This window comes from Sphingobium chungbukense (genome assembly GCF_001005725.1).
GTDB lineage: Bacteria > Pseudomonadota > Alphaproteobacteria > Sphingomonadales > Sphingomonadaceae > Sphingobium > Sphingobium chungbukense.
Genome location: NZ_LBIC01000007.1, coordinates 1 through 113,434, shown reverse-complemented (window position 1 = coordinate 113,434; position 113,434 = coordinate 1). Strand labels below are relative to the sequence as shown.

Below are 113,434 nucleotides of genomic sequence, written 5' to 3'. Positions count from 1 at the left end.
GGTGCAGGCGGCAGTGCTGGACCACTGGCGCGCCTTCGCCCCGACCGAGGCAGTGACACAGCATCTCTGGGTCGCGCTCAAGCATGAGATCACCTATCGCAAGCCGACCTTCCTCCATGACGATGTGATCGCCACCGTCCTGCTCGAAAAGGTGCAGGGCGCGCGTGCCTTCTACGAAACCGTGATCCGTCGTGGCGAAGAGGTGCTGGCGGAGGTCAAGTCGAGCTGGTGCTGCCTCGACGCCGTGACGCTCCGCCCTGCGCGCCTGGCACGGGAGGTGATCCAGCAATTCTTCGCGGCGGACGGCGACTGAAGTGTCCGGCGCGGCCTGATCCTTCCTGAAGTCCCGCTCCCGGCGGATCAGAGGGTCGCCTCGATCTCCCGTGCTGCCAGATCGGGCTTTTCCGCCAGGCTGATCGGCCGCCCGACGACCAGGATCGACGCGCCCCGGTCCAGCGCCTCCCGCGGCGTGACCGCCCGTTTCTGGTCGCCCATGGCGCCGCCCGCAGGCCGCACGCCCGGAACCACGAAGAAGCCGTCCGGCCAGGCCCGCTTCGCCAGCCCGACCTCCTCGCCGGAACAGACGATCCCGTCCAGCCCCGCGCTGCGGGCAAGGTCGGCCAGCCGCGCGACCTGATCCTCGGCCTTGCCGCCGACGCCGATGTCCAGCAGGTCGCCATTGTCCAGGCTGGTCAGCACCGTCACCGCGACGACCTTGGTGTTGACGCCCGCCGCCGCCTTCGCATCCTCCAGCATGGCGCGCCCGCCCGCCGCATGGACGGTCAGGATCGCGGGTTCCAGCATGTGCAGCGCCTGCACCGCCTTGGCGACGGTATTGGGAATGTCGTGGAGCTTGAGGTCGAGGAAGACCGGCAGGCCGAATTTCATCATCTCATGCACGCCATGATGGCCATGGGCACAGAAGAATTCCAGGCCCAGCTTCAGCCCGCCCACATGATGGCGCACCTGCTGCGCAAGGTCCTGGGCCTTGCGCAGGTCGGGCGTATCGATGGCAACGTAGATCGGGCTGGTCATGCTTGTCCTGTGGTGGAGAGGGAAGGGGTGGCTGCAACCGGGCCGTCGATGGGCCCGGAAGGAGCAGGGGTCGCGGGCACGGCAGTGACCGCGACCAAGGCGCGCTCCGCATTTTCCAGCTTGCGCTTCATTCGCCAGCGGGTGGCGCGCGCCATGATCCAGAAGGGTAAGGCCCCCAGCAGGAAGGCGCCGACCAGCAAGACGGGCAGCTTGGTTTCCATGACGAGATCGCCCCACAGGCGAACGGTCACCGGGACGTAATTCGCCATGCAGAAAAAGGCGAGGGCGACGGCGATGACGACCCAGAAGGCAGTCCGCAGAAATTGCATCAACGCTCCTATAGCTGTTGAACGATACAGCTTAGGCGATTTTGTCGCCGTTCGGAAGCGCTTCATCGGATTTGCCGATGGCGATGCGCAGGAAAAGCGTCTTTTCCTGCCCTGGAGCAAGCCGATCCATGCCCTCCGCCCGGTTGATCGCGTCGGGCATATGGCTGACGGGTTCCAGGCAGAAGTCGCGTGAACGGGGCGGGCGATAGACATGCAACCATGGTGCGCCATCGGTCGTCAGCCCGATGCGGGTCCCGTCCCCCCGAACCACCTCCGCCCGTCCGTTCCAGCCGCCATAGGCATTGTCGATCAGGCTTTCACCGATCACCGGCCCACCTGCCGACCAGTCGCCCAGCGCATCGGCCGCGACTTCCCGATCCGGCAGCATATCGGGCGTCGAGAGCCACAGGCTTTGCGCATCGAACCGCAGCATCGTGGCTTCGTCCGCGCAGAAATAGGGGTGGAAACCCAGCCCAGCCGGCATGGCATCGTCGGCCAGATTACGGATGGCAAGGGACATCTCGACCGTGTCGGACGTCACCTGTACAAGCTGACGCGCCTCATAAGGCCATGGCCAGCCGTCGCTGCCCTCATGGCGATGCGCCAGAAGCGCCCGATCCTCCTCCAGCGCGGCGACCGTCCATGACGCGGTCCAGCCAAGGCCATGGATGCTGTGCGGATGATCCCCGAAATTGAGCGGCAACCGGGCATCGCGCCCGTCGAAACGGAAATGGCCATGGGCAATGCGATTGGCGTAGGGAACGAGCGGGAAGCTCGCCATCTGCAACGGGCCGGCTGCGCCCGGAGGGGCGGGACGCAATATGTCCACCCCCTCGAAGCGCAGCGCCGCCAGCGATCCCCCGATCGCCGGGGCGAGCACGGCTTCCACCGCGCCCGCCTGCAAGGTGATGCGATGGCTCAGCCGACCATATCCTCCAGTTCGCGCCCCTTCGTCTCATGCACCAGCGCGCGGACGAAGAAGAAGGAAATGGCCGCGAAGATCGCATAGCCGGTATAGGTGATCGTCAGCCCCGGCGACACGGCGAGCGCCGGGAAGCTCACCGAAATCGCCGCATTGGCGATCCACTGGGCAAAGCCCGACACGGCGAGGCCCGATCCCCGGATCTGGTTCGGGAACATCTCGCCCAACATCACCCACATGATCGGACCCCAGCTCATGTTGAAGAAGATCACGTAGAGATTGGCGGCGATCAGCGCGATCAGGCCGTTATTGCCGGGCAGCACCACGCCGTTCGCGCCCTCGATGGCGGTGGAGAAGGCATAGGCCACCGTCGCCAGCGTCACCGCCATGCCCGCCGACCCCATCAGCAGCAGCGGCTTGCGCCCGATCCGGTCGACCAGTGCGATGGTGCCAAGGCAGGCGCCGATCGACAGCGCGCCGGACAGGATGTTGATCTGGAGCGCGTTATCCTCCGAAAAGCCGACCGCTTCCCACAAGGTCGCGCCATAATAGAAGACGACGTTGATGCCGACGAGCTGCTGGAACACGGCAAGGCCGATGCCGGTCCAGACGATCGGGCGGATCTTGCCGCTGCCCTTGTCGATCAGGTCGCTGAGCTTGGGGCGATGATGGTCGGCGGCAAGGCTCGCGCGGATTTCCGCGACCTTGCGCGTCGCTTCCCCGGCGCCGAACAGCCGGGTCAGCACGGCGTGAGCGCGTTCGTCCTGCCCGCGCGTCACCAGATAGCGGGGGCTTTCCGGGATCACCAGCAGCGCGACGAAGTAGATGGCGGCGGGGATCGCCTGCAACCAGAACATCCAGCGCCAGGCCGGGAAACCCAGCCACAATTCCGCCGTCGACCCGCCAGCATAGCGCGCCAGCACGAAATTCGCGACGAAGGCGCCGGTCAGGCCGGAAATGATCATCACCTGCTGCACGCTGGACAGGCGCCCGCGCACCGCGGCCGGGGTCACTTCGGAAATATAGACGGGCGAAATGACGCTCGCCGCGCCGACGCCCAGACCGCCGATGATGCGCGCGAAGATGAAGATCGCCGAAGACCCGGCGGCCCCGGCGAGCAGGGCGCTCACCAGGAACAGCACCGCCGCCAGCATCATGACGCCGCGCCGTCCGATCAGGTCCGCCATCCGCCCGGCCAGGAAGGCGCCGATGGAAGATCCCACCAGGATCGCGCCGACATTGACGCCGATGCCCAGCTTGCCCAGGGCGAAGGCGCTTTCCAGCCCCTTTTGCGTGCCGTTGATGACGCCGCTGTCATAGCCGAACATGAACCCGCCGATGGTCGCCACGGCGACGATCGCGGCGATGAAGGCCATATTGACCCTCTCGGCACTCCCTTCGGTCATTTCCTATCCTTCCTGCTTATCGTTATGAAATGGCCGCGAGTGGACCGGGCAGTCCGCGCACGCCGGGATCGAAGGCAAAGAGGTCGCCCGCCAATGGCTGCTCGACAAGTTGGCGGTCCGTCAAGCCCTTGCGTGCGGTGGTGGCATAGCCGACCGACAGATCGGCCCCGCCAAAGGCGATCTTGGTGACGTTCGCGACCGGGAAACGGACCTCCGTCATCAATTTTCCGGCCGGATCGTAACGCCGCGCCGCCCAGCCGGCGAACAGTCCGGTCCAAAGGCATCCCTCTGCATCCACCGTGGGTCCGTCGGGGTAGCCCGCGCCCTCCTCTATCTCCACGAACAGGCTGGTGTCGTGGAGCGCGCCGTCATCGGCGATGCGCGTGCGCCAGATGCGCTTGCCCAGCGTGTCGGTGTGATAGAGCGATCGGCCGTGGGGCGAGAGGGCGGGGCCGTTGGTGATCGACACGCGAGCCAGCCCGCTTTCGACCAGCACGCCCTTGTGCAGCCGGTAGAAGCGTCCGCTGTCCGCTTCCTCGGCATCGTCCATCGACCCGAACCACAGGCCGCCCAACGGATCCACGGCGGCGTCGTTCAGCCGGTTGCCGGGCAGATGCGCCTCGGGCGCATGGAGCAGGGTGAAGTCACCCGAAGCCGGATCGAAGCGATGGACCCCGCTTTGCAGTCCCGTCGCGAACAGTCCGTCGTCGGTCGGCACGATCCAGCCGACCTGCGCGGGTGCATCCCAGCTACGCCCCACGCCCAATTCGGGATCGAAGCGATGGATGCGCCTGTCCTTGATGTCGACGAACCACAGCGCCGCATCCCGCGCGACCCAGACCGGTCCCTCGCCCAATATCGCGCCGACGCCCCAGATGCTTTGCGGCTGCGATGCCACGGCGTCAGCGCCAGCCGGCGTCGATGAAATAATCATGGCCGGTGCACATGCGGGCATCGTCGGAGGCCAGGAACATCGCCAGCGCCGCCACGTCGGCGGGCAGGATGCGCCCGTCCAGGCACTGGGCCGCGACGATCTCGGCCTCGCCCTCGGGCGTGTACCATTTCTCCTGGCGCGGCGTCTTCACATTGCCGGGGATGATGGTGTTGACGCGGATATTGTCGCGGCCAAGGTCGCGGGCCAGGCTGCGCGTCAGCCCTTCGATCGCGGCCTTGGCGGTCTGGTACAGCACCAGATCGGGCAGGGCGAGATGCCAGCTTATCGATCCGAAATTCAGGATCACGCCGCCTCCCGCGCGCCGCATCGCCGGCACCGCCGCCTGCGCCGCGAAGAAAAGGTGGCGCAGGTTCACGGCGATGCGCTCGTCCCAATAGGCCGGGGTCACGTCGTCCACGCCATGCCGGTCGTCATTGGCGGCGTTGTTGATCAGGATATCCATCCCGCCAAGCTGTTGCTCCACCTGTGCCATCATCCCCTGCACCGCATCGATGTCACGCAGGTCGCAATGGTGGAAGATCGGAGGGAAGGCGGCATCGCTCAGCCGTTCGACCAGTGCTTCGCTTTCCGCTTTGGCGATGTCGCAAAAGGCGACGCGCGCGCCCTGCGCGGCGAAGGCCTCGACCAGCCCTTCGCCGATGCCGCTGCCGCCGCCGCTGATGAAGACGCGCTTGTCCTTGAGACTGGGATAGAGGGCGCGATTCATGCGAGCAGGCCCCGCTTGGCGAGATTGGTCATCAGCGCGGCCAGGCCGAAACCCCAGGGTGCGGCCTCCTTCGATGTCACCACCGGGTTCACCAGCTTGCCGAGGCGAGGGGTGGAGATGGCGACGACATCGCCGACCTTATGGGTAAAGCCGCGGCCCGGTTCGTCCCGGTCCTGTACAGGCGCGAACAGGGTCCCCAGGAACAGCGCGAAGCCGTCGGGATAATGATGTTCCGACAGCGTCTGGCGTACCAGTTCCAGCGGATCGCGGCTGATCTGGTTCATGCTGCTGCTGCCTTCGAGGCGATAGCCCTCCGGTCCGTCGATCGTCAGCTCCACCTCCGCATTGCGGACATCGTCGATGGTGAAATCCGCGTCGAACAGGCGGATCAGAGGCCCGAGCGAGCAGGAGGCATTATTGTCCTTGGCCTTGCCGAGCAGAAGCGCCGAGCGGCCCTCGAAATCGCGCAGATTGACGTCGTTGCCCAGCGTCGCGCCGACGGCCCTGCCGCTCGCGTCGACGATCAGCACGATTTCCGGTTCCGGATTGTTCCAGGTGGAGTCCGACCGGATGCCGATCTCGGCCCCCGCGCCCACGGTGGACAGCACCGGCGACTTGGTGAAGACCTCCGCGTCGGGGCCGATCGCCACCTCCAGATATTGGGACCAGACACCATCCTCGATCAGCGCCTGCTTGAGCGCGGCGGCCTGGCCGGAACCCGGCACGACCGCGCGGATCGATCCGCCGACCCGTTCCTCCAGCCGTGCGCGGATGTCCGCTGCGGCGTCGGCATTGCCGCGCGCCCGTTCCTCGATCACGCGCTCGATGGCGGAAAGGGCGAAGGTCACGCCGCAGGCCTTGACGCATTGCAGGTCGATCGGACTGAGCAACGGCAGGTCCAGCGTATCCAGCGCGCCCAGCCGTTCACCCTGGTCGGCTGACAGGGGCAGCCGCTCGACCAGTTGCGCGACCGTCGGCGCCACGCGGCTCATGTCGAAAGCGATGCCGCCTTCGACCAATATCGGGCTGGGCCCGTCCGCCGTTTCGACGCGGCCAAGGAACAGACCCGACCGCCAGTCGGCGGGCAGGCCATCGAGCAGCAAGGGGGCGCCCGGCATCATCGACTCCTAAACATTACCGTAATTGATAGCGCTACCAACATGACTGGCGACCGAAGTCAAGACCCCAGCAGTCGTAGACGGGGAACTGTGCTTCCATTCGCGCATTCATTCATGGAAAAACGGAGGCTGCCCACTCATGGCCGCGCGCGCATATTGGCAGGGTCAGATTCGCCTGGCGCTGGTTTCGATCCCGGTGGAAATCTATGCCGCCACCAGGTCCGGCGCCCAAATCGCCTTTCATCAGATCCATCAGCCGACCGGCAAGCGCGTCCGCTACGAAAAGACCGTCCCCGGCCTTGGCCCGGTCAAGCCGGAGGATATCGTCAAGGGTTTCGAGGTCTCCAAGGGCGATTACGTCCTTCTCCAGCCCGACGAGATCGAGGCGGTGAAGCTGGAGAGCAAGAAGACGCTCGAATTGACCCAGTTCGTCGAGGCGAGCGAGATCGACGTGCTCTATTATGAACGGCCTTATTATGTGGTTCCCGCGGACGATCTGGCCGAGGAGGCCTTCATCGTCCTGCGGGAGGCGCTGCGGCGGACCAGGAAGGTCGGGCTTGGCCAACTCGCGATGCGGGGGCGGGAATATATCGTGTCGCTGAAGTCCTGCGGCCGCGGCATGGTGCTGGAGACGCTGCGCTATGCCGATGAGGTGAACCGCGCCCAAGGCTATTTCCGCGATATCGAGGATGCCGAGCCCGACGCGGAACTGCTCGATCTGGCCGAAACGCTGATCGAGAAGAAGACGGCGCCCTTCAAGCCCGACAGCTTCCACGACCGCTATGTCGATGCGCTGGAACGGCTGATCGAGAAGAAGAAAAAGGCCAAGGGCCGCCATATCATCGAGGACAAGGAGGAGGCTCCCGCCCGGCGCGGCAGCAATGTGATCGACCTGATGGCGGCCCTCAAGAAATCGGTCGACACCGGCAGTGCGAAGGCGCCCACCCGAAAGGCTGCTGCCCCCAAAACCCCGGCGCGCAAGCCTGCCGCGCGCAAGCGGGCCTGAGTCATGGCGGCGGCCGATCCCCTCAGCCTTTACAACCGCAAGCGCGATTTCACCCGTACCAGGGAACCGGCCGGCAAGCGCGGTCGCGGTCGCGGCAACAATTTCATCGTCCAGAAGCATGACGCCACCCGGCTGCATTATGATTTCCGCCTTGAGATGGATGGCGTGCTCAAGAGCTGGGCGGTCACCCGGGGCCCAAGCCTTGATCCCGGCGACAAGCGTCTGGCCGTTCGGACGGAGGATCATCCGCTGTCCTATGCCGGGTTCGAAGGCACCATTCCAAAGGGCGAATATGGCGGCGGTACGGTGATGCTCTGGGATGAGGGGAGGTGGGAGCCCGTCCCGGGAAAAAGCGCGAAGGACCTGGACAAGGGCCATCTTCATTTCATCCTCCATGGAACACGCATGCAGGGAGAATGGCTGCTTATCCGGTTGAAGCCGAAAGGCCGGGAAAAGCATGAAAACTGGCTGCTTCGCAAAATCGACGATGCCTATGCGGCAAGCGCCGACACGCTGACCGCCCGCGAGCTGACCAGCGTCAAGAGCGGCCGTACCATGGGCGAGATCGCAGCCGGTGCGCCGAGCGTTTCCCTGAAGGGCAAGAAAGGCAAGGCATTCGACGCCGCGATGGCGAAGGCGGCGGCTGCCACGCCCGCCAAGGCTTCGGCCAGGGCGCGCCCGCCCAAGCCACCCGGCTTTCAGCCACCGCAGCTCGCCACGCTGGTCGATGCCGTGCCCACCGGCAGCGGCTGGATGCATGAGATCAAATATGACGGCTATCGGTGCCTGCTGTCGGTTGCGGGCGGCAAGGCGACGATCTTCACCCGCACAGGGCTGGACTGGACGGGGCGGTTCGCGGACATCGCATCGGAAATTGGCGGCATGGACCTGCCCCCGGCACTGATCGATGGGGAGATCGTGGCGCTCGATGATGAGGGAAATCCTGACTTTTCCACGCTACAGCGCACCCTGAAGGGCGAGGGGCAGGCGGCTCTCCACCTCTTTGCCTTCGACCTGCTCCGGCTGGACGGCCAGGATTTGACCGATCAGCCCAATATCACCCGCAAGGAGAAACTCGCTGCCCTGTTGGGGGACGGTACGGCCCATATCCATTTTGCCGATCATGTCGTTGGCGCCGGCGAAAAGCTGTTCCACGCGCTATGCGAGGCAGGGCAGGAAGGGATCATCTCCAAGCGCGCCGACGCGGCCTATCGCGGCGCCCGCACGAAGAACTGGCTCAAGGTCAAATGCACCCGGCGGCAGGAATTCGTCGTCGTCGGCTGGACGCCGAGCAGTGCGTCGGGGCGCGCCATTCGCAACCTGCTGCTTGCGCAGAATGAGAGCCAGGGGCTGGTTTATGCCGGGAAGGTCGGCACCGGCTTCAACCTTGCCAATAGTGAGGAACTGGTCGCGGCGCTGGCCCGGCGATCGCGCAAGACCGCCGCGCTCCCTGTCCCGCGCAGCGAAACGCGCGGAGTGAAATGGGTCCGCCCCGATCTGGTCGCGGAAATCGCCTTCGCCGAATTCACCGCCGATCATGTCGTCCGTCACGCCAGCTTCCTTGGCCTGCGCGAGGACAAGGCGGCAAGGGACGTTACCGCCGAGAAAGCCATGCCCACCCCGCAACCCCGAAGCGACGTCACGATCAGCCATCCCGATCGCCTGATCTTTCCCGAGGCGAAGATCAGCAAGGGCCAGCTTGCCGATTATTATGCGGCGATGGGCGGGGCGATGCTGCCCTGGATCGCCGGCCGTCCGATCAGTCTCGTCCGTTGTCCCCAGGGCAGGGCGAAGAAATGCTTCTTCCAGAAACATGACAGCGGCAGCTTCGGCGATCATGTGAAGCATGTGCCGATCCGCGAGAAGGACGGGAGCAAGGAAGACTATCTCTATGTCGAGGATACGGACGGCCTGATCGCCTGCGTCCAGATGGGGGCGATCGAATTTCACGGCTGGGGTTCGCTGGTGCGGGATGTGGAACGTCCCGACCGCATGGTGTTCGATCTCGATCCCGATGAGGGACTGGATTTCGGGGATGTGAAGAAGGCGGCCCGCGACATCCGGCGCGCCCTCGACGATCTGGGACTGACCAGCTTTGCGATGCTTTCGGGCGGTAAGGGGGTGCATGTCGTCGTGCCGCTGACCCCGGAAGCCGAATGGCCGCAGGTCAAGGATTTCGCGGACCGCTTCGCCCGGGCGCTGGCCGCGTCGGAACCGGACCGCTTTACCGCGACGATGAGCAAGGCCAAGCGCAAGGGACGGATCTTCATCGATTGGCTGCGCAACCAGCGAGGAGCCACCGCCGTGCTGCCCTATGTCGTGCGTGCCCGAGAACTGGCTCCCGTCGCCGCGCCGGTCAGTTGGGATGAACTTGCGGATATGGATGGCGCCGCGCATTTCACGGTCAAGGATGTCGCGGCACTGCTTGATCGGGCATCGTCGCGCGCCCTTCGCGGCTGGGGTGTGGCCCGTCAGCTCCTGCCCGCCGTCTGACGGGCTGCAATATTTTCGCTGCATCCGCCTTTCCTGCGCTTGGGCTTTGTTGCATATCGGGAATCACCATGACGAAGCCGACCGAAGAAGCGCCCGAAAGCGGCGCCGCAACCTCCGTTTCCACCCCCGACAAGTCCGACATGGCCACCGCTGCGCGCAAATCGGCGGGCAAGGCAGTGTGGATGGGCACTGCCGTCGGCATCGGTTCCGCCGCGATCGTCGCGGCGCTGCTCTACGCGAACAAGAAGCGCGGCTGACTTTCCGCGCTGTGCAAAAAAGAGGCGGCATGGCCTTCGCTCCATGCCGCCTCATGATGCGACCCGTTTTGGGCTCATACCCGCCTCGGGGCGGGGTGGTTTATCTTATCCCGCGCCGCCGCTCAGATAGGCGATCAACTCCGGCTTGCTGACGGTAGCGCTCTTGTCGGCGTCTGCGGTGATGAAGGCGCCGTCGGCCCAGGCCGTCACCTCGGCCGGCGCCAGCGACGTGCCCGTCGCCTTGATCTCCTGGTCCTTCAGCGCCACCATCCAGCGGGAAAATTCCGCCTTGTCGAGCTGGCCGTCATGATTCTGGTCATAGGCCGGAAATTCGGTCTCGACGATCGATGCTACCGCATCGCCGGACTTGGCGGGCTGGGCCGCGTTGCCCTGGCCTTCATTGCCCTGCGGTGCGGCGCCGGCCTGTGCCAGCGCGGGCGCCGCAACGAAGATAGCCATCGTCAAAAGACAGGCGCGGATCATGACCTTCTCCAGAACAAGCTGTTCGATTTTCCAAAGGGATAATAACCAGATGAAATAGGGAAGTTCCTGGGTTTTTATGGATCCCGCCCCATTCGTCCCGCCATTTGGGTCGATTCGCCGCTCGATGCTGCGATTAATGGGATGAGGCACCCAAAAGCCGGTTCTCCCCGGGGTTCAAAAGCGTGCGATTTGCCCCCGGACGGTCGTGCTGCTAGGCGGCGCAGCGACTTTTCAACTCATGCACGCAGGATTCGCCCGATGGTCCCCCGTTACGCCCGCCCGCAAATGACCGCCCTCTGGGAGCCGGAGGCCCGTTTCAAGATCTGGTTCGAGATAGAGGCGCATGCGACCGAAAAGCTGGGCGAGCTGGGCGTGGTGCCCGAATCGGCGGCCAAGGCGCTGTGGGACTGGTGGGCGACCAATCCCGCCATCGACGTGCCTGCGATCGACGCGATCGAGGCCGTCACCAAGCATGACGTGATCGCCTTCCTGACCTGGGTGGCGGAGCAGGTGGGCGACGAAGCGCGCTTCATGCACCAGGGCATGACGTCGAGCGACGTGCTCGACACCTGCCTTGCCGTGCAGCTCAGCCGCGCCGCCGATATCCTGATCGAGGATCTCGACAAGCTGCTGGAGGTCATCAAGCGTCGTGCCTATGAGCATAAGCTGACCCCGACCATCGGCCGCAGCCATGGCATTCACGCGGAACCCGTGACCTTCGGCCTCAAGATGGCGGAGGCCTATGCCGAATTTTCGCGCTGCCGTGCTCGCCTGGTCGCTGCCCGCGAGGAGGTCGCGACTTGCGCCATTTCGGGCGCGGTCGGCACGTTCGCGAATATCGACCCGCGCGTGGAGGAGCATGTCGCCGAAAAGCTGGGCCTTGCGATAGAGCCGGTGTCGACGCAGGTCATTCCGCGCGACCGTCATGCCATGTTCTTCGCCACGCTGGGCGTGATCGCTTCGTCGATCGAGCGTCTGGCCGTCGAGGTCCGTCATTTGCAGCGCACCGAGGTTCTGGAAGCGGAGGAATATTTCTCGCCCGGCCAGAAGGGCAGTTCCGCCATGCCGCACAAGCGCAATCCGGTGCTGACCGAAAACCTCACGGGCCTCGCCCGCATGGTACGCAGCTATGCCCTGCCCGCGATGGAGAATGTCGCCCTGTGGCATGAGCGCGACATCAGCCACTCTTCGGTCGAGCGCTATATCGGGCCGGATGCCACCATCACGCTCGACTTCGCGCTGGGCCGCCTGACCGGGGTGATCGACAAGCTGCTCGTCTATCCCGAGCGGATGATGAAGAATCTCGACAAGATGGGGGGGCTCGTCCACTCGCAGCGCGTGCTGCTGGCGCTGACCCAGGCGGGCGTGAGCCGTGAGGACAGCTACCGCTATGTCCAGCGCAATGCGATGAAGGTCTGGGAATCGGACGGCCGGCTTTCGCTGATGGAATTGCTGAAGGCCGATCCGGACGTCGCCGCCGCGCTGACCGCCGATCAGATCGAGGAGAAGTTCAACCTCGATTACCATTTCCGTCAGGTCGACACGATCTTTGCACGCGTCTTTGGCGAATAAGAATCCGGTGACATAAGGAACATGATGAGGGCGCGGCAACGCGCCCTTTCTCGTCGGTTTCCACCAGCCGTGGAGACCACCCCCGCCTTGATCGCAAGACGATGGGCGGGACGGCGCAATCTCAATGCGGGACGGCGTCGGACTGTCGCCGGATCAGCTCATAGTCGAGCAGCAGATGGGAAGGCTTCTCCTCCGCTTTGCCCTTGCGTGCCTTGATCTGCTTGACCAGCAACTCGACGGCGGCGCGCGACATGGCGCTGATCGGCTGGCGGATCGTCGTCAGTTCGGGCCAGATGGTGGTGGCGAGCGAGGTGTCGTCGAAGCCGCAGACGGTGAGATCGCCCGGCACATCCAGTCCACTGCGATGGGCGATGGCGACGGTCGCCGCCGCCATGTCGTCATTGCTGGCGAAGATGGCGGTCGGCGGCTTGGGCAGCGCCAATATCCGCTCCGCCGCGTCCAGTCCGGACCGATAGGTGAAATAGCCCTGTTGGACCAGCGCATCATCCAACATTATGCCGGCTTCGGCCAGGGCGTCGCCATAGCCCTCGAAACGGCGCTGGCTGGCGCTCTGGTTGGGATGGCCCTTGATGAAGCCGATGCGCCGGTGACCGAGTGCGATCAGATGGCGGGTCATCGCCAGCGCGGCGGCATGATCGTCGATGCTGATGGCCGACATGTCGGCCGGGGCCTCGCCGGTCGCGACCGCCACGGCGACGATATTCGCGGCGATGAGCGCGTCCTTCATCGCCTGATGATCGCAGAGCGGCGGCGGCAGGATGACGCCGTTGATCCGGCCCCGCAACAGGTGATCGACCACCGTGGTGACGGCGGTTTCCTCATCCCATTTCTCGACCACCAGGTCGACGCCGCTGCGGCTTGCCTGATCCAGGCTGCCGACCAGGAACTCGCTCAGATAGGAGGCGGACGGGTTGCTGTAGAGCAGGCTGATCCGCGTTTCTTCGCCACCCGCCAGGCTGCGCGCCGCCGCGCTGGGTGAATAGTTGAGCGCGGCGATCGCGGCTTCCACCTTTTCCCGCGTCGCGGCGCGCACGATCTGCTCGCCGTTGATGACGCGCGACACGGTCATGGGGGAGACGCCCGCATGTTTCGCGACATCGTTGATGGTGGGGGCGTTGCGCTGGCGGCGCGAACTTTTGGCTTCTGGCGGGGGCGGAGGCATATCGGCATTCATGGATGCGATGGTAGCGGGAAGCTCGCCCGAGGCTAAGCGAAATATTGCTGTGCCGGGCGGTGCGTCGGCATGACGATCTTCCGCCGACAGAAGGTGGCATCGGACGAGAGGATAATCGGCCGGTGCCGGAAACCGTTTCCGGATTCCGGCGTTCTTATCCCCGGCAGGTTGACGCCTGTTGTGCGACCCAAACTTGCCCCGCCTTCCTTCGCTGTCGGTCGGGGCATTTTTGCGGGGACCGCAGCGCCACTTCCTTGGGCCTGCGATGCAAGAATAATTGGTCGGGGAGAGAGGATTCGAACCTCCGGCCCCTGCCTCCCGAAGACAGTGCTCTACCAGGCTGAGCTACTCCCCGACCGTGCGCAGGTCCGTTTTCAGGCGGTCCCGCTGGGCAGGCCGCAGCCTATAGAGGCGGCTTTTCCGGCTGGCAAGCGGGGGACGAAGAAATTTTTGGACCATTCACAGCAGCCCGGCTTCGCGGAAGCTGAAGTGATTGTTTCCGGCATGAATGACATGGTCGGCGAGCGCGATCTCGATGGGGCGAAGGCGTTTCGAAAGACTTCGGGTCAGGTGGATGTCCGCCCAGCCGGGCAGGGAGATGCCCGTGCGTTGCTGATCGAGGGCGACCCAGCGGCTGTCCCAGCGGAGCAGCCTGTCGACGATGCCGCGCCAGTCGTGATCCGCCCGCAACCGGTCGAGCGGTCGCCATTCGTCGTCGAGAACGAGGAGATGCAGGGAGGAGGAAAGCACACACATGCATGGCAGGATGCCCTGACGCCGCGATCGTGACAGGGGGATGCTGCTCCCATTCGGAGCGAACGGCGCGCTATCTGATCCGTTTCGCAGCATTTGGCGCGGACGGGCGGCTCGGCTACATGCGGGAAGGCCATCGCCAGAATCAGGCGAGAATCAGGCCAGCAGAAACAGAAAGATGTCCGCCTTGACCAGCCCGTCGGCCCATTATGAGCAGCAATATCTGGACCTGATGCGGCAGATCTGGCGGCATGGCGACGAACGGATCGACCGGACGGGTGTGGGGACGCGGTCGATATTGGGCGCGACCATGCGTTTCTCGCTGGCTGACGATGCCGTGCCGCTGCTGACCACCAAGCGCGTCTATTGGAAGGTCGCCGCGCGGGAGATGCTGTGGTTCCTGACCGGCGACACCAATATCCGCGAGTTGGTGCGGCAGGGCGTGCATATCTGGACCGATTGGCCGCTGGATGCCTATCGGCGCGCGACCGGAGAAGAGATGGATCGCGACATTTTCGAGGCGCGGATCGTCGAGGATGAGGCCTTTGCGGCGCGCTGGGGCGATCTGGGGCCGGTCTATGGCGCGCAATGGGTGAACTGGCCGCGCTATGAGGAGGTCGGGGACGGTCTCTACCGCCGGGCGGCGAAGGGGCATAACCAGATCGCCGATCTGGTCGAGGGCATCAGGAACAATCCGGGGTCGCGGCGTTTGCTGTTCACCGGATGGAATGTGGCGGAGGTATCGCGCATGGCGCTGCCGCCCTGCCACATGACCTATCAGTTTCAGGTCGCGGACGGGCGGCTGAACGGGCTGCTGTTCCAGCGCAGCTGCGATCTGGGGCTGGGTTTCGCCTTCAACATCTTCGGCCTGTCGATGATCACGCGGATGCTGGCACAGCAATGCGACCTGGAGCCGGGCGAGGTCGTCTGGCAGGGCGGGGACGTCCATCTCTATCTCAACCATGCCGGGCTGGTGGAGGAGCAGATCGGCCGAAATCCGTCTGGCGCGCCCAAATTGCGGATCAATCGGCGGCCTTCATCGATTTTCGACTATCGAATCGAAGATTTCGAGGTGATTGATTACGCGCCACAAAGGCACATTCCGGCACCCGTGGCGGTCTGACGACGCGGGAAGCGCTTGCGGCGAATGGGTCAGTAAGACTTGCCTTTGTGAGTGTTGTAATATAATAATTGCTGTACGCAATATTATTGCAACGCACAAAAGGAGGCAGGATGAGCGACCGGATCTATTCGGACGCCGGAAGGGATGGGGCGGGGCGCAATCTGCCTCCGCTGCGGCTGCATGTGCCGGAGCCGAAATTCCGCCCGGGCGACACCGCCGATTTCAGCGACTTCGATATCCCGCCCGCGGGCGCCCAGGCCCGGCCGGACGAGACGGCGCAACCGGCGGGGATACGCGATCTGGCCTATGGGCTGGTTCGCGTGCTGGATGAAGAGGGCGCCGCGGTCGGTCCCTGGGACCCGAAGCTGCCGCCCGAGACATTGCTCAAGATGCTGCGCGCCATGGCGCTGACGCGGGCTTTCGACGAGCGCATGTTCCGGGCGCAGCGGCAGGGCAAGACCAGCTTCTACATGAAGTCGAAGGGCGAGGAGGCGGTGTCGGTCGCGGCCGCGCTGGCGCTGGCGAGCGACGACATGTGCTTCCCCAGCTATCGCCAGCAGGGCATATTGATCACGCGCGGCTGGTCGATCGTCGACATGATGAACCAGATCTATTCGAACAAGGGCGACCGGCTGAAGGGGCGTCAGCTTCCCATCATGTATTCCGCGCGGGAGGCGGGGTTCTTCTCCATCTCCGGCAATCTCACGACTCAATATCCGCAGGCGGTCGGCTGGGCGATGGCCAGCGCGGCGCGGGGGGATACGCGGATCGCGGCGACCTGGTGCGGTGAGGGGTCGACGGCGGAGGGCGACTTCCATTCGGCCTGCACCTTCGCCAGCGTCTATCGGGCGCCGGTGATCATGAATGTCGTGAACAATCAGTGGGCGATCAGCAGCTTTTCGGGCTTTGCGGGAGCGGAGGCGACGACCTTTGCGGCGCGGGCCATCGGCTATGGCATTGCGGGGCTGCGGGTCGACGGCAATGATGCGCTGGCGGTCTATGCCGCGACGCGCTGGGCCGCCGACCGGGCGCGGGCCAATGCCGGGCCGACGCTGATCGAGCATTTCACCTATCGGGTGGAGGGGCACAGCACGTCGGACGATCCCAGCGCCTATCGCTCCGCCGACGAGGCCAGCCACTGGCCGCTGGGCGATCCGATCGCGCGGTTGAAGAAGCATTGCATCGGTCTGGGCATATGGGACGAGGATCGCCACGCGGCGATGGACAAGGAATTGGCCGAAATGGTCCGCGACGCCGCGAAGGAGGCGGAGAAGAACGGCATTCTCGGCCATGGCCTGCACCATCATCCGCTCAAGACCATGTTCGAGGGCGTGTTCGAGGAGATGCCCTGGCACCTGCGCGAACAGCAGCAGGCAATGCTGGATGAATGGAAGGCGGCTGGCCTGTGAGCGAAGCGAACGAACCCAACGCTATGAGCGAAGCGAACGAACCCAACGCTATGAGCGAAGCGAACGAACCCAACGCTGCGAGCGGGATCATGACCGAAACGCACGGCGAGGTCGTGCAGATGAACATGATCCAGGCGATCAACAGCGCGCTGGACGTGATGATGGCCCGTGACCCGGACGTGGTCGTGATGGGGGAGGATGTCGGCTATTTCGGCGGCGTCTTCCGCGCAACGGCGGGGTTGCAGCAGAAATATGGCAAGAACCGCGTGTTCGACACGCCGATCACGGAATGCGGCATCATCGGCGTCGCGGTGGGCATGGGTGCCTATGGCCTGCGGCCTGTGCCGGAAATCCAGTTTGCGGACTATATCTATCCGGCGCTGGACCAGCTGGTGTCGGAAGCGGCGCGGCTGCGTTACCGGTCGGCGGGCGAGTTCATCTCCCCCATGACGGTCCGCTCCCCCTTTGGCGGCGGGATTTTCGGGGGGCAGACGCACAGCCAGTCGCCCGAGGGCATCTTCACCCATGTGTCGGGGGTGAAGACGGTGATCCCCTCGACGCCCTATGATGCCAAGGGGCTGCTGATCGCGGCGATCGAGGATAATGATCCGGTGATCTTCTTCGAACCCAAACGCATCTATAACGGGCCGTTCGATGGGCATTATGACACGCCGGCGAAGAGCTGGGCCGGGCATGAGGCGGCGCAGGTGCCGACGGGCTATTACCGGGTGCCGCTGGGCGAGGCGCGGGTGGCGCGGCCGGGCGCGGCGCTGACGGTGCTCTGCTATGGCACGATGGTCCATGTGGTCGAGAACACGGTGCGCGAAATGGGCGTCGATGCCGAGATACTCGACCTGCGGACGCTGGTGCCGCTGGATATCGAGGCGATCGAACGGTCGGTGAAGAAGACCGGGCGCTGCCTGATCGTGCATGAGGCGACGCGGACCAGCGGTTTCGGCGCGGAACTGATGGCGCTGGTGCAGGAGCGTTGCTTCTATCATCTCGAAGCGCCGATCGAGCGCGTGACCGGCTTCGACACGCCTTATCCGCATAGTCTGGAATGGGCTTATTTCCCCGGCCCGGTGCGGATTCGCGAAGCCATCAACAAGATTTTGAAGGACTGACAGGCCATGGCGCTTTTTACGTTCAGGCTGCCGGATATCGGCGAAGGCATTGCGGAAGCGGAGATCGTCGGCTGGCATGTGAAGGTCGGGGATCGGGTCGAGGAAGACCAGCCGATCGCCGACATGATGACCGACAAGGCGACGGTGGAGATGGAAACGCCGGTCGCGGGCGTCGTGGTCCGGCTGGCGGGCGAGCCGGGGAGCAGATCGCCATCGGATCGATGCTGGTGGAAATCGAGACGGAGGGGGAGGCCGAGGCGCCTTCCGAGGTTGCGGAAGCGGCTGAAGTTCCAGCTCCTGTTGCTGCCGAGCCCGCGCCGGTCGTCGTGGAAGAACAGCCGCCCGCTCCCGCAGCCACCCCAGCGGTCAAGGAAGAGGAAGTCGTCAAGGTGGAGGTTCTTGCTTCGCCCGCGGTTCGCGCGCGGGCGAAGGAACTGGGCATCGACCTTAGCCAGGTGAAGCCGAACGGCGATCATATCCGGCATTCCGACCTTGACGCTTTCCTGCTTTACGGGTCGGGGCAGGGCTATCGGCCTGCCGGGCGCACCGCCAGGCGCGCCGACGAGGCGGTCAAGGTCATCGGCATGCGCCGCCGCATCGCGGAGAATATGGCCGCATCCAAGCGGAACATTCCGCATTTCTCCTATGTCGAGGAAATCGACGTCACCGCGTTGGAGGAGATGCGTGAGCAGTTGAACGCCCATCGCGGCGACAAGCCCAAGCTCACCATGATGCCGCTGCTGATCGTGGCGATCTGCCGCGCATTGCCCGAATTCCCGATGCTGAACGCGCGCTATGACGATGAGGCTGGTGTGGTGACGCGTTATGGCGCGGTGCATATGGGCATGGCGACCCAGACCGACGCGGGGCTGATGGTGCCGGTGATCCGGGATGCGCAGGATCGCAATGTCTGGCAGTTGGCGGCGGAGATCAGGCGGTTGGCCGATGCGGCGCGGACGGGCAAGGCGAAGTCGGAGGAACTGTCGGGTTCGACGCTGACACTGACTTCGCTGGGGCCGCTGGGCGGGATCGCGACCACGCCGGTCATCAACCGGCCGGAAGTCGCGATCATCGGGCCCAATCGGATCATCGAGCGGCCGGTGTTCCGGGGCAGGGAAGTGGTGCCCGCCAAGCTCATGAACCTGTCGATCAGTTGCGACCATCGCGTGGTGGATGGCTGGGATGCGGCAAGCTTCGTCCAGGCGGTACGGAAGTTGCTGGAGACGCCGGTTCTGCTGTTCGCGGATTAGGGATGTCGGAGTGGTTGGGTGCGCGCCCGGTGGATTTCCGGGCTTCCCTGCCAATCCTCCGATATTTCAGCGCACTGTCGCGCGGTAGCTGAGGCGGCCGCTTTCGCCGGGGGAGATTTCTTGCGGGACGGTCCAGCGGACATGGGTGATGTCCGCCGGGATCGCCCGGCGGGTGCCACCGAGCGCCGTCGGCAGCCAGAGGTCGGTCAGGCGGCCCCAATGGGCGCCGCCGTCGACCGAGACCTGCATCGCCGGATCGGAGAGGTCGAGTTGCGCCCCGCGCGGAACGGCGTTGGTGACGGCAAGGTTGCGGACAGGGCGTGAGCCTTGGTTGCGCCAGTTCACCACGAGAATCACCTGGTCGCCCGATCCGGCGCGGTCGGCACTTTGCAGGATGCGGCGTTCCCGGCCGTTGATGTCGGTGCTCGTCCGTTCGACGAACATCTGCGTTTCCAGCCTGATGTCCTGCCGCGCCTGCGCGATGTGCGGCACGCCCAGACAGGCCAGGGCAACGAACCAAACCCCCGATTTCATGCCAGTCCCCCGACTTCCTTTCTCGCCGAATGTGGCAGCCAAGTGCCGAAGATTTGGTTAAGGCCTTGTTTCCCTTGCTATCCATCTGTTTCGCTGATGTAAATTGACGCACGCAAATTGACGGAGAGGGGCCGCCCGTGCAGAAAAAGGGCGACGGGCAGGGAATTCGGGCGTGACACCTCAGGAACAGCAGGAGATTAACAGGCGCCGGGACCGGCTGCTGGCGTCGATCGCGTTGACGACCGGGATCGGGCTGATGTTGGCCTTGCCCTTCGCCTTGCAGGAGGGGGCGGAGTTTTTCCTGCCGCTGACGGCCGCTTTGGTGGTCGCGATCGCGTTGGTGCCCTTTCTGGAATGGATGGAGCGGCGGGGCGTGCCTTCGCCGCTGGCGGCGCTGACGGCGGTGATCGCCTTCCTGCTGGTGGCCAATACGGCCTTGGTGCTGATCGTCGTCCCCGCAGCCGACTGGTTTCGGCTGTTGCCGGAGCGACTGCCCAAGATTCAGAATAATCTGGCGCCGCTGATCGACTTTTATTCGCAACTCCAGCGCTTCGTGGACGAGACGGTGCAGATGCTGGCGACGGGGCCGGTGGCGGCGGCGCAGACGGCAGCGGTGGATGCGCCACGATCATTGCTGCAATTTGCCGCTACCTCCGCGCCTTCGGCCATCATCCAGATGGTGTTCGCGCTGCTCATCATCTATTTCTTCCTCGCCGGCTGGACGAAGTTGCGGCGGCGGACGATCAACAGCCGCGAAAGTTTCGACGGCGCTATGGCCGTGGCGCGGGTGATCCAGAATGTCGTGGACGCGACCTCCGCCTATGTGCTGACGATCGCCACCATCAACCTGTGCCTGGGGCTGGCGGTCGCCTTTGCCCTGTGGCTGATCGGCATGCCGTCGCCGCTGATGTGGGGCGGCATCGTCGCGCTGCTGAATTTCGTGCCCTATTTCGGGCCGATGCTGGTCGCTGTGCTGCTGGCACTGGGCGGCCTTATGGTGTTCGACGATGTGTGGAAGGCGTTGCTGCCCGCCGCGCTCCAGATCGGCTTTCATCTGGTCGAGGCCAATTTCGTGACGCCGACGATTCTTGGGCGGCGGCTGACCATGAACCCGCTGCTGATTCTGGTGTCGCTGACCTTCTGGGGATGGGTGTGGGGGACGCCGGGCGCCTTGCTGGGTGTGCCGTTGCTGATCATCATCCAGACCGTGGTTTCCGCCGCCGGAACGCCGGATATCGCCGGTTTCCTGTTCGAGCGCGGCACGTTGACAGTGTCCCCGCGCAAAGAAAATGACGAAAGCCAAGAAACTCATGTTGCAGACAGTTGACAGGGGGAACGGGGCCGCATAGATGCCCGCCCACACCGAACGCGGGTGTAGCTCAGTTGGTTAGAGCGCCGGCCTGTCACGCCGGAGGTCGCGGGTTCGAGCCCCGTCACTCGCGCCATTTCTCATAGGGAAGTGGATGGTTTTTTCAGATCAGCATCGTCTGGCGATCTTTTCAGGATCGCGCCAAGATGCCGCCCTTGCGCGGGTGTAGCTCAGTTGGTTAGAGCGCCGGCCTGTCACGCCGGAGGTCGCGGGTTCGAGCCCCGTCACTCGCGCCACTCCTCATTCTTTGGGATCGACTTGCCCGGGAGCTGCCTGCATCGGTATGGCGGGTTTTGGCCAATAGGGGACGTTAAGCGATACGTGTTCCTGCGAAGGCAGGAACCCAGTTCAGACGGTGCGATTATACACGGAAGGCGGGACTGGGCTCCTGCCTTCGCAGGAGCACGGTGTAAAGGAAGGCGGGCGGTCCACGCTCCACCCCTCACCGCCTTCAGAACCTCCGCCAGCGCCCCGTTTCCATCCAGGAGAGCAGGCGTTTCAGCGGCAATATCCAAATCCAGATCAGGCCGAGAAACACATAGACCGGCACTTGGACGATCATCGGCAATCGCCCGATCAAGCCGGAAAGGCTGCCTACCAGCACGGCCCAGAGCGCGATCAGCCCCAATATCATGAACATGCCGGCGGGCTTGCGCCAACTTGGTTTATAGTGGTGGCGGGGGTCGATGCTCATTCTCGGATGCTCACTTTCAGGCGCCTTCGATCAGTTCGATTTCGGTCAGGATCAAATGCAGCGGCAAATCCCACGGATCGGCGGGCAGTTCCTCCTGCTCCTGCACCGACCATGCAAGACCCACGCGCAGGGCATCGGGATAGCGGGCAAAGGCGCGGTCATAATAGCCGCCGCCCTGACCCAGCCGGTTCATCGCCCGGTCGAAACCGACCAGCGGCGCAATGATGACGTCGGGCACGACCGGCCCGTCGCCCGGTTCGGGATGGCTGGTGCGGAAGGGCCCGGGCTGGAGCGGCGCGTCCGTGTGCCATTGCAGGAAATCCATGGAGCCAAGCCGATCCAGCACGCGGGGCAAGGCCAGCGTCTTGCCCATGGCCTGCAACGGAGCCGCGAGCCGCTGGGCGGGGGCTTCGTCGTCCAGACCCATGTAAAGCGCCACCACCTGCGTATCGGCCAGCCGCCGGGCGAGCGGCGAGGGGATCACCTTGAACGCCAGCCGGTGCGCCAGCGGATCGAGCGAGGCCACGAAAGCGCGCCGCCTTTGCCGGGCGATCGCGCGCAGGGTCGCCTTTTCGGTGTCGTCGCTCATCTTGGGGCCCTGGGATTGGGGAGGAGGGTGACGGGACCGCCTCGGCCGTGTGCTGGAAAATCCTCTGACGCCTCAACGTCAGGTGGGAACCATGTAGATCGGGCCGGAGCCCGCCCAGGGACAGTCCCCGTGGATGTGATTATCGCCTCAGGGATGTTCGCTAAAGCTCGTACCGCGCAGTGCCCGTCACCTGTCTATCTAGGCTTCGGGCGCGGCGTCGACAAGCCTTTCGCGCAGCTTTTCTATGCGGGTGGTGAGGGATTCGAGGGCGCGGATGGCAGGTTCGTCCTCCGGCTCCAGCGCCAGGCTCTGCTGCCGGCCGATCGCCTCGCGCTTCAGGTCGTTGAGTTCGTCGGCCAGGAAGAGCGCGGCGAAGAGGAGCGTGCGCACTTCGGTCAGCCCTGGCGTGTTCTGCTGCGCCAACCGCGCCTTGCGCTCGATCAGGTTGGCGAGATGCGCCAGATGCGCTTCCTCGCCATCGCGGCAGCGTATGTCGTAGACGCGCCCGGCGATGTGCAATGTGGTTTCAGCCACCGTTCTGGCCCTTCAATTCCGTGATGAGACTGTCCAGCGAGCGCAGCGCCGATCGGGCAGCCGCAGCGTCGACGCCGGAGGATGGGTCGTAGGAGGCGGCCGACGAAAGGCCGTCCACATCTTGTTCGAACCGGTCGATCGCACGCTCCAGCGCGCGGATCGCCTGCATCATGCGGTCGCTTGCCATGGTCCCACGCATAGACAAAGTTTTCGCCGCGCAAAAGCAGTCATTCGGCGGCTTGGCGCGCCCCCGGGGCCGCCCGTAGTTGACGCCTTGTCCCTGAGTCGACAAAGGGAGCGCAAACTCGACTCGACGGCCTGAACAGGGGGCCGCTTGAAAAGCCAGGAAAGACGCCGCGCCGATGACCGTTTCCGAAAAGTCCCTCGCCAACGCCATCCGGGCGCTTTCCATGGACGCGGTGCAGGCCGCCAACAGCGGCCATCCGGGCATGCCGATGGGCATGGCCGACGTCGCCACAGTGCTGTTCAAGGATTATCTGAAGTTCGATCCCAAGGCGCCGAAATGGGCCGATCGCGACCGCTTCGTGCTGTCGGCGGGTCATGGGTCGATGCTGATCTATTCGCTGCTGCATCTGACCGGCTATGCCAAGCCGACGATGGAGGACATCGCCAATTTCCGCCAGCTCAGCAGCCCCTGCGCCGGGCATCCCGAGAATTTCGAACTGGCGGGCGTGGAAGCGACCACCGGGCCGCTGGGGTCGGGCCTTGCCACGGCTGTCGGCATGGCGATTGCCGAGCGGCATCTGAACACGCAGTTCGGGGATGAGATCGTCGATCACCGGACCTGGGTGCTGGCCGGGGACGGCTGCCTGATGGAAGGCATCAACCATGAAGCGATCGGTCTGGCGGGACATCTGAACCTTGGCCGCCTGATCGTGCTGTGGGACGATAACAAGATCACCATCGACGGCGCGGTCGACCTGTCGAGCAGCGAGGATGTGCGGGCGCGCTATGCCGCGACCGGCTGGCATGTCGTGTCCTGCGACGGTCATGACGTGGCCGATGTGCGCCGCGCCATCGATGAGGCGCTGGCCGATCCGCGTCCGTCGCTGGTCGCCTGCGCCACCAAGATCGGCTATGGCGCGCCGAACAAGGCGGGCACTTCGGGCGTCCATGGATCGGCGCTGGGCGAGGCGGAAGTCGCAGCTGCCCGCGAATTCCTTGGCTGGACGGCTGAGCCTTTCGTGATCCCCGAGGATATTGCCGCCGCCTGGCAGGCGATCGGAGCCAAGGGCGGCGACGCCCATGCTGCCTGGGCCGATCGGCTTGGCGCCAACGGGCAGAAGGCGGAGTTCGAGCGGCGCATGGCTGGCGAGCTGCCCGGCGGTTTCTCGCTCGACGCCTATATCGACACGCTGATCGCCAATCCGCAGAAGGTCGCCACCCGCAAGGCGAGCGAGCTGACACTGGGCGCGATCAACGACCTGTTGCCCGAAACGCTGGGCGGTTCGGCGGACCTCACCGGCTCCAACAACACCAAGACCAAGTCGACCGGGCCGCTGACAAAGGATGATTATTCGGGCCGTTACGTCTATTACGGCATTCGCGAGTTCGGCATGGCCTGCGCGATGAACGGCATGGCGCTGCATGGCGGCGTCATTCCCTATGGCGGCACCTTCCTAGTCTTTTCCGACTATATGCGCGGCGGCATCCGCCTGGCCGCGCTCCAGCAGATCCGCGCCATCCATGTGCTGACCCATGACTCCATCGGTCTGGGCGAAGACGGCCCGACCCACCAGCCGATCGAGCATGTCATGTCGCTGCGCATGATCCCGAACCTCGATGTCTATCGTCCGGCGGACATCGTCGAGACGGCAGAGTGCTGGGAATTGGCGCTTAAGGACGCGACCGGCCCCTCGGTGCTGGCGCTGACCCGCCAGAACCTGCCGCAGCTTCGCACCGAGAAGAGCGAAAATCTCTCCGCCAAGGGCGCCTATCGCCTGAAGGCCGCAACCGCCGAGCGCAAGGTGGTGCTGGTCGCGACCGGCTCCGAAGTCGAGATCGCCGTCGCCACCGCCGCTCTGCTGGAAGAGCAGGGCATCGGCGCCGACGTCGTCTCCATGCCGAGCTGGGCGCATTTCGACGCGCAGCCGCAGGCGTATAAGGATGATCTCCTTCCGCACCATGTCCTGCGCGCCTCGATTGAGGCAGGGACGACTTTCGGCTGGGAGCGTTATGTCGGCATCGCCGGTCTGCGCTTCGGCATCGATACGTTCGGCGCCTCGGCTCCGGCGGAAGTGCTCTACGATCATTTCGGCCTGACCGCCGCCAAGATCGCGCCGCAGATCGCTGCCGCGCTCGACTGAAATTCAAACCAACCGGGAGACAAGTGCAGTGGCAACGAAGGTAGCAATCAACGGTTTCGGCCGCATCGGCCGTCTGGTCGCCCGCGCGATCCTGTCGCGGACCGACCATGATCTGGAACTGGTGAGCATCAACGACCTGGGCGATGCCAAGTCCAATGCCCTGCTGTTCAAGCGCGATTCCGTGCACGGCAACTGGGCCGGCGAAGTCAGCGTCGACGGCAATTTCCTGGTCGTCGACGGCAAGCGCATCGCCGTGACCGCTGAGCGCGACCCCGCCAAGCTGCCGCACGCCGCGCAGGGCGTGGACATCGCGCTGGAATGCACCGGCATCTTCGCGGACAAGGAAAAGGCCAGCGCGCACCTGACCGCGGGCGCCAAGCGCGTCGTGATCTCCGCTCCGGCGACAGGCGTCGACAAGACCGTGGTGTTCGGCGTCAATCATGAGACGCTGACCGCCGACGACATCGTGATTTCGAACGCGAGCTGCACCACCAACTGCCTCGCCCCGCTGGCGAAGGTCCTGCACGATGCGATCGGCATCGAGCGCGGCTTCATGACCACGATCCACAGCTACACCAACGACCAGAACACGCTGGACCAGCTCCACAAGGACATGCGCCGCGCCCGCGCCGCTGCCCTGTCGATGATCCCGACCACCACCGGCGCCGCCCGCGCCGTGGGCGAGGTTCTGCCGGAGCTGAAGGGCAAGCTGGACGGCTCGTCGGTGCGCGTGCCGACCCCGAACGTCTCGGTCGTCGACCTGAAGTTCGACGCCAAGCGCGCGACCACCGTTCAGGAAGTCAACGACCTGCTGAAGGCCGCTTCGGAATCCGGCCCGCTCAAGGGCGTGCTCGGCTATTCGGACGAGCCGCTGGTGTCGATCGACTATAATGGCGATGCCCGCAGCTCGACCGTCGACAGCCTGGAAACGGCGGTCATCGACGGCACGCTGGTCCGCGTGCTGTCCTGGTACGACAATGAATGGGGCTTCTCGAACCGCATGATCGACACGACGGGTGTCGTGGCGAAGTTCCTCTAAACGACACGAACCCCGCCGGACCGCTCCGGCGGGGTTTTTCATCCAATTTCACGCGCTACAGGGAGCGATCATGGCAAAGCCGTTCAAGACACTCGACGACATGGGAGACATCACGGGCAAGGTGGTGCTGGTGCGCGAGGATCTGAACGTGCCGATGCAGGATGGTTCCGTGTCGGACGACACCCGTCTGCGCGCCGCCATGCCGACCGTGCTGGAACTGGCGGATCGTGGCGCAAAAGTGCTGATTCTCGCCCATTTCGGCCGTCCCAAGGGGCAGAAGAACCCGGAATTCTCTCTGTCGAAGATCACCCGGCCGCTGACGGCGGTGCTGGGCCGCGACGTGCAGTTCATTCCCGATTGCCAGGGCGAAGCGGCGACCGACGGCATTGCGGTGATGCGCAACGGCGACATCGCCATCCTTGAAAACACCCGCTTCCATGCCGGCGAGGAAAAGAACGATCCCGCGCTGGTCGACGCGATGGCGGCGATCGGCGATCTCTATGTCAACGACGCCTTCTCCGCCGCGCACCGCGCCCATGCCTCGACCGAGGGGCTGGCGCACAAGCTGCCCGCCTTTGCCGGGCGTTCGATGGAGAGGGAATTGGACGCGCTCCAGGCCGCGCTGGGCGAGCCGGTGAAGCCGGTCGCGGCGGTCGTCGGCGGCGCCAAGGTGTCGACCAAGCTCGACGTGCTGAACAATCTCGTCGCCAAGGTCGATCATCTGATCATCGGCGGCGGCATGGCCAACACCTTCCTTTATGCGCGCGGCGTCGATATCGGCAAGTCGCTGTGCGAGAAGGATCTCGCCGCAACCGCCGATGCGATCTTCGACAAGGCGGAAGCCGCGGGCTGCACTATCCATCTGCCCTATGACGTCGTGGTGTCGAAGGAATTCGCCGCCAATCCGCCGAGCCTGCGTACCTGCAATGTCCATGAAGTGGCCGAGGATGAGATGATCCTCGACGTCGGCCCTGCCGCTGTCGAGGCGTTGGGCGATGCGCTCAAGAACTGCCGGACTTTGGTGTGGAACGGCCCGCTCGGCGCGTTCGAGATCGCGCCCTTTGACAAGGCGACCGTGGCGCTGGCGAAAACCGCCGCTGCGCTCACCAAGGAAGGCGGGCTGACCTCCGTCGCGGGCGGCGGCGATACCGTCGCGGCGCTCAATCATGCGGGCGTGGCGGGCGATTTCAGCTTCGTTTCGACCGCTGGCGGCGCTTTCCTGGAGTGGATGGAAGGCAAGGAACTGCCCGGCGTCAAGGCGTTGATGGCCTGAACCAGATTGCGGGGCCGGCTCTGGAGAGTGGCTGGCCCGGCTCGAACGTGGACGCTGTGCAAGGGCGTCCTTCCCCTAGACGCGCTGCCGGGAGGGCGGCGCATCCAACCAAGAGGTATGTGCAGATGCAGTTCGAGGACATGAAGGCGAAGATCGAAGGCGGCAACGGCTTCATCGCGGCGCTCGACCAGAGCGGCGGTTCGACGCCCAAGGCGCTGAAGGGCTATGGCATCGAGGAAGACGCCTGGACCAATGAAGAGGAAATGTTCGGCCTGATCCACGCGATGCGCAGCCGCATCATCACCTCGCCGGTCTTTTCGGGCGAAAAGGTGCTGGGCGCGATCCTGTTCGAGCGGACCATGGACGGCGAAGCGGGCGGTCAGTCCGTGCCGCAGGCGCTGATCGAGCGCGGCGTGGTGCCCTTCATCAAGATCGACAAGGGTCTGGAGGACGAGGCGAACGGCGTTCAGTTGATGAAGCCCAATCCGACCCTCGACACGCTGCTGCACCGCGCCAAGGCGCTGGGCGTGTTCGGCACCAAGGAGCGTTCGGTCATCAACCTCGCCAACCGCGAGGGCATCGCCGCCGTCGTCAAGCAGCAGTTCGAGGTGGGACAGCAGGTCCTGGCCGCGGGACTCGTTCCGATCATCGAGCCGGAAGTCAACATCAAGAGCCCCGAGCGCGCCGAGGCCGACCAGATCCTGCTGGAGGAAATCCTCAAGAATCTCGACGCTCTACCGGGCGACGACAAGGTGATGTTGAAGCTGTCGCTGCCGGTGAAGGCCGGGTTGTTCGATCCGCTGGTCGACCATCCCCGCGTGCTGCGCGTGGTGGCGCTGTCGGGCGGCTTCTCGCGCTCGGAAGCCTGCGTCGAACTGGCCAAGAATCGCGGCATCATCGCCAGCTTCAGCCGCGCGCTGCTGAACGATCTGCGTCACCAGATGAATGACGATGAGTTCAACGCGTCGCTGGGCGAAGCGATCGACGAAATTCACGGCGCTTCGACCCAGAAGGCGGCCTGATAGGGCGAGGCCGCCGGGTTCAAACCCCGGCGGCTTCCTTCAAGATGCGCGCGTCGGCGATCGCCTGCGCCTCATAGTCATTGTTGAAATAGGCCCAGACGGCCCGGCCGTCCCCGCTCTGCGCCTTCATCCATTCGGCCCAATCGACCAGCCGCTCTCGCGCATAGCCGCCGCGATATTTGCCTTTGGTGCCGTGGAAGCGGACATAGGCGGTGGAACCGATGCCCAGCCGGGGGCTGACCGAACCGGGCATGTCATGCACGCAAAGGGCGGCGCCATGGCGCTCCAGCAGGGCATAGACCTCATCCACATACCAGCTTGAATGGCGGAATTCGAAGGCCGGGACCGGCTGGTGCGGCGCGATGCGCAGAAAATCCTCCAGCCTTTTCAGGTCGAGCGTGAAATGCGGCGGCAACTGATAGAGGATCGGGCCGAGGCTGGTGCCGAAATGTCCGAACGATGCCATCATCCTTTCGAGCGGTTCTTCGCAATCCTTGAGTTTCTTCATCTGCGTCAGATAGCGGTTCGCCTTGGCCGCGTAACAGAAGCCCTTGGGCGCCTGTTCGCGCCATTTATCGACCGTTTCCGGCGCGGGCAGGCGATAGAAGCTGTTGTTGATCTCCACCGTGTCGAACTGTTCGGCATAGAAGGCGAACCAGTTCTTCGCCGCCGTCTCCTCCGGATAGAAGCGCCCGCGCCAATCCCGGTAATTCCATCCTGAGCAACCGATCCTGATCATGGGGGAGGAACGCTGGCGCCGTGGAATAGGCTCCGCTCTTTCCCAAGATGGATGAATCCGGCTAAGGCGAGGCATGACCGATTTCACCGACGAGGAACTCGCCCTCGATCCGAATTTTGCCGACCGTTTCGAGCAGGGTTTCCGCCCGGCCTGTCAGCTTTACCTGATCTCGCCGCCGGTGATCGAGGTCGGCTTTGCCGGCAGTCTGGCCACCGCCTTCGACGGGGGCGGCGTCGCGGCCTTCCAGTTGCGGCTGAAGGGTTTGGATGAGGACGCCATCGCCCGCGCCGCCGAGCCGCTCCAGAAACTCTGTTCCGATCGGGACGTCGCCTTCATCGTCAACGACAGCGTGGCGCTGGCCAAGCGGCTGGGCGCGGATGGCGTGCATCTGGGGCAGGGCGATGGCGATCCCAGGGAGGCACGCAAGCTGCTCGGCCCCTCGGTGCAGATCGGCGTCACCTGTCATGACAGCCGCCATCTGGCGATGGAGGCGGGCGAGGCGGGGGCGGATTATGTCGCCTTCGGGGCCTTTTATCCGACCACGACCAAGGAAACCCATCATCGGCCCGATCCGTCGATACTGGGCTGGTGGACGGCGCTGTTCGAACTGCCCTGCGTCGCCATTGGCGGGATCACGGCGGACAATGCCGCGCCGCTGATCAAGGCTGGGGCCGATTTCCTGGCAGTGAGCGGGGCGGTATGGAAGCATCCGGACGGCCCGCAGGCCGGCGTCGCGGCCTTTGGCCCCGTGCTTTCCGGCTGATCGGCAAGGCGCAGCTTTCTGAGGTTCCGGGCGTTTCCTCCTGACAAAAAGGAGAGAAAGGCCTGTGAACAAATCCCCCCTGATCCTCACGCTGCTGTGCGCGGCCTGCAATATGACGGTCACGCAGGCCAATGAAAGCACTTCGTCCCAGGAACCGCAGGGCAAGGCTGCACGGCCCGCCGCGCCCGCCGCCGATCCCTATGCCTTCGTCATCGTGCCCGAGCCGGCGGGCGCGCCAGCACGGGCGGACTCGGTGCTTCAGGCACAGGTGGCGCTGGATCGCGCGGGTTTTTCGCCGGGTGTGCTCGATGGAAAGGAAGGCATGTCCTTCACCAGCGCGCTCAAGGGTTTTCAGGAGGCCAGGGGACTGCCGTTGACCGGCCAATATGACGAAGCGACGGCGAGGGCGCTGCTGGGCGATCGTCCGCAGCCTGCGACATGGCTGGTGAAGATACCGTCCGGTTTCGCGCAAGGGCCGTTCTTCGCGGTCCCCAAGGATTTGAACGATCAGGCCAGGTTGCCCGCGCTGGGTTATCGCAATCTGCTGGAGAAGCTGGCGGAACGATTCCACACCAAGCCGGAAGTGCTGGTGACACTCAACCGGCCCGATACGCGGGTCGGCGCGGGGACGACCGTTCGCGTTCCCGCCATCGCCAACCAGCCGGTCGCGCGGATCGAGGGGGATGAGCGGGGATGGGGGGAGACTCTCGCCAGCCTGGGTGTCGCCAAGGATCAGCCGCAGGCCGATCATATCGTGGTGGACAAATCGGACGGTGTCTTGCGCGCCTATGATGCGCAAAACCGCCTGATCGCCCAATTTCCCGCCACCATGGGGTCGCAGCATGATCCATTGCCGATCGGGGCATGGGAAATCAAGGGATTGAGCCGCAATCCCGACTTTCATTATAATCCCGACCTGTTCTGGGATGCCTCGTCCTCCGATCAGAAGGCAGTGTTGAAGCCCGGTCCCAACGGGCCGGTCGGCGTGGTGTGGATCGACCTTTCCAAGCCGCATTACGGCATTCACGGCACACCGGAGCCGCAGACGATCGGACGGACCGAAAGCCATGGCTGCATTCGCCTGACCAACTGGGATGCGGCGCGACTGGCGCAGATGGTGCGATCGGGCGTCAAGGCGGTGTTCCAGGAATGAGGGCGCGTGGTTGGGCCGGGCTGGCGTTGACGGTCCTGCTCAGCGCTGCGTTCCTGAAGTTCTGCGTGCGGATCGTGCCCGCGGATGCGCCGGTCTCGGTGGCGCCTTCGCGGCCTGCGGCGGCGGAGGCGGGGGCCTTGCTTATCCCGGTCGAGGGCGTGCCGCCTTCGGCTCTCAGCGACACCTTTGCGCAGGCACGGGCCAGCGGGGCACGGGCGCACGATGCGATCGACATCATGGCGGCGCGGGGCCGGGCCGTGCTGGCGGTGGCGGACGGGCGGATCGAGAAGCTGTTCTGGAGCGGGGAGGGCGGGCGAACCGTCTATCAGCGCTCCCGGGACGGGCGCAGCATCTATTATTATGCGCATCTGGACGGCTATGCGCCGGGCCTGGCGGAGGGGCAGGCGGTGCGGCGGGGGCAGCGGATCGCCAGCGTCGGCAGCACGGGCAATGCCGATCCGGGCGCCCCCCACCTCCATTTCGCGGTGCATGAGATGGGGCCGGGAGAGCCGTGGTATGGCGGGCAGGCGATCAATCCCTATCCCCTGCTTGCCAGGCCGCGATAGGTGCTGCCCCTTGCCCTTTGGGCCGCAGCCATGTAAGGGCGCGCGCAGCCTCTTGAGGCCGGCTCTTTTCACCTTCAGACATATAGGCAGGCTCTTCCCATGAAGATCAGCGGCGTCGAGATTCGTCCCGGCAACAATATCGAATATGACGGCAGCCTGTGGCGCGCCGTGAAGATTCAGCACACGCAGCCCGGCAAGGGCGGCGCCTATATGCAGGTGGAACTCAAGAACCTGATCGACGGACGCAAGAACAACGTCCGCTTCCGCTCGGCTGAGACCGTCGAGCGCATCCGCCTCGACACCAAGGATTTCCAGTATCTCTATGCCGAGGGCGACATGCTCGTCTTCATGGATACCGAAACCTATGAGCAGATCAACCTGCCGCAGGATCTGGTGGGCGAGGCTTCGGCCTTTCTCCAGGACGGCATGATGGTCATGCTGGAAATGTATGAGGAACGCCCGATTTCCGTGCAGCTCCCCGAAACGGTCGAGGCGACCGTGGTCGAGGCCGATGCCGTGGTGAAGGGCCAGACCGCCTCGGCCAGCTATAAGCCCGCCATCCTCGACAATGGTGTGCGCGTCATGGTGCCGCCGCACATCGTCACCGGCACGCGCATCGTCGTCGATGTGTATGAGCGCGAATATGTGAAGCGCGCCGACTGATATTTGATCCCCCTCCCGCAGCCGGGAGGGGCCAAGGGGGTGGGTGGTGAGCGAAAGCGAGCCTTCTGCCCCTTCCTTTTTAAAGTGCCGCTCATGCGGTGACCCTCCCGCGAAACGGGACGAGGGAGTAGAAAAAATGGTATCGCACTCGGGCCTTTTGACCGTCATGGAACGCGCCGCGCGCAAGGCAGGCTCCAAGCTGCGCCGCGACTTCGGCGAAGTCGAGCATCTCCAGGTGTCCCGCAAGGGGCCGGCGGATTTCGTGTCCAAGGCCGACCAGCAGGCCGAAAGGACCCTGGTCGAGGAATTGCAGAAGGCGCGGCCGGACTGGGGCTTCCTGCTGGAGGAGGGCGGCGAGATCGCCGGCGATCCCGGCAAGCCGCGCTGGATCATCGATCCGCTCGACGGCACGACCAATTTCCTCCACGGCATCCCGCATTTCGCCATTTCGATCGCGGTCGAGGAGCCGCTCTATGGCGGCAAGCGGGAGGTGACGACGGGGCTGATCTACCAGCCCGTCACGGACGAAAGCTATTGGGCGGAAAAGAGCCGGGGCGCCTGGCGGCATGACCAGCGATTGCGCGTTTCGGCGCGGCGCGATCTGGGCGACTGCCTGATCGCGACCGGCATCCCGTTCATGGGCCATGGCGATTTCGCGCAGTGGACGCGGATATTCGGCGCGGTCGGGCCTTCGGTGGCGGGTATTCGCCGGTTCGGCGCGGCTTCGCTCGACCTCGCGCATGTCGCATCCGGCCGCTATGACGGTTTCTGGGAAAGCGGATTGCAGCCCTGGGACGTGGCGGCGGGTCTGCTGATGGTTCGTGAAGCGGGCGGTTTCGTCTCGGACTTCCGCGGCGGTGACCAGCCGATCGAGCGCAAGGAAGTGATCGCGGGCAACGACGCCATTCACAGCAAATTGCATAAGTTGGTGGCTGGCGCGTTGCGGTGAAGCCCTGATTTTGGTCGCATGATCTCGTAGCCGCGATTGTTGCGAATCATTCTCATGCCTCCGGGCCTTGCTTCGCATATGCGGCAGGCCTAAAGCGCGCCCGTAAGTCAAATTCGCCCAGGGGATTCCGTTGGTCGATCTAGCCCAATATCTGCCGATCCTGATCTTTCTCGGGATCGCCTTGCTGCTTTCGAGCGCATTTGTGTTCCTGCCGATGCTGGTGGGCCGCCTGACCGGCGCGCACCAGCCTGACCCAGCCAAGCTCAGCGAATATGAATGCGGTTTCCCCGCCTTTGAAGAACCGCGCAGCCAGTTCGACGTGCGTTTCTACCTCGTCGCCATCCTGTTCATCATCTTCGATCTGGAAGCGGCGTTCCTCTATCCCTGGGCGGTCAGCCTCGACCAGATCGGCTGGGCCGGCTGGGCGACGATGATGATCTTCATAGCGGAGCTGGTGCTCGGCCTCGTCTATGCGTGGAAGAAGGGAGCACTCGATTGGGAGTAGAACTTGACCGTCCGGTCCCAGGCACGCTTTTGCCGGCCGGTGCGCAGCCCGACCAGGATTTCTTCAACGCGCTGAACAGCGAAGTCAGTGACAAGGGCTTCCTCGTCACCTCGACCGAGGAGCTGTTCCAGTGGGCCCGCACCGGCTCGTTGTGGTGGATGACCTTTGGTCTGGCGTGCTGCGCGGTGGAGATGATCCACGTCAACATGCCGCGCTATGACATGGAACGCTTCGGCGCCGCGCCGCGCGCCTCTCCGCGCCAGTCGGACGTGATGATCGTCGCGGGAACGCTGTGCAACAAGATGGCTCCGGCGTTGCGTAAGGTTTACGACCAGATGTCCAATCCGAAATATGTGATTTCGATGGGCAGCTGCGCGAACGGCGGCGGCTATTATCATTACAGCTATTCGGTAGTGCGCGGCTGCGACCGCATCGTGCCGGTCGACATCTACGTGCCGGGTTGCCCGCCGACCGCCGAAGCCTTGCTCTACGGCATCATGCAGTTGCAGCGGAAGATCCGCCGGATCGGGACGGTTGAGCGTTAATATGGGTCATTCTGCTCCTAGGATCGCGACCATCGAAGGGATCGCGGAGGAAATCGCCGGACTGCTGGGATCGATGCTGGTCGAGACCGTCCACCATGCCGATGAACTGAGCTTCACCGTCGTTCGGGAAAAGCTGGCCGATGCCATGCTGCTGTTGCGCGACAAGGCGCAATATCAGCAGCTCATGGAAGTGGCGGGCGTCGATTACCCCGAACGTCCGGACCGTTTCGAGGTCTGCTATCATCTGCTGAGCGTCACCCGCAATCACCGCATTCGCGTCAAGCTGTCCACGGACGAGGACACGCCCGTGCCTACCGTCACGCACATCTGGCCGGTCGCCGGCTGGCTGGAGCGTGAGGTGTTCGACATGTACGGCGTCATCTTCGGCGGCAATACCGATCTTCGCCGCATCCTGACCGACTATGGCTTCAAGGGGCATCCGCAGCGTAAGGACTTCCCGCTGACCGGCTATGTCGAGCTGCGCTATTCCGAGGAGGACAAGCGCGTGGTCTATGAGCCGGTGAAGCTGGCGCAGGACTTCCGCAGCTTCGACTTCATGAGCCCGTGGGAAGGCGCGCAATATGTGCTGCCGGGCGATGAAAAGGCGCCGCCGCCTGCTGCGCCCGCTCCCACGCCCAAGACGACGGACAAACCCGGCGTCAGCGGGGCAGGGGAGCCGACCGACAGCGCCGCGAACAAAAAGTCCGAGGACAAGGCCTGATGTCCGATTATCTGGAAAAGCTGGACCACCTTACCGACGCGGCGGACCCGACGCTCGGCGATACGGAGATCCAGAACTACACGATCAACTTCGGTCCGCAGCACCCGGCCGCGCACGGCGTTCTGCGCCTGGTCATGGAACTGGACGGCGAGATCGTCGAGCGCTGCGACCCGCATGTCGGCCTGCTGCACCGCGGCACCGAAAAGCTGATCGAGCACAAGACCTATTTGCAGGCACTGCCCTATTTCGACCGGCTGGACTATTGCTCGCCGCTCGGCATGGAGCACAGCTATGTTCTGGCCATCGAGAAGCTGCTGGATCTGGAAGTGCCGCTGCGCGCGCAATATCTGCGCGTGTTCTTCGCGGAGCTGACCCGCATCTGCAACCACATGCTGAACCTCGGTTCGCACGTCATGGACGTCGGCGCGATGACGCCGAACCTGTGGCTGTTCGAAATCCGCGAGGACTGCCTCAACTTCTTCGAGCGCGCGTCGGGCGCCCGCATGCACAGCGCCTATTTCCGGCCGGGCGGCGTGCATCAGGACGTGCCGCTCAAGCTGCTGACCGACATTGCCGACTGGCTCGATACGCGTCTTCCGAGATTGTTCGAGGATGCGATGAGCCTGGTGGTCGACAACCGCATCTTCAAGCAGCGCAATGTCGACATCGCGGTCGTCAGCAAGGAAGATGCGCTGAAATGGGGCTTCTCCGGGCCGATGATCCGTGGCTCCGGCATTCCGTGGGACATCCGCAAGGCGCAGCCCTATGACGTCTATGACCGGATGGACTTCGATATTCCGGTTGGCACCAATTTCGACTGCTATGATCGGTTCATGGTCCGCGTCGAGGAAGTCCGCCAATCCGCGCGGATCATGAAACAGTGCCTCAACGAAATGCCGGAAGGGCCGATCGCCAGCTTCGACCGCAAGGTTTCGCCGCCCAAGCGTGGCGAAATGAAGCGCTCGATGGAAGCGCTGATCCACCATTTCAAGCTCTATACCGAGGGCTTCCATGTGCCCGCTGGCGAAGTCTATGTGGCGACCGAAAGCCCCAAGGGCGAGTTCGGCGTCTATCTGGTCGCGGACGGCTCCAACAAGCCTTATCGCTGCAAGATCCGCCCGACTGCCTTCTCGCACCTTCAGGCGATGGATTTCATGATGAAGGGCCACATGCTGGCCGATACCACCGCTGTCCTGGGCGCCATGGACATCGTGTTTGGAGAATGTGACCGCTAATGGCTGACGCAGTTCATATCCCGGACGAGGCCGAAACCCGCGCGCGCTGGGGCGCGTTCGCGTGGACGGCCGAGAATGCCGAACAGGCGAAGAAGGTCATCGCTCGTTACCCCGCCGGCCGTCAGCAGTCGGCGGTGATGCCGCTGCTCGACCTCGCCCAGCGTCAGGTGGGGGCGGAAACGCAGACCAATGGCTGGCTGCCCGTGCCGGTGATGGAATATATCGCTGACCAGCTCGAAATGCCGTACATGCGCGTTTACGAGGTCGCGACCTTCTACACCATGTACAACCTCGCGCCGGTCGGCCGCTATCATGTCCAGGTCTGCGGCACGACGCCCTGTATGTTGCGCGGCTCGGATGATGTGTTTTCGGCCTGCAAGAACAAGGGTCTGGTCAAGGGCGGCACGACGCCGGACGGCCTGTTCACGCTCAGCGAAGTCGAGTGCCTGGGTGCCTGCACCAACGCGCCGATGGTCCAGATCAACGACGATAATTTCGAAGACCTGACCTATGACAGCATGAGCGCGATCCTCGACGATCTCGCCGCTGGCAAGCAGCCCAAGATCGGGCCGCAGATCGAGCGTCAGACGAGCTGCCCCGAAGGCGGGCCGACCACGCTCAAGGAGATGGTCTCCGGCAACCATGATTATCGCGGGGAATGGGCATGAGCGACGTGATTGCACCTCTCAGCGACAAGGATCGCATCTTCACCAACGTCTATGGCTTCCAGGATTGGGGCATCGACGCGGCGATGAAGCGCGGCGATTGGGATAATACCAAGAAGCTGCTGGAAATCGGCCAGGACGAAATCATAGAGCGCATCAAGGCTTCGGGCCTGCGCGGTCGTGGTGGCGCGGGCTTCCCGACCGGTATGAAGTGGAGCTTCATGCCCAAGGAAAGCAAGGATGGCCGTCCAAGCTTCCTGGTCATCAACGCCGACGAATCCGAGCCGGGTTCGTGCAAGGACCGCGAGATCGTCCGCCACGATCCGCACAAGCTGATCGAGGGCGCGCTGATCGCCGGTTTCGCGATGCGGGCGCGCGCCGCCTACATCTATATCCGCGGCGAGTTCATCTATGAGGCGAAGGTTCTCTTCGCCGCCGTCGAGCAGGCCTATGAAAAGGGCTTCCTCGGCAAGAATGCCTGCGGTTCGGGCTATGATTTCGACGTCTTCGTCCATCGCGGCGCGGGCGCCTATATCTGCGGCGAGGAAACCGCGCAGATCGAGAGCATCGAGGGCAAGAAGGGCCAGCCGCGCCTGAAGCCGCCTTTCCCGGCGGGTGCGGGCCTCTATGGCTGCCCGACCACGGTGAACAATGTCGAATCCATCGCCGTGGGTCCGACGATCCTGCGTCGCGGGTCCGAATGGTTTTCCAGCTTCGGGCGGGAGAATAACAAGGGCACCAAGCTTTTCCAGATCAGCGGCCATGTGAACAAGCCCTGCGTCGTCGAAGAATCGATGGGCATCAGCTTCAAGGAACTGATCGACCGGCATTGCGGCGGCATTCGCGGCGGCTGGGACAATCTGCTCGCGGTGATCCCCGGCGGCTCCTCGGTGCCGCTGGTCCCGGCTGCGCAGATCATGGACGCGCCGATGGATTTCGACGGGTTGCGGGCGCTCGGCTCCGGCCTTGGCACCGCCGCCGTCATCGTCATGGACAAGTCGACCGACATCGTCCGCGCGATCAGCCGTCTCTCCTATTTCTACAAGCATGAGAGCTGCGGCCAGTGCACGCCCTGCCGTGAAGGCACCGGCTGGATGTGGCGGGTGATGGAGCGTCTGCGTTCGGGCGATGCTGACATCAGCGAAATCGACATGCTCCAGCAGGTGACCAAACAGGTCGAAGGCCACACCATCTGCGCGCTCGGCGACGCGGCGGCATGGCCGATCCAGGGGCTGATCCGGCACTTCCGTCCGGAAATCGAGCGCCGGATCAACGAAAACAAGGGTAGCGCCCCCGTCATGGAGGCAGCGGAGTAACCATGCCGAAGGTCAAAGTAGACGGCGTAGAACTCGAAGTCCCGGCGGGCGCCACTGTCCTCCAGGCCTGCGAGCTGGCGGGGAAGGAAATCCCGCGTTTCTGCTATCATGAGCGCCTCAGCATCGCGGGCAATTGCCGCATGTGTCTGGTCGAAGTGAAGCCCGGACCGCCCAAGCCGCAGGCGTCTTGCGCGCTTCCGGCCGCCGAGGGCCAGGAAATCCGCACCGACAGCGAGATGGTCAAGAAGGCGCGCGAAGGGGTGATGGAGTTCCTGCTCATCAACCACCCGCTCGACTGCCCGATCTGCGATCAGGGCGGCGAATGCGATCTTCAGGACCAGTCGGTCGCTTACGGCAAGGGCAGCAGCCGCTTCGAAGAGAATAAGCGCGCCGTCACCGAGAAATATATGGGTCCGATCGTCAAGACGGTCATGACCCGTTGCATCCAGTGCACCCGCTGCGTGCGCTTTGCCGAGGAAGTCGCGGGCGTCCCGGAAATCGGCGCCATCTATCGCGGCGAAAATATGCAGATCACCACCTATCTCGAACATGCCGCGAAAAGCGAGCTGTCGGGCAATGTGGTCGACCTCTGCCCGGTCGGCGCGCTGACCTCGAAACCCTATGCGTTCGAGGCGCGTCCGTGGGAGCTGAAAAAGACCCATGCGATCGACGTGATGGACGCGGTCGGCACCAATATCCGCCTCGACAGCCGGGGCCGTCAGGTGCTGCGCGCCGTGCCGCGCATCAATGACGATGTGAACGAGGAATGGGCGTCGGATAAGACCCGGCACAATGTCGACGGCCTGGTCCGCAAGCGCCTCGACAAGCCCTATGTCCGCAAGGACGGCAAGCTGGTTCCGGCGACCTGGAACGAGGCGTTCGCGGCGATTGCCGCCGTCCAACATGGCGGTTCGGTCGCGGCGCTGGCGGGCGATCTGCTCGACTGCGAGACGATGTTCGCCGGCAAGGCGCTGGTCGAGAAGCTGGGCGGTTCGCTGCTTGAAGGCCGTCAGACTGGTCTCGCTTATGATGTGTCGAGCCTCTCCGCCGTCAATTTCAACACCACGCTCAACGGCCTTGAAACCGCTGACGTGATCCTGCTGGTCGGCACCAACCTGCGTTGGGAAGCGCCGCTGGTGAACACCCGCATCCGCAAGGCGATCAAGAAGGGCGCGAAGGTCTTCGCCCTCGGTCCGCAGGTCGATCTCACCTACAAGGTCGAATGGCTGGGCAATGACGCCTCGCTGCTGGCCAAGCTGCCGGAAGCGGTGGTCGAAGCCTTCGGCAAGGCGGCCCGTCCGGCGATGATCGTCGGCGGCGGCGTGCTGGCCAAGGACGGCGCGCATGGCGACACGCTGGCGCTGGTCGAGACGCTGGGCCTGATCAAGGACGGCTGGAACGGTTACAACGTCCTGCACTTCGCGGCGGCGCGCATGGGCGGGCTGATGCTGGGCTATGCGACGCAGGGCGGCATCAAGGCGGTGGCGGCTGCCAAGCCCAAGCTGCTCTTCTCGCTGGGCGCGGACGAGGTCGATTATTCGGCGTTCGAGGACAGCTTCAAAGTCTATGTCGGCCACCATGGCGACAAGGGCGCCCATGCGGCGGACGTGATCCTGCCGGGCGCGAGCTATGCCGAGAAGGCGGGCACCTACGTCAATCTGGAAGGCCGGGTGCAGCGCGGCGAAAAGGCCGTGTTCGCGCCGGGTGACGCCCGCGAGGACTGGTCGATCCTGCGCGCCCTGTCGGAAGTGCTGGGCGCGACCCTGCCGTTTGACAGCTTCGATGCTCTTCGCACCGAAATGGCCAAGGCGGTTCCGGCGCTGGGCGTCGAAGGTCTCGCCGATTATGGCTGGTCCAGCCCCAAGCTGCCGACCGGCGCGACCGGCGAGTTCGGTTCGCCGATCAAGGATTTCTACCTGACCAACGCCATCTGCCGCGCCAGCCCGACGATGCAGCAATGCTCGGCGGAACTGATCCATGGCGAGACGTTTGCGGAGGCCGCAGAGTGACCGCTTTCTTCCAAAATCTCGGCCTGCCCTTCGAAGGCGCGTGGCTGCTTTCGACGATCGTCGGCATCTTGCTGATCGCGCTGCCGGTGATGCTGGCGGTCGCCATGATCATCTATGCCGACCGCAAGATCTGGGCGGCGATGGCGCTGCGCCGCGGCCCGAACGTCGTTGGCCCCTTCGGTCTGCTCCAGTCCTTCGCGGACGGTTTGAAGGTCTTCCTTCAGGAAACGATCATCCCGTCGGCTGCCAACCGCACGCTCTTCCTGATCGCGCCGATCATCACCTTCACCGTCGCGCTGATGGCCTGGGCCGTGGTGCCCTTTCAGGTGGGCGTGGTGCTGGCGAACATCAATGTCGGCCTGCTCTACATCCTCGCGATCAGCTCGCTCGGCGTTTATGGCGTGGTGCTGGCGGGCTGGGCGTCCAACTCCAAATATCCCTTCTATTCGGCGATCCGTGCCAGCGCGCAGATGATCAGCTACGAAGTCTCGATCGGCTTCATTCTGGTCTGCGTCGTGCTTTGGGCCGGCAGCTTCAACCTGACGACGATCGTGGAGAGCCAGAAGGGTTATTACGGCTTCCTCAACGGCAACGGCTTCAACCCGCTGCTTTTCCCGATGGCGATCATGTTCCTGATCTCCGCCATGGCGGAAACGGCGCGCCCGCCCTTCGACCTCACCGAAGCGGAATCGGAACTCGTCGCGGGGTATCAGACCGAATATTCGTCCATGGCCTTCGCGCTCTACTGGCTCGGCGAATATGCGAACGTCATCTTGATGTGCGCGCTGAACGCCATTCTGTTCTGGGGCGGCTATCTGCCTCCGATCGACTGGGCACCGCTCTATTATGTGCCGGGTATCCTCTGGCTGTTCGCCAAGATCCTGTTCTTCTTCTTCGTCTTCTCTTGGGTGAAGGCGACGGTGCCCCGCTACCGTTATGACCAGTTGATGCGGCTGGGCTGGAAGATCTTCCTGCCGACCTCGCTGCTGTTCGTCTTCCTGGTTTCGGGCTTCCTCATGTTCACGCGTTACGGAGGCGCTCAATGAGCCTCGGCTATTACGTCAAGTCCTTCACCCTCTGGGAATTTGTGAAGGCGCATTGGCTGACCTTGAAATATTTCTTCAAGCCCAAGGCGACCATCAACTATCCCTATGAGAAGAACCCGATCTCACCGCGGTTCCGGGGTGAACATGCGCTGCGCCGCTATCCCAACGGGGAAGAGCGCTGCATCGCGTGCAAGCTGTGCGAGGCGATCTGCCCGGCGCAGGCGATCACCATCGAAGCGCAGCCGCGCGATGACGGTAGCCGCCGGACGACGCGTTACGACATCGACATGACCAAGTGCATCTATTGCGGCTTCTGCCAGGAAGCCTGCCCGGTGGATGCAATTGTCGAAGGTCCGAATTTCGAATTTGCAACCGAAACGCGCGAGGAGCTGATCTATGACAAGGCCAAGCTCCTCGAGAACGGTGACAAGTGGGAGCGCGCGATCGCCGCGAACCTTGCCGCCGATGCGCCCTATCGTTAAGCCGCGACCCGATCGAAGAGGATATATGATCCTGTGATTCACGTGCTTGCCTTTTACCTGTTCGCCACCTTGGTGGTGTGCAGCGGCGCGCTGACGATCCTGTCGCGCAATCCGGTCCATTCGGTGCTGTGGCTGATCCTCGCCTTCTTCAACGCGGCGGGGCTGATGGTCCTGCTGGGCGCCGAATTCATCGCGATGCTTCTGGTCATCGTCTATGTCGGCGCGGTCGCCGTGCTGTTCCTGTTCGTCGTCATGATGCTCGACATCGATTTCGCCGAGCTGCGCGCCGGTTTCGTCGATTATTTGCCCTTCGGCATGTTGATCGCCCTGGTGCTGCTGGCCGAGATCGTTCTGGGCATCGGCCTGTGGAGTGCCGGTCCCATCGAACTGGCGCAGCGCGCAGCGCCGGTGAACCCGGAACTGTCCAACATCCAGGCGATCGGCGGGCTTCTCTACACCCGCTACATCTTCCTGTTCGAAGCCGCGGGCATCGTCCTGCTGGTTGCGATGATCGGTGCCATCGTGCTGACCCATCGCTCGCGCGGCGGGGTGAAGGGCCAGAATATCGCGAAGCAGAACCGCCGCCGTCCACAGGATGCGGTGCGTAACATCAATCAGCCAGTCGGGCAGGGGGTGGAGCTGTGATCGGCCTTCAGCATTATATGGTGGTCAGCGCGATCCTCTTCGTGATGGGCGTGCTGGGTATCTTCATCAATCGCAAGAATGTCATCATCATCCTGATGGCGATCGAGCTGATCCTGCTCAGCGTGAACATCAACCTCGTCGCCTTCAGCGCCTATCTGGGCGATCTGGTGGGCCAGGTGTTCAGCATGTTCGTGCTGACCGTCGCGGCGGGTGAGGCGGCCATCGGCCTTGCCATCCTCGTCATTTACTTCCGTGGTCGCGGCACCATCGCCGTCGACGATGTCAACCGGATGAAGGGCTAAAGCTCGATGATCCAGCTTATCGTCCTTCTCCCGTTGCTGGCTGCTGCCATCGCCGGTCTTGGCAACAAGGCCCTTGGCAAGCTGCCGGCTAAGATCGTCACCACCGGCGCGCTCTTTGCTTCCTGCGCCATGAGCTGGCCGATCTTCCTCGCTTTCGTGACCGGCCATGCCGAGCCTTATGTGGCGCCGGTCTTCACCTGGATCCAGTCGGGCAGCTTCGATGCCCAATGGGCGCTGCGCGTCGACACCATGACCGCGGTCATGCTGGTGGTCATCACCAGCGTGTCGAGCCTCGTCCACCTCTATTCATGGGGCTATATGGAGGAGGAGCCTGATCAGCCGCGCTTCTTCGCCTATCTCTCGCTCTTCACCTTCGCGATGCTGATGCTCGTGACCGCGAACAATCTGTTGCAGATGTTCTTCGGCTGGGAAGGCGTCGGTCTGGCCTCCTATCTGCTGATCGGCTTCTGGTTCCGTAAGCCGAGCGCAAACGCCGCCGCGATCAAGGCGTTCGTCGTCAACCGCGTCGGCGACCTTGGCTTCATGATGGGTATTTTCGGCACCTATCTGGTGTTCAACACCATCTCGATCCCGGAAATCCTCGCCGCCGCGCCGTCCATGGCCGGTTCGACCATCGGTTTCCTCGGCTATCGTTTCGATACCATGACCGTGCTTTGCCTGCTGCTGTTCATCGGCGCGATGGGCAAGTCGGCGCAGCTTGGCCTCCACACCTGGCTGCCGGACGCGATGGAGGGCCCGACCCCCGTGTCGGCGCTGATCCACGCCGCGACCATGGTGACGGCGGGCGTGTTCATGGTGTGCCGCCTGTCCCCGATGTTCGAGGTCAGCCCGACGGCGCTGCACTTCGTCACCATCATCGGCGCGGCGACCTGCCTGTTCGCGGCGACCGTGGGCACGGTGCAGAACGACATCAAGCGCGTCATCGCCTATTCGACCTGTTCGCAGCTTGGTTACATGTTCTTCGCGGCGGGTGTCGGCGCCTATGGCGCGGCGATGTTCCACCTCTTCACCCATGCCTTCTTCAAGGCGCTGCTGTTCCTGGGCGCCGGCTCGGTCATCCATGCGATGCACCATGAGCAGGACATGCGCTACTATGGCGGCTTGAGGAAGGAGATTCCGATCACCTTCTGGACGATGACGCTGGGTACGCTGGCCATCACGGGCGTCGGCCTGCCGCTCGTCGGCGTCGGTTTCGCCGGCTTCTATTCGAAGGACGGCATCCTTGAAGCGGCCTATGCTTCGGGCGGTGCGGGCGTGGGCGCCTATCTGGTCGGCGTGTTCGCGGCTTTGCTCACCAGCTTCTATTCGTGGCGCCTTGTGTTCCTGACCTTCTTCGGCAAGCCGCGCTGGGCCGCTTCGGAGCATATCCAGCACGCAGTCCACGGCCATCATGAAACGCCGGAGGAAGAGACCGAGCATGACGGCCACGGTCATCATGATCACCCACAGACCGGCACGGCGGGCTATCATCCGCATGAAAGCCCCTGGGTCATGTTGATCCCGCTGGTGGTGCTGAGCCTGGGCGCGGTGTTCGCCGGTTTCGCTTTCCACGACCAGTTCATCGGTCCGGAAGGGGGCATCGAGTTCTGGAAGGGCGCTCTGGCGTTCGACAGCCACCTGATGCACGCGGCGCATGAAGTGCCGACCTGGGTCAAGTTCGGTCCGTTCACGGTGATGCTGACCGGCCTCGTGATCGCCATGCTGGCCTATCTCAAGTTCACCGACTGGCCGCGCCGCTTCGTCGCCACCTTCGGCGCTCTCTATCAGTTCCTGCTCAACAAATGGTATTTCGACGAGCTGTACAACGTCCTGTTCGTCAAGCCTGCCTTCGCCATCGGCCGCTTCTTCTGGAAGTTCGGTGATGTGGGCTTCATCGACCGCTTCGGGCCAAACGGCCTGGCCGCGCTGGTCGTGCAGGGCAACAAAGTCACCCGTCGGCTTCAGTCCGGCTACCTCTACACTTACGCGCTGGTGATGCTGATTGGCCTCGCCGCGGCCGCAACCTGGGCGATGACACGATAATGGACGGCTTCCCCATCCTTTCCCTGATGATGGCAGTGCCGATGGCGGGGGCCATCGCCTGTCTCTACTCGGGCGCTGCCCAGGCGCGCATGATCGCGCTGGTGGCGACGCTGGTCGATCTGGTGCTGGGCGTCGTGCTCTGGGCGCATTTCGACCAGTCGGGCACCGCTGCCCAGTGGCAGTTCCAGGAATATGCGCCGATCTTCGGCCGTTTCGCCTGGGCGCTCGGCATCGACGGCATCGCGCTGATGCTGATCATGCTGACCGTTTTCCTGATGCCGATCTGCATCGGGGCGAGCTGGCTGGCGATCGAAAAGCGCGTCGGCGAATATATGGCGGCCTTCCTGTTCATGGAGGTGCTGATGATCGGCGTCTTCACGGCGCAGGATCTCTACCTTTTCTACATCATGTTCGAAGCCGGCCTGATCCCGATGTACCTGATCATCGGCATCTGGGGTGGTGCGGATCGCATCTACGCTTCGTACAAATTCTTCCTCTACACGCTGCTCGGCTCGGTCCTGATGCTGATCGCGATGATGTGGATGGTGCATGACGCGGGCACGACCGACATCCCGACGCTCATGGCGTACAACTTCGATCCCAAGATCCAGATCTGGCTGTGGCTCGCTTTCTTCGCCAGCTTCGCGGTGAAGATGCCGATGTGGCCGGTCCATACCTGGCTACCCGACGCGCACGTTCAGGCGCCGACGGCCGGTTCGGTCATTCTGGCGGGCGTGCTGCTGAAGATGGGCGGTTACGGCTTCATCCGCTTCTCGCTGCCGATGTTCCCGGAAGCCTCGGCGCAGCTCGCGCCGCTGGTCTGGGGCCTGTCGATGGTCGCGGTGGTCTATACCAGCCTCGTCGCGCTGGTTCAGTCGGACATGAAGAAGCTGATCGCCTATTCGTCGGTCGCGCATATGGCGATCGTCACCGTCGGCCTGTTCGCCTTCAACCAGGCGGGCATCGAAGGCGCGATGATGGTGATGCTGGGCCATGGTCTGGTGTCGGGCGCGCTGTTCCTGTGCGTCGGCGTCATCTATGACCGCCTGCACACTCGCGAGATCGCCCGTTATGGCGGCCTCAGCATCAACATGCCCAAATATGCGGTGCTGTTCATGCTGTTCACCATGGCGTCGGTCGGCCTGCCGGGCACCAGCAACTTCGTCGGGGAATTCCTGTCGCTGATGGGCATCTACCAGGCGTCGAGCTGGGTGGCGCTGGTCTGCACCACGGGCATCATCCTGGGCGCGGCCTATATGCTCTATCTCTATCGCCGCATCTGCTATGGCGACCAGAAGAATGCCGACGCGGCGGCCATGCCCGACCTGTCGATGCGCGAAGTCTGGCTGCTGGCGCCGATCGCTGCGGCGGTGCTGTGGATGGGCATCTATCCCGAGAGTTTCCTCAGCCCCATGCGTTCCGACATCCGCGCGCTGGAAGCGCGCCTCGCCTCCGCCGCTCCGGCGGGTGATTCCAAGATCAAGATGGGTCCGGCCATCCCGGCCGCGGAAGCCCATCATGAAGAAGCATCCGCAATGTCCCATGAAGAAGCGTCGGGGGAGGCGCACTGATGATTGATTCCGCTTCCCTTCTGGCAGTCCTGCCGGAGCTGGTGCTGACGGCCGGTGGCCTGATCCTGATGCTGATCGCAGCCTATGGCGGCGACAAATCGGCGCGGGTGGTCAACTGGCTGTCGGTCCTGACCCTCATCGTCGCGGGCGTTTCGCTGTCCTGCTCGCTGGCCCATGGGCCGGTGGCCTTTGACGGGCTGGTCAAGGCCGACGCTTTCTCGGTCTTCGCCAAGGCGTTGATCTATGGCGCGGCGGCGGCGGCGATCCTGCTTGCTCCGCGTTATTTCGCGGTCGGCGGCGTGCCGCGTCCGGAATATCCGGTGCTGATCCTCTTCGCCGCGATCGGCATGGGGATGATGGTGTCGGCGGGCGACATGCTGACGCTCTATGTCGGCCTCGAAATGAACAGCCTGGCCTCCTATGTGCTGGCGAGCTTCATGCGGCAGGACGAACGGTCGTCCGAAGCCGGCCTCAAATATTTCGTGCTGGGTTCGCTGGCGAGCGGCATCCTGCTCTATGGCACCGCATTGCTCTACGGCTTCACAGGCAGCACCTCGTTCGACGGCATTGCGGTCGCGCTGGGCGACGGCGTGTCGAAGGGCGAGCTGTTCGGCCTGGTGTTCGTGCTGGCGGGGCTTGCGTTCAAGATCAGCGCCGTTCCTTTCCACATGTGGACCCCCGACGTCTATGAAGGCGCGCCAACCCCGGTCACGACCTTCTTCGCCAGCGCGCCCAAGGTCGCGGCGATGGGCCTGATCGTCCGCGTGGCGATCGAGGCGCTGGGGCCGGCGGGGCTGGACTGGCAGCAGATCGTGATCTTCGTGGCCTTGGCCTCGATCCTCTTCGGCGCGGTCGCGGCTATCGGCCAGACGAACATCAAGCGCCTGATGGCCTATTCGTCGATCAACAATGTCGGCTTCGCGCTGATCGGCCTGGCCGCCGGTACGCCTGCGGGCGCGGCGGCGACGATGAGCTATATGGCGATCTATGTCGTGATGACCATCGGTGCCTTCGCCTGCATCCTCCAGATGCGCGATGCCGATGGCAAGCCGGTCGAGACGATCGCGAGCCTTGCCGGCCTGTCGCGTTCGCGCAAGGGTCTGGCGGCGGCGCTGGCGATCTTCATGTTCTCCATGGCCGGTATCCCACCGCTCTTCGGCTTCTGGGCGAAGTTCCTGGTGTTCGATGCGGCGGTGGCGGCGGGCCTGACGGCTCTGGCGGCCTTCGGCATCGCGGCATCGGTGATCGGCGCCTTCTATTATCTGAAGGTCATCAAGACGATGTATTTCGACGAACCGGCCGACGCCTATGAAGCGCGCGGCGGAGCGGTCGAAAATGTCATCCTGACGGCCTGCGCCGTGGTGATCGTCTTCGGCTATCTGCTCAACCCGATGCTCGACAAGGCGAGCGCGGCGGCAGCGGCGGCGCTGTTCTGACCGATCTTCGCTTCGTTGAGGAGACTGGCTCCACCAATGCCGACATGCTGGCGTTGGTGGAGCAGGGCGTTGCAGAGGGTTGCTGGCTGCGTGCGGGACGGCAGACCGGAGGCCGCGGACGGTTGGGGCGCAATTGGGAAAGCCCCGACGGCAATCTCTATTGTTCGACGGTGATCCGCCTGCGTGACGGCGATCCGTTGCCGCATACGCTGGCGCTGGTGGCGGCCAATGCGGTGCATGCGCTGGTGGCGCCGCTCTGTGCGGGGCAGGCGCGGATCAAATGGCCCAATGATGTCCTGGTCGACGGCGCCAAGATCGCCGGTATCTTGCTGGAGCGGACCGGGGACGCCATCGTCGCGGGCATCGGCATCAATGTGACGGGGCATCCGACGGGGCTCGACCGGCCGGCGACGAGCCTGTTCGCGCAAGGCGCGCTGGATGCCGATGCAGCGGCCTTGCAGGCCCGGTTGGCCGAACTGTTCGCGCATTGGCTGGCGATCTGGCGGGCGCAGGGGCTGGACCCGGTGCGGACGCACTGGTTGCTGAACGCCCACCCCACGGGGACGCCGATGCGTGTGGTGCAGCCTGATGGCGAGACGGTGGAGGGCATGTTCGACACGCTCGACCGGCACGGCATGCTGATCCTGCGCTTGGCGAACGGGCAGAGCCGTGCCATTCATGCCGGCGACATCCTTCTTATCTGACATCCGGGGACGGGCCATGCTTCTCGCGATCGACGCGGGTAACACCAATGTGGTTTTTGCACTGCTTGAGGGGCGGGAAATCCGCGCCCGCTGGCGGATTGCCACCGATCCCCGGCGCACCGCCGACGAATATGCGGTGTGGCTGAACCAGCTTTTGATGCTGGAAGGGTACAAGATCGCGGATGTGGAGGCGGTCATCATCGCCACTGTGGTGCCACGCGCGCTGCATAATCTTCAGGTGCTGGCCGAGAAATATTTCAAGACGACCGCTCTGGTCGCCGGGCAGGCGCCGGTGGAGTGGGGGATCGAACTCGATGTCGCCGAACCGGCCTCGGTCGGTGCGGACCGGGTTGTAAATGCCATCGCCGCCCACCATCTCTACCAGGGCGACCTCATCGTCATCGATTTCGGTACCGCGACCACCTTCGACGTGATCGACTATCACGGCGCGTACAAGGGCGGCATCATCGCGCCGGGCATCAACCTGTCGCTGGATGCGCTGGTGGCGGCGGCGGCGAAACTGCCCAAGATCGCGATCGCGCCACCGGAGAACCGGTCGGTTATCGGTCGCACCACCGAAGCGCAGATGCATATCGGCGTATTCTGGGGCTATGTGGCGATGATGGAGGGATTGGTTGCCCGGATGCGGGCTGAAATCGGCCGTCCAGCCAAGGTGATTTCGACGGGGGGCCTGGCGGTCCTCTTTGATGACAATAGCGATATTTTCGATGCGATCGCGCCCGATCTCACGATCCTGGGCCTCGCACTGCTGCATGAACGGAGTTTGAAACCATAATGACACCTGGAAATGAGTTGATCTTCCTGGCCCTTGGCGGGTCGGGGGAGATCGGCATGAATGTCAATCTCTACGGTTGCCAGGGCAAATGGGTGATGGTCGATCTGGGCCTGACCTTTGCCGATCCGGCCTATCCCGGCGTGGAGCTGGTGCTGCCGGACCTTGCCTTTATCGAGGAACGCAAGGACGACCTGCTCGGCATCGTCCTGACCCATGGGCATGAGGACCATATCGGCGCTATTCCCTATCTCGCCGCTGACCTTGGCGTGCCGCTTTATGCGACGCCCTTCACCGCGGGGCTGATCCGGCTGAAGCTGGAAGAGGAGGGGCTCACCCAAGAGGTCGAGCTGAACGTCATCGACAATGAGGGCAGTTTCGCGCTGGGGCCGTTCGGCTTCCGCTATGTGCCGCTCGCCCATTCGATCCCCGAAGGCAATGCGGTGCTGATCGACACGCCTTATGGCAAGGTTTTCCATACCGGCGATTGGAAGCTCGATGAGACCCCGCTGCTCGGCCAGCCCTCCACGCCCGAAGAACTGACCGCGATCGGGGACGAAGGCGTGCTGGCGCTGGTCTGCGACAGCACCAATGTCTTCAATGCCGAGGCCAGTGGTTCCGAGGGCGATGTTCGTCAAGGGCTGATGGAGACGATCAAGGGCGCCAAGGGGCGCGTGCTGGTCACGACCTTCGCTTCCAACGCAGCGCGGTTGCAAACGCTGGGCGAGGTCGCCAACGCCATGGGGCGCAAGCTCTGCGTGGCGGGGCGGTCGCTCGACCGGATCATTTCGACGGCGCGGACGGCGGGTTACCTCAGGGATTTCCCACCGACCGTCGATTGGGACGATGTCATGGCGCTCCCGCACAACGAGGTGATGATCATCGCCACAGGCGGGCAGGGGGAGGCGCGGGCCGCGCTCTCCCGCATCGCCTTCGACAGCCATCCGATCAAGCTGGACGAGGGTGATCTGGTCGTCTTCTCCTCCAAGCAGATTCCGGGCAATGAGATCGCCATCGGCCGTATCCAGAACGCGCTGGCGGCCAAGGGCGTGCTGATGGTGACGGATCGCCAGGCGGAGGTCCATGTGTCGGGCCATCCGGGGCGTCCCGAACTGGAGTCCATGTATCGCTGGGTGCGGCCGCAGATCCTGCTGCCGGTCCATGGTGAGCGGCGGCATATGGCCGAACAGGCGCGGCTGGGCCTGTCGAGCGGCGTGCCGAGCGCGGTCGTGCAGTCCAATGGCGATGTGCTGCGGCTGGCGCCGAACGGGCCGGAGATTATTGGTCATGAAGCGACCGGGCGTCTGGTGCTGGATGGCGATGTCATCCTGCCGTCGGACGGTTCGACCATGAATGAGCGGCGGAAGGTCTCCCTGCACGGCCAGATCAGCGTTGCCGTGGCGCTGGACGGCAAGGGACGGGTTATTGGGACGCCCGCCTTGCGGACGCAGGGCGTTCCGGTGGAGGAAGACAAAGCGGCCTTTCTGGAAGAGGCCGCGGAAGAAGCGGCCGGCGCGGTCGCCAAGGGATCGCAGGAGGAGGACGCCTTGCGCGAACGGGTGCGTCTGGCGGTGCGGCGCACGGCGACGCGCTGGACGGGCAAGAAGCCGGTAGTAGACGTGCTGCTCATTCGCGCCTAAGCCTGACGCTCATGAACTGGTACGCCATCTTCGCCATCTATGTGCTGTTCTGGGTGATCAGCGCGTTTGTCGTCTTGCCCTTCGGCATCCGCACGCCCGACGAAACGGGTGAAGCGTTGCTGAAGGGGCAGGCGGACAGCGCGCCGAGCAACTTCCGGCCAGGGGTGGTTGCGTTCCGCGCGACGCTTCTGTCTGCGGCCTTGTTCGGGATATATTACGCCAATTATGTCGAAGGATGGGTCACGCTGGAGCGGTGGACGCATATCGGCTGATTGCGGGTGGTGAGCGGAAATGCTCCACTCGTCACCCCGGCTCAAGCCCGGGGTGACGGGAACGGTAATGTCTTGAACTGGCCGCTGCGGACTTGACCCAGGCCCCCACTTGTCCTTGGCCGCACATTCCCGAAAAGAGAGCCGAGCCTGGATCAGTCAGTTTGACGGAAGCCCACTTCGCAGGCCCCACCGGCCCTTAGGATCGGGCCGCAATTCCAGCTTGCAGGAATAGCGATCAGCAACCGACACTTCGCCGCCACGATCATCGCCGCAGGCAATTCCGGTCATCTGGAATGTGATGGTGGTTCGGCGGCCTTGTTGGGTGATTTCTGGTCCCCAACTATCGCCTGACCATATTCGCTGAACCTGACCATCGGCTCGGCCAAGGAAAAGATATGTCGAAACACCCGCAGTCGCCGTGGGCGTAAACGCCGAAAGCGCGCCGGGACAGACGTAACTGCCGCTAAAAACCAGATAATCTGTCAAACCATCACCATTCGCATCCAGCCTGCGAACCATATCCCCCGTCTTGCCGCGCCGCCCAGTGAGTTGCCGGCATATTGCGGCATCGTCGTCGATGATTTGTTGAATGGCAACCGGAAGGGGAGGTGGAGATTTGGCAAGCGCTGCCACGAATGACGTGTCCGCAATTCCGATAATAACGAACACCCACAACCTGCCTCTATTTCTGGCCCTGGGTGTCTTCATCCCGGCATATTATCCAAGCTATAATCGAGAGCAAGAGGTGCATCCAGCGGCGGAAACCGGGGGGTAAAGGGCAAATGATCGTCGCTTTGGCCCGTCCTTTAAGGACCATGCGTAACCCAATGGCCACAGCATCCTCCAAAAACATCCTATTTCTCCGATAGGAGCGATGGAACCTGTCCTATTCCCCGCCGACGGCTCTATCCCGCACCCCTCTTTGACATGTCCGACCAATCGCGCCACCACGCCCACGCGCGCGCAGGCATGCGCGCGCGTACACTGTGAACTTCGGCGTGAAACGCACAGTTTCAGCGACCATACCGGGCCGCTGTCCATCGCTTCGGAGGAGGGGATCTTCGCCGGAAGCGAAGCGCTATTGCCGCAACCGTTCGATCGCCTGCGCCAGCGCAACATAGAGCTTGCCCATGTCCGACGACAGGATCGCCACGCCCAGCGCATTGCCGTCACGGGCCGACAGGATGATCCGCAGCATCGATTCGAAATCGTGGATGTAGCGGTTCACATGATCCTGGAATTCAGGATCATTGTCGTAATGCAGCGCGATTTCGCGGGATTCGCCCGCATCCAGCAGCTTGACCGCGCGGCGGGTGAAAACGCCGCGATCGCCCTTCAGATAGGATGACCAGGCGGAATCGGTCACGTCGTTGGACAATATCTTGGCAACGTCGATCGCGGTGCTGTTGAGCGATTCGATGATCAGCGCGGAACGGCGCGCGAAATGGTCGCGATCCCGGTCCTCGGCGGCACGTTCCGCTTCCTCGATCCGGGCCTCGACCGTGGCGCTGGTGTCGGCGATCGTCAGCAACTGGCGGGTGAGGCGGTCGGACGCCTGATGCGCCGCCTTGACGGCCTCCTCCGCGACCTTTGCCACCTGTTCGATCTGGGTGGCGATCTTGTCGCCGATGACCCGCTCCATCGCTTCCTCGCTGGCGTCGGCGAGCGATTGGGCAGCGTCGGGGATGGCACGGCTCAAGGCCTGGCGAGCACGCTCTGCGGCCTGATCGGCGGTATCCTTGACCCGGAGCAGGGCGGTGACGAGCAGCGGTCCGGCGCCCTCCGTGATCCGCGTCGCGTCCTGATGCGCATTGTCGAGCGCGGTGCGCAGCCGTTCGACCAGTTCGCGATTGGCATCGACGCCGCTCTGCGTGCTTTCCAGCCATTCGCTGAGGCGCCGACCCTGGCCGCGCAGCAGTTCCTCGGCCTCCTGGGTGCGGCCGACCAGCGCCTCGGAAATGGCTTCCAGCCGCTCGATTTCCGGCGCGGCGCTGTCGAGCAGGGTGCGACTGGTCTCGATCCGCCCGTTGAAACGCTCCAGCGCGGCGGGGAAGGTTTCGTCCAGTTCCCGCACGCTGGAATCCAATGCAAGCATCAGCGTTTCGGCGCTGCCGATCAGCTTTTCCGCGGTCATGCCGCCAGCCGCCAGCGCGCCGTCGATGCGCTGCGTCTCGGCGGTGAGGCGTATGAGCGCCGCTGTGAGCCGCTCATTGCGGGCGAGGGCGGTTTCCTCCATCGCGGCGAAGCGCGTCTCGGCGGAACCGACCGCATCGTTGAGGCTGTTCTGAAGCCCGGCGACCAGAGTGCGCTGTCCCTCGACCAGATCGTTGATCTGATGCAGCCGGCTTTCGACCTCGCCGACATGATCGGCCAGATTGGCGACGGTTTCATCGCCGATCGCGGCAATGCCGTCGCGGGAACGCGCGATCAGCGCGTCGAGCGCCTCGCTCTGACGCGAAAGGCCCTCATCGGTGATCGCCATGCCTTCGCGCGCCTGCGTCACGGCAACCTCGATACGCTGGCGCAATTCGGCCTCGACCGTTTCCGCGTCGCGCGACAGGGCGGAAAGCGCCGACTGGCTGGTGGCGGCGATCCCGGCCTGCGCACCCTCGATCAGCGATTTGAGCGACAGGGCCTGTGCCGTCAGATTGGCGTCCACCGCCGCCATGGTCTCCTGCGCGCGGCCATGGGTGGTTTCCAGGCGATGGAGCACGTCGATCTCGACCCGGTTCAACTCCTGCGTCAGCAGCGCGATCACCGACTGGGTGGTCTCCGCCACCTCTTCCTTGGTGCGGCTGGTCAGGTCGCCCAGAACGACCGATCTCTGCTCCAGATCCTGCCAGCTTTCCTCCATCGCCCTGCGCGCGCTTTCCATCGTCGCGTCGATCCGCGCGGCGGCGATGTCGGCCATGCCGTTCACCTCCTGCGTCGTGGAACGGGTGGCTTCCTGAAGCTGGGTGAGTTGACTCGACAGGCTCTTGGTGGCAGAGAGCGTGCGCGTGCGGGCATCGTCGGACAATTCGCCGATCGCGTGCAGCCGCGCCTCCAGCATGTCGATCCGTTCCGACAGGGCATGGCCGTTGTCGACGATCTGTGCCGACATGCGGGTCGCGCGCTCCTCCAGTTCGGGAATGGAGCCGATCAGCGTTTCCATCCGCTGCACCAGCGCCAGCCCCGCCCGTTCGGCCGCTTCGGCGCGTTCGGCGGTGCTGTTGGCGCGGCCCGCGATCAGTTCGGCCGATGCCTCCATATTGCTGCTCGCGGCGGCGCCATAGCTGTCGAGCAATTCCGCCTGATCCTGCATGGCCTGGCGGGCTGTTTCGAGTTGCCCGGCGATCCGGCCGAGCCGCAGTTCGAGCAGTTCCGCCTCCGTCCGCAGCGCCCGGGCGGTGTCGAGATAGCGGCGCGCTTCGGTCCGGCTGTTGCGCAGCAGCAGCAGATAGCAGACGCCCAGCAGGATCAGCGGAACGAGGATGGTGGCGACCAGCCCCGGCCATGCCGCCGGTCCGCCGCGCCACTGGCCGGACGACAGGGTCGCCCAGCCGGCAAAGCCGACCCAGAGCAGGCCGCCCGCCAGAAACGCCCATTGCGTCCCGCTCAGACCGCGCGCGCCGGTTTCCGGCATGGCATGGTCTTCGTCCAGATCCATGACGGCCTGTTTCAACAGCAGGGTATCATCCGCCTGCGACGCCTCATCGGCCTTCCGGTCCTGGTCACGCCAGAATTCGACTATGGTGCTGCCCCCGTTCATGCCGTCATCCTAGCAGCTTTTGCGCGCACGAAAATGCCTTGTTACCAAAACTTAACGCAAGCCAGATAGCGTCTGCCCCATGTCCTATGATCCAGGCGCCCTGAATGCGGCTTTGGCCGCTGCTGTCGGTGAAGACAGTCGATTGATTGAGGATCTGCGCATTGCCTTCATGGAAAGCGCGGAACGGCAGCTTGATCTGCTGGGCCGGGCCCGATGCGATGCGAACTGGCAGCTCGCGGCCTGGCGTCTGAAGGGGCTGGCGGCGAGCTTCGGGCTGACCAGCCTGATGGCGATGGCCGATGAGGCCGCCGATGCGGCGCCGGGCGATCCCCGGATTTTGCGGCTTTTGCGTGCGTCGCTAAGCGATCTTGCGCGGGATTGAGGTCAGTCGGCTTGCGTGATCGCGTCCGCCTTGTAACAAGGTGGGCTGAACAAAGATCGGGTCGGTTTCATCACGCATGACTTTTGCGGCAATTCTTAGCGCCAGCCGGGCATCCAACGATGCCGCTGGATCGCTGCGCGCCAGCCTGCATTTCGCGGGGCAGACGCTGGTGGAATATCAGGCGCGGCAGGCGGCGCGGGCGGGCGCCGACCGAATCATGATCCTGGTGAGCGTGATCACGCCCGCCTTGTCGCAGGCGGTCGACCGGCTGTCGGCGGACGGGATCGCCGTCGCGCTGATCCGCGACATGGTGTCGATGGTGCGCGACGCGCCGCGCCATGCCGATACGCTGCTGGTGGCCGACGGTGCGATCGTGGGGCAGGCCTATTTCGAAGCCATGGCGAAGAATGAGGGCAATGCCCTGCTCGTCGCCGACGACAGCCGCGCCAGCGCCCCGTTCGAGCGGATCGACGCGGGGCAGCGCTGGGCGGGGCTGGCGCGGATCAGCCCGGATCTGCTGTTCAACACGCTCGACATGATCGGGGAGTGGGACCTGTCGCTGACCCTGGTGCGGGCAGCGGTGCAGGCCGGGGCGCGGCGCGTCACCGTGCCGCAGGACGATCTGATGGAAGGCCGGGTGGCGCTGGTCGAGGCGCAGGATCAGGCGGATCTGGCGGCGCAGGCCGTGCTGTCTCATGGGCCGCGCGGGTTGCGGGTGCGCGGCGCGGCAGAGCAATATCTGCTGGTGCCGGCGGCGCGCCTGGCGGCGCCTGCGCTGATGCGGATGCAGGTGCCTGCCTTGCAGGTGCGAATTGCGGCCATGGCCCTGGGTGCGATTGCGCTGGTGCCGATCGAGCTGTCTTGGACGGGGGCGGGCCTTTGCCTGCTGCTGCTGTCGCTGTTATTGGCGGAAACGGCGGACCGGCTTGACGAAATGGCGCTGCGCCCCCTGCCGATGGGATGGATCGCCTTTGTCGCACCGGCCTTTGCCGTGGCCGGGATCGCGCTGTCGGGGCAGGGGACGGTGTCCAGCTATCTGGCGCTGTTGCTGGCGATCATCCAGATGGCGGATCGCTGGCGCAAGGTGGGCACGGTGCGGCCGTGGATGATCTTCACCCCGGCCAGCGCCTTGATCCTGCTGCTGGCCGCGGCGCTGACGGGTTCGCTGGCGTTGATGGCGGAAGTGGCGATGGCCTGCGCCATCGTCTCGGCCGGGGCGATGATCCTGCTGCGTCGCGATTGAGCGATTTCCCGTCGAATGGCGTCGGCCGGCGGTCGATATGGTTCGATCGGATCGAAAAACGCTCGGCGCGATTTTGCTCGTTACGGTTTAGTGCATTTTAACGACGTGCCATTATGCTGGCCTGTATGAGCGCCTTTTCGTCCCTGATCGGATCGACGGCTGCGGACAACTGGCCGATGGCGCAGGTCATGGCCGGCATGTCCGCCGTGCCCGTCGGGCATGCCATTGATCTGGCGTTTTTCTTTCCCGACGATGGACGGGACCGTCATGACGCGCTGATGGCGGAGACGCGGCGGCATCTGGGCGGATGCCTGACCGCGATCGAGATCGGACTGCGGCTGGCGCTGGAGCAAACGCCCGAAATCGCGGCGGCTCTGGAGCAATGGCCGCAACCGATCTGTTGGCCCACTATATGTGGACAGCCGACCTTGCTGGGGCCGGCTCTGCTGGCGCATATGCAGATGCGGGGCGGATTGAGCCTGATGTTGCGGCAGTTCGGGCGGCCGGATGGCGACCATGGCGAATCGGAGGCGGGGCCACTCTTCTCTGCCGATGATATGTCGATTGGCGATGCGATGGCCGCGCTGACGCTGGCGGAGGGGCGCTGGCTGACGACCGGCGCGGAGGACCAGCCCATGCCGCCGGACCTGCCGGCTGGACATTTCGCGGAATTGCTCTGGACCGCGACGGCTTGCCTGGCGGCGGTGGCGCAGCGGAGCGGGACGGTGGACCCGGACGCGGTCTTGCCTGTGTTCGAGGCGGCAGGACAGGTGTTGCTTGCGCGCCATGATGAGGCAACGGGGCCGATAGCCGCTGCGGACCGGCTGGTTCGCTCGCTGGGGGAGCGTGCCGATGCGCCGGAACTGATGGGCGCGGCGCTGGCGCAACGACGGTTCCTGCTGTTCACGGCATTGGCCGGGCGGCGTTTGCGCATGGAGAGCCTTCAAGTCGCGGACATTCTGGTGATGGGACCGGTCGGGCAGGTGGCGGCCTTGTGCCGGGCGCTGGGCGGATCGGATTCCGATTACCGGCATCTGCTGCTGGCCTTGCGCCCGGTACGGCCGTCACTCTCCGATACGCGGATCGTCGGCGAGGCGCTGCGCTATCAGGATTTGACGGTGGAGCAGGCGGATGCCGCTGTGAGCGTCATGCGTACGCCTGTCGCCCTGCGGGCCAAGCTGGATCATTTGCGGCGGATCACTGGTTGATGCACATGCCGTCGCATCCCGCCGTCATCCGGGCGACGGTCGCCGCGGATGGCCGATTGCTGAGCGCGGACGCGCCCCTGCTCGCCTTGCAGCAAGAGGCGGGCGGCGAACTGGGCGAAGTCCTGGCGATTCCGCAACTCGCGGCGATAGCGCGGCTGGCGGCGAAGCTGGGCATCGGGGTGTCGCGACCGGTGGTGGCAGCGGCCGATCGCGGTGACATAGACATGTGGGTCCGGGCCAAGCCCGATGGTGCTTCCATCCAGATGGCGATCATCGACTGGTATGAGCGACCTCCCGCCGCCGTGCCTGTCGATCTGGCCCAGCGGGATATGGACATTGCGGCCTTGTCCGAGGGCTGGACCTGGCAGATCGACACGCAGTTGCGGTTCCAGATGGTGTTGGAAGGGCAGGGTGCACAGGGGATATTGCCGGGCACGTCACCTGTGCCGGGCAGCCCCTTCACCAGCTATTTCGAATTACGGCCTGACGGAGAGGGTGATCTGCCCATATTGCGGGGTTTCGCCCAGCGGCGTGCCTTTCGCGGACAATCGGCCAGCCTGGCAAGCGATGCGACGCAGCATTTCGCCTTGTCGGGTTTCCCGATGTTCGACCTTGCGGGGCAGTTGGTGGGCTATCGCGGCAAGGCGCTGCCGATCGACCGGGCGGTCATGGCGCCGCTCGCAGAGCCGGAGCCGACGGCACTTTATCCCGCCGAATTCGGGAAGCGTCTGGACCGGTCGCTGCGCCAGCCGTTGGGACGGATCATTGCCAATGCCGATTCGATCGGCGCCCAGTTCGAAGGTCCCCTGCGGCCGGATTATGTGGGCTATGCCAATGACATAGCGGCGGCGGGGCGGCATCTGATGGCGCTGATCGACGATCTGGCCGATCTCCAGGCGATCGACCGGCCCGATTTTACCGTCATCGCCGAAGAACTGGACCTGGCGGATCTTGGGCGGCGGGCGGCAGGCCTGTTCCTCGTCAAGGCGATGGATCGCGGGATTTCCATCGTGGCGCCTGAAGTGGAAGCGTCGCAGCCCGCGGTGGGGGAATTCCGCCGGGCCTTGCAGATATTGATGAACCTGGTGGGCAATGCGGTGCGTTACGCTCCGGAAGGATCGATCGTGCGGATCGAGACGGGACGGGCCGGTGAGCAGGCGTGGATCGCGGTCCTGGACCAGGGGGACGGCGTGCCGGAAGACAGCCGTGAGCGGATTTTCGAGAAGTTCGAGCGCCTCGGCCGCAGCGATGCCGGGGGCAGTGGGCTTGGCCTTTATATTTCGCGGCGGCTGGCGCGGGCGATGGGCGGTGACATTGGTATCGGTGACGCGCCCGATGGCGGCGCGAGATTTGCCCTGCTGCTGCCCGCTTTGGACTGAAACGAAAAACGGCGCCCGGTTGGGCGCCGTCTTCTTGAAGCGATGAAAGCGGATTAGCGCTTTTCGACCGGCACATAGTCGCGCTGCGACGGGCCGGTATAGAGCTGGCGCGGACGGCCGATCTTCTGCGCTGGGTCGGAGATCATTTCGTTCCACTGCGCGACCCAGCCGACGGTGCGGGCCAGCGCGAAGAGCACGGTGAACATCTCGGTCGGGAAGCCGATGGCCGAGAGGATCACGCCCGAGTAGAAGTCGACGTTCGGGTAAAGCTTCTTCTCGATGAAATAAGGATCGTGGAGCGCGATCTGCTCCAGTTCCTTCGCCACGTCGAAGATCGGATCGTTGACGCCCAGCTTGGCGAGAACGTCCTTCGCGGTCTTCTGCATCACGGTCGCGCGCGGGTCGTAATTCTTGTAGACGCGATGTCCGAAGCCCATCAGGCGGAACGGATCGTCCTTGTTCTTGGCGCGGGCGATATATTCCGGAATGCGGTCGACGGTGCCGATCTCGCGCAGCATGTTGAGCGCGGCTTCGTTCGCGCCGCCATGCGCCGGACCCCACAGGCAGGCGATGCCCGCCGCGATGCAGGCGAAGGGGTTGGCGCCCGAGGAACCCGCCAGACGCACGGTCGATGTCGAGGCGTTCTGCTCATGGTCGGCGTGCAGGGTGAAGATCTTGTCCATCGCGTCGACGACGACCGGGTCGATGACATATTCCTCCGCCGGGACCGAGAAGGTCATGTTCAGGAAGTTGGCGGTGTAGGACAGGTCGTTGCGCGGATAGACGAAGGGCTGACCCACCGAATATTTGTACGCCATGGCGGCGATCGTCGGCATCTTGGCGATCAGGCGGTGGCTGGCGATCTTGCGCTGTTCCGGGTCGTTGATGTCGGTCGAGTCGTGGTAGAAGGCCGACAGCGCGCCGACCACGCCGCACATGATCGCCATCGGGTGCGCGTCGCGGCGGAAACCGCGATAGAAGGTGGTGAGCTGTTCATGCACCATGGTGTGGCGCGTGATCGTGCGGGTGAAGTCCTCCAATTCCTTCTTCGAGGGCAGTTCGCCGTTGAGGAGGAGGTAGGACACTTCCATGAAGCTCGACTGTTCGGCGAGCTGGTCGATCGGATAACCACGGTGCAGCAGTACGCCGGCGTCGCCGTCGATATAGGTCAGACCCGAATCGCAGCTGGCGGTCGAGGTGAAGCCGGGATCGTAGGTGAACATGCCGGTGTTGGCGTAGAGCTTGCGGACGTCGATGACCTGCGGTCCGACCGTGCCGTTCAGAATGGCATAGTCCTTCGCGTCTCCGCCGACGCTCAAAGTGGCATTGTTATCCGACATGGTATTCTCCTGATACTTCAATTGGTCGATGCGTGCCTCACAGCGGCCAATCGTTCCAAGCTCTCCGCCTTCCCCAGAAGGAAAAGGACGTCGAAAATTCCCGGCGAAACCGTGCGACCGGTCAACGCCGCGCGCAAAGGCTGCGCGACCTTTCCAAGCCCGAGGCCGGCATCCTCTGCCACGCGGCGTATCGCTTCCTCGATCGCTTCGACCGTCCAGGATGGGACGGGTGCAAGAGCGTCGGCTGTCTGTCCCAGCAGCGCGCGCGCCGAGTCGTCTAGCAGAGCAAGGGCCTTGTCGTCAAAATCCAGCGGGCAATTTTTGAACAAATATTCTGCACCCTCGGCAATTTCGTTAAGCGTCTTGGCGCGGGGTTTGAGGGAGGGCATGGCGTCGGTCAGCAGCTTTTCCGCGCCTGCCGGAAGGACGATGGCCAGTCTTTGCGCGATCCGGGGCGCCACCAGCGCGGCCAGGCGCGCATCGTCCGCTTCACGCAGATAATGACCGTTGAGATTCTCCAGCTTCTTGATGTCGAAGCGCGAGGGCGAGCGGCCGACGCCTGCAATATCGAACAGCTCGACCGCGCGGTCGCGGGAGATGATCTCCTCGTCGCCATGGCCCCAGCCCAGGCGCAGCAGATAGTTGAGCACCGCTTCGGGCAGCATGCCCATTTCGTCGCGATAGGCGTCGACGCCGAGCGCGCCGTGGCGCTTTGACAGCTTGGCCCCGTCCGATCCGTGGATCAGGGGGATATGGGCGTAGATCGGCTCTTCCCAATTCATCGCCCTTATGATGCCGAGCTGCCGGAATGCATTGTTGAGATGATCGTCGCCGCGAATGACGTGGGTCACGCCCATGTCATGGTCGTCGACCACCACGGCCAGCATGTAAGTCGGCGTGCCGTCGGAGCGCAGGAGGATCATGTCGTCCAGCTCCGCATTCTGGACGACGACGCGCCCCTGCACGGCGTCCTCGATGACGGTTTCGCCGGTTCGCGGGGCCTTCAGGCGAATGACATGGGGCGCGCCTTCGGGAGCTTCCTCCGGCGAGCGGTCGCGCCAGCGACCGTCATAGCGCATCGGCTGCTTGGCGGCGCGCTGCTGTTCGCGCAATTCGGCCAGTTCCTCGGGCGTCGCATAGCAGCGATAGGCATGGCCGGCCGCGAGCAACTGGTTGGCGACCTCGGCATGGCGGGGCGTTCGTTCGAACTGGAACACCGCCGGTTCGTCGCCGCCAAGGCCCAGCCATTCCAGTCCGTCGAAGATTGCGGCGACCGCCTCCTGCGTCGAGCGGGCACGATCGGTATCCTCGATCCGCAGCAGGAACCTGCCACCATGATGGCGCGCGAACAGCCAGTTGAACAGCGCGGTCCGCGCCCCCCCGATATGAAGAAAACCGGTGGGCGACGGCGCAAAACGGGTTACTACCTGTCTGTTCGAACCCGTGGCACTCACCGCTTCATTCCCTGACATTCGCTCCGATATCCACCTGGCCTATCCATGATCGCGACGCCCCCTAGCATGGCTTTCGAGCCACGACAAACCTCCGTTGTCGGTTATGGCCGACACGGCGCGCTGTCGCTTTTGGAGAGGGTGGAAGCCTGGCTGGAGGAGGAGCGCGAGCAGCTGCCGCTATGGGTCCCCGTGGCGCTCGGTGCAGGAATTGCGGCCTGGTTTTCTTTGCCTAACAGATTGGGATGGCTGGCCTTTTGTAGCGCTTCACTGGCCCTGGCCTGTGCCGCGTTGCTCCTGCCGAGCGGCGGGCGGCTGCGCCGGGCGGTCCTGATCGGAAGCATGATGGCCTGTTTCGGCTGCGTACTGATCTGGGGGAAGGCGACGTTTTTGGGTGCGCCGCCATTGGCCCAGGCGGTGTTCGTCGAGGTGAGCGGAGAGGTGAAACGGCTCAATCCGGTCCCGGCTCAGAAGATGAGTCGCATGCTGGTGCGGCCGATTGACGCCCCTGGCCTGCCGCCGCTCATCCGGGTCAATCTGGACGATGAACTGACACCCGCCGGCCTGGGGAGAGGCGCGGTCGTGCGTTTTCGTACAAGATTGATGCCGCCTGCATCGCCGGGCCTGCCTGGTGGATATGATTTTGCGCGGCGGGCCTATTTCGACGGCATCGGGGCGACGGGCCGCGTTCTCAAGCCGATCGCGCTATTGCGACCGGCTTCCGCGCCGCCGCCGATGAGGGAGCGGCTGTTCGCGCATATCGTTGGGCAGATTCCCGGCGCCGGCGGTGGCATCGCCGCCGCGCTGGCGACGGGGGATCAGGGGGCGATCGCGGAGGATGATGCCGAGGCGATGCGGCGCAGCGGCCTCGCGCACTTGCTGTCGATCAGTGGCCTGCATGTGACGGCTCTCATCGCGGCGGTCGTGTTCCTGTTGATGCGGGCGATGGCGCTCAGCCGGCGGGCGGCGCTGGATTGGCCGTTGATGCTGATCGCGGCGGGCGGCGGCGCGCTTGCGGGCATCGGCTATACATTGCTGACCGGAGCGGAAGTGCCGACCGTGCGGTCCTGCGTCGCCGCCTTGCTGGTGCTGGGCGGGCTGGCCATGGGGCGGGACGCCATCACATTGCGGTTGGTTGCGGCCGGTGCGCTGGTGGTGCTGCTGGCCTGGCCGGAGGCGTTGGTGGGTCCCAGTTTCCAGATGAGCTTCGCCGCCGTGGTCGCGCTGGTCGCGTTGGGTGAGCATCCGCGTTTCCGGGGCTTCATCGCCGCACGGGAAGAGGCCAGTTGGCGTCGGTTGGGCCGGCACTTGCTGGCCATGCTGGCGACGGGGCTGGTGGTGGAGCTGGTGCTTGCGCCGATCGCCATCTTCCATTTTCACAAGGCGGGAATGTTGGGGGCCATCGCCAATCTGGTGGCGATTCCGCTCACCACCTTTGTCATCATGCCGCTGGAAGCGCTCGCCTTGCTGTTCGATCTGTGTGGATGGGGCGCGCCCTTCTGGTGGCTCACTGCACGCGCGCTCGATCTGTTGCTGCTCGTTGCGCATGGGGTGGCGTCCAGTCCCTGGGCGATCATGCGATCATCCGCGCAGTCCGGCGGGATTTTCGCGCTGATCCTTGCAGGCCTGCTCTGGTGCCTGCTGTGGCGCAGCCGATGGCGCTGGGTAGGGCTGATCCCCGCGGCGGCGGGCGTAGCGATGATCCTGAAAAGCGGGCCGCCCACCTTGTTGATAACGGGAGACGGCCGTCATGTCGCTGTCCGGACCGCGAGCGGGGGCATGGCTATTTTGCGGGAGAGGGCCGGAGGCTATGTGCGCGATGCGCTCGCCGAAACCGCCGGCTATGACGGTATGCTGGAAGCGATGGCTGCCATGCCAGCATCGCGCTGTTCACCTGACCTTTGTGCGGTACGGTTGAAGGGCGATGGACGGAACTGGGACATACTGGTGACGCGGAGCAGCGCCAGGATCGAGAGCGGGGTGCTGGCCCGAGACTGTGCACGGGCGGATATCGTGATCAGCGACCGGTTCCTCCCCGTTTCCTGCCGCCCACGCTGGCTGAAAGCGGACCGGCGCCTGCTTGCGCGGACCGGAGGGCTGGCCATTGACCTCGAAGTCCCCTTTGTCCGCACCGTCAGAAGCGTGGATGACGAGCATCCCTGGATTGCGTGGTCCGCGTTCAGGCCGCGCCGATCCTCTCAATTATAGCGGCGCAGCAATCCTGCGAGCTTGCCCTGGATGCGGACCTGCTGCGGATCGTAGATTTGCGGCTCATAGGCGCTGTTCGCCGGATCGAGCCGGACCTTGGGTCCTTCGCGCCGGAAATATTTGAGCGTCGCTTCGCTGTCGTCGATCAGGGCAACGACGATCTGTCCTTCCCGCGCGACGTCGGTTCGCTGGATCAATGCGAAGTCGCCGTCGAGAATGCCCGCCTCCATCATGGAATCACCCGCAACCTCCAGCGCATAATGGTCGCCGGAACCCAGCAGCGCCGCCGGCACGGAGAGCATGTTCTGCCCTTCCAGGGCCTCGATCGGCACGCCCGCCGCAATCCGTCCGTGCAGCGGGATTTCCAGCACGTCATTGGCGGCGATCGGAGCGCTTGCCACCAGTTGCGGCTTGGGCGGCGTGATGACTTTCGGCGCATTGCGATGCATGGCCTCGGGAAGTTTCAGAACCTCCAGCGCGCGGGCGCGGTTGGGCAGCCGACGGATGAAACCGCGCTCCTCCAGCGCATTGATCAGGCGATGGATGCCGGATTTGGACCTGAGATCCAGCGCTTCCTTCATTTCCTCGAAGGACGGGGACACGCCTCCCTCCTCCAGCCGGGTCTGAATGAAGCTCAGCAATTCCTGTTGCTTGATGGTCAACATGCCTGCTTGCCCTCTTTGGAACGGATGGAGAACGCATAGGAAACGAAAAAGGGGAAGTCAAGCGCTTAACCGTTGGCCGCATTTGCCGGAACGCCAGCGTCCACGGGCCGTTCTATAGCGGCCTCCCTTCAAGGAGGTGAATAGGAGAGTAAGATGGCCAACCAGAATAATCAGGACAAGAATCAGCGCCGTGATCAACAGGGCGGTGATCGTTCCAGCCAGGGTGGACGCCAGCAGCAGCAGGAAAACCGGCAGGGTCAGATGGGCGATGAACGCCGTCAGGACAAGGCGCCCGGAAAGCAACAGCGCTGATCGGGTCGGCCGTCATTCGGTCACGGACAGGAATGGCGCCGGATTTCAGCATCAGGACCGCACTGGAAGGGGTCGCTTCGCGGCCCCTTTCCTTATGCCAGGGGGAGGATTGTGACGGCATCCCCCGCAACGGCCGGGGGTGATCCGGCGGGGCGTATTATCAGGCAATCGGCCATCGCCATGGCGGCGGTCGCCGCGCTGTCCTGGGAGGTCAGGGAGACGATGCCGGCCTCGCTGCGATAAGCGCGCAGATAATCGTCGCGTTCACCGGTCGCGGGAAGGGGGGCGGTAAGCGTCGCGGGCGCCGTCCGGGGCAGGGGGGCGACCGAGCCCATGAGATGCCGCACCAGCGGAAGCAGGAAAAGGGTCGCGGTGACGAAGGCGGACACGGGATTGCCGGGCAGGCCCAGGAAGACGGCTGAACCCAAGGTGCCCGCCATCAGGGGTTTGCCGGGCCGCATCCTGATCTTCCAGAAATCGAGCGAGCCGCCCGCCTTGGTGAAGGCGGGGCGGACGATGTCATGATCGCCGACCGACGCACCACCGGTCGAGACGATGATGTCGGCTTGCCCGGCGCGACTGAAAATAGCGGCCATGCTGTCGAGATCGTCGCGAATGATGCCGAGGTCGACGACTTCGCAGGGCAACCCGCCCAGCAGCGCGGCCAACATCGGTGCATTGGAAGCGGGCAATTGGCCGGGCCGGGCGGGCGTGCCCGGCGGCACCAACTCGTCGCCGGTCGAAAGCAGGGCGATGCGAGCGGGACGCGCGACCGGCAAGGAGCCATGGCCGCCCAGGACGGCGAGGGCGATCTGGGCCGGACCGAGCGCGGTGCCTGCGGGCAGGAGAAGACCGCCTTTGCCAAAATCCGAGGCCGCCGGCCGCACGTTGCGGCCCCGCGCCAGCGGTCCTTCGGTAGAGCGGATGACATGGCCCTCCCTTGCCGCATCTTCCTGGATCAGCACGCTGTCCGCGCCTTCCGGCAATGGCGCGCCGGTGAAGATGCGGCAGGCCTGGCCGGGCGCGAGGGCGGATGGCAATGATCCGCCCGCCGCGCTTTCGCCCGTCACCTGCCATGGGCCGGGCCATTCGGCGGCGCGGATCGCATAGCCATCCATGGCGGAGAGATCGGCCCAGGGCTGATCGCGCAGAGCCTGGAGGTCACGGGTGAGCCAGCGTCCCGCGCAGGCGGGAATCGGCATGTCCTCGGTCGGAAGCGGCTCGGCCAATGCCATCAGCCGGCGTTGCGCTTCTGCGACCGGGAGCAGGCTCATGCCGCGCGTCCATCCTTGGCCGTCCAGGCGCCGGACTTGCCGCCGCTCTTGGCCAGCAGGCGGACTTCCTCGATGACCATGGCCTTGTCCAGCGCCTTGGCCATGTCATAGACGGTCAGCAGGGCGACCGTCGCGGCGGTGAGCGCTTCCATCTCGACGCCGGTCTGGCCCGTGGTTCTGGCGGTGGCGGTGACGGTCACACCCGTAGCATCGAGATCGAAATCGACCGTCACGCTGCTGAGCGCGATCGGGTGGCAGAGCGGGATCAGATCGGCGGTGCGCTTGGCGGCCATGATCCCGGCGACGCGGGCGACGGCCAGGACATCGCCCTTCTTCACCAGCCCCTGCGCGATGGCGGCGGCGGCCTCCCCGCTCATGGTGATGCGGCCGGTGGCGATCGCTTCGCGGGCGGTCATGGCCTTGGCCGAGACATCGACCATATGGGCCGCGCCGTCCGCGTCCAGATGGGTGAGCTTGCTCATCGTCCCGTCAGCAGGTTGCGCGTGGCGGCTTCCACATCGGCCTGGCGCATCAGCGTTTCCCCGACCAGGAAACAGCGCACGCCATGGTCCGCCATGGCCGTGAGGTCCGCATGGCTGCCGATGCCGCTTTCCGCGACGAAGGTGCAGCCTTCGGGAGCCTGCCCCACCAGCTCATAGGTGCGGGCGAAATCCACCGTGAAGTCCCGCAGGTCGCGATTATTGACGCCGATCAGGCGGGAGCGGAGTTTCATCGCGCGCTCCAGTTCCTGCGCGTCATGGACTTCGATCAGGGCATCCATGCCAAGGCCGAGGGCTGCGTCCTCGATCTCCGCCATTTGTCCGTCGTCGAGTGCAGCGACGATGATCAGGATCGCGTCGGCACCCAAGGATCGGCTTTCCAGCACCTGCCAGGGATCGACCATGAAATCCTTGCGCAGCACCGGCAGGGCGCAGGCCGAACGAGCGGCCATCAGATAGTCGTCATGACCCTGGAAATAGGGCTCGTCGGTCAGCACCGAAAGGCAGGCCGCGCCGCCCGCCGCATAGGCCTGCGCATGGGCGGGCGGGTCGAAATCGGGGCGGATCAGGCCCTTGGACGGGCTGGCCTTCTTGATCTCCGCGATCAGGCCGAAGCCGGAGCGGGCGGCATCGTCCAGCGCCTTGCGGAAACCGCGCGGCGGCGTCTGCTCGGCGGCGCGGGCATGCAGGGTGGATACGGTGATCGCGGCCTTGCGGCGGGCGACTTCCTCTCGCTTCACATCGCAGATTTCGATCAGCTTGTTGGTCATTTATAGGCAATCCAGCAATTGAGGAGCGCGTTGGCAAGGCCGCGATCGATGGTTTCGGCGGCTTCTTCCACGCCTTCGCGGAAATCGGCGACAGCGTCCGCGACGACAAGGGCGGCGGCGGCGTTCAGCAGCACCGCGTCGCGATAAGGCCCCGTTTCGCCTTGCAACAGGGCGCGCAGGGCAGCGGCATTATGGGCGGGGTCACCGCCCCGGATCGCATCGACCGGATGGGTGGAGAGGCCGAGTTCCGCGGCGGTCAGGCGGTGCATGGCGACCAGGCTGTTGCCCTTCACCTCGGCCAGGTCGTTGCCGCCCGCCAGCGACAGTTCGTCCAGCCCTTCGTCACCGGACACGATCATGGCATGGTCGACGCCAAGGGCCGCCAGCGCTTCGGCATAGATGGGGACATAGTCCGGGCGGGCGATGCCCACCAGCTGGCGGCGTACCCGGGCCGGATTGGCGAGCGGACCCATCAGGTTGAAGATGGTGCGTTCGCCGATCGCCTTGCGGATGGAAGCGAGCCCTTTGAGCGCGGGATGATAATTCTGCGCGAAGAGGAAACAGATGCCAAGGTCGGCCAGCGTCGCTTCGGCCGTCGCGGCGGCGCGGTCGAGGTCGAGGCCAAGCGCTTCGAGCGTGTCGGCAGCGCCCGCCTTGGAGGAGGCGGCGCGGTTGCCGTGTTTGGCAACGGGGGTGCCACTGGCCGCGACCACCAGCGATACGGCGGTCGAGACGTTCAGCGTATGGTGGCCGTCCCCGCCCGTGCCGCAGACGTCGATGGCATTTGCCGGAGCACTGACCGGGATCATGCGGGCCCGCATGGCGCGGGCCGCCGCGGCGATTTCCGTGGCCGTCTCGCCGCGGCGGGCCATGGTGACGAGGAAGCTGGCGATGTCCTCTTGCGGCAGGTTGGCATCGAACAGCAGGTCGAAGGCCGCGGCGGCCTGTTGCGCGTCAAGGGGGCCGCTGGGATCGGGCAGCTTGGGGTCGGGCAGGCGGGTCATCGACGCTGCCTTAATCACGGGATCGGGCCGGAGTCGAGATGGTGCCGCAGGAAAGTCTTCGTGCAAGCTGTTTCAGCCTGGCAAAGGCGACACGGCAGGCCCGCACGAAAGCGGGTCAGGCGGCGGTGCGTTCGTGAACCGGGATGCCCGCGATCCGCATGAAATTCGCCAGCATGTCATGGCCATGTTCGGTGGCGATGCTTTCCGGGTGGAACTGGACCGAATGGATCGGCAGGTCGCGGTGACGGAAGCCCATGACCGATCCGTCCTCGCTGGTGGCGTTGACGATCAGGGTTTCGGGAATGTCCTCGACGATCAGCGAGTGATAGCGGGTGGCGGTGAAGGGGGAGGGCAGGCCTGCGAACAGACCGGTGCCGTCATGGGTGACGGGCGATGTCTTGCCATGCATCAGGCCGCCGCGGACCACCCTGCCGCCGAAATGCTGGCCGATCGACTGGTGGCCGAGGCACACGCCGAGCAACGGCGCGCCTGCGTCGGCGCAGGCGGCGACGAGGTCGAGGCTGACTCCCGCCTCATTGGGGGTGCAGGGGCCGGGCGAAAGCAGGAAGGCCTGCGCGCCGCTGGAGAGCGCTTGCCCAGCGGAAATGGCGTCGTTGCGGACGACCTCCACCTGCGCGCCCAATTCCATGAGGTAATGGACGAGGTTCCAGGTGAAGCTGTCGTAATTGTCGATGACGAGGATCATGAAACGGCTTTAGCGTGGGATCGAGGGTTGGGAAAGTGGGTCGATCGAGGGATGCAAGCCATGGGGCATTTCGGGATGACGAGGGTGGTCAGATTCGAAAAATCGCCGCCGGCCGTCATTCGGCCGGTGCGGGCCATGTGAAAGCAATGCTGCTTTCCCCGCTTTGTTTGCCCTCGGGATCGAAGCGGCGTTCGGTAATCGTGCCCTCGCCTTGCGCGTCGATCGCGACGATCGTGCTGCAACGGGTGCCGTAGGTGGGATTGCGGATGAAGATGGGGGAGACCCGTGCTTCGGCCGGAACGTCGGAGGGCGTGTCGGGGGCTATGCCCGCATGGGGAAGGGTTTCCGTGCGCAGGGCGTCGAACAGCGGGAGGGGATCGGCGGCTCCCGCCACCAGCCAGTCGAGCAGGGCGGATTTGAGCGCCAGCGTCTTGGGCCAGGGCGCGTCGAGCGTCCCGTTGGAGAGGCCGTAGAGGCCGGGGGTGAGTTCGGTGCGCAGCGGCGCCGGGCGGTTGGACAGGAAATGGGCCTGTTCCCCGTCGACGAGGATGAGGTTGAAGGGGTTGAAATCATCCAGAGGCGCTGTTTTCCGGCCCGCCAGCAGGTCCGCCACCAGCACTCCGCGGGAAGCGCGATCGGGATCTGGGGCGCCATAGCCGCGCAAATTGGTGACGATGGCGGCGCGACCCTGTTCGGACACGCCCAGCCAGGTTCCGCCGGACAGCAGGTCGCGGCCCGCGATCAGGGAAGCGGGCTGATCCCAGCGCGCGAGCGGCGCGGCGGGGCGGGCGTGCAACTCGTCGCGATTGCCGATCAGGATCAGCCGCCAGCGCGGATGCGCGTTCCAAGCCATGGCCATGATGCACATGCGGTCTTCCTCCTGATCCGGGGCGGCTTGATAAACCGTCTGCGTCTCTCCATATAGGCCCCTGCCGGGTTCGCCCGGCTATGGTGATAAATCGTGTCGTGTAATAGGCGCAGCGGACCCGGGGGCGGTACCCGGCGGCTCCACCATTTATCCCGGTCTTGCCGGGGTGATTGACGGGGCCGAACTAGGATCGACGTGTGTTGAAAAGCGATATTTTCACCCGGCCTGAGTACGCCGTAAAAAGGTTCAAAACTCACAAGTGCCAACGATAACGAGGCTCTTGCTCTTGCTGCGTAATTGATGGCCTCACGGCCGGACATTACTCAAAAAGAACGCGGTTGAACCCACCGGGCAACAGAAGGGAATTCAGCGGCCTCCGGAGGGGCCGGGCAACAGAACCCTCCGGACCTTCATGACATTTTCGGACTTTTTCCCGGCGCGCGGTCGATGGACCGTCATGCGCCCTTTTGCGATTCGAATCGGGCACCGCGTAACCCATTCATTCAATTACACTTTTATGACACTATTGCGTAAAAATTGCAAACCATTGTTTTAAAAGAGATAAAAATCATTTTTCGGTCTTTGTTCCAGTCTTGTCCCCATGTCATCAAAGTGAAATACTAATACCTATGATAGAAGGTTTTTTGGGAGAATCGGGATGAAGATGGTGGCTGCGACTTTCGGTCTGGTGCTGGCTGCAATCGCGCCGACCGTGGCTTTCGCGGCACCTGACGAGGTGGTCGTGGTGGGCGTGCCTGATGGCCGCCTGGCCTCCGGCGCGCTGGTCTCGGGCGATTATGCCCATGCGGCCCAGCGGCTGGAAGTCGTGCGTCCCGACGCGGCCAACGATCCCGCAAGGCTCATCAACCTCGGTAATGCCTATGCCGGCATGGGCAAGATGCAGGCTGCGCGTGCCGCCTATAAGGCTGCCCGTTTCGCGCCGGATTCGATGCTGGTGACGGCCGATGGCAACGAGTCCTCCTCGCGCGAGATCGCGCGGCGGGCGATGGGCCGTCTGAACGCGCAATACGCCATGCGCTGAATGCGCGCGGCGAAAGCCCTGGGTGCAGGGAGAGGGGGCGTCATCCTGGCGTAGGGATGGCGCCCCTGCTTTTGTGTCTCACGGCATGTCATGCAAATGAAATAAGTGTCTTCAAAACGTCATCTTAAAGACGCCGTTTCGTCACTAAATCAAAATCACGCTGTCATCTGCACGCCCTAGCTGCCCGTTCAGAGGGCGACAGGGGGCGTTGTCCGATTCGAGTTCCCCTTGCGCTCCGCATCTCATCACAAGCCGGCTTGCGCCGGAGCGGAGACGACATGGCCAAGATTAACCGTATCCAGACCATCCTCATGGCGGGCTGCGCCTGCGCGGCGCTCAGCGCTTGCGGCGCCGACGACATCGCTTCGCCCGGCGAGGGCACGATCGTCCTGCCGACCCCCACCCCGACGCCGACTCCGACCCCCACGCCGACTCCGACGCCCACCGCCGTGACGCCGGCTTCGGGATGTCCTTCGATCGCCGGTTCCGATCAGTTGCAGGACCTGGGCACCATCACCGACGGCAGCAACACCTGGCGGAACTGTGGCTTCCCGGCTCGCTTCAACAGCACGACGGCGATCGCCAAGACGACGGGCGTCATCTACTCACTGCCCGGCCGCGTCGATGTCGGCACCGACCAGGGCGCCGCGAGCACCGGCTCCAACGTCACCCTGTCGATCGATCCAGGCGTCGTGGTCTTCGCCAGCACCGGCAACGCCTATCTGGCGGTCAACCGCGGTAACAAGATCAACGCCGTCGGCACGGCCACCAGCCCGATCGTCTTCACCAGCCGAGAGAATGTCACCGGCGCCGCCAACGACCAGTCTTCGGGCCAGTGGGGCGGCATCGTGCTGCTCGGCCGCGCGAAGATCACCGATTGCGACGCGCCCGCCGCCGCGCCCGGCACCACCGCCTGTACGCGTGATACCGAAGGCACCAGCAATGCCATTTACGGCGGCGCGGACGATGCCGACAATTCGGGCCGCCTCAGCTATGTGCAGATTCGCTATTCGGGCTTCGTGCTGTCGAACGGCAAGGAATTGCAGGGCCTGACCCCCTCGGGCGTCGGCACCGGCACGCAGATCGACCATATCCAGGTCCACAACAGCTCCGACGACGGTATCGAGGTGTTCGGCGGTTCGACCCATATGAAATATCTGGTCCTGACCGGTAACGAGGACGACAATCTCGACACCGACGTGGGCTTCCGGGGCACGGCGCAGTTCATCATCTCGATCCAGCGCGCCAACGCCAATATCGGCGACACCTTCACCGAGACGGACTCCAACGGATCGACCGTCAACAGCAATGCGAGCGAGGATGCGCTGCCCCGCCAATATCTGAAGGTGGCGAACTTCACCCACATCCAGCGGTCGAACACCGGCGACGACGGCGCGGCCATGATGCTGCGCGGCGGCGCCGACCTCGCCATGGTGAACGGCATCATCGTCAGCCCCGATCAGAGCTGCCTGCGCATCAACAGCGCCACGACCGTGCGCGACGCCGACGCCGCGCTTCAGGACGCGGGCAAGCCGCGTTACCTGTCGGTGGTGATGCAATGCAACGCCACCCCGTTCAAGGGCACGGGCGGCGCGGACGTGGCGCTGGTCCAGTCGATCTTCACGACCGATCCGAACAGCACGTTCACCTACACCCCGTCGCTGACCAGCCTGTTCATCAACGGTGCGACCGAAACCGCCCGCACCGCGATCGATCCCAAGACGGTCGACAGCAACTTCACCACCACCAACTATATCGGCGCGGTGAAGGACAGCAACGACACCTGGTATGCCGGTTGGACCTGCAACTCGGTGACGGCCAGCTTCGGCAGCACGAGCAAGAACTGCACGGCCATCCCGACCGCCTGATCGGTTCCCGACCTCAACAGGGGCGGGGAAGCGTGCATCCGGCGCTTCCCCGCCTTCTTTGCACTGAATTTCTTTGGGGGACATTTTCATGTCACAGCCGCTGAACATGGCGCGTCTGCTCCTGATTTCCACCGCGCTCGTCGCGCCTGCCGCCATGGCCCAGAACGCCGCGCCGACGCCGCCCGTCACGTCGGGCACGCCGACCGCATCCGAGGAAGCCGACGCCCAGGCCGGCCGGGTCGATGTCTCGATCCCCGGTTCCGACATCATCGTCACCGGCCGCCGCACCAGCAACATCTCGCAGGCCGCGCCGCAGGTGGTGAACGTGCTGTCGGCCGCCGACATCAAGCGCACGGGCGAGGGCGACATCGCCGGTTCGCTCCAGCGCGTGACCGGCCTTTCGGTCGTGTCGGGCGGCTATGTCTATGTGCGCGGCCTTGGCGACCGCTATTCGCTGGCACTGCTCAACGGCTCCCCGCTGCCCAGCCCCGAGCCATTGAAGCGCGTCGTCCCGCTCGACATTTTCCCGACCAGCGTGATCGCCTCGACCCTGGTGCAGAAAAGCTATTCGGCCAATTTCCCCGGCGAATTCGGCGGCGGCGTGATCAACCTCACCACCAAGGCGATCCCGGTCGAAAGCTATCTGGAACTGAGCGTCGGCAGCTCCGCCAATACGGAAACGTCGGGCCAGCTCGGCTATACCTATTATGGCGCCAAGTCGGACTGGACCGGTTTCGACGACAGTTCGCGCGACGTCCCGCCGCTGCTGGCCGACGCCTTCAAGAGCGGCGTGCCCTTCTCCAACATGCCGCGCGGAGAGCAGCAGGCGATTGCCATGCAGTTCCTGAACGCCAAGACTTCGGTGCTGCAGCGGACCAACAGCCTGCCCTTCAACTTTTCCGCGTCGCTGAACGGGGGCACGTCCTTCGACATCGGCAGCGACGGTCGCATGGGCCTGTTGCTGACCGCATCCTACAGCAACAAGTGGCGCACGCGCGAGACGCTGCAACAGGCGTCGACCGACCTGACCCAGGCACCCGGCAAGACCGGCACGCAGGTCAACACGGATAATGACGTCACCGTGAACGCCCTGTTCGGCGTCGGGCTGGAACTGGGCGATCAGAAGATCCGCTGGACCAATGTCTTCATCCGCGACACGCTGAAGCGCGGGGCCCTGTCGCTCGGCCAGAATAATGGCGAGATCGAGGGTGCGGATTACATGAAGCAGAACACCGCCTGGTATGAACGGCAGTTGATCGACACGCAGTTGGTCGGCGAGTTCAAGCTGGCCGATGCGCTGAGCCTGGACCTGCGCGGCGGCTATGCCAATTCGCAGCGCGAAGCGCCCTATGAGCGCGAGTTCGAATATGTGCGCACCAACCGTCCCCTGGCGATCGATCCGGTGGGCGACCGCTTCATCAACGCGCTGAACCGTCAGCGCGGCGATGCATCGATCACCTTTAGCGACCTGAACGAGGATCTGTGGTCGGCGGGCGCTGACCTCAGCTACAAATTCTCGCCCGCTTTGACGCTGACGGCGGGTTATGCGTTCAGCGACACCAAGCGGACATCCTCGCGCTACGAACTGCATTTCGATGCGACCAACCTGCCGATCGGGGCGCAGCAGATGCGGCCCGACTATCTGCTGTCGGACGCGGCGATCCAGCTCTACGACATGGGCCTGCTGGACTTTTCCGGCAATTATCCGGTCTATGACGCCGCGCTGCGCGTCCATGCCGGTTATGGCCAGGTGAAGGCGGAACTGGTGCCGGGCCTCACCATCGATGCGGGCGTGCGCTATGAAAAGGGCAAGCAGTCGGTCACGGGCGTCGATGTCTACAATAGCGGGCTGACCCCGGTGAACAGGATCGACAAAAGCTATTGGCTGCCTGCCGCGACCGTGACGTTCGAAGCGTCCAAGGGGCTTCAGTTCCGCATCAGCGGGTCGAAGACCATCGCCCGTCCGCAGTTCCGCGAACTGATCGCGCAGCCCTATATCGACACGGAATCCAACCGCTTCTATCGCGGCAATCCGTTCCTGCAGGACAGCGAGCTTTGGAACGCCGAAGCCCGCGCCGAATGGTATATGGGTCGCGACGAGCGGCTGACGCTGGCCGGTTTCTGGAAGAAGATCGATAATCCGATCGAAACCTACACCACCATCAACGACAAATATGACGTGACCACCAGCTTCGCCAATGCGCCCGAAGCGACGCTCTACGGCGCGGAGATCGAGGCGCAGAAATATCTGCCGCTGGACGGCTGGTCGGATGGCGCCTTCTTCCAGACCCGGCGGATCGTGCTGATCGGCAACTATACCTATACCAAGTCGAAGCTGAAGGTCAGCGACGGTGACACCACCATCCCCTATAGCTATACCACCGGGCCATTGCCGGCGGCGTCGGACTATTTCCAGGACGGCGTGCCGCTGACCGGCCAGTCGGACCATCTGGTGAATTTCCAGATCGGCCTGGAGGATACGGACAGGCTGTCGCAGCAGACGCTGTTGCTGACCTATGCCAGCCCGCGCGTGACGAGTCGTGGTCCGAACCTTCAGCCCGACATCAAGGAGAAGCCGGGCCTGACGCTGGACTTCGTGGCGCGGCAGGGGGTGAAGCTGCCGGGCGGGATCAACAGCGAATTCAAGTTCGAGGCCCGCAACATCACCGGCCGGAAATTCCAGGAGTTCCAGGAAATGGACGGCAACAAGGTGTTCTATAACCGGTACAAGATCGGCACGACCATTGCCGCGTCGTTGACCGTCGCTTTTTAGAGCATCGTGCGCAAAAGTGGGAACCGGTTCTTACGAAAATTGATGTTATAACAAAAGCTTAGATCGGGCGGGATGCGTCAGGTTTAACGCAGCCCGCTCTAGAAACGGCCTCTGCTGGAGGCATCGAACGGTCGATCCGCCACCGGCGGGTCGGCCGTTCTGCGTCTGGAACGATTCGCCTGGCCGGAGGGTTCGTGATAAAGGCCTGACCTGATCATGGCCGGGAAATGCGCGGAGGCAGCGCGTGGAGCGGGAAATCGAACTGAAGCTGGAACTCGTGCCCGAGGCGGCGGACGCATTCGGGCGGTTGGTCTTCCTTCCGGGCGAGAGCGATGTGGCGGCGTTGCACGCGGTCTATTTCGACACGCCGGACCAGGCGCTGGCCGCGCGGGGCATCAGCCTGCGTATCCGCCGCTCGGGCAAGCGGCTGATCCAGACCGTCAAGTCCGGAAACGCGGCCGAGGGCGGCCTGTTCGCGCGGGCGGAATGGGAAATGCCGGTCAAGAGCGAAGTCCCGGTGTTCGATGCCCGCACGCCGATCGCGGCTATGCTGGGGGATGCCGTGCATGCCATTGTCCCCGCTTTTCATGTCGATGTCGAACGGCGGACATGGCGGGCGGTGCAGGACGATGCCGACATCGAATTGGTGCTCGACCGTGGAATGGTGAGCGCGGACGGTCGGCAAACGGCGCTTTGCGAGATCGAACTGGAATTGAAGCGGGGAGAGCCAGGAGCGCTCTTCACCCTGGCGCGGCGGATCGATGCGGAAGCAGCGGTGCGCCCCGGCGTCATGACCAAGGCGGAGCGCGGCTACAGGCTGCGTGGCGCCATGACGGCATGGATCAAGGCGGAGCCGGTCGCGCTTGTCCCCACCATGGCGACGGGTGAAGCCTTTCTGCGGATCGCGGGCGCCTGCCTGCGTCATTATCGGCTGAATGAGGCGATTTTGCTCGATCATTATGACGCCAGGGCGCTGCACCAGGCGCGGGTGGCGATCCGGCGGCTGCGGTCGGCCTTTTCGCTGTTCAAGCCGATATTGCCTCCGGGGGATGTGACGCGTTTCCAGCGCGACTATAAATGGCTTGCCGGAGTGCTGGGCGAGGCGCGCAATCTGGATGTGCTGGCCGATCGGATCGAGGCGGAGGAACTGCGCGGGCGGCTGGAGGCGGTGCGAACAGAGGTGCATGGCCGGGTCGGGGAACGGCTGCGTTCGGCACGCGTGCGGATGTTGCTGATCGATCTGCTGGAATGGCTGACCCTGGGGGCGGGGCATGTTGAAGGGAAAGCGCAGGCTTTACGGGACCAACCGGCGGCCGACTTTGCCGCGCGTCGCCTGCGGCGGCTTCGCAGGCGGATAGTGGAGGACGGCAGGGGGCTTGCGGGATTGAGCGACGAGGCGCGGCATGAGGTGCGCAAGGATGCGAAGAAGCTGCGCTACGCCTCCGAATTTTTTGCCGGGCTGTTCGACCGCAGGAAGGCGAGGCGGCGGCATGGGGCGTTCATTGCCGCACTGGAGGAAGTGCAGCGGGACCTGGGCGAACTGAACGATCTGGTCGCTGCGCCGGGGCTGCTGGCGCATTATGGACTGGATAGCGAGGGGGCGGAGGTTCGGAAGAAGCAGAAGCGGAAACTCCTGGCGGCGGCGGCCCGCGCCCATGAGGATCTGGTGGAGGCGCCGCGTTTCTGGCGATAAGGGTGCGTTCCGGCGGAAGAGGGTGGAAAACGGACATTCCTCTATCCCTCTCCCTGTAGGGAGAGGGCTGCGTAGACTTGGCAGCTTGGCGGCTAGTCGTAGCTGGGTGAGGGGGTGAGCGATCCACAGGATCGCGCGGGCCTTCAGCCCGCTCCCCCTCATCCAGCTCCGCCTTAGCTTCACTATGCTCAGCCATGCTTTTTATCCTTCTCCCTCAAGGGTGAAGGAATGTCCTGGTCTGACCGACCATCTCCCTGTCATCAGCTCCAGGGACGCTCACGGAACCATTTGGTGATGACATGCTTCACGCCGCCCCGCACCTTCATGCCGTGGTGCAGGCTGGCGGCATTATAGTCTCCCGGAGCGCGGCGGTTGTTCCAGGCGAGCAGCTTGCCGGTTTCGGGCTGGACCGTCTTGCCGATCTTGACGAAGCGGGTCGCCCCGCCGGCCGCCGGCTCGTTGAGATAGACCATCAATGTCCAGGTGCGGTTGCCCGCGACCGCGCAATAGCGGGCGAAATCTGGTCCCCTGGGTTCGAAATAATCGGTATGCGCCTTGAATTCCTGGCCGACGGCATAGCGCTGGCCCTGGATCGGCTCGCCATAAGCGGGATCGATACCGGCAAAGGCCGCCAGCTTCGCGTCGATCGTCGCGATGAACGGGTCCGATGGATCGAGGTCGCAGGTCTCGCTGGTACGGAAAGTGCCGTCGCCATTCGCGTCCGCGATGGTCGAAGGGCGGCGATGCGCCTCGATCCGTTCGATCAGGCCCGAACATTCCTGCGCGGAAAGGAAGCCGCGCTGGATGAACAGCGTCAATTCCCGACTGGGGACGCGCTGGACATGGGCGTGCCCCGCGATCCAGGCCGGATCGCCGTCAGGCGCGCAATGAGGCAGGCGGTCGGCCATCATTCATCCTGAAAAAAGAAGCCGGACGGTCGGAGCGGTCGAACCGAGCATAGGGACAGGCCGATCCAGGTCATTGATTTGCTGCGATTTCCCGACCGCGATCAAGGCCGGCCGATTGAAATCGCTCTGGAAGAGCGCCCCTTGCTATCGCTGGCCGTGTGAAATGCAAGCCTTGTCGTTTCTGCGTTGCGATCGTCATCAAAGCGTCACAAAACGGTCATCTGGCGGTAAAGCCATTTGCCTAGCAGGCGCAGACAGCAAGGGGGATGATCGACGCTTATGCGTGTGCCTTATGGCGACAATATCCTGAAGTTCGGCGGACGGCTACGGCCCATCGACTGGCTGTCGGTGGTCGAGAAGCTGCTGCTGGGGATATTGGCGTTGCAAGGCGCCTGGCTGGTCTGGGCGGTGCTGACGCCTGTGGGCAGCTTCGGCCCCTGGGAAGGGCGGCAGGCACGATTTCTGTCCATCGCCGAGCGGCAGTCGCTATTTTCGGGCTTCGACCCCTTTTATCGCAGCGGTCCGCAACAGGCGGGCAGCGGCGTCGTGACCTCGCTGGCGCTGACGGTCTATGGCATCAGGCTGAACGAAGGATCGGGTCTGGGATCGGCGATCGTCGCCGGGCCGGACGGCGTGCAGAACAGCTTCGCCGTCGGCGAGGAGATCATGCCCGGCGTGAAACTGAAAGCCGTGGCCTTCGATCATGTCACCATCGATCGCGGCGGCGCCGAGGAACAGGTTTTCCTGGACCAGTCGCAGCCCGCGCCGGCCGCCGCGCCGGAGGGCGGGGTGCCTCCGCCGCCGGTGGCGGGGATCGACAATCCGACCGCCGACATGCTGAAACGCGATGTAGGCCTTACCCCCCGGATGCAGAATGGGCGCGTGACGGGCCTCATCCTGACGGCCAAGGGGCCGACCTTCCAGAATGCCGGTTTCCAGCCCGGCGACATCGTTACCCAGATTGACGGCCAGCCGGTCGGTTCGGTGGGTGATCTTCAGGCGTTGCAGGGCAAGATCATGCCCGGCGCGCGCATCTCTTTGACGATCGAGCGTGGTGCCGCCATGGCCTCGGTCAATCTGACACTGCAAGGCCAATGACCCAAAAATTGCTTCTTTCCGCCGCCATGGCCCTCGCTCTGGCGGCTCCCATCGCATCGCCGGTCATGGCGCAGCAGACGTTGAACGTGCGCGATGCCGATATAAGGGCCTTCATCCAGGACGCGGCGCGGGTGACGGGGCGTACCTTCATCATCGACAACCGGGTGCAAGGGAAGGTGTCGGTCGTCACCGACCGGCCTTTGTCCCGATCGGAATATTTCGAGATTTTCCTGTCGACCCTGCGGGCGAACGGGCTGGTGGCGGTGCCGGCGCCGGGCGGGGCCTATCGCATCCAGCCGGCGGACGGAGCGGCGGGACAGCCCAGCGCCGTCGGGCGGGCGGCCAATCGCAACCAGTTCGTGACGGAGGTGTTCCGCCTGCGTTCGATCGATGCGGCGAGCGCGCTGGAAACGCTTCGGCCGCTGGTCAGCAAGGATGGATCGGTGACCGCGAACCGGGCCGGAAACAGCGTGGTCGTGGCGGATTATGCCGACAATATCGGACGCATCCGGCAGGTGATTGCGCGGATCGACCGGGATACCGCCTCGACCACCACGGTCGTGCTGAAAAATGCCGGGGCGCGGGAGATCGCGACATCGCTTCAGGCTCTGGTGACGACGGGTGGAGAGGGGGCCGCCAAGCCCGCGACCATCGTGCCGGTCGACAGCAGCAATGCGGTGGCGATCCGGGGCGACGCCGGGACCGTGGCGCGGCTGGCGCAGATGGCGCGGGATCTGGACCGCCAGGCGGCGAGCGGAACCGAAATCCGCGTCTACTGGCTGGAACATGCCGATGCGGAGAAGCTTTTGCCGGTGTTGCAGCAGCTTGTCGGGCAATCGACCAGTTCGGCGGTGACGGCTTCGACCCCGGCGGCGGGAGGGGCGCCTTCGGCAGTGCCCGCTGCCGCTTCCTCGGCGCCGATCATGGCGAGTGCGGGCGGGTCCGGCGGCAACGGCATTTCCACGCGCGGCCCCGCCATCGTTACCCGCTATGAGGGCGCCAATGCGATCATCGTCGCGGCGAACAGCGACGTGCAGCGGATGCTGGGCGAGACGATCCGCCAGATCGACACAAGGCGCGAGCAGGTGCTGGTGGAGGCGATCATCGTCGAGATCAGCGATGCCGCGGCGAAGAAACTGGGCGTGCAGTTCCTGATCGGCAGCACGTCCACCGGCTTTGCCGCGACCAACTATTCCAACGCCTCGCCCAATCTGCTGACGATCGCCGGAGCTGTGGCGGCGGACAGGCTGGGTACGACCAAGACCACGATTGTCGCGGCCGACGGAACGACCACCACGACCGAGACGCAGACCAACAGCGATCTTGCCGGCACGCTCCAGCAGGCGGCGGTCGACAGCGTGTCCAGCGCCACCGGCATCATCGGCGGCCTTGGCACGCAGATCGGCAAGAACGGCATTTTCGGTGCGATCCTCAATGCCGTGAAATCGGATACCAACAGCAATATCCTGTCCACGCCGTCGATCATGACGCTCGACAATCAGAAGGCCTCCATTCTGGTCGGGCAGCAGGTGCCGGTGACGACCGGCGAAGCGCTGAGCCAGAATTTCGACAACCAGTTCCGCACCGTCCAGCGGCAGGATGTCGGCATCAAGCTGGAGGTGAAGCCCCAGATCAACACGGGCGGCGCGATCAAGATGTTCCTGAAGCAGGAGGTGTCGAGCGTCGCGGGGCCGGTGTCGAACAACAACAGCGACCTCATCATCAACAAACGCGAGATCGAGACGACCGTGACGGTCGACGATGGCGAGATACTGGCGTTGGGCGGCCTGCTGGACGATAATGAGCGGCGGACGATCGAGCGGATTCCGCTGCTGTCCGATATTCCCGGCATTGGCGAACTGTTCAAGTCGCGCTCCAAGAGCCGGACCAAGACCAATTTGATGGTCTTCATCCGCCCGACCATCCTGCGGTCGAAGGAGGATGCGCAAAAGCTGACGCAGCAGCGCTACGGCTATATCCGGGGCATGCAATTGCAACGCAATCCGGATCAGGAACCGAGCATCGACGAACTGGTGCGCGACTATATGGGCGCGACGCCGCCGGCTGCGGCGCCACAGCCGGGCGATGCCGTGGTACAGCCGCCCGCGCAAATCATCGAGCCGACAGCCCGCCGGTCGAGCGGTGTCGTGCGTCCCGTGGAAATCCCGGCAAGCGGAGAGAAACGGTGAATGAAGCAGCCGCGATGGACCCTGATCCCATCCCCCCGCACGTCGCGCCGCGCGCCGTGGACATACCCTATGTCTTCGCGCGCAGGCATGGCGTCGTCATGCTTCCACAAGAAGGTGAGCGGCTGACCATCGCCGTGCGCGAGGGCAGCGATCCCCGCGTGCTGCTGGAGGTGCGGCGGCATCTCGCGCGCAGTTTCGACGTCCGTTTCGTCGACGGGCCGCAGTTCGACAGGCATCTGTCCGACCATTATGCGATGGAAGGGACCGCCGCCGCCATGGCCGGTTCGCTGGAGGTCGGCGCGGACGAACTGGACATGTTGGCCGCCGATATTCCGACGGCGGACGATCTGCTCGACAGTGCCGACGATGCGCCTGCGATCCGGCTGATCAACGGCATCATTGCCGAGGCGGCGCGGCAGGGCGTGTCCGATATCCATATCGAGCCTTATGAGACCGGCCTGATCGTGCGGATGCGCGTCGACGGCGTGCTGCGCGAAACGCTGCGCATGCCGCCGCATGTCGCGCCGGTCGTCGTCAGCCGCATCAAGGTGATGGCACGGCTCGACATCGCCGAGCGGCGGGTGCCGCAGGACGGACGGATCGGGCTGACACTGGGCGGAAAATTGCTCGACGTGCGCGTGTCGACGCTGCCCAGCCGGGCGGGGGAGCGGGTGGTGCTGCGCATTCTCGACAAGGAGAATGCGGGGATGAGCCTTGACCTGCTCGGCATGATGGGCGCCGCCGACAGGATTTTCCGGGAGGGGTTGCGGGAACCCAATGGCATCATCCTCGTCACCGGGCCGACCGGTTCGGGCAAGACGACGACGCTTTACGCGGGCCTCAGGCAACTCAATGACGGGACGCGCAATATCCTGACCGTGGAGGACCCGGTCGAATATGCGATCGAGGGCGTCGGCCAGACGCAGGTGAATGCCAAGGTGGGCCTGACCTTCGCGGCGGGGCTGCGGGCGATCCTGCGGCAGGACCCGGACGTCGTGATGGTCGGTGAAATCCGCGATCGCGAAACGGCGGAGATCGCCGTGCAGGCGTCGCTGACGGGGCATCTGGTGCTGTCCACCGTGCATACCAATGATGCGGTGGGGGCCATCACCCGTATGCGCGACATGCGGGTGGAGCCGTTTCTGCTCGCTTCGACATTGCGCGCCGTCATCGCGCAACGGCTGGTACGGCGGCTCTGCCAGCATTGTCGGGAGCCGGTGCAGGCGGACAAGTCGGCCAGCGCCCTGCTGGGCTTCGATCCCGGCACGATCATCTACCGGGCGCGGGGCTGTGAGGAATGCAACGGCTCCGGTTACAAGGGCCGGATCGGTGTGTTCGAGGCGATCCGGGTGGACGATACGATCCGGCGGCTCATCAATGACGGCGGCGATGAATCGCTGATCGCGCGCCACGCCTTCCTCAATACGCCCAATCTGGGATCGGCGGCGCGGGCCCTGGTGCGCGACGGACAGACCACGGCGGAGGAGGCGATCCGCGTGTCGCGGCGCGATGCGGCGGAGGCGGAAACCATCGCCGATGGCTGAGTTCGATTATATTGCGCTCGACCCTGCGGGGAAGGAGCGCAAAGGATCGGTCAAGGCCGACACGATGGACGACGCCCGCGCCCGGCTGGATGCGCGCAAGCTGTTCATCGTGCGGATCGAGCCCGGTGCCGTCGAAAAGGCGCGCAAGCGGGCGGGGTTGTCGCTGCGGACGCCCCGCCTGTCGGCCAAGGAATTGACCCTGTTCACGCGGCAATTGTCCACGCTGATCCAGGTCAGCCCGCTGGAGGAATCGCTGCGGACCATCGGACGGCAGAGCGAGCAGGCGCATGTCCAGGCGATCGTCGGCAAGGTGCATGCGGGGGTGCTGGAGGGGCGGCGGCTGGCCGATGCGCTGGGCGCCGAGCCGAAAAGCTTTCCGGCGCTCTATCGCGCGATGGTTTCGGCCGGGGAAAGTTCGGGCAGCCTGCCGACGATCATGGAACGGCTGGCCGAATTGATGGAGCGGCAGGCGGTGATCCGGTCCAAGGTGCTGACGGCCATTGCCTATCCCAGCGTGCTGGCGGTCTTCGCCGTGTGCGTGGTCGCGGCGCTGATGATCTTCGTCGTGCCCAAGGTGGTCGAGCAGTTCGATACGGTCGGCCAGCAATTGCCGCTGCTGACGCGGATGGTGATGGCAGTTTCAGCCTTTCTGGCGGGTTATTGGTGGTTGTTGCTGATCCTGATCGGGCTTGGCGCCTTCGGCTTCTGGCGGGCGCTCAAGGTCGATGGCTTTCGCTATCGCTTCGATGCCATGCTGCTGCGCCTGCCGCTGCTGGGGCGGTTGATCCGTGACCTTCATGCGGCGCGGATGGCGCGGACGCTTTCGACCATGGTGGCGAGCCGGTTGCCGCTGATGGAGGGGCTGTCGCTGACGACGCAGACGGTCCATAATCGCGTGCTGCGGCAGGCTTCGGAACAGATTGTCGAGGCCATTCGCGGCGGCGGCAGCCTGTCGGCGGCGCTGCGGCGGGCGGGCGTGTTTCCGCCCTTGCTGGTCTATCTGGCGGCGAGTGGGGAGAGCGCGGGACGGCTCGATACGATGCTGGAGCGGGCGGCGGATTATCTGGAGCGGGAATTCGACAGCTTCACCTCCACCGCGCTCGCCATGCTGGAGCCGGTGATCATCATATTGATGGGCGGTATCGTCGCCGTCATCATCCTGTCCATCCTGCTGCCGATTTTGCAGTTGCAGAGCCTGACCGGGGCCTGAAGGAGTGTTTATGTTGGATTTCCTTTCCCGCCGTCATTCCCGCGCTCTCGCGAATGATGGGAGGCGTTCCGCCGAACACGGCTTCAGTTCTTCGCGACGTTCCGCCGAACACGGCTTCACGCTGGTCGAACTGATGGTCGTCATCGTCATCATCGGCCTGCTGGCGACGATCGTGGCGATCAACGTCATTCCGGCGACCGACACGGCGCGGGTCGAGAAGGCCAAGGCCGACATCGCCACGATCGAGCAGGCGCTGGAGCAATATCGGCTCGACAATCTCAGCTATCCATCGGCCACGGACGGGTTGCAGGCGTTGATCAATCCGCCCGCCTCGCTTGCCCAGCCGCAGCGCTACCGGCGTGGCGGCTATATCAAGAAGCTGCCGAACGATCCCTGGGGGCGGCCCTACGGCTATGCTGTGCCGGGCCGGAAGGGCGCCTTCGAGATCAGTTCGCTGGGTGCGGACGGTCAGCCGGGCGGTGAGAATGAAAATGCCGACATCACTTCCAGCGAGCTTTGATCGCGGCTTTCGGGCAGGCCTTACCCCTTTGCGACGTTCTGCCGAACACGGCTTCACCCCTTTGCGACGTTCCGCCGAACACGGCTTCACTTCCCTGAGGCGTTCCGTCGAACACGGCTTCACGTTGATAGAACTGATGGTCGTGCTGACGATCATCGGCTTCATTTCGGCCGCGGTGGTGTTGGCGATCCCCGATCCGCGCGGACGGGTGATCGAGGATGCCGACCGCTTCGCCGCGCGTGTGGTCGCCGCGCGCGACGAAGCGGTCGTCACCGCGCGCCCCATCGGCGTGTGGGTTTCCGCGTCGGGCTACGGGTTCCAGCGTCGCGATGGAGGGCAATGGGTGGGGCTGGAGGACAAGCCCTTCGTCACTGCCAACTGGAAGGGGGGCACGCGGGCATTGGTCGGCAAGGATGGGCGGCAGCAGATCGGTTTCGACGGCACCGGCCTGCCGACCGATCCGATGACGGTCACTTTGGCGCGTGAGGGCGAGCGGGTGTCGGTGACGGTCGATATGGCCGGAAAGGTGCTGGTCGGTGGTTGAGCGGATCGGCCCTATGGACCGACATGCGGGGCAACGGGGCTTCACCCTGCTCGAAATGCTCGTCGCGCTGGCGGTGTTCAGCCTGGCGGCGCTTGCTCTGGTGCGCTTGCAGGGCGTGACATTGCACACGGCGGCCGATCTCGACAGCAAGGCCATGGGACAGATCGTCGCGCGCAACCTGATGGTGGAACTTCGGACCGATCCCGCGCCGCCTTCGCTTGGCAGCGAGGAAGGCGAGGTCGATAATGGTGGCCGGCGCTGGCATTGGACGCGGCAAGTCAAGGCGACCGACGACAAGCGGCTGTTGCAGGTCGATCTGGTGGTCGATGGGCAGTCGGGTTCCTCGCCGGTCGTGCTGAGTTTCGTGCGGGTGGTCCAATGACCTGTCCGCCCGCCATGGAACGGGGCTTCACCCTGATCGAACTGCTCGTGGCGCTGATGATCTTCGCCATGCTCGCGGCGGCGGGGGTGCTGTTGCTGGGCAACAGCGTGTCGGCGCAGGCGCAGATCAGGCTGCGGCTGGACGACATGGCGGCGGTGCAGCGGGCGGGCGGCGCGCTGGCGGCCGATCTGGGGCAGGCGGTCCCGCGCATCAGCCGCACGGAGGCGGGGACGCTGGCGCCCGCCTTCTGGTCGCATCGGGAGGGTGAGAGCCTGCCCGTGCTTCAATTCGTGCGGGGGGGCTGGGACAATCTGGGCGACCTGCCGCGTCCTTCCTTGCAGAAGGTCGAATATTGGGTGCGGCAGGGGCGGCTGGAGCGGCGCACCTATGCCCAGGTCGATGGCGCGGCGGGCGGCGAACCGGCGGCATTGCTGAGCCATGTCGAGGATGTGGCGCTGCGTTTCCGCGATGCAGGTGGCGAGTGGCGCGACGAATGGGTGCCGACCCAGCCCGACCTGATGCCGCGCGCCGTGGAGATGACGGTGACGCGGACGGGCGAGCCGCCGGTGACATTGCGCTTCCTGGTCGGGCCTGGGCCTGTGGAAAGGCTGGAGGGGGTAGCAACCAGTGGTTGATTCCCGGAACAGGAACGAGCGCGGCGCGGCGCTGCTGACGGTGCTGCTGCTGGTAGCGGTGATGGCGGTGGTCGCCACGACGGCGCTGGAGCGACTGGCGCTGGCGACGCGGATGACCGGCAATGGCGGCGCGATCGATCAGGCACGCGCCTTTGCCGATGCCGGGACGGAAATAGCGCGCCTGCGGATCGGCGATCTGGTGGCGGCCAATCCGGGCAAGACGACGCTGGCCGGGAACTGGATGGGCACGCCACAGGCCATTCCAGTGCCGGGCGGCGTGGCGACGGCGCGGGTGACGGACGGCGGCAATTGCTTCAACCTCAACAGCGTGGTGGCGGGGACAAGCGAGGCCGATCTCAAGGTCCGGCCGGTCGGCGTGTCGCAGTTCCAGGCGTTGTTGCAGGCACTGGGAGTCGATGCGCGGCAGGCGCAGGTGGCGGCGGCATCCCTGGCGGACTGGATCGATACGGACGGCGTGCCCCAGCCTGGCGGGGCGGAGGATGACATCTACGCGCAGGCCGCGCAGCCCTATCGCACGGCCAATCGCTTCATGGTCGATCCCAGCGAATTGCGCGCCGTGCACGGGGTGACGCCCGCCATCTACGATCTGGCGCGGCCCTGGGTCTGCGCCCTGCCGACGGCGGATCTGTCGCCGATCAACATCAATACGCTGCTGCCCAGCCAGGCGCCGCTCTTCGCCATGCTGATGCAGGGGCAATTGAGTGTCGCGCAAGCGCGGCAATTGCTGGCACAACGGCCTGCGGAGGGGTACGGCAGCACGGTGGCATTCTGGGCCGTGCCCGCGCTGGCGGGATTGAGTCCGCTCGAGGAAGTGGCCAACCAGGTCAAGTTGACGACAGGATTTTTCGGAGTGGAAGTGTCGGTGGATGTCGGGGGGACGCAGGTGGTCGAACGGGCGCTGATCGATGCGCGGCAGAGCCCGGCGATGCTGATACGCCGTAATTGGGGGGGCGGGGCGTGAGCCAGGCCGAAGGATTGATCGTCACGCTGGCCGAGGAGCCGGGGGCCGAGCCGCACTGGATGCGGGTGGCGAACGGCGCAGTGGTGCAGACGGGCGAGGGGGCGAACTGGCTGGCGGCTTGCGGGCTTGCCGCCTTGCCCGATGATATGACCGTGATGCTCGTCCCGCCGGCGGCGCTGGTGACGCTGCATGAGGGACGCTATCCCGACCTGCCCGCGCGGCAGGGCCGGGCGGCGGCGCGGCTGGCGGCTCTGGCCGGCGGTGTCGTGCCCGCCGATCAGCTTTTCGCGGCCGCCAATGAGAATGACGACCCGGCCCGGCCCCATCTGGTCGCCGTGGCGGCGCGGTCCGACATGCAGCATTGGCTGCTCTGGGCGCAGCATCATGGGCTGGACCCCGACATCATCGTGCCGGCGCCCTTGCTGTTGCCCGAACCGCAGGATGGTTTCCAGCGCGGGATTGTCGGTGGCGCGCCGGTGTTGCGCGGCACGGATATGGCGCTGGCGGGCGATCTCGCCTTGCCGGAGCTGATCGGCGATGCCGTTGTCCGGGATGTGCCCGATGAGCAGATCGATGCGCGGGCGATCGCCGCGCTCGACGCGCCGCCGCTGGACCTCAGGCAAGGCGATTTCGCGAAAAGGGTGCGCCGGTCGTTTGACAGGCGGACGCTGGGGCGGCTCCTGCTCTGGAGCGGATTGATCCTGCTCGTCAGCTTGTCGATCGCGCTGGTGGGGCTGGCGAAGCGGCATTTCGCGGCGAGCGGGCTGGATGCGGACAGTCTGGCGCTGGCGCGGCAGGTGGTGCCCGGCGCGACCGATCCGGTCCAGGCGGAGGCGGAGATGGACCGCCAGCTCGCGGCGCGCGGGGCGGGGGGCTATGCCTTCACCGCGCCGGTCGCCGGGGTGCTGAAGGCGATGCAGGATGTGCCGGGCGTGTCGCTGACTGCCCTGTCGCGCGATCCGGACGGGATGGTGCGGGCGACGCTGGCGGCGGCGCGGATGGAGGACATCAACGGCGTGCTGCTGGCCTTGCAGGCGGCCGGTTTCACGATCACGGCGACGCCTTCGCAGGAGCCGGGCGGGCGGATGCTGGCGGATATCACGGTGCGGTCATGATGGAACGTCTGAAAACGGTATGGGGCGAGCGGTCGCCGCGCGAACAGTGGATGCTGGGCGTGATGTTCGCATTGCTGGCGGTGGTGATCCTGTGGCTGGGGTTGCTGCGGCCGCTCGATATGGCGCGGCGTTCCACCCGCGATGCGCTGCGGGAGGCGACGGACCGCAATGCGTCGATCCGGGCCAAGGTGAAGCTGCTGAAGTCCTTGTCTCGTGCGGCCGGAACCGTGGATGCGGGCGTGCCGCTTGACCAGTTCATCGGGCAGAGCGCGGGTGAGGCCGGGCTGACGCTGGAGCGCGCGCAGGCGCAGGGTGGCGACCGGCTGGACATGGCGATCGCGTCGGTGCGGCCGGTGGCGCTGTTTTCCTGGCTGGCGGGACTGGAGGCGCAGGGCGTGCGGGTCGAGACGATGAGCGCGCGGCCGTCCCCCACTGCCGGCAGCGTGTCGGTGCAGGCGGTGCTGGTACGGGACGGCGGGCAATGATGGGCCTGTCGCTTTCGCGCAGGATGCGGATCGCCTTGATCCTTCTCTTCGCCCTGGGTTTCGTCTTGTTCCTGCCCATGCGGATCGCGCTGGGCATGGCGGGGCTGGAACGGCTGGGCGTCGCCGCCCGTGAAGTGCAGGGGACGGTGTGGAGCGGCGGGATCGACCGGCTGATGCTGGGGACGACGTCGCTCGGATCGGTTCATGCCGGCTTGTCGCCCCTTCCCCTGCTGGTCGGGCGGGCGCGGTTCGATGTCTGGCGGCGCAACGGCGCGGCGGATGACGTGGCGGGCGCGCTGACGGTCGGGTTCGGGCGGATCGGGATCGATGATGTGACGGGCGCGGTGCCGCTGGGGCGGACCTTCGCGCCATTGCCGGTCAGCAGCTTCGTCATGGACGATGTGTCGGCTTATTTTTCCGGCGACCGTTGCGGCCATGCCGAGGGGCGGGTGCGGGCGCAGATGGCGGGGCAGTTTCCGGGGCTCAACCTCAGCCAGGGCCTGTCCGGCGTGGCGAGCTGCGACGGCGAGGCGCTGCTGCTGCCGCTGGTGAGCCAGTCGGGGCTGGAGAAGGTCGATCTGCGCCTCTGGCGCTCAGGCCGCTATGTGGCGGAGATGCGGGTGGAAACGGCGGATGCGACCCTGAGCGACGCGCTCGCCAAAGCGGGCTTTGCCGATGCCGGGGGCGTGCGGGTGCTGAAGGTCGAAGGGATGCTGTGATCCACATCTTTCCCGCCTTGCTGGGCGGCATAGCGGGCGCCATTGCCGGGAGTTTCCTCGCCACGCTGATCCTGCGCTGGCCGCAGGGACGTGGCGTTGCGCGCGGGCGATCGGCCTGTGACGGGTGCGGACGTGTTCTGGGCGCGGTCGACCTTATTCCCCTAGTGAGCGCGCTGGCGCAGCGCGGGCGCTGCCGGACCTGCGGCGCGGCGATCGATCCGCTGCATGGGCGGATCGAGGCGGGCTGCGCGATCGTCGGTGCGCTGGCCCTTGGTTTCGCGCCCGACCTGGGCGGGATCGGATGGGCGTTGCTCGGTTGGCTGCTGCTGACACTGGCGGTGCTGGACAAGCGGCATTTATGGCTGCCCGACGCGCTGACCCTGCCGCTGGCATTCCTGGGCTTCACCATCGGGCTCTGGAGCACCGATGCCGGGATGGGAGATCGCGTGATCGGTGCCGCCGTGGGTTATCTGGCGCTGCTGTGCGTCGCGCTCGGCTATCGGCGGTTGCGGGGGCGTGAAGGGTTGGGACTTGGCGATGCCAAGTTGCTGGGCGCGCTGGGCGCCTGGTTCGGTTGGCAGGCCTTGCCCTTCATCCTGTTGCTGGCCGCCAGTCTGGGGTTGCTGGCTGTTTTGGCGGCGATGGCGGTGGGCCGGGCGGTCGACGCCAGGACACAGGTCCCGCTGGGCACTTTCCTGGCCGTCGCCGCGGTGCCGGGCTGGTGGCTGTCGGTGCTGGGCACCGGCGTTGGAGCATGACCCATGCAGAGAATTTTCACGATGCGGTGAAACCCCGTTGACCCATCCGTCCGCTCTGCTTATAGCGCCGCCTCACCGCAGGGCACTGCCCGGCGGATGCCCATGGGGCGGAGTAGCTCAGCTGGTTAGAGCAGCGGAATCATAATCCGCGTGTCGGGGGTTCAAGTCCCTCCTCCGCTACCATCTCCTTATCCGGAAGCTTCCGACAGCTTCCGCATTTTTCCAAAAATCGAAAGAAAAGCAGAGGGTTGCGGGTGATTCGCGTCCGCATGTGCCCATGGCCTTCCACATGCAGCCAGATTTGGTGTGGGGGTATTTTGGGGGTAGTTTTGCGGTGTATCGGAAAGGAGCGATACCCCCATGCCTCTGACGGAGACTCAAGCCAAGAATGCAAAGCCACGCGAGAGAGCGTACAAGCTTGCCGACAGCGAAGGCTTGTTCCTGCTCGTCCAGCCGAACGGCACGAAGCTTTGGCGGATGAAATACCGATTTGCAGGCAAGGAGAAGTTGCTGTCGTTTGGCGCTTATCCGGCGTTGGGGATCGCCGCCGCCCGGGACAAACGCAAAGCGGCCAAGGCGCTCCTTGCCGAGGGCAAGGATCCAATGAAGGCCAAGAGGGAGGTTATATCGGAGAACGGTGACACCTTCTACATGGTGGCGAAACGTTGGCACGAGAACCGCCAGTCGGCGTTGAATCCGGCACATGCCGAACGTGTCTGGTCACGAATGGAGCGGGACGTGTTCCCCTCCCTAGGACAGAGGCTGATCCATGAGATCACTGCCCCCGAGGTCCTGGAGATGATCCGCAAGATTGAGATACGAGGCGCGCTGGATATCAGTCGGCGTGCCAAGCAAGGGGTAGGGCAGGTCTTTCAGTTCGCGATTGCTTGCGGGCTGGCATCCAGCGATCCCACTGTTCACCTTAGTGGAGCCCTCAAGCCCCGGCCCAGGGTGAAGCACATGAGCCGCCTTCCTCTTGATGAAGTGCCTGCGTTCCTCGAAAAGCTCCGAGCATATCAAGAGGAAGGTGACCGGCGCTCGGCAATCACCCGCGATGCGGTACTATTCGCCTTGCTTACCTGGGTCAGGACAAAAGAGCTTCGACTGGCTGTCAAATCCGAATTTGAAAATCTCGATGGTACGGAACCCGTTTGGCGAATTCCGGCTGCGCGCATGAAGATGGGGCGTGAACACCTTGTGCCACTCTCCGCTCAGGCCGCACTCATTGCTAGAAAAATGGTATCGACGGCGACCGGTGATCACCTGTTTCCCGGGACCCACCCAGACAAGCCGTTGTCTGAAAACACGATGATCTATGCGCTTTACCGCCTTGGCTATCATAGTAGGCAGACCATCCACGGCTTTCGAGGGCTCGCCAGCACATGGGCGAACGAGCAGTTGGTTGAGTTTGGCAAGCCAGCGATGTGGATCCGGAAGTACCATGAGGATTGGGTCGAGATGCAGCTCGCTCATTCAGAGAAGAATGATGTGCGGGGGGCTTACAACGCGGCAGAGTATCTCGCACCCCGCCGGCGAATGATGCAGGACTGGGCTGATTTCCTCGATGGGCGCAAGGTGCTCGACATCAGGAAGGGACGAAAGCGGGCTGCGTGACGCCCGTGAGTAGAAGCATTCAATCCGATCAAGTGCCACTCGGTGCAGTTCGTACTAAAACTGCCAGTGCCGCAGGACGTCGCGGACATATCCGGGTGTTTCGCCATTGCGGGGAATGCCACCTGCGCGTTCAACTGCCCTTGGACCGGCATTGTAGGCAGCGACCGCAAGGTGAACCACGCCAAACCTGTCGAGCATCTGCCGGAGATACCGCGCAGCGCCGAAGATGTTAGCCATGGGGTCAAATCGGTTGAAGACCCCGAGTTCCTTTGCCGTTGCGGGCATCAGCTGCCCAAGGCCCGCGGCACCCGCCGGACTGACCGCCAAAGGGTTGTAGCGAGATTCCGTCCAAACGAGCGCATCGAGCAGGCCCGCGGGCAATGAGTACTTCGCTTCTGCCGCATAGATGTGGGGAAGGTAGCTTGCTCGCCTGAAGCCGGATGGGCCAGGTTGGGGATTCCGCTCGTATCTGTAGGGCAGGTTGACCCGACCAGTTCGCGGCACAGTCACAACAGGCGCCGGGCCGTCTTGGGCAGATCGCCAGAGCCCATGCTCGACCAGCTGGAAGCCATTCGATGTTTCAGCAATCCGAATGCCGTCGGAGTGGCTGGCGGTTGCTTCGATTGTTGCTGGCGTTGGCAACTCCTGGGCACTGGCCGGGATAGCAGAGGTGATCGCGATGCCTGCGATCAAGAGAGTTTTGATTGTCATTTCTCGATCCTTGTCTAGTCGAATCGAGTGGGAACATATAAAGAACAACCGACGTAGGAAATTGGTTTGGCTCAAGTGCAGAGCGGAGGCTGCGCGGGGAGGGCACCTCAACCGGAGTAGGTCGATGCCCCCGTTAGACAAAGCTCATCAACTCGAACGCCGAGCCCGCACTATCGTTGAAAGCCTTCAGGGTACATGGAGTCGGGGCAAAGGCATGTGCTGCTGCCCCGCGCACGACGATCGAACTCCGTCGCTGAGTGTGACCTTGGGGCGCAAAGCCATCCTGTTTCACTGCTTCGCGGGATGCCTGAATGAGGACGTCATTGCGGCGCTGGATCGCCAAGGCGTTCGCAGCCGCGACCTTTTCAACGCTTCAGACGCTGAGACCATCGAAAAGCATAGATATCGCGACTTCAGTCCCAATGCGCGGCGCTTGTGGCAATCGGCGACGGCGAGCTCCGACAGCCCTGCCGTACAATACCTTGCGCAGCGCGGTCTTCTGCGCGGATCCGATCAACTCCGCTACCTAGCGCGCACGCCGCTCGGGCCGCGCGGCGCTGTCCAATTTCTCCCCGCGATGCTGGCCGCAGTAACAACCGACATTGGCATAATCGCGGTACACCGAACGTTTCTCGACTTGGCGAGCGGCAAGCTTGCCGCTTTCGAGCGGCCCAAGCGTGCGCTTGGCACCCTTGGCTGTGGCGCCGTCAGACTGGTGCCGCCGGTGCAAGGGCGTCTTGGACTTGCCGAAGGTTTCGAGAGCGCCCTGTCAGCCATGCAGCTGTTCGGAGTCCCGTGCTGGGCAACGCTCGGGAATGAGCGCTTCGGTCTCGTTTCCATTCCGGAGAGTGTCCGCGAGCTTTTCCTGTTTATCGACAATGATGCCGGAGGCGCTCTCGCCGAGAAGAGAGCGCTGAAGGCTTACGCTGCACCTAGTCGTGTCATCCACTCACGAGTTCCGGCCTCGCCCGGTTTTGACTGGAACGATGAGCTGAAGTCCCGGCTTGCCCGTAAACCTGACCCGTTGGGCAGAGGGGAGGGGGCCTTCGGCTGATTGAGGCCTGCCCGGCGCAGGACCTCGTCAGGAGGTTCCCATGTCCAATTCTTCCCTCGCTTTTGCATTCGATGAACCATCACCGCCCGCTGTTGCGACGGCGGCCCAGGTCATGGCTTCAGAGCTCGCAGCAGGCCGCGCGCTGTCACGCAGCGACGTGACGCGTATCATGAGCGAGCACTTCGGGGGCAGCGATGCTCTCGGGCGTTGGTCGGTGCGTGACGCCCACGCAGCTCTAGAGCTGGCACAGGTTCAATACCTGCAAGCGTGCGATCAGATCCAGCTCTCGAGCCCGATCGACGAGGCGGAACAGTTCTTCTTCTCCCTCGATGACCGAATTCCGACCCAGACCAATCGCAGCGACGAGCAGATCGAATGGCAACAATTCGCAACGCCGCCGCGCCTTGCTTGGCTCGCTGCCCGGGCTTGCGCGCTGGTCGCCGACGAACTCGTGCTCGAACCCTCGGCCGGTACCGGTATGCTCGCAGTCTGGGCGACCAAAGCCGGCACGCACCTTGCCTTGAACGAAATCTCGCCGCTGCGCCGCGACTGCCTGACTGCTGTGTTCCCGGCTGCCCACGTGACCGGACATGATGCCGAGCTGATCGACGAATTGCTCGATCCGGCCATCGCACCGAGCGTCGTGCTGATGAACCCGCCGTATTCTCATGGGATCGAGCGGGGCCACGATGGCCGCACCGGAGCGAGGCATCTGCGCTCGGCCTGGAACCGGCTTGCCCCCGGCGGGCGGCTGGTCGCGATCATGCCTGAATGGTTCGATTGCGCGCGGTTTCTGGCCCGGGCGAAGGGGCCAGTGTCGATGCGGCTCAATGCCGCGGTCGAACGTGCCTTCATCAAGAACGGCACCGGGATCACCACGCGGCTGCTGGTTCTCGATAAGGTGGAAGGCGTCAACGAGCCCGTCGCTATTCGCACGAACGAGTTCCGCCAGCTGGTCGATCTTGTCGATGCCTTGCCTGCTCGCGCCAGCAGGCAGGCTATCGCTGAACAATCGACTCTTCCGGCTCGTGCGCCGTTCCGTCTGCTAACCGCGCCACGCAGACCACCCCCGGCCCCGTCAACGACCACGCGAGCCGCGTCGATGACCATCGGCGCATTGACCTACGAGGCGCTTGAAAAACCTGCGCCGCTTGGAGCCCAGGTCGGCCACTATCTGCCCTATCGCCCAAGCAGGATCGTGATCAATGGCGCGGCCGGGCATCCAACGCCGCTCGTCGAGTCCGTCGCCATGGGGTCGATTTCGGCACCCAAGCCGGACGCGGTGCCGCAGCTGCCTGACGGGCTTATCGTCAAGGGACTGCTGTCTGCTGCCCAGGCAGAGACCCTGATCTACGCCGCCAGCGCTCACGCCCGCGATTTGCATGGCCGGTTCGAGCCCGAGGACAAGGGCTGTTCGCTCAAGGCCTCGGCAGAAGGTCAGGTCTACCGGCAGGGCTATTTCCTCGGGGACGGAACGGGTACCGGGAAGGGCCGTCAGGTTGCGAGCGTCATTCTCGACCGCTGGGTGCGCGGGGAACGCCGCCATATCTGGATTTCGAAGAACGAGGCGTTGCTCGAAGATGCCCGGCGCGACTGGGCTGCGCTTGGGGGCCTCCCGATCGACATCCAAGCTCTAGCGTCCTGGAAACTCGGCACCCCCATCGCCATGCGCGACGGGATCCTCTTCGTCACCTATCCGACCCTTCGGTCTGGGCGGAGCGATGCAACACGTCTCGACCAAATCCTCGCCTGGGCCGGTGAGGAGTTCAACGGCGTGATCGTGTTCGACGAAGCGCACGCCATGGCCAATGCTGCCGGCGGTGAAGGATCGCGGGGCAAGGTCAAGGGATCGGAGCAGGGCATTGCCGGTGTGCGCCTGCAGAACCTCCTGCCCCGGGCGAGGGTACTCTACGCTTCGGCAACCGGTGCATCAGACGTCAACAACCTGGCCTATGCGACGCGCCTCGGGCTCTGGGGTCCGGAGACCGCCTTCGCCAATCGCGAGGCCTTCGTTGCCGACATTCGCGACGGCGGCATCGCCGCGATGGAACTCGTCGCGCGGGACCTCAAGTCGCTCGGCCTCTACACCGCCCGGGCACTTTCGTTCGCTGGTGTCGAATACGAGATCCTCGAGCATTGCCTGACCGAGGATCAGATCTCGGTCTACGATGCCTATGCCGAGGCCTGGGCGATCATTCACGCCAACCTGCGCGAAGCGCTCGAGGCCACACGGATCGTTGACAGCGAGACCGGGGGCACGCTCAACTCGGGTGCCAAGTCGGCAGCGCTGTCGATCTTCGAGGGAACGAAGCAGCGCTTCTTCGCGCAGCTGCTTCTGTCTATGAAGCTCCCCAGCTTGCTGCCCGCGATCGATACGGCGATTGCCGATGGTCACGCTGTGGTCGTCCAGCTGGTCTCGACGGCAGAAGCCATGCTCGACCGGCGGCTTGCCGACCTCTCCGACGAGGAGCGCGAAGCGCTGGAGATCGACCTGTCCCCGCGGGAATATGTGTAATGTTGAGCTCAACATTAGATATATTCTTTGCAGTCGCAGTTTATGTCGAGCGTGGCGGCGGGAGGCGCAGGTTTCCTTCGGTTTTCCATGATTTCACTCCAGATAATTGCCTGACAAGGTTGAATGCTGGGGCCGTTAGGATTGTCGGCACCGCTGGAATGGTGCAGGTTGTAGAAAATCCCCGAGGCAGTCGTTCGTCGCTTTCAATCGAGGTCCCGATGCAAGGCTGTCCGCCATGGAGATCTGCCATGCCGAACAAACTGCCCAAGCGCCCCATTATCGTTTTTCTCGCAGGGATTTTTCTGGGCTTGCCCGGCGTCGCAGGCGCAGTGACATTGACGTCATTAAAAGGCATGGATCTCGAAGGAAGCTATGGCTCGTATGCGCCGCGTGGCGATTGCTCTCGAGGGGCGAGCCTTGAGATCAACGAAACCGGCTTTACTTTCAAAGCGTCTGGTCAGACTGTAAAAAGCACCCGGTTTGAGTACGCGGCTTCGTTTCTTGGCCCGACCTATGAAGGCGTTAGCGCGGTCTTTTTTCCTTTTCCTGTCAATGCCAACGATTTCGGACGCGTGATCTTGACGGTCAATGACGACGAAAAGCGAGGCGTAGTCCGCCTTGAAGCAGACGTCGCGCCTGGACAGCGCCTGGATCCGTTCAAGTCAGCGCTCGTGTCGCAATCCCCACTGCTCTTGTGCAAGGGGTCTGGGCCGGCATCTGCTGCTTCAAAAGCACCTCTGCAAGCAAGGCCAGTCTTGGGAAAACCGACGCCGCTAGCCTGGACCAATCTTGCGAGTTCCATAGGAAAATTCCAAAGTGATTCCGATCCCAACGGAATAGATCTTTTGACAAGTGGTCCGATAGCTGACGCGATACGTTCGCGTTTGGGCCGCAAAATAGACCTGCTGGCCAGCAATCTTTCGGCGATATCCGGTCTCCAACGACAAGGATCTCTCTATTGGGTTACGGGAAATGCGCCGCATCAAGGCGGTGTAGAGCAAGCCTATGTTTTGCTTGATGCAAATCGCCGTGCTGTTCAAATTGGCCTTTGGGAAAAGGGAAAGTTGACGGTCTATGCGCCTCAAGGAGGCCGCTTGCCCGTGCCCCAGGACATTGCTCGCCTGCTTATGGACAGCCCACCTGAGGACGCAGTGCCGCTGCCTGGGACTGCTTGGGAGGTCGTGCCGGTCCAAGGTCGCGCCCCAATGGCCTATGTCGATGTAGCTGCTTCGCCAAACATCAAGTCGTTTAGCCTGTTTTGTGAAGGCAACCGCCCCATGATGGCCATGCTCCTTAACAAGCCCGCGACGGTGCCGCGCGTTACGGTTACATGGAATTTTGCTGGTCGATTAATTGACATTCCGACCGGCCGCGCGAACGCTCAGAGCACGTTTTGGCAGGCCAACCTCACTGGTTCCCAACTCATTCCGATGCTTCTCCGTCAAAACGGTTCGGTTATGCTACGCATCAACGGCCGCCTCGAAGGCGAAGCTTTGTTGGCGGGAGCGCCACTGGCGCTTCGAACTGCGATGCGGACCTGTGTCAAATTTTGACATGACCTCCTGCACGTATTTCCTGAAGCATTGATAGTAGATCGTCGCTTTGCGGCTTGAAGCGCCCGGGCCTGATGGCGGGTGCGCCGTGAGCCGCGAGGATTTGCAGCTTCTCCTCGGGATCGGCGCGCAAATAGGTCTCGGTGCTCTGGATGCTGGCGTGGCCGAGCCACAATGCAACCTTGCGAATGTCCCCGGTCGCCGCGAGCGTGTGCATCGCACAGGAATGCCGCAGCACGTGCGGCGTAACCCGCTTGCCAAGGATCGACGGCTGCTTCGTTGCCGCGGTCTTGACGTGCTCGGCCAAACGGAACGCAAATCCGTCGCGGGTCATGGGCTGCCCGTTGGCATTGAGGAATATCTCGGCAGCTTGCGCGTCGGGCCGTATCGCAAGCCACGCGCGCAATACGAACTGGGTCTCTTTCCAGAGCGGCAGGACCCGTTCACGCCGACCCTTGCCCATGATGTGCACGGTGGACAGGGAGCGGTCCGGGAAATCGCGCAGCTGCAGCGTTACGAGTTCCGACACTCTCAGCCCGCCGGCATAGGCCAGATGCAGCATCGCGCGATCGCGGGTGCCAAGGCGTGTCCGGGGATCCGGGGCATCGAGCAAAGCCTTGATCTCGGCCCGGTCGAGGTAGTCGATCAGCGCCTTGTCGGTCTTCTTGGTCGGGATCGATCTGACGCGGAGGGCCAGATCCAGGCAGGCCGGAATCCGATACTCGATGTACCGGAAGAAGGACCGGATCGCGGCGAGCCTGCCATTGCGGGTCCGCACACAGCTGCCGCGCCCGGTCTCGACATGGTCCAGGAAAGCCATGATCATGTCGGGGCCGAGATCCTCGATCTCAAGATCGGTCGGCCGACGCTTCAGCCGATCGGCAGCGAACTGAACGAGGAGGACGAAGCAGTTGGCATAAGTCTTCATTGTGTGCGGGCTGACAGCACGTTCGCGTGGCAGATGCTCACGCAGGTATGCCGAGAGATGCGGAGCGAGCGCCGTCATGCCGCCTCTCCCCGGTAAAGCTGCTCGCTCGCAGCCGCAATGTCGCGCAGCAGCACCGGAGTGGCCTCGAGATACCAGTACGTGTTGGCGACCGACGCGTGCCCCAGATAGACACTGAGACCGGCCATGTGGTGAGCGATGGCCTCCCTGTCAGGTGGGCAGGACTCAAGGGAACGGACAGCGAAGGTGTGCCGCAGATCGTGGAGTCGCATGCCCGCCGTACCGGTTGGTCCACGATATCCGAGCTGCCGGGCCAATCTGACGAACACGACGTGGGCGCGCACCTTGTGCGGTGCCCGTCCCCGGATAGTGACGAACAGGTCGTTGCCCCTGGCCGCGTGCTTCTCGCGGAGGGCGAGATAGGCTTCGAGTGCTTGGCGCGTCGATGGCTGCAAGGCAATCAGCCGCTGCTTGCCAAACTTGCCGTTGCGGACGATCAGGCCATCCTCGACCAGATCTTTGCATTGTAATGCGAGGGCCTCGGAAATCCGGAGACCTGTCGCCGCCAGCAGCCCGAACAGGTAATGGTACGTGTGTGGGCTGATCGTGCCTTGGGGTGGAACGTCCAATGCAGCAGTCATGATCGCCCGCACCTGGTCCGGCTCAATGATGGTCGGCGTCGGGCGTGGCCGCTTGCCCCGACCGAAGACGCCGGCAGGCGGAACTTCGTGGCCTGAATCTTCGGCGTGAGCGAAAAGGCTGAAGTTACGTGCGGTGTCGAACCTCCGGCGGGCCACATATTGTGAGCTCGACGTATGGCACCAGTCGTAGATGCGCTGGACCTGAGTGTGCCGATCGCCGAAACCCCCGGCGTAGGCGGCGTACAGGCGCAGCATGCGTTCCTGTTCAGAGAACTTCAGCCCGAGGCTGCGATGCAGCGCCACGTATCTGGAAATGTGGATGTTCAGCATGACTGTTCTCCCGGCCAGGGCTGCGCGATCTTCATGAGCATCGGCAGATCGACCTTGGCGTAGATGGCAGTGGTCTCGGGCGAGCTGTGACGCAGGATGGTCCCGACGGACTCCAGGCCTGCGCCCGCGCGCAGCAGGTTGGTGGCAAGCGAATGCCGGAATATGTGCGACCCGGTCGGCACTCCTTCGATCCCACCGCGGTCGCGCGTACGAGCGACGATGCCCGCTATCTCAGCGGACGAGCGGAATGGCCGAAACGGTGCTTGTGCACGCAGGAACAGATGCTCTTCGGCGGCCTTCGGGCGGGCTGCCGCAAGATATGCCAGGATCGCGTCGCCAACATCCTGCGGCAATGGCAGGCGGTCCGGTCGACGCGTCTTGCCCTTGACCGTCAGGTGGCCGGATCGCCAGTCGATGTCGTCGAGACGCATGTTCTGAATATCGGCAGCCCGCAGGCCGAGCCTGGCGAGCAGGAGAATGATGGCCTTGTCCCGGACTTCCACCGGACGATCTGTCGGACAGGCCGCAATGATCCTCTCGATCGTTGCCGGGTCGACGTGGCGCGGCAGCGTCGAAAGGCGGTAGCGCTGTACTGATGGAACTGCATGCAACAATGCCGGCCGGCACTCGCCACGCACGACCAGAAACCGGATGTAGCTCCTCATTATCGTGACGAGCAGCGATGCCGACCCCGGCGTCTCCTTGCTTCGTCGTTGGAATGCGCTCCTGAGTCCGGCGGCATCCCATTGCGAAGGCTCGCCCAGCATTGGCATGAGCCGTCTGATATCGGTCCGGTAGCGCCGGATCGTCTCGTCCGTGGCGCCGCGGTGTTGCTTGAGCCATGCCAAGTAAGCCGACATGTGCGGGTCATCGTCCGCCACCGGTTCAACCAATGGGATGGCGCCCCGGCCTCGCAGGAACTCGACGAAGTGCCGTGCGCATCGCCGCCGCCGCTTGGTGCCCGTTGCGACCAACTTGCCCCGCTTGCGCCAGACCGGGCATCGGCAATCATGCGCTGCATAGTGGTCGATGATCGTGTCATCGATATCGATCCATTGGTGCCGCGCCATGCGAAGCCAGGCCACGAAATGCTCGGCCTCGGACCGATAGGCCTGTGCCGGTCCCTCGGCAAGTTGCAGGCGATCGATCGCATCGGAATAGTCGGCGAGGTGCCGTGGCAGATCGTCGATCCCGTCGTCGACTTCGACGTAGCCTTGATCTTCCAGGAACCGGACGAAGCGCCTGACCCTTGCTGCTTGGTCAGCCTTGTAGTGCGCTTGCTGCGCCGAATACCGGTGGCACCGGCACCCATGCTTTTCGAACCGCCGGACAGCCCGATCGTCAATCGTGCGGATGGCGATCCTATGCAGGCCCAGCCAATGCAGGAAATGGCGGACCGCCGCGCCATACAGAACCGCACAGCCTGACTTCTCGTCGAGCGACTGAGAGGAGAGGAATGTGGTGAGAAGGGTGCCGTGACTGGGCGGGTCTTCGACCCGGAGCGGGGCCGCTCGAAACGGCAATGATGATCTTGATCGCATGTTGGTTCCTTCGACTTGTTGAGGTCGAGGGAACCGTAATTATCTGGAGTGAAATCATGGAAAACCGAAGGAAACCTGCGCCTCCCGCCACCACGCTCGACATAAACTGCGACTGCAAAGAATATGTGATCGACTATCTCGCCAAGAGCTTTCCTGTTCGTCTGATGGCGGTGTTCACCGACGAAAACGGCAATCCGCGCTCCGAGCCGATGACTGACGAGGATGGCGCACCTGTGCTGTGCCGCTCCGCGCTGGCCGCGCGCGACCGGATGATCGAACAGCTCTGCGCCCTGCCGCCGATTGCTACTGCGCTCGATGCCATCATCGAACGGTTCGGCGTTGACCAGGTGGCGGAAGTCACCGGTCGCACACGTCGGCTCATCGTCGGCCGCGACGGTCGCCAGAAACTCCAATCCCGCTCGCCGCGCGCCAATGTGGCCGAAACCCAGGCCTTTATGGACGGCGCGAAGCGCATCCTGGTGTTCTCCGATGCCGGGGGAACGGGGCGCAGCTACCATGCTGATCTTGCCGCCAGGAACCAGGCCCGCCGGGTCCACTTTCTGCTCGAGCCGGGCTGGCGAGCTGACGCCGCGATCCAGGGGCTTGGCCGGACCAATCGCACCAATCAGGCATCAGCCCCGCTGTTCAGACCCGTGACGACCGATGTGCGCGGCGAGCGCCGGTTCATCTCGACGATCGCGCGGCGTCTGGACAGTCTTGGCGCTCTGACGCGCGGACAGCGCCAGACCGGCGGGCAGAACCTCTTCGATCCGGCCGACAATCTCGAAAGCATCTACGCCAAGGAGGCGCTCCATCGCTGGTTCGGCCTGTTGTTCACCGGCAAGCTTGAAGCGGTTAGCCTGGGGCGCTTTCAGGAACTGACGGGCCTGCGGATCGAAGCGCCCGATGGTTCAATGGTCGATGACCTGCCTTCGATCCAGCGGTGGCTCAATCGCATCCTGGCGCTGCCTATAGCGCTGCAGAACGCGATCTTCGATGAGTTCATGGGGCTGGTCGAAGCCCGCATCGATGCCGCCCGGCAGGCCGGCACACTCGATCTCGGCCTCGAGACCATCGCAGTCGAGGACTTCACGGTCCTGTCTGACACGCTGCTGCGCACCGATCCGGCCTCAGGTGCAACCACCCATCTGCTGGAACTAGAGATCGCCAGAGCTTTGAAGCCGCTTACCCTGAAGCGGCTCGAGGAGCTCCACGGCCTAACCGGGCAGCGGCAGCGACCGGTTCGGAACGCCCGCTCCTGTCGTGTCGCGCTGCTTGTGCCCGCTCGCGGTATTCTTGCCGATGACGGAACGCGGGTGGCCCGCTTCGAATTGCTGCGTCCGCTGAAGCGCAGTCACATCACCGAGGATCAGCTCGCTGAGAGCAGCTGGGAGGACATCTCCATCGACGCTTTTCGCGAGGCCTGGGCCGCCGAGTTGGAAGAGGCGAGGACCAGCCACAAGCGCGAGCGCCTCTATCTTGCAACGGGCCTCCTGTTGCCGGTCTGGGACAAGCTCCCTTCGGATTTCGTGAGGGTCAGCCGTATCTCAGCGGCCGATGGCCGTTCACTCCTCGGCCGCGAGGTTCCGGCCCATTGCGTGCCGGATCTCTGCCGCGCGCTGGGTCTCGAACGCGACCAGACGTTGTCCGCCGATGACATTTTCCAGACCGTCCTGGCGACAGGTCGGGCCATGGAATTCGCGGGCCGCGAGAAGCTCATGGTCAAACGCAGTCTGGTCAATGGTTCACAGCGAATTGAGCTGACCGGTTGGAGTGCTGCACGCCTCGACTGGTACAAGGCTCAAGGCTGCTTCACCGAGATCATACGATACCAGACCCGGCTCTTTGTGCCGATCGAGGGCGCGGCGGGCGTGATTGCGAGATTGGCGTCATCGGTATAGGGCATTGCCAAATGGCATTAGTTATAGTATATGATGCCATATGGAGAAATGCCATGCTGGCTCTGCAACCCGTTGATACTGCCGTTACCGCCTTCCGGCCCGATCCGATTACGCAGGACGAGGCAGCTGCCATGTTCCGGGCAGTCCTCAATCTGTTCGGCAAATGGGAACTGACCGATGAGCAGGCTGCCACTCTGCTCGACATGCCGGTGCGTTCCTATCGGCGATGGAAGGCGGAAGGCCCCGGGCGCGTTTCGCGCGATGGCCGCGCTCGTCTGTCCAACCTTTTGGGGATCCATAAGGCGCTCCGGATCATCTTCTCGGAACCGGCTCGTAGTTATGGATGGATCAGGGCTGCCAATGACGCATTCGGTGTTTCCAGTGCGCTCGACGTGATGCTGGGAGGCGAACTCACCGACATCATGCGGGTGCGTCGCTACCTTGACGCCGAGCGTGGTGGCTGGTGAGCGGAACAACGGATATCCCCGTTTCTAGAGTCGAGTGGAAGGGCGCTGTCAGGATCATTCGCAGTGCCTTTCCGCCGATCGACCTGTTCGAAGACATCGCTGATCCCGCCGACTGGCCACTGCTGATCTCGGCGGAGCAGAAGACCAATCCTCGCATCATGGCGACTATTGGTAACCTCGACCTCGTTCCGGTCGACCGCCGCGTCGGCGGCAACGGCGCCTCCTACCTCATGGCGCCATTCACCCACGTTAGCACCGATCGACCGAGCCGATTTACGGCTGGCAGCTACGGCGTGCTCTACGTTGGGGACCGTTTTGAAACCGCACTGTTCGAGACGATCCACCATCACGCCCGCTTCATGGCCCGAACCCACGAAGCGCCTGGCTGGACGTCGCAATTCCGGGAGATCGTCATGTCGGTCGATGCAGACCTCCATGATTTGCGAGTTCCGGCGGGGGAGCCAGTTCCGGCGCTCGATCCCGACAGTTATGCCGCATCTCAAGCGCTCGCGCGGCACCTCAGGGGCGCGGGATCGGACGGGATTGCCTACCCGAGCATCCGGCATCACGGAGGAGAATGTGTCGCGCTCTTCTACCCCGACTGCGCGTTAAACCCGCTACAGGGGCGGCACCTCGACTATCACTGGGACGGGGCGCACGTTGACCTTATCCGTGATGCCGGATCGGGCGCTGTCTTCCGGATTGTCGATTTGCCGCCCGATCTCGTCTGACGGCATGAGTTGGGCTTCCGGCCGAGTACTGTAGGATCTCCGAGTACAGTTACCGGCCAGCAGTCTCAAATCTGCGAAGCAGCCTTCACGAGTTTGTCGAGGGCCTTGTCCGGCGAAACTGGTCCCTTGTACAGCGGGCTACACGGTGTCTCCGCAAGCTTGGCGGAAATCGCCAGAAGGTCGTCGTCATCACCCTTCTCATAGGCATAGGCAGCCAGCCAGAATTCGGCCTGCTTAACGAACTCATTGAGGATGCCAACAACGCTCCGATTCGCAGTCTTTGCGTACCGGACCTGGTCCATTCGCCAGACTTCTTGCGCGATGAATTCGCTTGGGGCGCCGTACTCTTTCAGGACAAGAGCCAGCTGCGCCGGGAAGCGTCGAGCAAGCGTGGCCGCTGGAGCCAGCGGCATTAGCACGGGAAGAAGTGTGCGCTCAGAAACCAGCAAAGCTAATTGCGGCTTCCAGAACAGGACGGTGGCGTACCAGTTGCCCAGCGCCGTGTCGCTTTGCCCAGGCACAGCGACTTCCGGTTTGATCCGATCGAGTAGCTTTTTCGTGCAATGGAGGTGGAACATCACGGCGGACGATAGTTTTCGGCGCTCAGTGAGTCCATCGATGCTAATGGCCTTGCCATGGGGATGGCAATCTCCGCGACCGTAGCGGTTGCTTAGCCACTTTTTTGGGTCGTGTGAAACCTTCCCGTCTTTCATTCGCACCTCCGCCCCCGGGCGTTCGCAGCGGACCGAGTGGGCAAGCGAGCTTATGGCATGGGTCAAGATCTCGTCCGCCACTCCTGATCACAAGAGCGCAGTTGGCTCATAGTGCCTTTCGCTCGTCACATATTCGTGAAGCTGGGTGGGCGGCATCGCGTTCCAGCGGTGGCCAAGCGCGACGGCGAAGGCTGCGGGGCCGGCCAGATAGAGCCGTATTTGTCGTGCACCGAGCCGCGCGACCGCCATATCTACCGTCCGCTTGACTAGCGAAACACTCGCCTGCGCCGCTCTCCCCGAGGCTATCGCCTCTGGTAAATGAAGGCCTAGCACCGCCTCCGCCGCAATTCCCGCTGAGGCCTCAAGGTCGGCAGACGGGTCGCGCAGTACCCCGACCGTGACGATGAGAGCGTCGCCTTCCAGTCGAGAGGGCTGATGGATACGCCACGGTGGAGCAGGCTCGCCAGTCGTAGGGCGATCGTCAGTCCACCAGCTGCCAGCGCGTGTCTGGATTTCGAGCTCGAAACCATGAGCGGACCGTAACGACCAGCCGACCGCTAACGCTGTGCTGAGCCGGTAGGAACCACTCAACGCGACTCTCGACATAGTATGTGCGCGCAGCCATCGCGCCGTGCGGTCAAGCGGACCAAGCAGCTGCTCGGCCCAGATGTCCGGGGGCGGGAAGCCGGCATCGCCGCCCGAGAACTGGCTTGCGTCCAATTCCAGCGCGGTCTCATCGGCTTCGTTGCGATCGGATCGAATGTGGAGCGCACAAACTTGCCCGAGTGGAAGCGGTTTGCCCAACGTCTGCTCCATCGCTCTTCTTAGGTCTGAACGGCCGAGCGGGGTGCCAAGCGAATGGCGTGCGAGGGAGGATAGCACCTCGAACGTGTCGGCAACTTTGCGGGACGGTGCTTCCAGTGCCGGGAAGGCTTGGTCGAGCGCGGCGCCGAAGGTGGCGAGCGCGGTGGCGGCGTCGGGCAGGCTGCGCTCACTCACTTCGACCGCGGACGCGACGAATTCACCGAGTTCCAGGCCATAAGTTTCGACAAGACTATGACGTAGTGCCGCATCGCTCGCCGCCATGATGTCCGCGAAAGGCGCATAGAAGGGCCGTGCCCGGCGTACGCGAAGCGGGTCCCGAGCGAGCCAAGCGAGTGTTGGCGGCAACCGCGGCGTGACCAACGCGTGGATGCGCGTCGCGTTGGGAAACCGCTCTTCAAAGCCGTGGAAGGTCTTGAGTACGTCGCGGATCTCGCCTGGTGAAAGCGCGCCGGCCTTAGCCTGATAGCGTTCGAGCAGACGATGGCGGGGAGACTGGGGTGCGAAGAAGCGGGCTTCCAGATCTTCAAGTCCTTCGAAGATTATTTCCTCGAAGGCCGGGTTGGCGAGCCATGCGGGTAACCGCGCGAGGCCGTCCCAAAGCTGATAGTCGAAACCGCCTTGGGCGATCACGCCCCCCATGCCGCGGGCATCGGTCAGGGCCGGCGCGGGAGGTTTATCAGACAACATCCATCTCCAGATTGGCCTCGAATTCATTGCCCTGAGGATCAAACACCCAGCTGGCCGCCGAAAGTGTGCCGCCGTCAAGCCGAACGATCATTAGCACCGCGAAGCTGCCGGCGAAGCGGGCATCACCCACCAGCGCCCGCATCGTCGCGATGTCCGTGCCGCTTGGATGCACCGCGAAGCTCGGATGGCTGTGCCATTCGCCAATGTAATTGTAGCGTGTGTAGCGATGCTCGGTGCGATTGAAAAAGTGCATCGCATCGCGTGCGGCCTGCAGCAGATCGACCATAAAGCGCGCGAAGCTGCCGCGACGCGCCTGGATGGTGAGCTCGGTCACGTCGAAATCGGACGGCGCAAGCTGCTCACCGAACAGCTGTCCGCCGATCTCGCGCTTGCCGGCCTTCTCCAGCGCCGCGACGAGCCTGGCGGTCTGATCAACCGCCAGCCTTAGCCGCATCGAGCCATTCCTTGAATAAATCGAGTGCGAAGGCCCGGGCCTCGACATCCTCTCCGCTGGTGCCCGGACACCGTTCGCCGACGCTCAGCCGGATCGTGTGACCATGGCCGTCGAACAGCCAGTGCCTGCTGTAACCGAGAAGGAGCCAAGCGGAGTCCGACGGAGCGGGCGCTCCGTCGACGATGTCTAGGACGACGCGCGCCGCATGCCCGGCGGTCATGGTGACTGCGGCATCGTCCGCAACGATCGGCGCACCGTCGCCGGCGAGCATCTCGTAGCGCCGGGGACCGGGCTCTGGCGGGGCCACGCCTTGCTCATCACACCAGGCAAGAAAGGTCGCCCGCCCATCGACGAACGGCGGATCTCGTTCGGGCAGCGCCGTCGCCACAAGCGCGCCAAGCCCGCCCTCGAAGACCTCGACCGACACGAACGGGCGCTCGTTCGCGTCGGCAAGAGCACCGAGGAAGAGCGCAGTTGCCGGATCGCCGGTGGCGTCGACGATGACACTGCAGTCGGCAACGGCCTCGACCTGCCAAGCGTGTGATTTGGCCGATCGCTGCCAGTTGAGATTGTTGTCGACCACGCGGATGTCGGCGCCGGGCGCGATGGCAAGAAGGCGGCGCTTGAGGCCATTGACTTTGCGGAACCCTACGTCGCGCCACTCGAGCGCGTGCCGCTCGAGATTGTCAGGGAGGAGTACGTCTCCGTCGATTAGCGTCAGGAGGCCGAGGCCGGATCGGACCAGCGATTCGGCGAGCTTGGAACCGATAGAACCCGCGCCAACGATCGCGACGCGCTTGCACTCAGCCGCTGTCGATCTCGCGGACCGCGCACCGCTCTCGTCCGGAAGCACAAGAATCCGGCGACGGTGTGTGGCGCCATCCGCCATCAGGTGGAACCCGGCAATGTCCGCCTCGCCCGTGAAGAGAATGATGGCAGCGTTCGTTTCGAGGACCAAGCTGGCCATATCCGGCTGCAGGTCGGCAGCTGCCACCAGCGCGGCCCGATCTGGCACGCCTGCGGGCGCAGACCGGGCAGAGACAAATACCGGAATATCGAAGCGCCAGTTGTGGATGTCTGCGCCTGGCGGGCGGCGAAGCAAGAGCCGGTCCTCGGCGTCATGGACGAGAATCGGCCAGACTTCGTCAGCCGCCATCCAGCGCAGTCCCACCAAGTCCAAGGCGATTCCCGCTTCTATCCGCTCGGCGCACCGTTGGCCGATCAGGACGGGATTGAGGCCCCAGTCATAGGCCTGGACCTGTCCAATCCGATGATCCGAAGGCGCGCGTTCGCCGCCTTCGCCCAGCGGGTCCTCGGTCACTAGCAAATTGTGTGCGCTACGTAGCACATCGGACCCGGTCGCTTCTGCCGTCCAATTGTCCGGTCGCAGCTCAAGGCAGAGCACGCCCTTGCCATATTGATGAGTGGACCAGCGCGCCTCATCCTGCGGCTCGACCCAGGGCGGGACCTGCGGAAACTGGTCAGGATAGATCAGCTGGACCGGATAGCGCCGCCCGTGGGCCGAGATGATGGCTTCGGCAGCGAACCGCGCGTCGTCGAACTTCCATCGGGTGAACTCCAGCCAGTCCTCGTCGCGCGCCAGCGCTTCGACCGCCGCGCGCTCGGCAGCGAGCCGGGCAGAGTCGGTGAGCCACCAGAACCTCAAGCGAAGCCGCGCGGCTTGGCAGGAGGCGCAGCCATCGCATCGGGGAAGGTGTATCCGGCGGCCACCGGCGCCGCTGCGGCGAACCCGCCATAGGTCGAGGCCTTGGCTGGCGTCGCAGTGGCCTTGAAGCGATCGCCGAACACCCGGCGCCACTGCCGTGTTGCTTCCTCGATATCGTCGGCGTCCTGCGCCCGGCGGGCGATGCCGGCATAGACGCGAACCTTCTCGATGAATTCCGTCCACTGGGCGACCGACACCTTTCCCAAGATGTCGTTCGAACCATCCGCGGGGTCGGCGATGAATGGCTTCTGGCCGATCGAGGCATGATAGCCATAGGCGTCGTAGATATTCTCAAGCAGTTGAGCGAATGCCTCGCCGTAATGCGTCTCGCCGGTGGGCGCGTGCAGCCCGACGAGCACTTCGAGGACGAAACCCTTGGGGCGCCGACCGGTTAGCGGGTTGATTCGCCGCCACCATTTGAACAGCTTCACGAGCGGCTTGAACCGGCCACCGAACCGCGTGTTCTGCGCCGAACTCCAGCTGGTGTGGACCGGGGGATTGGTAAACTTCCAAGTGCCCGTGTCGCGGTCGGGAATCATGTAGCCGTTCCATGTCGATGCGACCGGAACGATGTCCATCTCCGCCTGCCAGGTCTCGACCCGCACCGAGCGTTTGTTGATTCGCTCGACCTCATAGCCGTCGCCGCCGTCTTCGAGGGCCTTGCAGACCTCCTTCAGCACCGTGTCGGGATGGTCGTCGGTCGAAAAGTTCGTCACGATGATGATGTCGACATCGGGCCGCTCCTGCCCATTCGACGTCGAGCGCGGGCGGATGGCAGAGTCGCGAGCATAGCTTCCTGAAAGGAAGCTGGTCACATATCGGTCCTTGAACTTCGCCTGCGTGCGCAGATGGTCGCGGATGCCGGTGTGGCCGCCGGACGCACGCGTTTTGGTCGTCGTGCTCGGCTCTATATCCTGCAGCAGTTCGCTGAATCGCGTATTCGGAACGGGCATGAATCCCCCCAAGGTGTTCCCTATTCGTTTCAATATGGGAGTGCTCCTTTGGTCGCGCAAGATGCACGCTTCAAACTTGGTGGAAAGCTGTCGTGCACAATGGGGTAGAAGTTGCGGCTCAAGATTTTGATTTGCGGCATCGCCCGACGGAGCAGTCGCGCATCGGCGAAATTAGGTCAGCTGAACGATTGGCGCGAAAAGCATACAATGTTCCAGAGTCCGCAACCATGATCATTCGTCATTGCCCGCTGCCATCGGCAGGTTTGCTGCGAACGTATTAAGAGTGGAGTGGGCTTTGCCCTGATCGAGCCAGTTGGGCGTCGAAGGTCGATGCACAAGGCTCTCAGTCAGGAGTGTGTCCCATGATCAAGTCGATCCCGCTGAACAAACTCGTCCAGTCTCCCCGCAATGTCCGTCGTCACAGCGATCCGGCGGCAGATGCCGAACTCAAAGCTAGCATTGCAGCGCATGGATTGCTGCAGAACCTGCTCGTCCGCCCCTCTGCCAAGGGCAAATTCGAGGTCGAAGCTGGGGAGCGTCGTCGCCGAGCGATGCTCGCGCTGGCAGACGAAAAGATCCTCGCCCGCGATCATGAAGTGACTTGCCTCGTGCTCGAGGACAGCGGCGAAGCTGCGGTCGAGACCAGCCTCGCCGAGAACTTCCACCGCCTCGCCATGAACCCGGCCGACGAAGCCGAGGCCTTTGCAACGCTCGTGTCTGGGGGTGCGACTGTCGAGGATGTTGCCCGCCGCTTCGGCCTGACCGTCCGCTTCGTCGAGGGCCGACTACGTCTTGCGACGCTGGCACCCGTCGTGTTCGAGGCGCTCGCATCCGGTGACATCACTCTCGACATCGCCAAGGCCTTCGGCGCGACCTCGGATCAGGACATTCAGACCCGCGTCTTCGAGCAAGTGTCCTCGGCCTACTATGCCCCCACTCCGGACAGCGTCCGGCGCATGGTCCTTTCCGGGACCGTGCGGGGCAGCGATCCGCGCGCCCGGCTCGTCGGCCGCGACGCCTACATTGCTGCCGGCGGCCGGATCGAGCGTGAGCTGTTCGACAACGACGACAGCGAATCCTGGATCGATGTGGCGCTGCTCGAGAGCCTCGCAGCGGCAAAGATGGAAGAGCAGGCCAAAGCCCTTGCCGCCGAGCAGGGTCTCGCCTGGGTCAAGCCCACGCTCGATCCCTATGCCAGCCACGACCTTGTCGAAGGGCTGGTCCGGCTTCCCGCCGAACCGGCGACGCTCACCGAAGCGGAACTGGCAAGGCTCGACGAACTCGATGCCTCCTATGACGAGCATGCGGCAATCCTCGAGGATGAGGACAGTGCCGAGGAAGCCGTGGCAGCGGCCGAAGCGGCTTGTCTGGCCATCGAACGCGAATGCCAGGAAATCCGGGCCCGGCCGCCCGTCATCGCGGCCGAACTCAAGGCCGAAGCAGGTATGATCCTGGTGCTCTCGCGCGATGGCACGCCGGTTCTCCAGCCGGTGTTCTACGGCGAGCGTGAGGCTGAACCCGCCGAAGCCGACGGCGGGATCGAAGTCATTCCGGGCGATGACGGTTCGGAAAGGCGCCGGATCACCTTGTCCAAGCGTCTGGTCGACGAACTGGCCATGCAGCGCCGCGATGTTCTGGCGCTGCATGTCGCCTCTGACCCCGGGCTTGCGCTCGACATCATGGTCTTCACCCTGGCTGATGCCGATACGCACGATTGGCGGACGCGCCCTTCGACCACGCTGCGCGCGCCTGTTCCGGCAGGCCCGATCATCGGCTTCGAAGCCAAGGATGCTCCGGCGAGCAGCGGGCTTGCCGAGCTCAGGTCCAGTCTCGACGAAAGCTGGCGCGCTGCTGACGATGCAATGTCCCGCTTCGATCTGTTTCGGGCGCTGTCCGATGACAGCCGCGCCGCGTGGCTGGGCCATGTCGTTGCCCGGTCGCTCGAGGCCAGCCTCAACATGGCCGGTGAGCGTCAGCTGCCATTCCAGGATCATCTCGGCAGCCTGATCGGCATCGACATAGCGCAGTGGTGGCGTCCGACGGCGGCCAATTACTTCGATCGGGTGTCGAAGCAGGTGATCCTCAATGCGCTGACTGATGTCGGCGGTCTCGAGCTCTCCTCCCGCTTTGCCGCGGTCAAGAAGGGTGACCTCGCGATGAGTGCCGAACGCGTATTCGCCGGCACCTACATCACCGAGGTCGAAGTACGCGAGAAGGCCCTGGCCTGGGTGCCTGAGGTCATGCGGTTTGCCTCCGCTGCCCCGGAGGCTGGCGAAGCCGAGATCGACGCCACCGACGCTGAGCCCGGTGACGATACCGAAGATCAGTCCCCCCGCGAGCTGGCCGCCTGACCTCCTCCTGACAGGAAAGGCCACTCGCACCTCGAGAAGCGGTCCTTCGGCTCACGCCGGAGGGCCGCTTCCTTTTTGAAAGCAGAGCAGAGGGGGCTCGGGAACCTGCGGCACTGACCGGCGAACCCGTCGCCGACTGTCCAGATGCCTCAATCAGGAGAACCATCATGGCCTATCTCAAGCGGCAGGGCAGCGGCGTGTCGCCCGCCACCCGCATCACCCAGGAAATCATCGCCCGTCTGGAGGCAGGCACGAAGCCGTGGATCAAGCCGTGGCGCGGTGTCCCGGTATCCCGGCCCTTGCGGGCCTGCGGGATTCCGTACCGGGGCATCAACGTGTTCTGGTTGTGGATGGTCGCCGACATGTGCGGCTACGCCTCGCCGTTCTGGATGACCTACAACCAAGCAAAATCGCTCGGAGCCCAGGTCCGCAAGGGTGAGAAGTCGACCATCGCGATCTTCTACAAGAGCTACACCAAAGAGGTGGAAGCCCCCGACACCGGCGAAAAGACCGACGAGGCCCGCCGGGTGCTGAAGGCCTATCCGGTCTTCAATGCCGATCAGGTCGAAGGTCTGCCCGAGCGCTTTCATCCGGCTGCAACGCTGGAGCTGGTCGAGCCAGATGGGCGCGAGGTCGAGCTCGACACCTTTTTCGCCGCCATCCCCGTCAACCTGCGTCACCGGGGCTGCGAAGCCTATTACGAGCCGACTGCGGATCGCGTCACGATGCCGCCGGCCAGCCTGTTCAACGGTTTCGATCACTACTACGCCACGCTCGCCCATGAACTGTCGCACTGGACCGGCCATGCGAGCCGTCTGGGACGTGATCTCAAGAACCGCTTCGGCACTTCCGCCTACGCCGCCGAGGAACTCGTCGCCTTATCTGGACAGTCTGCGCCGCCCGCAACATTGCAGT

General features: G+C 64.2%; 106 protein-coding genes, 4 tRNA genes, 2 other RNA genes and 1 pseudogene (1 of these 113 cut by a window edge). 74 read left to right on the top strand and 39 right to left on the bottom strand.

The annotated features are described in order from the left end of the window. On the top strand, positions 1-313 hold the 3' portion of the coding sequence (locus tag YP76_RS15405) for an acyl-CoA thioesterase (protein ID WP_046764514.1). It extends 95 nt beyond the left edge of the window; only the last 313 of its 408 coding nucleotides appear in the window; its start codon lies beyond the left edge, outside the window; the stop codon is at positions 311-313. A 47-nt stretch (positions 314-360) separates the two neighbouring features. Here the strand turns inward: YP76_RS15405 and pyrF are convergent, their stop codons facing one another. Genes pyrF through YP76_RS15370 form a run of 7 tightly spaced genes read right to left on the bottom strand, consistent with a single transcriptional unit; the run spans position 361 to position 6,471 of the window. After that, on the bottom strand, positions 361-1,035 hold the full coding sequence (pyrF, locus tag YP76_RS15400) for an orotidine-5'-phosphate decarboxylase (protein WP_046764513.1): 675 nt from the start codon (positions 1,033-1,035) through the stop codon (positions 361-363). After that, positions 1,032-1,364, bottom strand: coding sequence for a LapA family protein (locus tag YP76_RS15395; protein ID WP_046764512.1), 333 nt, complete (start codon positions 1,362-1,364; stop codon positions 1,032-1,034). The genes pyrF and YP76_RS15395 overlap by 4 nt, the downstream gene beginning before the upstream one ends. A 31-nt stretch (positions 1,365-1,395) precedes the next feature. Then, complete coding sequence (locus YP76_RS15390) at positions 1,396-2,268, bottom strand: aldose 1-epimerase (RefSeq protein WP_084733201.1); 873 nt, start codon at positions 2,266-2,268, stop codon at positions 1,396-1,398. A gap of 14 nt (positions 2,269-2,282) precedes the next feature. Beyond that, positions 2,283-3,692 (bottom strand): sugar porter family MFS transporter, encoded by a 1,410-nt coding sequence (locus tag YP76_RS15385; RefSeq protein ID WP_046764511.1) that lies wholly within the window; start codon positions 3,690-3,692, stop codon positions 2,283-2,285. A gap of 22 nt (positions 3,693-3,714) precedes the next feature. Beyond that, on the bottom strand, positions 3,715-4,626 hold the full coding sequence (locus YP76_RS15380) for an SMP-30/gluconolactonase/LRE family protein (RefSeq protein WP_046764510.1): 912 nt from the start codon (positions 4,624-4,626) through the stop codon (positions 3,715-3,717). Beyond that, the gene (locus YP76_RS15375) at positions 4,595-5,353 is read right to left on the bottom strand and encodes an SDR family NAD(P)-dependent oxidoreductase (RefSeq protein ID WP_046764509.1); all 759 of its coding nucleotides are present in this window, start codon (positions 5,351-5,353) and stop codon (positions 4,595-4,597) included. The genes YP76_RS15380 and YP76_RS15375 overlap by 32 nt, the downstream gene beginning before the upstream one ends. Beyond that, positions 5,350-6,471, bottom strand: coding sequence for a fumarylacetoacetate hydrolase family protein (locus YP76_RS15370; RefSeq protein ID WP_046764508.1), 1,122 nt, complete (start codon positions 6,469-6,471; stop codon positions 5,350-5,352). Before YP76_RS15370 ends, YP76_RS15375 begins: the two co-directional genes overlap by 4 nt. Before the next feature lie 139 nt (positions 6,472-6,610). Here YP76_RS15370 and ku point away from each other — a divergent pair, with 139 nt between their 5' ends. The 3 genes from ku to YP76_RS15355 all read left to right on the top strand — a co-directional run bounded on the left by ku (position 6,611) and on the right by YP76_RS15355 (position 10,227). Further along, positions 6,611-7,477, top strand: coding sequence for a non-homologous end joining protein Ku (ku, locus tag YP76_RS15365; RefSeq protein WP_046764507.1), 867 nt, complete (start codon positions 6,611-6,613; stop codon positions 7,475-7,477). A gap of 3 nt (positions 7,478-7,480) precedes the next feature. Further along, on the top strand, positions 7,481-9,970 hold the full coding sequence (gene ligD / locus YP76_RS15360) for a DNA ligase D (RefSeq protein ID WP_046764506.1): 2,490 nt from the start codon (positions 7,481-7,483) through the stop codon (positions 9,968-9,970). Positions 9,971-10,038: 68 nt separating this feature from the next. After that, positions 10,039-10,227, top strand: a complete 189-nt coding sequence (locus tag YP76_RS15355) for a hypothetical protein (protein ID WP_046764505.1) — start codon at positions 10,039-10,041, stop codon at positions 10,225-10,227. Positions 10,228-10,332: 105 nt separating this feature from the next. Here the strand turns inward: YP76_RS15355 and YP76_RS15350 are convergent, their stop codons facing one another. Next, positions 10,333-10,686, bottom strand: coding sequence for an EF-hand domain-containing protein (locus tag YP76_RS15350; RefSeq protein WP_408640446.1), 354 nt, complete (start codon positions 10,684-10,686; stop codon positions 10,333-10,335). A 282-nt stretch (positions 10,687-10,968) separates the two neighbouring features. Here YP76_RS15350 and purB point away from each other — a divergent pair, with 282 nt between their 5' ends. After that, entirely contained in the window at positions 10,969-12,282 is a 1,314-nt protein-coding gene (gene purB, locus YP76_RS15345; protein ID WP_046764504.1) for an adenylosuccinate lyase, read from the top strand. Between the two features lie 121 nt (positions 12,283-12,403). Here the strand turns inward: purB and YP76_RS15340 are convergent, their stop codons facing one another. The 3 genes from YP76_RS15340 to YP76_RS15330 form a co-directional block, all read right to left on the bottom strand. Next, positions 12,404-13,477, bottom strand: coding sequence for a LacI family DNA-binding transcriptional regulator (locus YP76_RS15340; protein WP_232307578.1), 1,074 nt, complete (start codon positions 13,475-13,477; stop codon positions 12,404-12,406). A 278-nt stretch (positions 13,478-13,755) separates the two neighbouring features. Next, positions 13,756-13,832 (bottom strand) — tRNA-Pro (locus tag YP76_RS15335). A gap of 104 nt (positions 13,833-13,936) precedes the next feature. Beyond that, a complete protein-coding gene (locus tag YP76_RS15330) occupies positions 13,937-14,233 on the bottom strand; it encodes a JAB domain-containing protein (RefSeq protein WP_046764503.1) in 297 nt (98 codons plus the stop codon). A 175-nt stretch (positions 14,234-14,408) separates the two neighbouring features. Between YP76_RS15330 and thyA the strand changes: the two genes are divergently transcribed. From thyA to YP76_RS15310, 4 genes and pseudogenes are all read left to right on the top strand, one after another. Beyond that, complete coding sequence (gene thyA, locus YP76_RS15325) at positions 14,409-15,353, top strand: thymidylate synthase (RefSeq protein WP_046764502.1); 945 nt, start codon at positions 14,409-14,411, stop codon at positions 15,351-15,353. 110 nt (positions 15,354-15,463) lie between these two features. Beyond that, the gene (locus tag YP76_RS15320; protein WP_046764501.1) at positions 15,464-16,762 is read left to right on the top strand and encodes a 3-methyl-2-oxobutanoate dehydrogenase (2-methylpropanoyl-transferring) subunit alpha; all 1,299 of its coding nucleotides are present in this window, start codon (positions 15,464-15,466) and stop codon (positions 16,760-16,762) included. Positions 16,763-16,881: 119 nt separating this feature from the next. Continuing rightward, positions 16,882-17,886 carry an alpha-ketoacid dehydrogenase subunit beta gene (locus YP76_RS15315; protein WP_046764887.1) on the top strand — a complete coding sequence of 335 codons (1,005 nt, stop codon included), beginning with the start codon at positions 16,882-16,884 and terminating at the stop codon, positions 17,884-17,886. Between the two features lie 6 nt (positions 17,887-17,892). Further along, a pseudogene (locus tag YP76_RS15310) lies at positions 17,893-19,136 on the top strand (dihydrolipoamide acetyltransferase family protein). Positions 19,137-19,202: 66 nt separating this feature from the next. Here the strand turns inward: YP76_RS15310 and YP76_RS15305 are convergent. Continuing rightward, complete coding sequence (locus tag YP76_RS15305; protein WP_046764500.1) at positions 19,203-19,670, bottom strand: hypothetical protein; 468 nt, start codon at positions 19,668-19,670, stop codon at positions 19,203-19,205. 172 nt (positions 19,671-19,842) lie between these two features. Here YP76_RS15305 and YP76_RS15300 point away from each other — a divergent pair, with 172 nt between their 5' ends. The 3 genes from YP76_RS15300 (at position 19,843) to YP76_RS15290 (ending at position 21,275) form a co-directional block, all read left to right on the top strand. After that, positions 19,843-20,997: an AI-2E family transporter gene (locus tag YP76_RS15300; protein WP_046764499.1), complete on the top strand. Its 1,155-nt coding sequence runs from the start codon at positions 19,843-19,845 to the stop codon at positions 20,995-20,997. 41 nt (positions 20,998-21,038) lie between these two features. Next, positions 21,039-21,115 (top strand) — tRNA-Asp (locus YP76_RS15295). Positions 21,116-21,198: 83 nt separating this feature from the next. Next, a tRNA-Asp gene (locus YP76_RS15290) sits at positions 21,199-21,275 on the top strand. A 215-nt stretch (positions 21,276-21,490) separates the two neighbouring features. On the opposite strand, the gene YP76_RS15285 is transcribed toward YP76_RS15290, so the two are convergent. The 5 genes from YP76_RS15285 to YP76_RS15270 form a co-directional block, all read right to left on the bottom strand. After that, entirely contained in the window at positions 21,491-21,733 is a 243-nt protein-coding gene (locus tag YP76_RS15285) for a DUF2842 domain-containing protein (protein ID WP_046764498.1), read from the bottom strand. Between the two features lie 16 nt (positions 21,734-21,749). Then, positions 21,750-22,322 (bottom strand): 5-formyltetrahydrofolate cyclo-ligase, encoded by a 573-nt coding sequence (locus tag YP76_RS15280; protein WP_046764497.1) that lies wholly within the window; start codon positions 22,320-22,322, stop codon positions 21,750-21,752. 29 nt (positions 22,323-22,351) lie between these two features. Beyond that, positions 22,352-22,508, bottom strand: a non-coding RNA gene (gene ssrS / locus YP76_RS29395) — 6S RNA. A gap of 12 nt (positions 22,509-22,520) precedes the next feature. Then, on the bottom strand, positions 22,521-22,856 hold the full coding sequence (locus YP76_RS15275; protein WP_046764496.1) for a cell division protein ZapA: 336 nt from the start codon (positions 22,854-22,856) through the stop codon (positions 22,521-22,523). Continuing rightward, complete coding sequence (locus YP76_RS15270) at positions 22,849-23,043, bottom strand: hypothetical protein (protein ID WP_232307577.1); 195 nt, start codon at positions 23,041-23,043, stop codon at positions 22,849-22,851. The genes YP76_RS15275 and YP76_RS15270 overlap by 8 nt, the downstream gene beginning before the upstream one ends. A 175-nt stretch (positions 23,044-23,218) precedes the next feature. Here YP76_RS15270 and tkt point away from each other — a divergent pair, with 175 nt between their 5' ends. The 4 genes from tkt to YP76_RS15250 all read left to right on the top strand — a co-directional run bounded on the left by tkt (position 23,219) and on the right by YP76_RS15250 (position 28,517). After that, positions 23,219-25,183, top strand: a complete 1,965-nt coding sequence (gene tkt, locus YP76_RS15265) for a transketolase (protein WP_046764495.1) — start codon at positions 23,219-23,221, stop codon at positions 25,181-25,183. Between the two features lie 28 nt (positions 25,184-25,211). After that, positions 25,212-26,222, top strand: a complete 1,011-nt coding sequence (gene gap, locus YP76_RS15260; protein ID WP_046764494.1) for a type I glyceraldehyde-3-phosphate dehydrogenase — start codon at positions 25,212-25,214, stop codon at positions 26,220-26,222. A gap of 70 nt (positions 26,223-26,292) precedes the next feature. After that, positions 26,293-27,495 carry a phosphoglycerate kinase gene (locus YP76_RS15255; RefSeq protein ID WP_046764493.1) on the top strand — a complete coding sequence of 401 codons (1,203 nt, stop codon included), beginning with the start codon at positions 26,293-26,295 and terminating at the stop codon, positions 27,493-27,495. A 125-nt stretch (positions 27,496-27,620) separates the two neighbouring features. Next, a complete protein-coding gene (locus tag YP76_RS15250) occupies positions 27,621-28,517 on the top strand; it encodes a fructose bisphosphate aldolase (RefSeq protein ID WP_046764492.1) in 897 nt (298 codons plus the stop codon). 19 nt (positions 28,518-28,536) lie between these two features. Here YP76_RS15250 and YP76_RS15245 read toward each other — a convergent pair whose 3' ends face one another. Next, entirely contained in the window at positions 28,537-29,256 is a 720-nt protein-coding gene (locus YP76_RS15245) for a DUF72 domain-containing protein (protein ID WP_046764491.1), read from the bottom strand. 73 nt (positions 29,257-29,329) lie between these two features. Between YP76_RS15245 and thiE the strand changes: the two genes are divergently transcribed. The 23 genes from thiE to YP76_RS15130 all read left to right on the top strand — a co-directional run bounded on the left by thiE (position 29,330) and on the right by YP76_RS15130 (position 51,280). Beyond that, positions 29,330-30,019, top strand: a complete 690-nt coding sequence (gene thiE, locus YP76_RS15240; protein WP_046764490.1) for a thiamine phosphate synthase — start codon at positions 29,330-29,332, stop codon at positions 30,017-30,019. 112 nt (positions 30,020-30,131) lie between these two features. Next, positions 30,132-31,172 carry a L,D-transpeptidase family protein gene (locus YP76_RS15235; protein ID WP_084733228.1) on the top strand — a complete coding sequence of 347 codons (1,041 nt, stop codon included), beginning with the start codon at positions 30,132-30,134 and terminating at the stop codon, positions 31,170-31,172. Next, positions 31,169-31,738: a M23 family metallopeptidase gene (locus tag YP76_RS15230; RefSeq protein WP_046764488.1), complete on the top strand. Its 570-nt coding sequence runs from the start codon at positions 31,169-31,171 to the stop codon at positions 31,736-31,738. The genes YP76_RS15235 and YP76_RS15230 overlap by 4 nt, the downstream gene beginning before the upstream one ends. A 99-nt stretch (positions 31,739-31,837) precedes the next feature. Beyond that, positions 31,838-32,401: an elongation factor P gene (gene efp / locus YP76_RS15225; protein ID WP_021238169.1), complete on the top strand. Its 564-nt coding sequence runs from the start codon at positions 31,838-31,840 to the stop codon at positions 32,399-32,401. A 136-nt stretch (positions 32,402-32,537) separates the two neighbouring features. Next, positions 32,538-33,350 (top strand): inositol monophosphatase family protein, encoded by an 813-nt coding sequence (locus tag YP76_RS15220; RefSeq protein WP_046764487.1) that lies wholly within the window; start codon positions 32,538-32,540, stop codon positions 33,348-33,350. 130 nt (positions 33,351-33,480) lie between these two features. Continuing rightward, positions 33,481-33,855 carry an NADH-quinone oxidoreductase subunit A gene (locus YP76_RS15215; protein WP_025549542.1) on the top strand — a complete coding sequence of 125 codons (375 nt, stop codon included), beginning with the start codon at positions 33,481-33,483 and terminating at the stop codon, positions 33,853-33,855. After that, positions 33,846-34,400, top strand: coding sequence for a NuoB/complex I 20 kDa subunit family protein (locus YP76_RS15210; protein ID WP_046764486.1), 555 nt, complete (start codon positions 33,846-33,848; stop codon positions 34,398-34,400). The genes YP76_RS15215 and YP76_RS15210 overlap by 10 nt, the downstream gene beginning before the upstream one ends. Position 34,401: 1 nt before the next feature. Further along, positions 34,402-35,121, top strand: a complete 720-nt coding sequence (locus YP76_RS15205; protein WP_046764485.1) for an NADH-quinone oxidoreductase subunit C — start codon at positions 34,402-34,404, stop codon at positions 35,119-35,121. Then, positions 35,121-36,356: an NADH-quinone oxidoreductase subunit D gene (locus YP76_RS15200; protein ID WP_046764484.1), complete on the top strand. Its 1,236-nt coding sequence runs from the start codon at positions 35,121-35,123 to the stop codon at positions 36,354-36,356. Before YP76_RS15205 ends, YP76_RS15200 begins: the two co-directional genes overlap by 1 nt. Next, a complete protein-coding gene (gene nuoE / locus YP76_RS15195; protein WP_046764483.1) occupies positions 36,356-37,024 on the top strand; it encodes an NADH-quinone oxidoreductase subunit NuoE in 669 nt (222 codons plus the stop codon). The genes YP76_RS15200 and nuoE overlap by 1 nt, the downstream gene beginning before the upstream one ends. Continuing rightward, positions 37,021-38,337: an NADH-quinone oxidoreductase subunit NuoF gene (gene nuoF, locus YP76_RS15190; RefSeq protein ID WP_046764885.1), complete on the top strand. Its 1,317-nt coding sequence runs from the start codon at positions 37,021-37,023 to the stop codon at positions 38,335-38,337. The genes nuoE and nuoF overlap by 4 nt, the downstream gene beginning before the upstream one ends. A gap of 2 nt (positions 38,338-38,339) precedes the next feature. Further along, positions 38,340-40,346 (top strand): NADH-quinone oxidoreductase subunit NuoG, encoded by a 2,007-nt coding sequence (gene nuoG, locus YP76_RS15185; RefSeq protein WP_046764482.1) that lies wholly within the window; start codon positions 38,340-38,342, stop codon positions 40,344-40,346. Continuing rightward, positions 40,343-41,392 (top strand): NADH-quinone oxidoreductase subunit NuoH, encoded by a 1,050-nt coding sequence (gene nuoH / locus YP76_RS15180; RefSeq protein ID WP_046764481.1) that lies wholly within the window; start codon positions 40,343-40,345, stop codon positions 41,390-41,392. The genes nuoG and nuoH overlap by 4 nt, the downstream gene beginning before the upstream one ends. Then, positions 41,389-41,874, top strand: a complete 486-nt coding sequence (gene nuoI, locus YP76_RS15175) for an NADH-quinone oxidoreductase subunit NuoI (RefSeq protein ID WP_004211738.1) — start codon at positions 41,389-41,391, stop codon at positions 41,872-41,874. The genes nuoH and nuoI overlap by 4 nt, the downstream gene beginning before the upstream one ends. 33 nt (positions 41,875-41,907) lie before the next feature. Continuing rightward, the gene (locus YP76_RS15170; RefSeq protein WP_046764480.1) at positions 41,908-42,519 is read left to right on the top strand and encodes an NADH-quinone oxidoreductase subunit J; all 612 of its coding nucleotides are present in this window, start codon (positions 41,908-41,910) and stop codon (positions 42,517-42,519) included. Beyond that, positions 42,516-42,821: an NADH-quinone oxidoreductase subunit NuoK gene (gene nuoK, locus YP76_RS15165; RefSeq protein ID WP_046764479.1), complete on the top strand. Its 306-nt coding sequence runs from the start codon at positions 42,516-42,518 to the stop codon at positions 42,819-42,821. The genes YP76_RS15170 and nuoK overlap by 4 nt, the downstream gene beginning before the upstream one ends. 6 nt (positions 42,822-42,827) lie before the next feature. Beyond that, positions 42,828-44,864 carry an NADH-quinone oxidoreductase subunit L gene (gene nuoL, locus YP76_RS15160; protein ID WP_046764478.1) on the top strand — a complete coding sequence of 679 codons (2,037 nt, stop codon included), beginning with the start codon at positions 42,828-42,830 and terminating at the stop codon, positions 44,862-44,864. Then, complete coding sequence (locus YP76_RS15155) at positions 44,864-46,435, top strand: NADH-quinone oxidoreductase subunit M (protein WP_046764477.1); 1,572 nt, start codon at positions 44,864-44,866, stop codon at positions 46,433-46,435. The genes nuoL and YP76_RS15155 overlap by 1 nt, the downstream gene beginning before the upstream one ends. Beyond that, positions 46,435-47,871, top strand: coding sequence for an NADH-quinone oxidoreductase subunit NuoN (gene nuoN / locus YP76_RS15150; protein WP_046764476.1), 1,437 nt, complete (start codon positions 46,435-46,437; stop codon positions 47,869-47,871). Before YP76_RS15155 ends, nuoN begins: the two co-directional genes overlap by 1 nt. Continuing rightward, positions 47,868-48,575, top strand: coding sequence for a biotin--[acetyl-CoA-carboxylase] ligase (locus YP76_RS15145; protein ID WP_269748647.1), 708 nt, complete (start codon positions 47,868-47,870; stop codon positions 48,573-48,575). Before nuoN ends, YP76_RS15145 begins: the two co-directional genes overlap by 4 nt. 16 nt (positions 48,576-48,591) lie before the next feature. Further along, the gene (locus YP76_RS15140; RefSeq protein WP_046764474.1) at positions 48,592-49,371 is read left to right on the top strand and encodes a type III pantothenate kinase; all 780 of its coding nucleotides are present in this window, start codon (positions 48,592-48,594) and stop codon (positions 49,369-49,371) included. Continuing rightward, complete coding sequence (locus YP76_RS15135) at positions 49,371-51,008, top strand: ribonuclease J (RefSeq protein WP_046764473.1); 1,638 nt, start codon at positions 49,371-49,373, stop codon at positions 51,006-51,008. Before YP76_RS15140 ends, YP76_RS15135 begins: the two co-directional genes overlap by 1 nt. A gap of 11 nt (positions 51,009-51,019) precedes the next feature. Beyond that, complete coding sequence (locus YP76_RS15130) at positions 51,020-51,280, top strand: DUF1467 family protein (RefSeq protein ID WP_046764472.1); 261 nt, start codon at positions 51,020-51,022, stop codon at positions 51,278-51,280. 156 nt (positions 51,281-51,436) lie between these two features. Here YP76_RS15130 and YP76_RS27855 read toward each other — a convergent pair whose 3' ends face one another. Together YP76_RS27855 and YP76_RS15125 are read right to left on the bottom strand one after the other, a co-directional pair. Continuing rightward, positions 51,437-51,949, bottom strand: a complete 513-nt coding sequence (locus YP76_RS27855) for a hypothetical protein (RefSeq protein ID WP_232307576.1) — start codon at positions 51,947-51,949, stop codon at positions 51,437-51,439. 409 nt (positions 51,950-52,358) lie between these two features. Next, a complete protein-coding gene (locus tag YP76_RS15125; RefSeq protein ID WP_046764471.1) occupies positions 52,359-55,031 on the bottom strand; it encodes a coiled-coil domain-containing protein in 2,673 nt (890 codons plus the stop codon). A gap of 79 nt (positions 55,032-55,110) precedes the next feature. On the opposite strand from YP76_RS15125, the gene YP76_RS15120 reads away from it, so the two are divergent. The 4 genes from YP76_RS15120 to YP76_RS15105 all read left to right on the top strand — a co-directional run bounded on the left by YP76_RS15120 (position 55,111) and on the right by YP76_RS15105 (position 59,243). Continuing rightward, the gene (locus tag YP76_RS15120; RefSeq protein ID WP_046764470.1) at positions 55,111-55,413 is read left to right on the top strand and encodes a hypothetical protein; all 303 of its coding nucleotides are present in this window, start codon (positions 55,111-55,113) and stop codon (positions 55,411-55,413) included. A gap of 76 nt (positions 55,414-55,489) precedes the next feature. After that, complete coding sequence (locus tag YP76_RS15115; RefSeq protein WP_046764469.1) at positions 55,490-56,656, top strand: hypothetical protein; 1,167 nt, start codon at positions 55,490-55,492, stop codon at positions 56,654-56,656. A 113-nt stretch (positions 56,657-56,769) separates the two neighbouring features. Continuing rightward, a complete protein-coding gene (locus YP76_RS15110) occupies positions 56,770-57,864 on the top strand; it encodes a DUF2336 domain-containing protein (protein ID WP_084733200.1) in 1,095 nt (364 codons plus the stop codon). Further along, complete coding sequence (locus YP76_RS15105; protein WP_046764467.1) at positions 57,864-59,243, top strand: sensor histidine kinase; 1,380 nt, start codon at positions 57,864-57,866, stop codon at positions 59,241-59,243. The genes YP76_RS15110 and YP76_RS15105 overlap by 1 nt, the downstream gene beginning before the upstream one ends. Before the next feature lie 53 nt (positions 59,244-59,296). Here the strand turns inward: YP76_RS15105 and YP76_RS15100 are convergent, their stop codons facing one another. Beyond that, positions 59,297-60,583 (bottom strand): citrate synthase, encoded by a 1,287-nt coding sequence (locus YP76_RS15100; RefSeq protein ID WP_046764466.1) that lies wholly within the window; start codon positions 60,581-60,583, stop codon positions 59,297-59,299. Between the two features lie 17 nt (positions 60,584-60,600). Beyond that, positions 60,601-62,055 (bottom strand): glutamate--tRNA ligase, encoded by a 1,455-nt coding sequence (gene gltX, locus YP76_RS15095; RefSeq protein ID WP_046764465.1) that lies wholly within the window; start codon positions 62,053-62,055, stop codon positions 60,601-60,603. A 120-nt stretch (positions 62,056-62,175) separates the two neighbouring features. Here gltX and YP76_RS15090 point away from each other — a divergent pair, with 120 nt between their 5' ends. Further along, positions 62,176-64,242 (top strand): ComEC/Rec2 family competence protein, encoded by a 2,067-nt coding sequence (locus tag YP76_RS15090; RefSeq protein WP_046764464.1) that lies wholly within the window; start codon positions 62,176-62,178, stop codon positions 64,240-64,242. On the opposite strand, the gene lexA is transcribed toward YP76_RS15090, so the two are convergent. Continuing rightward, positions 64,233-64,907, bottom strand: a complete 675-nt coding sequence (lexA, locus tag YP76_RS15085) for a transcriptional repressor LexA (protein ID WP_046764463.1) — start codon at positions 64,905-64,907, stop codon at positions 64,233-64,235. The two genes, YP76_RS15090 and lexA, sit on opposite strands and share 10 nt — an antisense overlap. A 153-nt stretch (positions 64,908-65,060) precedes the next feature. Here lexA and YP76_RS28295 point away from each other — a divergent pair, with 153 nt between their 5' ends. Then, the gene (locus YP76_RS28295) at positions 65,061-65,219 is read left to right on the top strand and encodes a hypothetical protein (RefSeq protein WP_197707417.1); all 159 of its coding nucleotides are present in this window, start codon (positions 65,061-65,063) and stop codon (positions 65,217-65,219) included. A 92-nt stretch (positions 65,220-65,311) separates the two neighbouring features. Here the strand turns inward: YP76_RS28295 and YP76_RS15080 are convergent, their stop codons facing one another. From YP76_RS15080 to YP76_RS15055, 6 genes are all read right to left on the bottom strand, one after another. Beyond that, positions 65,312-66,493, bottom strand: coding sequence for a molybdopterin molybdotransferase MoeA (locus YP76_RS15080; RefSeq protein ID WP_046764462.1), 1,182 nt, complete (start codon positions 66,491-66,493; stop codon positions 65,312-65,314). Next, the gene (gene moaC, locus YP76_RS15075; RefSeq protein WP_046764461.1) at positions 66,490-66,975 is read right to left on the bottom strand and encodes a cyclic pyranopterin monophosphate synthase MoaC; all 486 of its coding nucleotides are present in this window, start codon (positions 66,973-66,975) and stop codon (positions 66,490-66,492) included. Before moaC ends, YP76_RS15080 begins: the two co-directional genes overlap by 4 nt. After that, positions 66,972-67,763, bottom strand: a complete 792-nt coding sequence (gene trpC / locus YP76_RS15070) for an indole-3-glycerol phosphate synthase TrpC (RefSeq protein ID WP_046764460.1) — start codon at positions 67,761-67,763, stop codon at positions 66,972-66,974. Before trpC ends, moaC begins: the two co-directional genes overlap by 4 nt. Next, on the bottom strand, positions 67,760-68,767 hold the full coding sequence (gene trpD, locus YP76_RS15065) for an anthranilate phosphoribosyltransferase (RefSeq protein ID WP_046764459.1): 1,008 nt from the start codon (positions 68,765-68,767) through the stop codon (positions 67,760-67,762). Before trpD ends, trpC begins: the two co-directional genes overlap by 4 nt. A gap of 115 nt (positions 68,768-68,882) precedes the next feature. After that, on the bottom strand, positions 68,883-69,473 hold the full coding sequence (locus tag YP76_RS15060; RefSeq protein ID WP_046764458.1) for an anthranilate synthase component II: 591 nt from the start codon (positions 69,471-69,473) through the stop codon (positions 68,883-68,885). Positions 69,474-69,588: 115 nt separating this feature from the next. Continuing rightward, complete coding sequence (locus tag YP76_RS15055; protein WP_046764457.1) at positions 69,589-70,341, bottom strand: NRDE family protein; 753 nt, start codon at positions 70,339-70,341, stop codon at positions 69,589-69,591. Positions 70,342-70,364: 23 nt separating this feature from the next. On the opposite strand from YP76_RS15055, the gene ssrA reads away from it, so the two are divergent. The 5 genes from ssrA to YP76_RS15035 all read left to right on the top strand — a co-directional run bounded on the left by ssrA (position 70,365) and on the right by YP76_RS15035 (position 77,717). Continuing rightward, positions 70,365-70,710: a transfer-messenger RNA gene (ssrA, locus tag YP76_RS27040) on the top strand. 289 nt (positions 70,711-70,999) lie between these two features. Then, entirely contained in the window at positions 71,000-71,383 is a 384-nt protein-coding gene (locus YP76_RS15050; protein ID WP_046764456.1) for a hypothetical protein, read from the top strand. 278 nt (positions 71,384-71,661) lie between these two features. Continuing rightward, positions 71,662-73,251: a hypothetical protein gene (locus YP76_RS15045; protein ID WP_046764455.1), complete on the top strand. Its 1,590-nt coding sequence runs from the start codon at positions 71,662-71,664 to the stop codon at positions 73,249-73,251. Between the two features lie 88 nt (positions 73,252-73,339). Continuing rightward, complete coding sequence (locus YP76_RS15040) at positions 73,340-76,024, top strand: TonB-dependent receptor domain-containing protein (protein WP_046764454.1); 2,685 nt, start codon at positions 73,340-73,342, stop codon at positions 76,022-76,024. Between the two features lie 244 nt (positions 76,025-76,268). Next, positions 76,269-77,717: a CYTH and CHAD domain-containing protein gene (locus tag YP76_RS15035; protein WP_046764453.1), complete on the top strand. Its 1,449-nt coding sequence runs from the start codon at positions 76,269-76,271 to the stop codon at positions 77,715-77,717. Between the two features lie 260 nt (positions 77,718-77,977). On the opposite strand, the gene YP76_RS15030 is transcribed toward YP76_RS15035, so the two are convergent. Next, the gene (locus YP76_RS15030) at positions 77,978-78,625 is read right to left on the bottom strand and encodes a prolyl hydroxylase family protein (RefSeq protein WP_084733198.1); all 648 of its coding nucleotides are present in this window, start codon (positions 78,623-78,625) and stop codon (positions 77,978-77,980) included. Positions 78,626-78,904: 279 nt separating this feature from the next. Between YP76_RS15030 and YP76_RS15025 the strand changes: the two genes are divergently transcribed. From YP76_RS15025 to YP76_RS14955, 15 genes are all read left to right on the top strand, one after another. Beyond that, the gene (locus YP76_RS15025; RefSeq protein WP_046764451.1) at positions 78,905-79,723 is read left to right on the top strand and encodes a type II secretion system protein N; all 819 of its coding nucleotides are present in this window, start codon (positions 78,905-78,907) and stop codon (positions 79,721-79,723) included. After that, the gene (gene gspD, locus YP76_RS15020) at positions 79,720-81,912 is read left to right on the top strand and encodes a type II secretion system secretin GspD (protein WP_046764450.1); all 2,193 of its coding nucleotides are present in this window, start codon (positions 79,720-79,722) and stop codon (positions 81,910-81,912) included. Before YP76_RS15025 ends, gspD begins: the two co-directional genes overlap by 4 nt. Before the next feature lie 14 nt (positions 81,913-81,926). Further along, on the top strand, positions 81,927-83,456 hold the full coding sequence (gene gspE, locus YP76_RS15015; RefSeq protein ID WP_046764884.1) for a type II secretion system ATPase GspE: 1,530 nt from the start codon (positions 81,927-81,929) through the stop codon (positions 83,454-83,456). Further along, positions 83,449-84,666: a type II secretion system inner membrane protein GspF gene (gene gspF / locus YP76_RS15010; protein WP_046764449.1), complete on the top strand. Its 1,218-nt coding sequence runs from the start codon at positions 83,449-83,451 to the stop codon at positions 84,664-84,666. Before gspE ends, gspF begins: the two co-directional genes overlap by 8 nt. A gap of 10 nt (positions 84,667-84,676) precedes the next feature. After that, complete coding sequence (gene gspG / locus YP76_RS15005) at positions 84,677-85,186, top strand: type II secretion system major pseudopilin GspG (protein WP_046764448.1); 510 nt, start codon at positions 84,677-84,679, stop codon at positions 85,184-85,186. Between the two features lie 94 nt (positions 85,187-85,280). Then, the gene (locus tag YP76_RS15000; RefSeq protein WP_408640450.1) at positions 85,281-85,730 is read left to right on the top strand and encodes a GspH/FimT family pseudopilin; all 450 of its coding nucleotides are present in this window, start codon (positions 85,281-85,283) and stop codon (positions 85,728-85,730) included. A 13-nt stretch (positions 85,731-85,743) separates the two neighbouring features. Then, positions 85,744-86,112 carry a type II secretion system minor pseudopilin GspI gene (gene gspI, locus YP76_RS14995; protein ID WP_084733196.1) on the top strand — a complete coding sequence of 123 codons (369 nt, stop codon included), beginning with the start codon at positions 85,744-85,746 and terminating at the stop codon, positions 86,110-86,112. Continuing rightward, positions 86,109-86,747 (top strand): type II secretion system minor pseudopilin GspJ, encoded by a 639-nt coding sequence (gene gspJ, locus YP76_RS14990; protein ID WP_046764446.1) that lies wholly within the window; start codon positions 86,109-86,111, stop codon positions 86,745-86,747. Before gspI ends, gspJ begins: the two co-directional genes overlap by 4 nt. Beyond that, positions 86,740-87,729 (top strand): type II secretion system minor pseudopilin GspK, encoded by a 990-nt coding sequence (gspK, locus tag YP76_RS14985; RefSeq protein WP_046764445.1) that lies wholly within the window; start codon positions 86,740-86,742, stop codon positions 87,727-87,729. The genes gspJ and gspK overlap by 8 nt, the downstream gene beginning before the upstream one ends. Next, positions 87,726-88,844, top strand: coding sequence for a type II secretion system protein GspL (gene gspL, locus YP76_RS14980; protein ID WP_046764882.1), 1,119 nt, complete (start codon positions 87,726-87,728; stop codon positions 88,842-88,844). The genes gspK and gspL overlap by 4 nt, the downstream gene beginning before the upstream one ends. After that, positions 88,841-89,329 (top strand): type II secretion system protein GspM, encoded by a 489-nt coding sequence (gspM, locus tag YP76_RS14975; RefSeq protein WP_046764444.1) that lies wholly within the window; start codon positions 88,841-88,843, stop codon positions 89,327-89,329. The genes gspL and gspM overlap by 4 nt, the downstream gene beginning before the upstream one ends. Continuing rightward, on the top strand, positions 89,326-90,048 hold the full coding sequence (gspN, locus tag YP76_RS14970) for a type II secretion system protein N (protein WP_046764443.1): 723 nt from the start codon (positions 89,326-89,328) through the stop codon (positions 90,046-90,048). Before gspM ends, gspN begins: the two co-directional genes overlap by 4 nt. Continuing rightward, the gene (locus tag YP76_RS14965; RefSeq protein WP_046764442.1) at positions 90,045-90,806 is read left to right on the top strand and encodes a prepilin peptidase; all 762 of its coding nucleotides are present in this window, start codon (positions 90,045-90,047) and stop codon (positions 90,804-90,806) included. The genes gspN and YP76_RS14965 overlap by 4 nt, the downstream gene beginning before the upstream one ends. A gap of 106 nt (positions 90,807-90,912) precedes the next feature. Next, a tRNA-Met gene (locus tag YP76_RS14960) sits at positions 90,913-90,989 on the top strand. Positions 90,990-91,166: 177 nt separating this feature from the next. Then, positions 91,167-92,420, top strand: coding sequence for a tyrosine-type recombinase/integrase (locus tag YP76_RS14955; RefSeq protein ID WP_046764441.1), 1,254 nt, complete (start codon positions 91,167-91,169; stop codon positions 92,418-92,420). Positions 92,421-92,474: 54 nt separating this feature from the next. Here the strand turns inward: YP76_RS14955 and YP76_RS14950 are convergent, their stop codons facing one another. After that, complete coding sequence (locus YP76_RS14950; protein WP_046764440.1) at positions 92,475-93,131, bottom strand: lytic transglycosylase domain-containing protein; 657 nt, start codon at positions 93,129-93,131, stop codon at positions 92,475-92,477. Positions 93,132-93,255: 124 nt separating this feature from the next. On the opposite strand from YP76_RS14950, the gene YP76_RS14945 reads away from it, so the two are divergent. The 3 genes from YP76_RS14945 to YP76_RS14935 all read left to right on the top strand — a co-directional run bounded on the left by YP76_RS14945 (position 93,256) and on the right by YP76_RS14935 (position 98,253). Then, entirely contained in the window at positions 93,256-94,185 is a 930-nt protein-coding gene (locus YP76_RS14945; RefSeq protein ID WP_046764439.1) for a DUF7146 domain-containing protein, read from the top strand. Positions 94,186-94,225: 40 nt separating this feature from the next. Further along, a complete protein-coding gene (locus YP76_RS14940) occupies positions 94,226-96,700 on the top strand; it encodes a strawberry notch-like NTP hydrolase domain-containing protein (RefSeq protein ID WP_046764438.1) in 2,475 nt (824 codons plus the stop codon). A 248-nt stretch (positions 96,701-96,948) separates the two neighbouring features. After that, positions 96,949-98,253, top strand: coding sequence for a hypothetical protein (locus YP76_RS14935; protein ID WP_082737013.1), 1,305 nt, complete (start codon positions 96,949-96,951; stop codon positions 98,251-98,253). Here the strand turns inward: YP76_RS14935 and YP76_RS14930 are convergent. Genes YP76_RS14930 through YP76_RS29390 form a run of 3 tightly spaced genes read right to left on the bottom strand, consistent with a single transcriptional unit; the run spans position 98,243 to position 101,051 of the window. After that, positions 98,243-99,259, bottom strand: a complete 1,017-nt coding sequence (locus tag YP76_RS14930) for a tyrosine-type recombinase/integrase (RefSeq protein ID WP_046764436.1) — start codon at positions 99,257-99,259, stop codon at positions 98,243-98,245. The genes YP76_RS14935 and YP76_RS14930 overlap by 11 nt on opposite strands. Beyond that, positions 99,256-100,170, bottom strand: coding sequence for a tyrosine-type recombinase/integrase (locus YP76_RS14925; protein WP_019053427.1), 915 nt, complete (start codon positions 100,168-100,170; stop codon positions 99,256-99,258). The genes YP76_RS14930 and YP76_RS14925 overlap by 4 nt, the downstream gene beginning before the upstream one ends. After that, positions 100,164-101,051 carry a tyrosine-type recombinase/integrase gene (locus YP76_RS29390; protein ID WP_456320443.1) on the bottom strand — a complete coding sequence of 296 codons (888 nt, stop codon included), beginning with the start codon at positions 101,049-101,051 and terminating at the stop codon, positions 100,164-100,166. Before YP76_RS29390 ends, YP76_RS14925 begins: the two co-directional genes overlap by 7 nt. 141 nt (positions 101,052-101,192) lie before the next feature. On the opposite strand from YP76_RS29390, the gene YP76_RS29385 reads away from it, so the two are divergent. From YP76_RS29385 to YP76_RS14905, 4 genes are all read left to right on the top strand, one after another. Next, positions 101,193-101,597, top strand: coding sequence for a hypothetical protein (locus YP76_RS29385; protein WP_456320442.1), 405 nt, complete (start codon positions 101,193-101,195; stop codon positions 101,595-101,597). A 95-nt stretch (positions 101,598-101,692) separates the two neighbouring features. Then, complete coding sequence (locus YP76_RS14915) at positions 101,693-103,612, top strand: strawberry notch C-terminal domain-containing protein (RefSeq protein ID WP_408640445.1); 1,920 nt, start codon at positions 101,693-101,695, stop codon at positions 103,610-103,612. 53 nt (positions 103,613-103,665) lie between these two features. After that, on the top strand, positions 103,666-104,079 hold the full coding sequence (locus YP76_RS14910; RefSeq protein WP_046764433.1) for an MbcA/ParS/Xre antitoxin family protein: 414 nt from the start codon (positions 103,666-103,668) through the stop codon (positions 104,077-104,079). Further along, positions 104,076-104,810 carry an RES family NAD+ phosphorylase gene (locus YP76_RS14905; RefSeq protein WP_046764432.1) on the top strand — a complete coding sequence of 245 codons (735 nt, stop codon included), beginning with the start codon at positions 104,076-104,078 and terminating at the stop codon, positions 104,808-104,810. The genes YP76_RS14910 and YP76_RS14905 overlap by 4 nt, the downstream gene beginning before the upstream one ends. 65 nt (positions 104,811-104,875) lie before the next feature. Here the strand turns inward: YP76_RS14905 and YP76_RS14900 are convergent, their stop codons facing one another. The 5 genes from YP76_RS14900 to YP76_RS14880 all read right to left on the bottom strand — a co-directional run bounded on the left by YP76_RS14900 (position 104,876) and on the right by YP76_RS14880 (position 110,168). Then, positions 104,876-105,523 carry a DUF6933 domain-containing protein gene (locus YP76_RS14900; protein ID WP_232307575.1) on the bottom strand — a complete coding sequence of 216 codons (648 nt, stop codon included), beginning with the start codon at positions 105,521-105,523 and terminating at the stop codon, positions 104,876-104,878. 87 nt (positions 105,524-105,610) lie between these two features. Further along, positions 105,611-107,032 (bottom strand): SAVED domain-containing protein, encoded by a 1,422-nt coding sequence (locus tag YP76_RS14895; protein WP_046764881.1) that lies wholly within the window; start codon positions 107,030-107,032, stop codon positions 105,611-105,613. Beyond that, positions 107,025-107,489, bottom strand: a complete 465-nt coding sequence (locus tag YP76_RS14890) for a Mov34/MPN/PAD-1 family protein (protein WP_046764880.1) — start codon at positions 107,487-107,489, stop codon at positions 107,025-107,027. The genes YP76_RS14895 and YP76_RS14890 overlap by 8 nt, the downstream gene beginning before the upstream one ends. After that, the gene (locus tag YP76_RS14885; RefSeq protein ID WP_046764430.1) at positions 107,467-109,155 is read right to left on the bottom strand and encodes a ThiF family adenylyltransferase; all 1,689 of its coding nucleotides are present in this window, start codon (positions 109,153-109,155) and stop codon (positions 107,467-107,469) included. The genes YP76_RS14890 and YP76_RS14885 overlap by 23 nt, the downstream gene beginning before the upstream one ends. Beyond that, positions 109,152-110,168 (bottom strand): SMODS domain-containing nucleotidyltransferase, encoded by a 1,017-nt coding sequence (locus tag YP76_RS14880; RefSeq protein WP_046764429.1) that lies wholly within the window; start codon positions 110,166-110,168, stop codon positions 109,152-109,154. Before YP76_RS14880 ends, YP76_RS14885 begins: the two co-directional genes overlap by 4 nt. 362 nt (positions 110,169-110,530) lie before the next feature. Between YP76_RS14880 and YP76_RS14875 the strand changes: the two genes are divergently transcribed. Both YP76_RS14875 and YP76_RS14870 read left to right on the top strand, forming a co-directional pair. Further along, positions 110,531-112,519 carry a ParB/RepB/Spo0J family partition protein gene (locus YP76_RS14875; RefSeq protein ID WP_046764428.1) on the top strand — a complete coding sequence of 663 codons (1,989 nt, stop codon included), beginning with the start codon at positions 110,531-110,533 and terminating at the stop codon, positions 112,517-112,519. Positions 112,520-112,686: 167 nt separating this feature from the next. Continuing rightward, positions 112,687-113,434 (top strand): ArdC family protein (locus tag YP76_RS14870; RefSeq protein ID WP_046764427.1); only part of this gene is annotated, 748 nt, incomplete at its 3' end.

Bases quoted from the DNA above. Each gene is read 5' to 3' on its own strand.
- pyrF (WP_046764513.1), bottom strand. From the start codon at position 1,035: ATGACCAGCCCGATCTACGTTGCCATCGATACGCCCGACCTGCGCAAG.
- YP76_RS15395 (WP_046764512.1), bottom strand. From the start codon at position 1,364: ATGCAATTTCTGCGGACTGCCTTCTGGGTCGTCATCGCCGTCGCCCTC.
- YP76_RS15385 (WP_046764511.1), bottom strand. From the start codon at position 3,692: ATGACCGAAGGGAGTGCCGAGAGGGTCAATATGGCCTTCATCGCCGCG.
- YP76_RS15380 (WP_046764510.1), bottom strand. From the start codon at position 4,626: ATGATTATTTCATCGACGCCGGCTGGCGCTGACGCCGTGGCATCGCAG.
- YP76_RS15375 (WP_046764509.1), bottom strand. From the start codon at position 5,353: ATGAATCGCGCCCTCTATCCCAGTCTCAAGGACAAGCGCGTCTTCATC.
- YP76_RS15370 (WP_046764508.1), bottom strand. From the start codon at position 6,471: ATGCCGGGCGCCCCCTTGCTGCTCGATGGCCTGCCCGCCGACTGGCGG.
- ku (WP_046764507.1), top strand. From the start codon at position 6,611: ATGGCCGCGCGCGCATATTGGCAGGGTCAGATTCGCCTGGCGCTGGTT.
- ligD (WP_046764506.1), top strand. From the start codon at position 7,481: ATGGCGGCGGCCGATCCCCTCAGCCTTTACAACCGCAAGCGCGATTTC.
- YP76_RS15355 (WP_046764505.1), top strand. From the start codon at position 10,039: ATGACGAAGCCGACCGAAGAAGCGCCCGAAAGCGGCGCCGCAACCTCC.
- YP76_RS15350 (WP_408640446.1), bottom strand. From the start codon at position 10,686: ATGGCTATCTTCGTTGCGGCGCCCGCGCTGGCACAGGCCGGCGCCGCA.
- purB (WP_046764504.1), top strand. From the start codon at position 10,969: ATGGTCCCCCGTTACGCCCGCCCGCAAATGACCGCCCTCTGGGAGCCG.
- YP76_RS15340 (WP_232307578.1), bottom strand. From the start codon at position 13,477: ATGAATGCCGATATGCCTCCGCCCCCGCCAGAAGCCAAAAGTTCGCGC.
- YP76_RS15330 (WP_046764503.1), bottom strand. From the start codon at position 14,233: ATGTGTGTGCTTTCCTCCTCCCTGCATCTCCTCGTTCTCGACGACGAA.
- thyA (WP_046764502.1), top strand. From the start codon at position 14,409: ATGTCCGCCTTGACCAGCCCGTCGGCCCATTATGAGCAGCAATATCTG.
- YP76_RS15320 (WP_046764501.1), top strand. From the start codon at position 15,464: ATGAGCGACCGGATCTATTCGGACGCCGGAAGGGATGGGGCGGGGCGC.
- YP76_RS15315 (WP_046764887.1), top strand. From the start codon at position 16,882: ATGAACATGATCCAGGCGATCAACAGCGCGCTGGACGTGATGATGGCC.
- YP76_RS15305 (WP_046764500.1), bottom strand. From the start codon at position 19,670: ATGAAATCGGGGGTTTGGTTCGTTGCCCTGGCCTGTCTGGGCGTGCCG.
- YP76_RS15285 (WP_046764498.1), bottom strand. From the start codon at position 21,733: ATGAGCATCGACCCCCGCCACCACTATAAACCAAGTTGGCGCAAGCCC.
- YP76_RS15280 (WP_046764497.1), bottom strand. From the start codon at position 22,322: ATGAGCGACGACACCGAAAAGGCGACCCTGCGCGCGATCGCCCGGCAA.
- YP76_RS15270 (WP_232307577.1), bottom strand. From the start codon at position 23,043: ATGGCAAGCGACCGCATGATGCAGGCGATCCGCGCGCTGGAGCGTGCG.
- tkt (WP_046764495.1), top strand. From the start codon at position 23,219: ATGACCGTTTCCGAAAAGTCCCTCGCCAACGCCATCCGGGCGCTTTCC.
- YP76_RS15255 (WP_046764493.1), top strand. From the start codon at position 26,293: ATGGCAAAGCCGTTCAAGACACTCGACGACATGGGAGACATCACGGGC.
- YP76_RS15250 (WP_046764492.1), top strand. From the start codon at position 27,621: ATGCAGTTCGAGGACATGAAGGCGAAGATCGAAGGCGGCAACGGCTTC.
- YP76_RS15245 (WP_046764491.1), bottom strand. From the start codon at position 29,256: ATGATCAGGATCGGTTGCTCAGGATGGAATTACCGGGATTGGCGCGGG.
- thiE (WP_046764490.1), top strand. From the start codon at position 29,330: ATGACCGATTTCACCGACGAGGAACTCGCCCTCGATCCGAATTTTGCC.
- YP76_RS15235 (WP_084733228.1), top strand. From the start codon at position 30,132: ATGACGGTCACGCAGGCCAATGAAAGCACTTCGTCCCAGGAACCGCAG.
- YP76_RS15230 (WP_046764488.1), top strand. From the start codon at position 31,169: ATGAGGGCGCGTGGTTGGGCCGGGCTGGCGTTGACGGTCCTGCTCAGC.
- efp (WP_021238169.1), top strand. From the start codon at position 31,838: ATGAAGATCAGCGGCGTCGAGATTCGTCCCGGCAACAATATCGAATAT.
- YP76_RS15220 (WP_046764487.1), top strand. From the start codon at position 32,538: ATGGTATCGCACTCGGGCCTTTTGACCGTCATGGAACGCGCCGCGCGC.
- YP76_RS15205 (WP_046764485.1), top strand. From the start codon at position 34,402: ATGGGTCATTCTGCTCCTAGGATCGCGACCATCGAAGGGATCGCGGAG.
- YP76_RS15200 (WP_046764484.1), top strand. From the start codon at position 35,121: ATGTCCGATTATCTGGAAAAGCTGGACCACCTTACCGACGCGGCGGAC.
- nuoE (WP_046764483.1), top strand. From the start codon at position 36,356: ATGGCTGACGCAGTTCATATCCCGGACGAGGCCGAAACCCGCGCGCGC.
- nuoF (WP_046764885.1), top strand. From the start codon at position 37,021: ATGAGCGACGTGATTGCACCTCTCAGCGACAAGGATCGCATCTTCACC.
- nuoG (WP_046764482.1), top strand. From the start codon at position 38,340: ATGCCGAAGGTCAAAGTAGACGGCGTAGAACTCGAAGTCCCGGCGGGC.
- nuoI (WP_004211738.1), top strand. From the start codon at position 41,389: ATGAGCCTCGGCTATTACGTCAAGTCCTTCACCCTCTGGGAATTTGTG.
- nuoL (WP_046764478.1), top strand. From the start codon at position 42,828: ATGATCCAGCTTATCGTCCTTCTCCCGTTGCTGGCTGCTGCCATCGCC.
- YP76_RS15155 (WP_046764477.1), top strand. From the start codon at position 44,864: ATGGACGGCTTCCCCATCCTTTCCCTGATGATGGCAGTGCCGATGGCG.
- nuoN (WP_046764476.1), top strand. From the start codon at position 46,435: ATGATTGATTCCGCTTCCCTTCTGGCAGTCCTGCCGGAGCTGGTGCTG.
- YP76_RS15140 (WP_046764474.1), top strand. From the start codon at position 48,592: ATGCTTCTCGCGATCGACGCGGGTAACACCAATGTGGTTTTTGCACTG.
- YP76_RS15135 (WP_046764473.1), top strand. From the start codon at position 49,371: ATGACACCTGGAAATGAGTTGATCTTCCTGGCCCTTGGCGGGTCGGGG.
- YP76_RS15130 (WP_046764472.1), top strand. From the start codon at position 51,020: ATGAACTGGTACGCCATCTTCGCCATCTATGTGCTGTTCTGGGTGATC.
- YP76_RS15125 (WP_046764471.1), bottom strand. From the start codon at position 55,031: ATGAACGGGGGCAGCACCATAGTCGAATTCTGGCGTGACCAGGACCGG.
- YP76_RS15120 (WP_046764470.1), top strand. From the start codon at position 55,111: ATGTCCTATGATCCAGGCGCCCTGAATGCGGCTTTGGCCGCTGCTGTC.
- YP76_RS15115 (WP_046764469.1), top strand. From the start codon at position 55,490: ATGACTTTTGCGGCAATTCTTAGCGCCAGCCGGGCATCCAACGATGCC.
- YP76_RS15110 (WP_084733200.1), top strand. From the start codon at position 56,770: ATGCTGGCCTGTATGAGCGCCTTTTCGTCCCTGATCGGATCGACGGCT.
- YP76_RS15105 (WP_046764467.1), top strand. From the start codon at position 57,864: ATGCACATGCCGTCGCATCCCGCCGTCATCCGGGCGACGGTCGCCGCG.
- YP76_RS15100 (WP_046764466.1), bottom strand. From the start codon at position 60,583: ATGTCGGATAACAATGCCACTTTGAGCGTCGGCGGAGACGCGAAGGAC.
- gltX (WP_046764465.1), bottom strand. From the start codon at position 62,055: ATGTCAGGGAATGAAGCGGTGAGTGCCACGGGTTCGAACAGACAGGTA.
- lexA (WP_046764463.1), bottom strand. From the start codon at position 64,907: ATGTTGACCATCAAGCAACAGGAATTGCTGAGCTTCATTCAGACCCGG.
- YP76_RS28295 (WP_197707417.1), top strand. From the start codon at position 65,061: ATGGCCAACCAGAATAATCAGGACAAGAATCAGCGCCGTGATCAACAG.
- YP76_RS15080 (WP_046764462.1), bottom strand. From the start codon at position 66,493: ATGAGCCTGCTCCCGGTCGCAGAAGCGCAACGCCGGCTGATGGCATTG.
- moaC (WP_046764461.1), bottom strand. From the start codon at position 66,975: ATGAGCAAGCTCACCCATCTGGACGCGGACGGCGCGGCCCATATGGTC.
- trpC (WP_046764460.1), bottom strand. From the start codon at position 67,763: ATGACCAACAAGCTGATCGAAATCTGCGATGTGAAGCGAGAGGAAGTC.
- trpD (WP_046764459.1), bottom strand. From the start codon at position 68,767: ATGACCCGCCTGCCCGACCCCAAGCTGCCCGATCCCAGCGGCCCCCTT.
- YP76_RS15060 (WP_046764458.1), bottom strand. From the start codon at position 69,473: ATGATCCTCGTCATCGACAATTACGACAGCTTCACCTGGAACCTCGTC.
- YP76_RS15055 (WP_046764457.1), bottom strand. From the start codon at position 70,341: ATGTGCATCATGGCCATGGCTTGGAACGCGCATCCGCGCTGGCGGCTG.
- YP76_RS15050 (WP_046764456.1), top strand. From the start codon at position 71,000: ATGAAGATGGTGGCTGCGACTTTCGGTCTGGTGCTGGCTGCAATCGCG.
- YP76_RS15045 (WP_046764455.1), top strand. From the start codon at position 71,662: ATGGCCAAGATTAACCGTATCCAGACCATCCTCATGGCGGGCTGCGCC.
- YP76_RS15040 (WP_046764454.1), top strand. From the start codon at position 73,340: ATGTCACAGCCGCTGAACATGGCGCGTCTGCTCCTGATTTCCACCGCG.
- YP76_RS15030 (WP_084733198.1), bottom strand. From the start codon at position 78,625: ATGGCCGACCGCCTGCCTCATTGCGCGCCTGACGGCGATCCGGCCTGG.
- YP76_RS15025 (WP_046764451.1), top strand. From the start codon at position 78,905: ATGCGTGTGCCTTATGGCGACAATATCCTGAAGTTCGGCGGACGGCTA.
- gspD (WP_046764450.1), top strand. From the start codon at position 79,720: ATGACCCAAAAATTGCTTCTTTCCGCCGCCATGGCCCTCGCTCTGGCG.
- gspE (WP_046764884.1), top strand. From the start codon at position 81,927: ATGGACCCTGATCCCATCCCCCCGCACGTCGCGCCGCGCGCCGTGGAC.
- gspF (WP_046764449.1), top strand. From the start codon at position 83,449: ATGGCTGAGTTCGATTATATTGCGCTCGACCCTGCGGGGAAGGAGCGC.
- gspG (WP_046764448.1), top strand. From the start codon at position 84,677: ATGTTGGATTTCCTTTCCCGCCGTCATTCCCGCGCTCTCGCGAATGAT.
- gspI (WP_084733196.1), top strand. From the start codon at position 85,744: ATGGACCGACATGCGGGGCAACGGGGCTTCACCCTGCTCGAAATGCTC.
- gspJ (WP_046764446.1), top strand. From the start codon at position 86,109: ATGACCTGTCCGCCCGCCATGGAACGGGGCTTCACCCTGATCGAACTG.
- gspM (WP_046764444.1), top strand. From the start codon at position 88,841: ATGATGGAACGTCTGAAAACGGTATGGGGCGAGCGGTCGCCGCGCGAA.
- gspN (WP_046764443.1), top strand. From the start codon at position 89,326: ATGATGGGCCTGTCGCTTTCGCGCAGGATGCGGATCGCCTTGATCCTT.
- YP76_RS14955 (WP_046764441.1), top strand. From the start codon at position 91,167: ATGCCTCTGACGGAGACTCAAGCCAAGAATGCAAAGCCACGCGAGAGA.
- YP76_RS14950 (WP_046764440.1), bottom strand. From the start codon at position 93,131: ATGACAATCAAAACTCTCTTGATCGCAGGCATCGCGATCACCTCTGCT.
- YP76_RS14945 (WP_046764439.1), top strand. From the start codon at position 93,256: ATGCCCCCGTTAGACAAAGCTCATCAACTCGAACGCCGAGCCCGCACT.
- YP76_RS14940 (WP_046764438.1), top strand. From the start codon at position 94,226: ATGTCCAATTCTTCCCTCGCTTTTGCATTCGATGAACCATCACCGCCC.
- YP76_RS14935 (WP_082737013.1), top strand. From the start codon at position 96,949: ATGCCGAACAAACTGCCCAAGCGCCCCATTATCGTTTTTCTCGCAGGG.
- YP76_RS14930 (WP_046764436.1), bottom strand. From the start codon at position 99,259: ATGACGGCGCTCGCTCCGCATCTCTCGGCATACCTGCGTGAGCATCTG.
- YP76_RS14925 (WP_019053427.1), bottom strand. From the start codon at position 100,170: ATGCTGAACATCCACATTTCCAGATACGTGGCGCTGCATCGCAGCCTC.
- YP76_RS14915 (WP_408640445.1), top strand. From the start codon at position 101,693: ATGATGATCTTGATCGCATGTTGGTTCCTTCGACTTGTTGAGGTCGAG.
- YP76_RS14910 (WP_046764433.1), top strand. From the start codon at position 103,666: ATGCTGGCTCTGCAACCCGTTGATACTGCCGTTACCGCCTTCCGGCCC.
- YP76_RS14900 (WP_232307575.1), bottom strand. From the start codon at position 105,523: ATGAAAGACGGGAAGGTTTCACACGACCCAAAAAAGTGGCTAAGCAAC.
- YP76_RS14890 (WP_046764880.1), bottom strand. From the start codon at position 107,489: ATGCGGCTAAGGCTGGCGGTTGATCAGACCGCCAGGCTCGTCGCGGCG.
- YP76_RS14880 (WP_046764429.1), bottom strand. From the start codon at position 110,168: ATGCCCGTTCCGAATACGCGATTCAGCGAACTGCTGCAGGATATAGAG.
- YP76_RS14875 (WP_046764428.1), top strand. From the start codon at position 110,531: ATGATCAAGTCGATCCCGCTGAACAAACTCGTCCAGTCTCCCCGCAAT.